This is a genomic window from Nostoc sp. GT001 (assembly GCF_030382115.1).
In the GTDB taxonomy this organism is placed as follows: domain Bacteria; phylum Cyanobacteriota; class Cyanobacteriia; order Cyanobacteriales; family Nostocaceae; genus Nostoc.
Genome location: NZ_JAUDRJ010000003.1, coordinates 665,858 through 781,200, shown reverse-complemented (window position 1 = coordinate 781,200; position 115,343 = coordinate 665,858). Strand labels below are relative to the sequence as shown.

The following is a 115,343-nucleotide window of genomic DNA, read 5'->3' as shown; positions in this document are numbered from 1 at the left end:
GATGCAACTCATGGGCTGTGTAGATGCCCTAAATTTGGACGGCGGTAGTTCTACCAGCCTTTATTTAGGAGGGCAACTACTCGATCGATCGCCCAGTACCGCTGCTCGTGTTCACAACGGAATTGGTATTTTCCTAAAACCACGAAGAAAATGAGGTAATAGAAAAAAAACTCAATCCCCAGTCCCAAATCCCCAGTCACTTTTTAAAGTTTAGAACAAGCTGTCATTTTGCTTGATGAAGACTTGGTGTAGACATCAGAATTTTAGTAGTGATGGTTTACACCATCAGGTTTGATTTTGCTATGTTTATCAAAGTGCGACAAAATTGCTGATTTTCAAGGTTGCAAGATAGCGCCAGATTTTTTATCAATAATTAAGAGTACCAACGGTTTGTTATGTCTTCAAATGAGGTAACTATGGCTCGATATCAAGAAACTACACAGACTGAAACTCTACACCTCCCTCCAACCATAACTTCCAGGGGCGTTGCTGCAACTGAATTACGTCCTTGGGGTGCTTTTACAGTTTTAGAAGAAGGGCGCGGATACAAAATTAAGCGCATCGAAGTTAAGCCTGGACACCGCCTCAGTCTACAAATGCACCATCACCGTAGTGAACATTGGATTGTCGTCTCTGGTACAGCTAGAGTAGTTTGTGGTGAGAAAGAAGTACTACTGAGCAATAATGAATCAACTTACGTACCCCAATGTACATCTCATCGTTTAGAAAATCCTGGCGTGATCCCCTTGGTGTTGATTGAAGTCCAAAATGGCGAATACTTGGGAGAAGATGATATTATTCGCTACCAAGATGACTATGCCCGTACCAAAGATTAAAACCAAAAGAACGCTATTAAAGCTTTAATCCCAAAGCTAATTCGTGTAAACCGTCTTTGTAAACGAACTACTACACCCCAGAAGTCCCTACCTAGTTAAGGTGGGGACTGAAATATGTTAGTGTTATAAATGTAGTAATAGCGATCACGCTCATGCCTTGGGTAATTTGGAATTTTGCACAAGCAAGGGTCAACCTATCTGTAAAATGGAAGATGGGGTATTCAATTGCAAAAAACGAGTTCCATGATTCATCTGAGTCAAGCAGCCGTAAGTGAGATTGGGCGAATAAAGCCCAAGCAGCCAAATCTCTTGTTTCGATTGGCAGTAAAACCAGGTGGTTGTTCCGGGTTCTTTTATGATATGTCCTTCGATGAAGCAATAAAAGTTGACGACCAGGTTTTCGACTTGGATGAGATTCAATTAGTCATAGATGCCACAAGCTTAAATTACCTCAACGGTTTGAGAGTTGATTATTCAGAAGACTTAATGGGTGGTGGTTTTCGCTTCCACAATCCTCTGGCGATCGCTACCTGTGGGTGTGGCAATTCCTTCTCCTTGAGTCCCTAGTGATTGAGCATTAGTCAAAAAACAGATGTTTGATGGCTAAGGAAAAATAACAATTGACATAAAGCCGTAAAAAAAGATATAATCAGGATTTGTTAAAACTTAGACCATAAGCAGCTTTACGCGCTGTAACTCATGCCAACAATACAGCAGCTAATACGAAATGAGCGCGAACAAGCGCGTCAGAAAACCAAGTCCCCTGCTCTGAAACAATGCCCCCAACGTCGGGGAGTTTGTACCAGAGTATACACGACCACACCAAAAAAGCCTAACTCAGCCCTACGCAAAGTAGCAAGAGTCAGACTTACTTCTGGATTTGAAGTCACAGCTTACATTCCAGGCATTGGTCACAACTTACAAGAACACTCAGTTGTGATGATTCGTGGCGGTCGGGTTAAGGATCTACCAGGCGTGAGATACCACATTATCCGTGGCACCCTAGATACAGCCGGAGTCAAAGACCGCAAGCAAGGCCGTTCCAAATATGGAACCAAGCGTCCTAAAGAAGCGAAAAAATAGGATTAGACGATTAATCGCATCCAATACGATTAATCGTCTACCTTAAAAACATTGAAGGGCAAAAGAAGAGCGGCATCTTTGTTCTAACAGTAGTTATGAAGGCTGCTAAAGTCTGTTTCAAAAAATCAAGCAAGCTACATCTACACTAAGCGAGCAAGTGTAGAAGTTCTGAGGAGAAAGCTGTAACTGACAGCGAGTCTCTCATCTGAACATTAAATTTTATAATCTTGTCGCCTTGAGTATTTAGTTGCAGGTAGCAAGTCAAACAATTTTAGATTTTAGACTTCGGCTCCTTTCGACTTCGCTCAAGGCAAGTTGCTCAGTCGAACGATTTGCGATTTTGGATTGGTCAAACCCACAAGGGAATTAGGCTTACAGACTTTTGATTTGTTCAGATCCTTGCGATCGGAATATATACCGAAAACTTTTAATCCAAAATCCAAAATCCAAAATTGGCAGTAAATAAGTCAGCCTTGCTGCAACGGTCGAAAAAAATAGAGGAAGTCTGAGGGTTGGGTTCTACCGCTTTTAGTTTCCAGTGTCTGATAGCATATAATTTCGTTGCCAATTCCGAATTAAAGGTGAAGTATGTCTCGTCGTGGTGTTATTCAAAGGCGCCCAGTTCCGTCTGACTCCGTATATAACAGTCGCCTTGTGAGCATGATTATCAGACGGATCATGCGTCATGGCAAAAAATCACTTGCCGCACGCATTGTTTATGATGCATTAAAAACTATTGAAGAACGCACTGGTGCTGGTGCCTTAGAAACCTTTGAAAGAGCAGTGCGAAATGCCACGCCTTTAGTAGAAGTAAAGGCTCGGCGAGTTGGTGGAGCAACCTACCAAGTACCAATGGAAGTGCGTACAGAACGGGGCACTACTTTAGCACTGCGTTGGTTAGTGCAATATTCTCGGTCTAGACCAGGCCGGACAATGGCCAGCAAACTGGCAAATGAGTTAATGGATGCTGCCAACGAAACTGGCAATGCCATTCGCAAACGCGAAGAAACGCACCGGATGGCGGAAGCTAACAAAGCATTCGCACACTATCGTTACTAAGTAAAAAAGCGATATATCGCCCTCCAGAAGCGGTATATCGTATGATTTACAAAAAGAAGACGGTTTTCCCTAAAAGTATAGAATCTTAACAAAGAGTAATATACAAGATATCATGAGGCAAAAACTATAGGAGGTAGCTGTGGCACGCACGATCCCGCTAGAGAAAGTACGCAACATTGGTATTGCGGCGCATATAGATGCGGGCAAAACAACAACAACAGAGAGAATATTATTTTACTCTGGGATAATTCATAAAATTGGCGAAGTTCACGAAGGAACTGCTGTCACAGACTGGATGGAGCAGGAGCGGGAGCGGGGAATTACCATTACTGCTGCTGCGATCAGTACCAGTTGGAAAGATCATCAAATTAACATTATCGATACTCCGGGTCACGTAGACTTCACAATTGAAGTTGAGCGTTCGATGCGCGTGTTGGATGGTGTAATCGCAGTATTTTGTTCTGTGGGTGGCGTGCAACCGCAGTCTGAGACAGTGTGGCGTCAAGCAGAACGCTACAAAGTTCCTCGGATAGCCTTTATTAACAAGATGGATCGCACCGGAGCGAACTTTTATAAAGTTCACGAGCAAATCCGCGATCGCCTGCGGGCGAATGCGATCGCCATTCAACTACCAATTGGTAGTGAAAACGACTTCCGAGGGATCGTTGACCTAGTACGGCAACGTGCGTATATTTACGCTAATGACCAAGGAACTGATATTCAGGAAACTGATATCCCAGAAGAACTACAAGCGCAGGTAGACGAATTCCGTACCAAGCTCATAGAAGCTGCGGCAGAAACCGATGATGCTCTGATGGCTAAGTACTTCGAGGGCGAAGAACTTACAGAACAGGAAGTTCGGACTGCCCTACGTAAAGGCACAATTGCGGGGACAATTGTACCAGTACTTTGTGGTTCGGCATTCAAAAACAAAGGCGTGCAATTGATGCTGGATGCCGTTGTTGATTACCTCCCAGCGCCAAGTGAAGTACCGCCAATTCAAGGCTTACTGCCCAATGGCGATACTGTTGAGCGGCGGGCTGATGACAACGAACCCCTAGCGGCTCTGGCATTCAAGATTATGGCTGACCCTTACGGTCGGCTGACATTTGTTCGCGTTTATTCTGGTGTCCTGAAGAAGGGCAGCTACGTTCTCAACGCTAGTAAGAATAAAAAAGAACGGATTTCTCGCTTAGTTCTCATGAAGGCAGACGATCGGCAAGATGTCGATGAACTGCGAGCGGGTGATTTGGGAGCAGCTCTGGGATTGAAAGACACCTTGACAGGTGACACGCTCTGTGATGATGGATCGCCAGTAATTCTGGAATCACTATTCATTCCCGAGCCTGTGATCTCGGTAGCGGTTGAACCCAAAACCAAGAACGACATGGACAAGCTGTCCAAGGCTCTGCAATCTCTCTCAGAAGAAGACCCCACCTTCCGTGTCCGCGTCGATCCGGAAACAAACCAAACCGTGATCGCGGGGATGGGAGAGCTACACCTAGAAATTCTAGTAGACCGGATGTTACGAGAATTCAAGGTGGAAGCGAATGTAGGTGCCCCACAAGTAGCTTACCGAGAAACAATTCGGAAAGCTGTAAATAAAGTTGAGGGCAAATTCATCCGCCAAAGTGGTGGTAAAGGTCAATACGGTCACGTTGTGATCAATTTGGAGCCTGGAGAACCCGGTAGTGGCTTTGAATTCGTTTCCAAAATTGCTGGTGGTACAGTACCTAAAGAGTACGTTGGCCCCGCAGAACAAGGAATGAAAGAAAGCTGCGAATCCGGTGTTCTAGCTGGATATCCGTTGATTGACGTTAAAGCGACGCTAATTGATGGGTCATACCACGATGTAGACTCTTCAGAAATGGCTTTCAAAATCGCTGGCTCAATGGCGATGAAAGAGGCTGTACTGAAAGCTTCACCTGTCATCTTAGAGCCTATGATGAAAGTTGAAGTTGAAGTTCCTGAAGACTATATGGGAAACGTCATTGGCGACCTCAACACCCGCCGAGGGCAGATTGAAAGCCAAAGCACCGAAAAGGGACTCGCTAAGGTAACATCCAAAGTTCCACTAGCGAGCATGTTTGGCTACGCCACTGATATCCGGTCAAAAACGCAAGGTCGGGGTACCTTCACGATGGAATTCAGCCACTACGAAGAGGTGCCTCGCAGCGTAGCTGAAACTATCATTGCAAAAAGCAAAGGGAACGCTTAGTTAAAATAAGGAAATGAGCATTCATGGCACGCGCAAAGTTTGAAAGGAATAAACCCCACATTAATATCGGTACAGTTGGCCACGTTGACCACGGTAAAACTACCTTGACAGCAGCCATCACCATGACCTTGGCAGCTATGGGTCAAGCTGTAGCTAAAGGCTACGACCAAATTGATAATGCCCCAGAAGAAAAGGCACGGGGTATTACCATCAATACCGCTCACGTAGAGTATGAAACTGCAAATAGACACTATGCTCACGTAGACTGTCCAGGACACGCTGACTATGTGAAGAACATGATCACTGGTGCTGCACAGATGGACGGAGGTATCCTCGTAGTTGCTGCTACCGATGGTCCTATGCCCCAAACCCGCGAACACATTCTGTTGGCAAAACAGGTTGGTGTTCCTAGTCTGGTTGTCTTCTTGAACAAAGAAGACTTGATGGATGACCCAGAACTCCTGGAACTAGTGGAACTAGAACTGAGAGAACTGTTAAGCAGCTATGATTTCCCTGGTGATGATATCCCTATTATCAAAGGCTCTGGTCTGCAAGCTCTGGAAGCAATGACCAAGAATCCCAAGACCCAACGCGGTGAAAATCCTTGGGTAGACAAAATCTATGAACTGATGGATGCTGTAGATTCTTACATCCCCACTCCTGAGCGGGATGTTGATAAACCTTTCCTGATGGCTGTAGAAGACGTGTTCTCAATCACAGGTCGTGGTACTGTCGCCACTGGTCGGATTGAACGGGGTGTAGTAAAAGTTGGCGATAACGTTGAACTAGTGGGTATCAGAGATACTCGCGCTACTACCGTAACTGGGATTGAAATGTTCAAGAAGAGTCTTGAGCAAGGTATGGCTGGAGATAACGCTGGCGTACTACTCCGGGGTATCCAGAAGGCTGATATTGAACGGGGTATGGTAATTGCCAAACCAGGTTCAATTAAACCTCATAATGAATTTGAAGGTGAAGTGTACGTCCTCACAGAAAAAGAAGGTGGTCGTAAGACTCCATTTTTCGCTGGCTATCGTCCCCAGTTCTACGTGCGGACAACCGATGTAACTGGTACTATCAAAGCCTACACTTCCGATGAAGGCAAAGAAGTAGAAATGGTCATGCCAGGCGATCGCATCAAGATGACAGTAGAATTGATCAACGCGATCGCGATTGAACAAGGAATGCGCTTCGCTATCCGCGAAGGTGGTCGCACCATCGGTGCTGGTGTCGTTTCCAAAATTATCAAGTAGCACCTTTTTGCTCATAACAAAGGAGCAGAGATGGTATTTATTTTGCCTCTCTGCTCCTTTCTCTTCCCTCTATAAATAAGGCAATAGGTTACAGGGGACAGGTAATAGTTTTCTGTAACCGATAACTTGCAACCTTTAACCTGTAAATACTCCNCCTAATTACGCAGAACCTGGAAAATTAAAGATGGCAACTCTACAGCAGCAGAAGATTAGAATTCGCTTACAAGCCTTTGACAGGCGCTTATTAGATACATCTTGCGAGAAGATTGTAGACACAGCTAACCGCACCAACGCTACAGCTATAGGCCCAATTCCCTTACCAACAAAACGCCGGATCTATTGTGTGCTGCGATCGCCTCACGTAGATAAAGATTCACGGGAACACTTTGAAACCCGTACTCATCGCCGGATTATTGACATTTACCAGCCCTCTTCTAAGACTATTGATGCCCTGATGAAATTGGATCTACCATCGGGTGTAGATATTGAAGTCAAACTTTAATTTAGTCATTAGTCACTTGTACTGAGCGTAGTCGTTGGCGTAGCCTCTCGTAGAGAAGTATTGGTCATTTGTCATTAGCAAAGGACAAAGGACAAAAGACATTAGTATGAATATTTACACAGCCCTGAAGAAATATATCTCAGGGCTTTTATTTAGCTAGGAAACAAATGATAGAATGTAGATAAAGTACGGGAAAAGCAGAGAAAAAGAAAGAAATTTTAAAGATTAAGTTTATACCAAAGTAACAATGACATCATCTTCTAAAATTGCAGTTCGCGAACTACCTCTGTTCCCGTTACCCGAAGTAGTTCTGTTTCCTACTAGGCCATTACCCCTGCACATCTTTGAATTTCGCTACCGAATCATGATGAATACGATTTTGGAGAGCGATCGCAGGTTCGGTGTTTTGATGTTTGATCCAGTCAAAGGTACAATTGCAAACACTGGTTGCTGTGCCGAAATCATTCATCACCAACGACTGCCAGATGATCGGATCAAAATGATGACTTTAGGGCAGCAAAGATTTCGTGTATTAGAGTATGTTCGTGAAAAGCCATACCGCGTTGGCTTAGTTGAGTGGATTGAAGACCAACCACCGACTAAAGATTTGCGACCTTTATCAACTGAAGTAGAACAACTACTACGAGATGTTGTGCGTCTGTCAGCCAAATTAACCGAACAAAATATCGAATTGCCAGAAGATTTGCCTGATCTACCTACAGAATTATCTTATTGGGTAGCCAGTAACCTTTATGGTGTCGCCGCAGAGCAGCAATTATTATTAGAAATGCAAGATACTGTCACTCGTCTAGAGCGAGAAGCAGAAATTTTAACTTCTACTCGGAATCACTTGGCAGCTCGCGCTGTTCTCAAAGATACATTTAGTGAAAAGTGAGGAGTTAAGAGTTAGGAGTTAGAAGTTAGGAAGAAAAAACAAAAATAAAAGATCGACAACTTATAATTTATATTTCCTGGCTGATAATTTGTAAATCCTAAATGAGAACTCTTAACTGGTAACTCCTAACTTCTTAAGTAACGGTGCCGATCGGTAAAACATTGTAAGCGCCAAGAATTTTCAAAATTTCTGTGTGCATAGTTAATTCTGCTAAAGCAGATTGCATTTGTGCTTCCTTGGCATCCGCTTCTAAATCCATGAAAAACAAGTATTCGCCTAGTGATCGCTTCGTAGGACGAGATTCAATCCGGCTGAGGTTAATCCCTAGTTGAGCAAATATTTGCAAAGGTTTGACTAATGCTCCGGGTGTGTTGGCAGGCATACTAAAAGCCAGCGATGTGTGACTAGCAGGCGCTTTTGTTGCTTGGTATCCAGCGTCCACCTCACCCTGACTTACTACCCAAAAACGAGTAAAGTTTTCTGGATTGTCGTTGATACCACTAGCAAGTATCGGCAGGTTGTAGAGTTGAGCAGCTCTACTAGAAGCGATCGCTGCTGTTGTTGTCTCTTGCTCCAATCGCTGTAGTGCTTCGGTTGTGGAATTGCTGGGAATAATCTGTACAGTTGGGAGAAACCGCTCTAACCATCCCTGACATTGTGCCAAGGCTTGCGGGTGAGAATAAACAGTTTTAATCTTATCTAAATTAGATGCGCAAGAAATTAATGTATGGGCAATGGGTAATACCAAAGCCAACTGAATTCGCAAATTGTCCAACTGCCATAGTGTATCCATTGTTGTAGTCACACTTCCTTCAATAGAATTTTCTACTGGCACAACAGCCAAGTTAGCTTGACCATCAGCAACGGCGTGCAGTGATTGGGGGATGGTGGGATAGGGACATAACCTAGCTTCAACTCCCGTACTTCTAGTTAGCCAGTTGACATAAAAAACAGCTGCTTGCTCTGTGTAAGTGCCGGGAGGTCCTAAATGTGCGATCGATAAAGTCATGCTTTTATATCAAGTTGCGAGTTTAATGCAGAAACAGAGATTATGATATTTTGGTTTGGAAAATATATTCAATACCTACTCTACTAAACACTGTTATTTTTATAATTTATGCACTAAACGGATAGAACGAAATATGTATCCAAGAAAATAAGTGATGGAAAGGAGTCTTTTAGTAGATAGATTTTCTAGCAGTTTTTTGCTAAATCCCTATGAAGATTTAAGAGCAATTATATTGGTTTCTATCCCGGCAAATAAGCATATCATTGATTTTGTGTCAAGACTTAAATCCTAATCTATATTTCCTGAACTAAAGATAGAATGAGCGTACCAACTTTTTGCTAATGATGTATAGCTGATAAGCAATACATCATTTTTATAGTCAATAAATTTTGTACTTTTCTAATAATCAGAACTAAGTTGTTAAAAAATATTAAAATTAAGAAACAGATATTTTTATTAGCTCATGGCTACCCGGTTTACTGCCTCCCAATCGGTTGAAATCGCTGTTCCAGAGCAGCCTATTCCCATTCAGCACTACTTGCGTCAGCCTCAACGCCTAGTTAAGGCTTTGGTTGACAATAGTCGGATTCAGCAGCTTTCTGAAGAAGTATTTCGCTTGAAAATGCGTCCGCTGACTTTTATGTCACTGAGTATTCAACCTACTGTAGACATGAGAGTCTGGGCAGAATCAAATGGAATAATTTATTTGCGATCACTAAACTGTGAAATTTTAGGTTTCGAGTATATTAACCAGCGCTTTGCTCTCAATTTAAAAGGCTATTTGTCTCCCAAAGAGTTTAGCACTGGCACTCGCCTGCAAGGAAAAGCTGATTTAGAAGTGGTGGTGGATTTCCCACCGCCATTTTCCTTTACTCCTAAGCCGATTTTAGAAGCTACTGGCAATGGTTTGCTTAAAAGCGTACTGTTGTCAGTCAAGCAACGGTTATTGAATCAACTTTTGACGGATTATCGTTACTGGGTGATATCACAAACCAAAGACAGAGGACTTGACAGGGATACCACTGAATTCCCAATCCTGAATGCTGAGTAATTATTTTAACAAACAGAATTCAGGAGCCAGAATACCCTTTCAGGGAAGCAAGCTACAGAATTGAATTCTGTAATTAGTGGCACGACTGAATCCCCACTAATTCATTCTGAATTCTGTATTCTTCTTCAATCACTCAACATTCAGACTTTTGATTTGGCAAGGACGAAAAGACTGACGATGCAGAGGCGACGGCCCATATTGTTGCAAAGCCAGCAAATGTCGCTGGCTACCATAACCCTTGTTACACTCCAGGTTGTACATAGGGTATTTTAATGCTAGACGCATTATCAGATCGTCACGCCAAACCTTAGCAACAATACTAGCAGAGGCAATAGTGAGCGATCGCTCGTCTCCTTTAACTATTGTTTGTTGCGGCAATAACAAATCTTTGATTGACTGATTGCCGTCAATCAAGCAAAGTGCAGGCTGTACCTTTAACTTCAGTACAGCCCGCTTCATTGCTAACAGCGTCGCTTGCAAAATATTTATCTTGTCAATTTCGGCAGTAGAAGCAAACCCAATTTTCCAGTCTATAGCCAGCGCACAAATTTGCTGCGCTAGCTCGGTTCTCCGAGAACTAGACAACTTTTTACTGTCTTTGATTTTAGCTGCCATCAGTATAGGCAAAGCGCGATCTGGTAAGATCACTGCTGCCGCCACGACAGGACCAAATAGAGCACCTCGCCCTACTTCATCAACACCTGCAACTAACCCTGGAATCTCTGACAACAAGGTAGAAAACTCCAGCCAAGCGGATTGTTCCAAAGGCGTTGGCGATGTTTCTACCATAAAGCAAATTAATTATCCTCGATCGCTGAGGAACGACGGCGGCGGCGACGGCTGGCAGTGGCGCTGCTATTAGCTTCGCTTTCATCTGCGATTTCGTTCGCGGCGGCGGCTTTTGCAGACAAGCGTCCCGAAGGATTCACAGTCAACTCCGATGGTTCAGTTGTTTCTTCAATCAAAGATTTTTGTTCTGGCTCAATAACTTTTGGTGTCGGTATTTTGCTGGCAGTTATTTCAGGCGTTGCCTTTTGGGCAATAGTGATTATTTCAGGTGTTGCTTTTTGGACAATAGTTGATTCTGAGGTTGATTCAATTGGGGTCGTTGGCTGTTGACCGGGCTGAATCACATTAATAATTACAGACTTGGTATTTTTCACCTCTTGCTCTAACTTCACCAACGGAGATATTCCCATTAAGGCAAATATATCCTGTTCTTGGAGGCTCATTTCTACAGTTCTAATCTCCGGTGGTTCTACCACTGGTTTAACTGGTTCTGCCTTGATAATTTTAGTGCGCTCTACTCTTTCACTCCAGCCTGGTTTACCAAGGGTGGGTGAGGGAATTTCTGGTGCAACTCCTAGTTCTGGTTCTATATCCAGGTCTAAATCTGGCTCGTTAACAAAAGCCAGGGGATTAGGAACAATCCGAGCTTCATCTTTCCCGTTTAACCCATTGACACCAATTCGACTGCGGCGAGTGCGGGTACGGCGCTTATCATTCAGTTCTTGATAACTAGGATGATTGATCAGATTTAAGTTGCTCAATTCCGAGTCGCCGTCAAATGCTTCCCCAAATCCATCGTATGTTTCTCGTGGTTCAGGGGTGCGGGCAGATGGCTGACGTGGTTCTCGGTGAGGTAAGGATACAAAACGTTCGCGCTCTGGTGTCTCTGCCGGTATTGGCAATCGGTTTTCGATTTCTCCAGGCAGACGCACAGTATGTCCTAAACCGCCACAGGTGGGGCAAGTTTCACCAAACAATTCGTAAATATTTTGACCCTGACGTTTGCGGGTCAGTTCTACTAAACCCAGTTCGGTAAGTTGAGCAATCTGGGGACGAGCTTTGTCTGCTTTGAGTGCTTTATTAAAGTGTTCGAGAACTTGTAGCTGGTCACGTCTCGATTCCATATCGATAAAATCAACGACGATCACCCCGGCGATATTTCGCAGACGCAACTGACGAGCAATTTCTGTTGCGGCTTCGCAGTTTGTCCACAAAACTGTTTCTCTAGCTGTTGCCGATCGCGTGAAGGAACCTGAGTTAACATCGATTACGGTTAGTGCTTCCGTCGGCTCGATGATAATATAACCGCCAGAAGGTAGGTCTACCCTTGGTTTCAGGGCTTCTCTAATCGCAGCAGTGATGCGGAAGTATTCTAAAATTGGGGAGCGATCGCGATGATGATCAATCAACAATCCCTGCGGTGTTTGACCGCCACTCCAATTCTGCAAGTACTGTTTGACGCGCTTCAAACCAGTACTGGAATCCACAACAATCCGATTTACATCCGCGCCGTACATATCCCGCAATACGCGCTGAATGAAATCATCATCTCGGTTGAGCAGTGCTGGGGCACGGGTGGAATGCGCTTCCTGCTGGATCGCCTCCCATTGCTTTTGCAGCAATTCCAAATCTTCCATAATCGCTTCTTCGGGTTTGCCTTCTGCTTCTGTACGCACAAGCAAACCCATTCCCGCCGGCTTGACCAAAATCGCCAGCGCTCGCAAGCGGTTGCGCTCACTTTCACTTTTAATCCGTCGGGATAAATTTACGCCCCGACCGTAGGGCATCAGTACTACGTAGCGTCCTGGTAAGGTAATGTTACCCGTGAGCCTGGGACCTTTTGTCCCCGTTGGCTCTTTCATTACTTGCACCAAAACTTTCTGTTGTGGTGCAAGTAGTTCTGTAATTGCCGCTGCGGTACGCTTGAGCTTCAATGGCCCCAAGTCGGTAACGTGAATAAAACCGTTGCGCTCTGGGTCGCCAATATTGACAAAAGCTGCATCTATCCCAGGCAATACGTTTTCTACTACTCCTAAGTAGATATCACCTATTTGATGGTGCCCCGTAGCAACAACGAGTTCCTGTATTTGATCTTCAGAAAAAACCGCAGCAATTTGGTGCTGCTCCGCGATGATAATTTGTTTCGGCATTCAATTTCCTCAAAAATTGGCAGCACTTACAGGTTTGAGGTTTGTTGTATCAAGTCCGGTTAATTACTTAATAATTCAAAACTACTTGCGTCTCCGCGTCAGTTTTAATTACCAGTGTTTTCTCGGTTTGATATTATACTTTTGCTGCCCTCGCAACCCTCAAAAGGCGCTACTGATAATAAAAATCGCAAATTTGAGCTTCTAAGTTAAATAGCTATTGACGCTCTTAAGAGCGTTTCTACGGCTGATTATTCCAGAACTGCTGTATATCGTTTAAGCAATTAAATCAACCGTCCGTGGTTGATTTGTGATGCAATACCCTCAAATCTTGAGAGTTCTGATTTGAAAGTTCTAAATCCTGAGTGAGCATTTTAACTCAGGATCCTTTATTTGAGAGTAACCTACTGAATTCGTTAAGAAAAAGAAACTATTTCTATTTTCCATTCCCCGGATTTATCTTAGGGTTATACTCAGCTGCGCCAGTTGCTAACCTGCCTTGAGCCGCTCTAGCCTAAGACAAACAGTGCTTTACGCGTCTCATGAACGTCTACAACAAGTCGGCATAACCGACAGTAGTGCTTTAACTCTAAAAAAGTAATGCACTAGCTCTTGGGCACTACCTGAATTAGACATTCAGCAGTTGTTTAAAAGCATGGATTTAGAGAAGCTAACCGAGCCTGCTGTTAGTTACTGATTCACAAGGTAGCTATAGAGAGAGTGTGCATTCTTTAATCTGCCTTTTGTTTTTCTAGGATAAAATCCTAGAAGTTGCACTCTAATATCTTTGCTTTCGCCCCCTGAATACGAGGGTAGTGAACCAGCTAANTTCAATGCAGCGCCAGAAAATTTCTCTTCACCNNNTTCTAACGCAACCTTGCTAAAAATCAATTCCTGTGAGCTGCCATCTTAGGACAACTACTAGCAAGTTGTCCTACAAGGATTATACCCCTAAAATTAGCCGATTGCGGTGGATGTGTAGGAGTTGGAATTCTACACCAGCCACTGTCTCTAGCATAAACAGGATTTGTTCGGGACGCAACAGCAAACCGTCCTGACGATAGCTACCTAGATAACGGATTACAGATGACATAGATTCTGCAACGCAATTGTCGTTTTCTACTAATTCCAGTTCAAATAAGCGATCGCGCAGATTTATTAACTGGCTCTTGCCTGATTTAGTTATTTGCTCGTACCAAAGTTCCTCTTTTGCTTTGATTGTATCAATCCAGTTTTGCCATTGTATGGGTGTTGTTTCTGCAAGTGCTGCTACAGTAATTAAATACTCTGCGGTCTCTAGCAGTTGGGTAGCGGCACTAGCTTTTAAATCTATCTGCTCCACATTATATACAGGTATATCTGTGGGCATTTCACGAGCCAACTTTCTGAAGAAAGTATCAACTTCCACTGGCACAGTTAACTCAAAATCTGCAATTTCACCGCTGCTAGTAGCCCCTAAAGCCAAAGCAGTTGCTAAAGAAATGCGTGGCATTGGATGAAACCCACCAGTAAAGGCAATTGGTAAGCCTGCTCGTCGCACAACTCGGTCAAACAGACGAATTAAATCAAGATGGCTCATTAGAGCCATATTACCTTGTTTCCCAAACCAAACTCGCAGTCTTTGCGCCTTAGTTGTATTGGGGACAAATTCGCCAGCAAATTTTGGGATAGCAGGTGATTCAATCACCACGTTATGCCCAAAATCGGTGCCACAGACGCCACAATGAGAACAACCTTCAAAAGAGCAATCTGGTACAATTGCAGCTTTTAGAGCGCGTTGCAAGTCTTCTTGGAGCCACTTTTTGTCAATCCCTGTATCAATATGATCCCAAGGTAGGGGAATATCGAGGGAGTGGGGAGTACTGAGTGGGCTATTCTCCTCTGCTTCTTTGCCCTTTTGCGCCTCTACGTGAAACAAATTCCATTCGCCATTTTCTACTTGGCGGTATTTCCAATCTAAATCAGCTTGGGCGATCGCAGATCCCCAAGCGCTAAAAGCTCGATCTAAATTTTCATACCAGGAATCCATACCTGCACCCAATTCCCAGGCACGGCGGACTACTTTGCTCAAATTGCGATCGCCTCGTCCCACAAAATCTTCCATTGCCGAAATGCGGACATCGGTAAAATTTACCTTCACTGCCTTGATTCGGCGGAATTCTTGCCGTAACAGGTTTTGTTTTCGCTTAAATTCAGCGGTAGAAACTGAGTGCCACTGGAATGGTGTATGGGGCTTAGGCGTAAAGTTAGAAATCGTCAGGTTAAAGTTTAGGGGTTTTCTACCCTTACCTCGACATTCTCGCTGTAACCACCTTACCGTTTCGGCAATGCCCACAACATCAGCATCCGTCTCACCCGGCAAGCCAATCATAAAATACAACTTTATTTTATCCCAGCCTTGCTCCCAAGCGGTTTTTACTCCCCGCAACAATTCTTCATTCGTCAAACCCTTATTTACGATGTCTCGCATCCGCTGAGTACCAGCTTCTGGAGCAAATGTTAGTCCACCTTGGCGCGTACCTCCAAGGATGTTGGCAATATTCTCATCAAATCTGTCTACCCGTTGGCTTGGTAGAGTCAGAGAAATATTTTCATTTTTTAAGCGATTTTTGATTTCCATCCCCACTGCTGGTAGGGACAAATAATCAGAACAACTCAGAGATAGTAGAGAAAACTCATTGTAACCAGTTGCCTGCATACCCTGTTCAATTGCTTCTACAACCTTATCGGGTTCTACATCCCGTGCTGGTCGAGTCAGCATTCCTGGTTGACAGAAGCGACAGCCACGAGTGCAACCACGTCGAATTTCAATGGTTAAACGGTCATGCACCGTTTCTACATAAGGAACTAAACCAATGGAATATGCTGGTATGGGAGTTGCCACCCTTCGCAGAATTCGCTTCGGCACATCTTGGCGACAAGGATGAACTGAGCCATCCTTTGCCATGTCGTAAAACTGAGGCACATATACGCCTGGTATCTGTGCCAAATCAAGTAACAGATGTTCTCGACTTAATCCTGCTTGTTTGCCTTCTTCCAATACCAAACCAATTTCTGGCAGTAGTTCCTCTCCATCTCCAAGGGCGATAAAGTCGAAAAAGTCAGCATAAGGCTCAGGATTTGATGTCGCTGTTTGCCCACCAGCGAAAATCAACGGAAAGGATGACTGGGTATCGGTAGATTCACTACCCCCCTGCCCCTCGGTCACTGAGCGTAGCCGAAGTGCTGCTCCTCTGCTCCCCTGCCTCTCTCGCCACGTCAAAGGAATTCCAGCCAAATCCAACATTTCGAGGATATTAGTTGCACCCAGTTCGTAACTGAGGCTAAAGCCTAAAATGTCAAATTCTGTGAGCGATCGCTTTGACTCTACTGCAAACAATGGCGTATTAGTCTCGCGTAGTTTGGCTGCCAGGTCTTTTCCTGGGAGGTAGGCGCGATCGCACAATTGACGCGGTTGAGCATTCAAGACGTTATAAAGGATGATGTGCCCTAAATTAGATGCACCTACTTCATATACTTCTGGGTAGGTTAAAACCCAGCGTATTGCTGCCGTATCCCAAGGTTTGTGTACCGCTAACAGCTCGTTACCCAGGTAACGTGCTGGTTTTAAAATATCCGACGTTATTAATTTTTCAACTGCAACAACCACTGTGCTATCTTCTAGCTACCTTAATTACAGCTACCTAAACCCAACATTAGCATTGAATTAGGTCTTCTAACAGATTTTATCGTTGCAACTTACAACTCCTTTACATAAAGTCCACTTATTATTGCCCGAACCTTTGTGTTTTTACATAAAGTTATATTTGGGTCAATTTGGCTTCAGCGTCTAATATTTCAAATACCCGATCGAGTTGCGTCAGTTCAAAAATCATTCTAATTTGTGGGGCAACAGCGCTAAGTTGGCAACTTCTTCCTAAAGTAAGAGCCAGCTTGTGTGTAGATAACAATGCCATCAACCCCGCGCTGTCTAACGATTCTACTGCTGCGAGGTCTACTACCAAGGTGGAAATACCATTTTGCGCCAACGCTGTAGCCATATCTCGTTCAAATTCCAAGGCGTTTGCAGCATTTAAGCACCCTTGAGGGCGAATAACTGCAATTTTGGGATAGTTAAGCACTGCCTGCATAGTTACATCCTATTAAGAATTTTGAAGCGTCAAGCTAAGGATTATTTGAACATAAACTCTATTTTGTTGCATCGACCATACGTCTGAGCTCTCTTTGCTGAATCTTTATTGCTTTAGTATGTCTGTTTAAAGATTGTTATAATTCCAGGTTAAAATGTGTTTATATATACTTTTTTTTATGTCACTTCAAAAACAATCAACTATAGACGGTCATAGAGCAGACAAATTATCAGTAACTATGCTGAGAAACCTTGCTTAGTCTATAACTAAAGCTAATTTAGCCAAGTCTTAACGTTAGGTTAAATCTCCCACTTTAGCGTTGCTGATGGCATACGGCAAAGTCATAGTGAATTATCTATCTAACTAATTAAATTGTGATATATATCACTACTAAGTTAGTATTTGGATCACTCTTTATACTGAGGCTGATCTGGGATGATTAGTGTCATATTACTGTTGGGTTATTACTTATGAGAACTCAGTACGCTATTCGTAAATTGGTAGAAAAAGCTCTTGACATTAAAAAACTAACTCCTGAGATAGAGAATGAAATCAACTCAGAACTGACGGAACTAGGTTACATTTCTGATGTTGATTACGAAGCCCTAGAATTATTAATGGCAGAGATGGATGCTGGAAGAATCCAGTTGGTTCCTAGCCTAGGATTTTAAAATAATTCATAATGACCCTTTCTACGAACGCGAACAGCGTGTGGCAGACAGAAGTTGTGTGTAGCTTGCTTCTCTGTAAGGTTACAATGACTCCCTAACGTAATTCGTAATTAAATTTAGGAGGGGGATACAAGAGCGATATGATTGCTAGTCTTTTTCTATGAGGTTGATTATTTAAATACTTAAGGTGGCGTAAACTGTGCTGGTGAAGCTCTACATTATGCATTCATCGAAAATCGCCATACAGTTCGCTAAACGCCTAAAAAAAATTCCTCCCAATCTGTTTGCTGAAATTGCCCACAAGCGGAATGAACTCGTTGCTAAGGGAGTTGATATCATCAATATGGCTACTGGCGATCCAGATAAACTTACTTCTAGTCATATCCTTCAGGTGATGCATAAGGCGATTGACGACGCTGCTAACCAAAATTATCCACCTTACTAAGGGACGAAAAATTTCTGGTGTGAAGGATGTAGCAATCGAATTTCACAGTCTTCAACGTATGAAAAATGTTGGGAATTAGGGACTGGGGACTGGGAAGACAAAGGGGACAAGGAAGACAAGGAAGAACTATTCAAGAAGTCTCTATGTTGTCTATTTCCAATGCCCCATCCTAATCCCCAATCTCCAACCCCTCTTGATATGCTTGCCAAAGTTGGTGAATAAACTGATTCAGTTGCTGCTTTGCGACTGAATCAGGTTCAGTTTTTGGTTCTTTCGCTAAAAGTTGACTCAAGAAGGTAATTACTTCTGTGTCTAATGCTGGGCGAAATAAATTTGCAGGCCAAAGTAAGTCAGATGCATCTCGCAAATCAGTAATTAGGGGTGATTCTTCTACGAAAGTAACCATTAATAAAGGACGCACCCAGCATAACTGGCGGGAAACTACAAATTGAATGACTTCTGCATACAGGTTCCTGTCACCATACTCTAGAGACACAATTTGTCCCGTTTGAAGAAAATCTAGGCTCATGTCCATCTTGGGCAAGGGCAAGGATTATTTTGCTTGCAACTTCTTTAATCTTAAAAGTGAAAATGCGCTACGTTAAGGAAAGCTTCTGTAAGATTAGGGTAGCACTCTTATGGCAGCCATGTCTTAGACATCTGTCTCACAAGTGGCTACGCAAAATTAATACAACCAATCCCTGGCAGCAAAGAGTTTTCCTAGCATAGTATCTGAGCAGAAATACTATAGAATAGGTAAACGACTGTTAAGCGATCGCAAAACAGAGACTTTGTTGTAGTGAAGTAACGAGAAAAGAGCAAAGAGCCGTGTCAGTTGAAACTATTCAAAAGCCTTCCACAACCCGCAAGCTCGCGCCTCGGTATCGCGTTTTGCTCCATAACGACGACTACAACTCGATGGAGCATGTTGTGCAGTCACTAATCGCTACTGTACCAAGCCTTACCCAACCCCAAGCTGTTAGCATCATGATGGAAGCCCATACTAACGGGCTAGCTTTAGTCATTACTTGCGCCCTGGAACACGCTGAGTTTTATTGCGAAACATTGATAAGTCACGGTTTAAGTAGCACGATTGAACCTGATGAATAGTCAAATAATTCGTAATTCGTAATACTTCGGCTACGCTCAGTACAAGTTCGTAATTCGTAAGTAACAAGGGTATAGCAGCCCACACTGAATTAAAAATTTAGTGGAAAGTTCAGAGCTAAAACTGATTGTAATTACGGATTATTTTGACTTGTTTAGTATGAACAAAAACTTTGTCCGTTTAGCTGAACGCCCTGCCCCTATTAGGCTGGGTGCTTTTATTTTGACCTTACTGTTGCTATGGTTGCCATTTGCTACACCAATATACTTACTAGTGCATGATTCAAACTTAGAAAGTATATTGACATTGGTATTGTTATATGCAATATTTATTTTTCTCCTGAGACTATGGGGTAAATATGTCTACCAGCAACCCCAAATTCTGCGGCATTATGGCTTAGAGTTCACGCGGCAAAACGGTGTGGATTTACTGCGTGGCTTGGCTTTGGGGATAATTAATATTCTGATACTTTTTGGGGTAGAAAGTTTGTTGGGTTGGTTGGTGTGGCAACAACCGAAAGTTTTTTTGCTGAAAGTTATTTTAGAGGGTTCACTTGTTGGCTTAGGTGTTGGATTTGCTGAGGAGTTGTTATTCCGAGGCTGGTTGTTAGATGAATTACAAAGAGATTACAGCCCGCGTGTGGCACTGTGGACAGATGCAACTGCGTTTGCTACATTGCACTTTATTAAACCCTTAGAGGCAATTATTCATACACTGCCTCAATTTCCAGCTTTAGTACTGCTGGGATTAACGCAAGTATGGGGAAAGCGTTGGCGGAGGGGACGCTTGGGTTTTCCAATTGGTTTGCATAGTGGTTTAGTTTGGGGTTACTACATTATTAATGTGGGTAAATTAGTGAAATATTCTGGCCAAATTCCTGATTGGGTAACTGGTGTGAATAATAATCCCCTGCAAGGAGTGATGGGGGTGTTGTTAATGAGTGTACTAGCTTTGGGGATACGAGGGCGAACAGTAAAACATTAAAGATGGGTAATGAACTTGTAGAAAAATAAAATATCGGCTAAAAAGAAACTACATTAATATTCCATTTAGGCAAAGTGTCAGAGTGTAGCCAAAAGGCTTTTAGAGATTCAACATCAAATAAAGGTTTAGGGTTAAAAATAATGGATTGTAGTCGTCTGGAATATATCAAAAATGTAAATGATGATCGTGATATTTGGGCGTATAAAATCTATCCTGTTGGAGCTTACTTTCAGTTAAACTTTAAAGAGGGTAAAGGTGTAGATAATCATGCCTTTAACTTACCAAAAGGATCTTTTATCATCCTTTCTCAAAAACTACCTGAGTACGAGCGATTCTTGACACACGTAGTTGAACTGGTTAATGAGGGAAGTGAAGATAAACCTCAATGGGGAATAGATACATGGGGTATTTTCCGATGGGTTAAGGTTCATTGGATTGCTGATTTCGACAATCCCAACCGTATTCCTCTTGATCAAAAGGAAATGAGAGCCGAGTGGGTTCGGTTTGATACTAAAGCTAAATTGTTGTCTAGTGAAAGCTTGATGAAGCAGTGGGGCAGTATCGATGCATTAAGAGGGCACTTAGGAGAAGTTTTTAATTAAACGATCGCCATAATTCACTTTGCGCGATCGCACCTACGCCACATTTTTGACTGAGATAATTCCTTCACCACACCACTGAATCAGTAGCCATCTGTCAGAATCTTTATCCAGTGCTGGCTTGAGACGGAAATTAAAAACCTCTTGCCATACCTCTACTCCATACTGAGATATAAAATCTGCCTCCAGTTCTTGAAACTGTTCTCATTGCCGAATTGCGATCGCCCTCAACATGGGAATGATCGCGGTGATTGAGACTTGTGCAGCGACGGGTGTCATTCTGGGTAATCCTCAAAAATACAAATAATCGGCATAGGTGGTTTTTTGGTGCAATGTTTACGCAAGCGTCTCAACCACTGTCCCCACCACACAAGCTTTATTCAAATTAACACCGCTCAAATTTGCACCTTCTAACTCTGCACAAAGCAAATTAGCTCCTGTCAAATTTGCGCCCGCCAAATTCGCCCCTCGCAAATCAGCCTCTTCAAGATTTGCTTCACTCAACAAAGCCCCTTGCAAATCGGCGCGACTCAAGTCTGCACCTTTGAGATTTGCCCCTGTCAGGTTTGCACCGCGCAAGTCAGCGCCGCGCAAATCAACGCCTTGTAAGTTCACATTCATTAAATTGGCACCACTCAAGAAAGCACCCACCAATGACACATCACTGAGTCTTGCTCCCATCAAGTTAGCTCCACGCAAATTGCTACCCCGCAAGTCAGCGCCCGTTAAGTCTGCTTGCATCAGGTTGGCTCCCATCAGGTTCGCCCGCAAGTCAGTTGCTTGGAGGTTGGCTCCCATCAAATTTGCCCCCTCCAAATGTCCACCTTCGAGCTTAGAACCAGCAAAATTAGCACCTACAAGGGTAGCGCCAGCAAGATTAATCCGGCTTAAATCCAGTCGGGAGAGTTCCTCGTCTTCTAAATTTGCGCCTGGAAGTTGTTTGAGTTTTCCTAATTTAATGGCTTCAATATTCATGTAAAGTAACTACCAATCTCTTCACTGATCTTGCTGTGGCTATCCCATTGGGAATCAAGTATCCAGATGCTGGCGCTGAATTTGGGTGTCATCAAGGGTAAGTCGAGTCCCTGTTGTAAACCCATAACTAACAAAGCTAGGGTATTTACGAGTTTAGGGTCAAAGCGAGTAGATTCTTGCTGTTTGCACTCATCTAAAGCTTGAGTAAATATCTGTTCCCGGCTTTGATTTGACGATTTTCGCTGATTGACTCGCCACTGAAAGTCTGCCAATAATGCCAAAATTCTCGACTCTAGGGGAATTTCATCTCCAGCTAAACCTGCTGGTTCTCCTACGCCACTCCACCACTCGGTTTGGTGAGTGATAATTTGGGCAACTGCTCGCAGTCGTGGCATGGTTCGCAATACTTGCGCCCCTGGTATTAAAGGACAACTGGGGGCATCTTCTTGATAGCGTGTTGGTATATTACCAGAATTCAGGACACTTTCGGCATTTTGTAATGGATCTATGCGATGTAACAAAGCCGCTAGCCGCAATCTCTTAATCTGCCATGCGGGAAGATCCAAAAGCTGGGCGATCGCTTCAGCAAGTACTACTACTTCCGCAGCTGCCATTGGATTGTTGACATCTGCCATATCCATCAGTTGTGCCATTCGCAAAAAGGCTTGGATTTCGTTAGAAACCAAGTTGCGATCTAGGGTTTGTTTCTGAAGGGCTGTAGGGATGGATAAATTCTCTTGCCCAGTCTGGAGATAATCTACTACACGGGAGACAACTGCACCTAAATTTTGGGATCTATCCATTGACGGTACAATTTGCTGCTTATCGCTTGTGAGTTTTTCCGCCAATTCTGGGTTGTATTTTTTGATGTGAGCGATCGCAATTTCTGCTGTCTTTTGTACTAACTCTGGCTCAAATGTCCACAACCCATAAAATTTACGCTCTAAATCTGATGTCGGTACTCCAGCACTGCCATAATCAGCCTCTGATAATTCTTGACAAATTACCATTGCTGTGTACTTGGGCGATAAAATAATTAAGTGCCACTCTTGCGCCACTGGATCGCCTACATCTAATGCCACTAAGTCTACATTGGGTAGCTGGCTGGTAGGATGTTCAGCAAAGCCAGATTCAGCGGCAGCCATGATGGCAATTTGGCAACTACATTGGGCGATGTCTGCATATCGCTCGGCTTCTTGTAGATACCATTTACCTTGTTGGAAGGCTGTGATGACTAAGGGCGTACCGTCATCAGTTAAGATATGGTCTTCTAAAGCGTGGCACAGGGCAACCAGGGTATTTTTGTAGTAAACACCGAATCGAATTGGCCTGGTGGTGTGGCGATGGGCTGTTTCTAATTTTTGGAGTATTGAGCCTTCTAACATGGAGTTAATTTAAACGTATCACAAAGAGCGTTGATTAACAAAGAGTTTGAAATTAGTGCTTATAACTATATTATTTTACTGTTTAAGCTATGAATTATGCTATCTCGGAAAATTATAATATCTAATACCACGGTTCAGCTAACCCGCCAAGAGTGATCAAAGTGGCTTTTTGTGCTGATGTTAAAGGATAAGCCTTTGTTTTGTAAGGATATTCCCGCTAATATATCTTGTTTCTATAGACGATTCATTTCTCAGTTTTAATAGAAGTTGCCCTAAACAGCTTTCAATATTTTTGGCAGAACCGAAGCTAGCGAGTAATTTTTCAATTATTGGTTGCAATATCAGGAAATTTTGGCGAGCTCAGATATAATTTTTAGCAGTTGCTTTTATCCAAGCATGACTTTGAAATAATTCCATTTTTTCGTCAGTAATTTCTTGGCAAATACGCTCAACTAATTTAGCGATAATGTACTCCATAACGACAGGCTGTTGAGTAAACTCAGCGGCATTTTTTTCAATCAATGACCGACGTTGCAAAGATACGATCGCCTGTATGATTTCACAATGCGGGACGTTGGCAATAAAATCATCTTGCAATTTCATCAAATTTATTGGCTCTCTATTAATAGCCAGCCAATACATAATTTCTTGTTCTAATTTGCTCAATCGATAAAATTGTTTATCTAATAAATCGCAGATATCATCAAAAATGAATGTAACTTTCTTTAAAAATCGCAAAAATTCAGAAATATTACTATCAAAAAAATCTCTAATTGCCGCAGCTACAATCTTTAATGCCAAGGGATTTCCGCCATAATGGTAAATTAAAACTTGCCATTCGTCCTGCGAACCAATAAAAGACCCTTTAGTAAAGAAAATTGCTCTTCCTGCATCTGTGGGTAAACCAGTTAATTGCAAGCAGCGAACGGGTATTTCACCTTCTAATTTTGCTAATCCTTTGGGTTTTTCGCGAGAAGTCAAAATTAAACAACTTTTGTGAGATGTTTCTGCAATACATCGCAATAGCTGACCATAACCAGAATATCCTTCTCTATAGTTACCTGTACGATCGCCACTTTTAAGTACTGCCTCAGCATTATCCAGTACTAACAAACAGCGATGTAAACGTAAGTAATATATTAGCCGTAATACTTTACCATCTAAGTTCCTTGGCAAGTCTATTTCCTGCTGTTCTGAGAGAAACTGAATCATTTCTGTCAATATTTCTTCCACTACAGGAGCATTACGGAGACTTCGCCAAATTATATACTCAAATTCATGCTGAAATTGCTGTCCCAGTTTGGCAGCAAGAGCAGTTTTACCTATACCACCCATACCTAAAATTACTACCAAACGGCAGTTTTCATGTATAGTCCACTGCTCTAAAAGATGCACTTCTTGAGTACGACCATAGAAAATAGATACATCTGGTGCTTCACCCCAATCTTGGTGTATATTTCGCTCAACAATCTCATTCCAGTTGAGTTGAAGAACTAAGCAGTAAGCTTTAAAAGCTCCGGTATTAATGGGTAGTTTTCCTGCTAAAAAGCGTTTCCAAGTTCCTTGAGAAATCCCTTCAGCAAAAAAACCTTCTTCTTGCCAATCTGTACCTAAAATTTTACTTGCTTCCTCAAGCCATCTCGGATCGTCAATTGTCCAACCCTTTTCTTTTCTTTTTTGTTTAATTCTAGCTAAACCATGTTGAGAAGCTTTGAGAGTAGACATGGCTATTGCAAAAGTCAAGTTTTGCGGCATTCCACATATTAATTATCACCTGTTTATTTACCATTTACACAAAAAGTTGATATTTAAGATCACTCTCGCTGATCCAAAACCGAACTGGTGGAATTTAAGCAAAGTAAGCCATCTTAGAAAGGTAGAAAGTCAAGTTGGTGAATGTAGTTATAGACGATCGGCTACAAAGAGCGATTGCACGTATAAGACGCAAAAGCGCAAACACGGGTAAAACATAACCCCGTGAAGCAAGTTTTTCTGATTTAAAACTTAGCTTAAGTAAGTTGGCGCAAATAAAGCTAACTGGTGAAGGCTTTCATTGGTAGGGTTTCAGGTGTATTTACTTTTCGTAATATAGTTCTGTTTCTCACCACCGACTTATTTAGTCTTTCTATTCAATCAAATGAAGTTGTTGATTTACAACGGAGAATTAAAACATGAAATTTTCAATTAAGTCCATTCCTTTTGTTATAGCCACAGCCTTAGCTGTCTCTACCTCCGCAGCCTATTCTGAAACTCCAAATGATTTTGTGTCCCAAAGCAGTTCACCATATCCAAAAAACCTTTGTAGCACTCCTTATTTCTGCCTTCCATTCCCTTCTAAGAACCGCTATACTGTATGCAAACGTTATGCTATTCAGGGTCAGTATGGGCCTCTAATTTTCTATCGCTGCATTTACTATGTGCCCGCAACTCGCAAGTAATAGGTGAATAATTTTTCATCCTTTCAGCTGTTGACATAGTTTGGTAGTAATACAAAACTATGGAAAGTTAGCTTCCTACGATATTACCGCAAACCAAACAAAGAGTTATACTTGGTCGTGGAACACTTCTTAACCTAGCGACTTTCGTTTGGCAGTTCGATATGCCAAGCCTTACGATGAATTCGATTTTATGATGGATAAATCGAGGGTAGGGAATACGAAAAAATAGATTTACTCCGTTCCTCGTTCCCAGGTGAAACCTGGGAACGAGAAAGACAAAATGGCGGGCTTTCTGGCCCACCCCACAAGAGTTTATGAAACTCCAGCCAACTGTTTTTCTTTGCTTTGTATTGGCGCGGAAAGTGCTGCTTCTAAGTCAGCACAACCCAGCTTTTCTTCTAAGATTTTCATGACTTCGCGCCCGAAGTCGTTGGGGTTTTGTTGCCAAGCTTGCAAGCAGACTTCGCCAAAGAATGAACCAAGGGGTTCGGGATTCCAGAGAAGTTTTTTGGCTGTCCACGGCATCAAGCTCATTGGATCGTATCCTGGTTTGAGGATGCCTTCTTTGAAAGCGTATTCTTCTAAATGGGTATGGGGTTGTAGTCCAATGAAGAAGATTGCGGGTTCGACTTTATCAGCACCAAAAATCCGTTCTAGTTCGCGGTGGTAAGCGATGGTTTGACGGATGGTTTCGGGACGTTCGTCAATGACGTTAAAGGAGTAGTTGACGGAAACTAAGTCGTTGAAACCAGCGGCTTTTAAGTCACGGCAGTTTTGCAAGACGGTTCGCAAGTTATACCCCATCCGCATTTTCCGCACAAGTTCTTGAGAACCACTGGTAATCCCTATTTCAAAGTAGTTCATCCCGGTTTTCGCCATCAAGTCACACAACTCTGGTGTCAAATTGTCGGCTCTGATATATGCTGCCCAGTGAATATCTGTCATACCAGAATCGACGATTTTTTGCAAGAGTTCTACGGCATCGGCAATAAATTTTTTTGCGGGGATGAATTGGGCATCAGTAAACCAGAAATTGCGAATGCCGCGATCGTATAATTGGCGCATCTCAGCAACGACTTCATCTGCTGGGTTGATGCGTACTTGTTTGCCTTCAACGACGGTGTAGACGCAATAACAACAGTTGTGAGGACAACCACGCTTAGTTTGTACACCTATATAAAAGTCTTGCTCTTGCAGGTAAAAGTTAAATTCCGGCCAGATGCTTTCGATATAGTCGTAGTTACAAGCGGTTTTTTCTATTGGGGTGGGTTGTTCGTGAATTAGCCGTTTTCGTGGTTGAGTTTCTCCGGCAACGTAACAGCGTTCATCTCGAAAATCTCTGCCACTTAAAAGTTTTTCCAGCAGAGTTTCGCCTTCACCCACAGAAATAATTGTTCCTTGGGGTAAGCTTTTACCCAATTGTTCGTAAAATACACTGACTGCACCGCCACCGACAACTACACGAGCATCAGAATTATATTTTTGGGCACGGTTTAAACCGCGTTTGATTAAGCCCTGGTTTCGCCATAACTCTACATAATAAGCGATGAAGATTCGCAAACCGCCCAATCCGCCGCGTAGTTTCAGTAGAGGATTTTTGGCGTAGTAAAATTCAAAGGCGTTTTGCAGCGGGTTGCCACCACGTCCGCCAACTGGGGCATAAATTTGAATATCCCGCCAAGAGAATACTAGTAGTGTCGGTTTAAATTCATCAATACAGCGATCCAGAGCCGAACTGTAATCTAAAGGTGGCACTGTTCCTAAATCAAAGATGCGCTGTTCAATATTAGGAAACTGCTTATGGACATGATCGCTCAGGTAGACAACCCCAATAGGAAAGATGGGGTTACAAGGAAGGCGAACGTAAAGAATTCGATTTTCCATCATCTGTGTTTTAACTTCCATCTTGCCAATCTGTGGAGAAAGCGAGAGAAACATCTAGTCTTACAGTGTGTGCTTGTTTTATTTGGTTTTATTTATCACAATCGTGCTTGACATTTCAGCCGATTATCGGTATCTAAAATCTGCTGTTAGAAACCGCGGAAAACGCTAAAGTTGCTGTGCATAAAATATACATAGAATCTATAGAGAGGTTTATGAAGACATTTTTCATATAGCTTTACCATAACATCGAGTTTATTCATTAAGTGATGATCCCAGGCGATTAATTCTGGGGTAGATGAAACAGCAAAACTCACTTCCTCGCTATGCTAAAAGTAAGGGGATCGTTGTTATGTCAATTCCTTAACAATCTGCTTTAAGATAATTGAAGCTTTTATACCAGGAAAAAATATCAAAAACTTTTATTCATAGTGTATAATTCCGAAAAAGGTGTGAATAATTACAAAATTTTCATAACTAAAAATATATCTTTAGACAGAAATAATCTACAAATACTCAGTTGGTATTCGCAGTTACAACAACTGGGGATCAGTGGGTGCTAGGCTTGGCTAGTGTAATGTAAAATTGTGGCGTAAAGCTCCTCAGCAGTTATGGCTCAAATATTAGATCCTCTACCACCTGAGCAATCGGGAAAAATTCTCTGCTGCTACATTAATGCCACGAGCAAAATACAGGTAGCTCGCATCTCCAATATTCCCAACTGGTACTTTGAAAGGGTTGTTTTCCCTGGACAACGTTTAGTTTTTGAAGCTCCGCGAAAAGGTCAAGTGGAGATTCATACAGGGATGATGGCAAGTGCAATTTTATCCGATAAGATTCCGTGCGATCGCCTGATGCTCGAAGAACCCAATACTAATGAGTTTGATACAGACTCATCAGATGAAAAAGACCCTTTTAGTACCAAATTAATGGTGCAGCAAATTAATACAAAAATCGGAGATACTACAAAACCCTTGCAAATCCTTGGTTTAGCCTCGGTTGATTAAAAAAAACAATTTTATCTAAATTTAAGGGTTGCTAATTCAGCAGCCCTTTTTGTTTATTATTTATTGGGCATGGGGCATGGGGCATTGGGCATTGGGTATTAATTATTCTCCCCATCTCCCTCATCTCATCTACAATCAATCTTATGAATCTGCCTTCATTTCTTTGGTTGTGGAAAATAGCCGCCTGGTCTATGGGGTTGTCCCTGCTGGCATATCTGATGTTAGCAGTCACCTAGTGTTTGGATGTTTCGGGCGAGAACTTCGCAGCAATTTCCTTTTATCACGCCATTTATGGGCGGTAATAAAGGGGTGCGATCGCTCCACTATACAATGGGCATTAGCATGGTAAGTTTAGTGCTACTGTTGCTAGCGATCGGTATTGTTGGCACTTTAGGGCACTTTGGCTCTTTAGGTCACTCATCACACTTAATCGCTGGGTTGATAGTGGTAGCACTAGTTTTACTGTCTGCTTTCAGTGCCACCCAAATTAGTGCCAGACGACCTTGGGCTAGACCCTTACACATCGGCGTAAATATTATTTTGTTTCTAGGATTTGCCTGGGTATCCCTTACTGGTTGGATTGTAGTACAAAAGTATTTACCCTAAAAAATTGCGAATTACGAACTTGTACTGAGCGTAGCCGAAGTATTACGAATTACGAATTATTAAATTGGCATACCTTATTTCCAACACTCCAGCTAAGACATAGACCTACTCTACAATGAAGAAAAGCATTGTAATTGAGCCGTGACAGCAAACTCAGCCAATATCTCACCTTCTGTTTTTCGTTTGTCTCCTTTGATTCGGATAACGTTGCTGAGTCTATACATAGCACTCACAGTTCCATTACCTTTTTTATCGCAGGTAACAGCTGCACCCGTACCTCCAGAATTATTGTGGATAGGGATTGGCATCGGTTTTGTTGCCTTGTACGCAGTATTAACTGAACAAGTAATGGTAGATGACGAGGGAATTCAGCTTACTTACCCCGCCTGGGTGCCTCGTTTTTTTCGTAAAGGCTGGTCTTTACCTTGGTCACAAGTCAAAGAGTTAAAACCCCGTAGCACCTAGTCAAGGAGGGCTAGTTTATTACTTCCTCAGCCACGATGGGAAAGCTTATTTACTACCGATGCGTGTAGCTGGATTTGCCCGTTTGGTGCAAATTGTCCAAGCAAAGACGAGCATTGACACCACAGATGTTCGCTCTTTAGCGCAGCCCTGGATGTACCTGATTTTACTGGTATGCACACTGCTGCTACTATTAGTCGATGGCTGGGCGATCGCTACAGCATTAACTACTGCACAATTAACTTAAAATTGGGAATTGGGCATTGATTTCTCCCTAGTCCCCACTCCCCACTCCCCTTGAATACAGCAAAAGCCACACTCAGGCTAGAGCAAGTTAATCTGTTTACAAAGCTGAAAACCCAACTTCCTGGCAATCAGCAGGGATACCCCATATTGCAGGATATTTCCTTAGAGGTATTCCAGAGCGAATGCATTGCAATTGTAGGCCCAGTAGGTGCTGGCAAAACTTCGTTATTACGCCTCATCAACCGCCTAATTGAACCCACGAGTGGTAAACTCTATCTGGAAAATCAAGAATATCGCCAAATTCCTGTCATCCAGCTACGGCAGATACTTGTACTTGTATTGCAAGAATCAAAGCTGTTGGGGATGACAGTTGGGCAATCCTTGGCTTATCCTTTAGTTTTGCGTGGTTTGCCCAAACAGACAATTCAGCAACGAGTCAATCACTGGACAGACCAACTGCACATTCCCAATGAATGGTTAGAGCGAACAGAGGTGCAACTTTCTTCAGGACAACGACAACTAGTAGCGATCGCTCGTGCCTTAGTCATCCAGCCTAAAATATTATTATTAGATGAGCCAACCTCTGCCCTCGATCCTGGTACGGCTTCTCATCTAATGCAAGTCTTAACCCAGTTGAGTCAAACTCATCAAACCACGATTCTGATGGTGAATCACCAACTGGAACTAGCCCAGATGTTTTGCTCTCGGTTATTACACCTGCAACAAGGTCATTTATTCGCAAATCAAACAGCCTCAGAGATAGATTGGATTGAATTACGAAAAAGTCTGATTCAAGCAGCAGCTCAAGACGATTTTGGATTTTAAATTTTGGATGAGACAGGAATCAGGAATCGTTTTCTTACTCCCCCTCACCCTACTACCTAATTCACACTTGACTACTAGTAAGTGTTGAACGTTGATTATTAAATCTCTCTCTAGCTAACTTTGTTGTCTGTGACTGTGAAATATTGGTATTCAAAATTTCCATGTTAAAACGGTATCCAACATTGCGGATAGTTTGAATCAAATTGGGTTGCCGAGGATCGAGTTCAACCTTTTTCCGCAGCGATAAAACATGAGTATCAATGGTACGAGGGTTATCAATAGCATCCGGCCAAGCACGACGCAGCAACTCCGATCTACTTAGAGGTACTCCCCCAGCTTGTGCTAAAACGTACAGCAAACTGAATTCCTGGGGCGTTAAGTCAATAAACTCCCCTTGGAAGCGGACACGACGCTGAACTAGATCGATTTGCAAAGTGCCATAATCCAAATAAGCTGGTGCAGTAGGTGTGCGCTTCCGGCGAATCAGTGCCTCTACCCGTGCCAAAAACTCTTGCATTCCAAAAGGTTTGCTCAAGTAATCATCTGCACCCGCCTTTAAACCTGCGACTATATCAGCTTCACTATTACGGGCAGATAGCATTAAGATTAGAGGCTGTTGCTGACGATGCAACCAACGACAAAACTCAATGCCATCACCATCAGGCAGGTCTGCATCTAAAACTACCAGTGTTGGTTGATGGCTTAAAAATACTTCCCTTGCTTGATAAATACTGGCAGCTTGATGCACGCGGTATTCCAGTTGTTGCAAGTGCCAACCCAACAACGACCTCAGATGGGGATTCCCCTCAATGATTTCTATACAAACCGAACCCACGGTGGCAAGACCCCTTAGCGTCGATGACTTTCAAATTAACAAGCCCGTCTCTAAGGTTTTGTAGCCTTTGTTACTTCAATTGCGATTAACTTTACATTTCCTAATAAAATAAGTGGCAATATCTTTAATTTATGCCTTGCCAATAGGCAATTAGAAATATTATTAAATTTTTATTAAATTTCTCGAAAGCGTTGTTAGACTTATAAAAAGTTCTTTTAACTTAACATTTTGCTTTGAGATGGGTGTAATGTGGCAAATATCTATAACCCAACCAGCTAACAACAACAACAACAGCTTTTCAACCTGATTAAACCTGATGGCAAAAGTGGATTTTTTCGCAAAAATTGAGTACTCCCATCCAGGAATATAACATCAATACAATTGGGCTGTGATTGTGAAAATCAAAAAAATAACTTAGCAGCTAACTAGAATCGATGTTTTCTGGAATAAGATTAAAGTAGCTTGTAGCTGCTATGAGGGTAATACCCAAAGTAGATGTGTTGACTTTGAGTTTATGCCAAAGTGAAATTACACTTCACTTTTTAGCGTGAATCATTTACAATTCTCATTCCAAAGAGATTAATACAGCAGTTATGCTCCAAGACACACAAACCATCCGCTATTACCAAAGACTCACCGATGCCTTCATCGAGTTATGGAATCGCGGTTATCGCACGGATGATATGCGGATGTATTTGGATGGATATCTAGCCGCACTGCGACACAGCAATGTCATTGAACCTTATCTGATTCATCGCCTAGAAGAGGAAGCCAGCCGCTTCTTGTACGATGGTTCAAACTTTGCAGTGCCACAACCACAGCCACAGCCCGATTACTACTAATTACCAGGTAAATGGTAATTGATAGTAACCGTTAATTACCGCAGATAATTATAGCATATTATCTGTATTGGTCAACGGGTTGTCGTGGTGTGAAATTTTGGAGATAGATATTGTATTGATTAAACGCATCCCCTCAGCCCTATATTGGCAAAGCCAATTAGACTGAGGGGATTGTTGTTTAGCAATAAAATCAAGTCCAACAAAGAGTATTTTTGTCAGAAACCGATTAAAAAACCCTTGAAAGGGGAAAGAAATAGTATATCTCCTTTCAAGGATATTAAAAATGGCACATTGCCTTGATAGCAAAGCGCAAATTCAGCAACATACCCTTTAGTTTGGGTAAAAAGAGCTTAAGAAGCTAATGCTACTTCTACCTTTTCCTGCAATTCACCTTTCTGGTACAGTTCAATCAAAATATCAGAACCGCCAAGGAATTCACCATTGATATACACTTGGGGGATTGTGGGCCAACTAGAGTATTCTTTAATACCTTGACGAATTTCAGGATCTGATAGAACGTCAACCGTCTCAAAGGGAACTCCCAAGGTATTGAGAATCTGCACAACGTTGTTGGAGAAACCACATTGGGGCATTAACTTGTTTCCCTTCATGAAAACTAAAATCTTGTTTTCTTGTAGCAAGCTATCAATTTTGTCTTTGAGTTCTGGTGTCATGGTATTTATGTTTCCTATGTTGCATTAATAGAGTGAGGAGTGAGGAGTGAAGAGTGAGGAGTTAAAAATTCATAATTCATAACTCTTAACTTCTAACTTCTAACTCCTAACTTTAGGAACTTGCTGTTGCTTGCCAAGCTTCGGGAGTGTATGTTTTCACCGCCAAAGCATGAATTGCTTCAGTTGACATAGCTTGACCCAACGCACCATAAACTAACTGGTGCTGTTGCACTAGTCCTTTACCTGCAAAGTGCGATGAAACTACTGTCACCTGATAGTGGTCGCCGCCACCAGTCAAGTCTTGCACCTGAACCTGTGCGTCTGGCAGTCCCGCCTTGATCATTTCCTCAACCTGTTGCGGACTAATCATCGCCATTCCTGAAAAAACTTACTTTTCTATTATTAACAGATATAGAGCAAATAGCCTGTGCCAACTTCAGGCTTTGGCAAGGCTGTAGATAAAGGCGCCTCTGAGGTGTATTACTTGAGAACGCTCAGGTTTTGGTTACGATAGATAGCTCTATCCTAGCACTGGGGCGTTCCCAAGCAACTGGTTAAAGAAATGTGGGTAGGGAAAAACAGGCAACAAAAATTTAATTTATTTTTTTGGGGATGAAGAGGATGAATTACCACCTTCTCTGGGATAAGGAGAATCAACAAAACCCAACTCAAACAACTGTTTATAGGCTTTCTTGCCTAAATCCCGTGTCGGGTTTTGACTCTTAATTATTTGAACTAACAACGGTACAGCTAATTCTGGCTGATTTTGTGCCCGATGTACCAATGCTAGCTGAAAGGTGGCTTCATCTCGCTTTTGGGCTGTTAATAGAGCTTTTTGACGCTGAGAATCAGAAACTCTGTTGTCAATTCCCGAAAAGCTAGAATTTAACTCTTGATAAAAATTAGATAGCTGATTATAAACTTGACGCGCTTCTTGCAGTTTCTTGGCAGCTAAGGGGTAGTTCTGAGCAGAAACGGCTTGTTCTGCATCTTTTACTAAGCGATCGCCACCTGCAATGCTCAAAAGGCTGTTACTTTGGGTTATGGGGCGGAGGTTATTAGGATCGTTGGGGTCAATGGGTTGTGGTTGGCTGGTAGTGCCTGGTGACTGTGATACCTGAGCATTCACAGGTGATAGCAGGCTGAGGACTGCTATAACTGATAAAACAGTACGGTGCATCAAGGTAACAGCGACAGCAGTGTTCATGGGATCAATTAGTGCGACAACTATATAAAAGAGCTAGGGAAACTTCGGGTATCTTAACTCTGTTTTGGTCTTGGACAAAGCAAAGTTACATCCTAAGTATCTCTGATTTAGACTAAAAATCAGTTTAATAGAGTTCCCATTACCCCTGTATAGTAACTAACTTAAATAGTTGTGATTAGCGATACCCACAGTGGACTGGGTTAACGCGTTAATTCTCTATAGCTCATCAATCAATTCAATAGTTTGCAGACAACTCTGAGCTATTTACTCAAAAAAATGCCAATTTGGCTGAATATCGCGTAGATAGAGAGTAATCTATATATGTATACATCCTCAAAGGTTACAAAATATCACTAATTCTTTTGTCACTTATTCAGGATGAGTGTAGCAGTTAGCAGTTAGTGTCAAACCTTGAAAACGTGCAGTTTCTTAATCATGCACGATTAATGGTCAATGCTTAAGAGCTAGTCTTGGAACTCTTGATGTTTAACAAGATCAAGAATTAGTAATTTCTGCAAATGCGTGATTAGTAACTTTTGTTTCTTGATGGCTTAATTGTTGTAGTGCCTTTGCTAAATCAGTTGTGATGCTTTTTGCATCTTGTTTTATACAGCCACTCATGTAATCCGTCACTTTGATTGGGGAGCCAATGTCAATACTCACATCTGTACCCCAATTTGGATAAGGTTGGCTGTAATTAATGCCTATGGGTATAATTTTCACTCCCAGCCCGGAATGACTAGATTCAGCACTCAAAGCAAGACGAGCAATTCCTGGCTTCAACTGGTGAACTTGACCATCACGAAAAATGTTACCTTCTGGAAAGATTACCAGAGTTTTTTGCTGCTGAAGTAGTTCTACCCCATGTCGCAGCGTGCGGATTGACGGATGCTTAGAATTTACAGGAAATCCCCCTAAACGTCGAACAAACCAGCCTTGCAAACCTTGGCATTCGTCAATAGTCACCATAAATCGCAAGTCTTGCTTTCTTAGACAAGCGGTAGCGTAGGGTACAAGCAAGGCATCCCAACGCGCTCGATGTGTAGGCGCAAGGATTACAGGCCCAGTTGTAGGGATATTTTTTTGTCCGGTTATTCTAATTTGTCCAAAGAATAATGGTAATAGGCAGTGACGCCCTAATAAATATGCCAGGGGACTTAACCAAGGAGAAACCCTTGAGGTAGTGCTATCTACCTGAGGATTTGCTGGGGTGTGCTGGCAGGTATCGGATGAAGAGGAAAATTCCATCATGACGGATGCAGCTGATTGACGGGTAAAAATTTAACGAAAAGCCTGATTAGTTACACCGTAGATTCTCTTGTGTGACTTGTGTCGTAGTAGATGGACAGTTTTACCTCTGTCCGTTAGTTTACCTTACGCCGCCTAGTAGCAAACCAAGTCTGTAATTGCTGACGACAAGCTGACTCTAGAATACCTCCGATTACTTGGAGACGGTGATTAGAAGCAGCACTATCGGGGATGTTAATAACTGTACGAATTGCGCCAGTTTTTGTATCGTCTACTCCATATACCAGTAGTCCTAGTCGTGATTGGACGATCGCACCTGCACACATCGGGCAAGGTTCGAGAGTTACATAGAGGGTGCATTCATTAAGATGCCAATTTTGTAAAGTTGTTGCCGCTGTCTTGATAGCGAGAATTTCCGCATGAGCGGTAGGATCTTTGTCGCGCTCTTTTCTGTTTTCTCCTTGTGCTAGCAATTTGCCTGTTGAATCAATTATAACAGCACCTACAGGGATTTCACCTGCCTCACCTGCTGTTTTTGCTAATTCTAGGGCATAATTCATCCATTGTTGATGTATAAGATATTCCGTATACTTAGTTAACATATTCTTATTAATTCGATATTCCTTGCCCTAAAGGTGGGCAAACTTGTGCTACAGTTTTCTGGCACTTTGTCAAGCTAGTAATGAAGAGTTTGTAGTAAGCACTTTAGTGCTTAGAAAATAAGGACTAAAGTCCTCACTACGAACTTGCTTACCGAGCTATTTAAAATCAAAAATTGCCCAACATAGCATCACCAAGGAACTTGTTGGGGGCTGATGTGATTTCAATGTGATTTCTAAATAGCGGCTTGGGCTAAAAGGGGATCGAGTTGACTTTGTGTGTCTAGCTGATAGAGGTCATCGCAGCCGCCAATGTGCTGGTTATTGATAAAAATTTGTGGTACGGTACGGCGACCGTTGGCGCGTTCTGCCATTTTCGCTCTGGCTGCTTCGTCGCCGTCGATTTTGTATTCAGTGAAATTTACACCTTTCCACCACAGCAGCATTTTGGCACGAATGCAGTAAGGGCAAGTTTGCCACGTATAAAGTTCGACGTTGGCTTTGACTCGCTCTGGATGGCGATTTAAAAAGGGATTAAGAAAGTCCAGCATATTGATCTTAAACAAGGTTTTAACTATGTCTCTAGCCTAGAACATTGCTTACCGCATCGGCGCTGGAACCCATTTTTGGAAACCCTCTAAATGATTCCAGTAAGCCAAATATCCAGTCAATGCCCAAATTAGAGCGGCTACTATCAGCACTGCTACGCCAATTAGCCGCCAAGTTCGGTTGGTTTTCCAATAAAGAGTTGGTGCTGCAAAAATACCACCTAATCCAGTTAAGATAAAGCCGATTCCCGATAAAAGCGGTTGGCGTGTCATATTCAAGTTGATGATGCGGATACCGACTACGATCGCAACTACACCAGCAAAGAAACCGTAAATTGCTATTGTCAACAAATCCCAACCTTGAGCAAGTGCGATCGCAGCTGCAATAAACAAGATTCCAAATAGGACACTTGTTTCACCGAAAGCAATGTTAAAGCTACCCATTACTGGCCAGGTGAAGCTCATGTGTAAACCAGTTGTGAGTGCGATCGCGCCCGTAATTCCGAAACCGGGAATCCACGGTCTTTGATTAGAACTATCTATACCACGATACACATAGTCAGCTAGTAGAAATAATCCAGCTACCATGTTGATTAACATGAGGGTGATGTAGTCGATAAACACGATTAACCTCTTAATTTAACAAGCTCTTGACTCTGCGTCTCATTTTTCAGTTTTTGGTGAATCTACCAGCTTTTTTCTTTATTATTTTATACCTAAAGATAGATACTAAAGAAAAGCAATGTTCTAGATATACACTGTTACCCATTTGTGCAAGTTTTTAACTTAGTTGCTTGTGAACACGTTTTATACTGGAGTAATTATGAGTAAAAAATCAGGATGTGTTAACTGGCACTTTTCTAACGAGTTAGCAGTAAAACTTAACTTTCTTCCACGTGTATCCGCCCTTTGGTAGACTTGAAAACTGAAATAGGCAGATGAAACGACGCAAATTCAAGCAGCTGAGAGGGCAAACTCTGTGGAAAATACACTTGGTTTAGAGATTATTGAAGTAGTAGAACAAGCCGCGATCGCATCTGCAAAGTGGATGGGCAAAGGCGAAAAAAACATCGCTGACCAGGTAGCTGTGGAAGCTATGCGGGAGCGGATGAATAAAATCCACATGCGCGGTCGCATTGTGATTGGGGAAGGCGAACGTGACGACGCGCCGATGCTATACATCGGGGAAGAAGTTGGTATCTGTACCCAACCAAATGCCGAAAGTGTCTGTAACCCTGATGAATTAATTGAAATTGATATCGCCGTTGACCCCTGTGAAGGTACCAACTTGGTAGCTTATGGACAACCTGGTTCGATGGCTGTCTTGGCAATTTCTGAAAAGGGTGGATTATTTGCTGCTCCTGACTTTTACATGAAGAAGTTAGCAGCACCCCCCGCAGCTAAGGGCAAGGTAGACATCAACAAGTCAGCAACAGAAAACCTCAAAATTCTCTCTGAGTGTCTAGATCGGAGTATTGAAGAACTTGTGGTCGTAGTCATGAAGCGCGAACGCCACAACGATTTAATTAAGGAAATCCGTGAGGCTGGAGCGAGAGTCGCCCTAATTTCAGACGGTGATGTGGGTGCAGCTATAAGCTGTGGTTTTGCTGGAACCAATATCCACGCTCTGATGGGTATTGGTGCGGCTCCTGAAGGCGTAATCTCAGCAGCAGCAATGCGTGCTTTGGGTGGACACTTCCAAGGTCAACTGATCTACGATCCAGCTGTAGTCAAAACAGGTCTGATTGGAGAAAGCAGAGAAGCCAACATCGATCGCTTAAAGTCTATGAATATTAATGACCCCGATAAGGTCTATGATGCTCATGAACTGGCATCTGGTAAAACTATTCTGTTCGCGGCTAGCGGCATTACCAGTGGTAATCTCATGCAAGGTGTACGTTTCTTCAAAGACGGGGCAAGAACTCAAAGCTTGGTAATTTCTAACCAATCGAAAACTGCTCGATTTGTTGATACAATTCACTTGTTTGGTGAACCAAAAGTTCTCCAACTGAACTAATTTTTAGGGAATGGGGAATGGTAAAAGTAAGGGTAAAGCATTTGGAAAGAAATGTTTCTATAAAACGGAAAAATCATCACCAAAATGCTTTACCTTTACAGTAGTTAGTAGTTAGTAGTTAGTGATTAATGGTTGGTTGGAAAACTATCAACCAATAAACAAAAGTTCCCCATTCCCTATTCTTACTTAATACCAGATTGCCAACTACCAATTAGTAACTACGATTTAGCAAATGAATATAGCAGTGGTGGGGTTAAGCCATAAAACAGCCCCAGTAGAAGTCCGGGAAAAACTGAGCATTCCAGAACCACAAATTGAAAGTGCGATCGCTCAACTGGCCAGCTATCCTCATATTGATGAAGTTGCAATTCTTAGCACTTGTAACCGCCTGGAAATTTACATTGTCACCAGTGAAGCAGACCAAGGTATTCGGGAAATAACACAGTTTCTTGCGGAATATAGTAAATTGCCCGTGATTTCTCTGCGACAACACTTATTTATGCTGCTGCATGATGATGCCGTGATGCACGTTATGCGGGTAGCAGGTGGTTTAGATAGTCTGGTACTCGGAGAAGGTCAAATTCTGGCTCAGGTGAAGACTACTCACAAACTGGGACAGCAATATAGTGGTATAAAAACCATTTTGAATCGATTATTTAAACAAGCGTTAACAGCTGGTAAGCGGGTTCGTACTGAAACTAGTATTGGTACTGGCGCTGTCTCTATCAGTTCGGCTGCTGTGGAGTTAGCACAAATTAAAGTGGCAAATTTAGCTGCTTGCAGAGTAGTAATTCTGGGTGCTGGTAAAATGTCGCGGCTGCTGGTGCAACACCTAATTTCTAAAGGTGCTGTGGAAATTAGTATTGTAAATCGCTCTCGCGATCGCGCCCTAGAATTAACAAAGCAATTCCCTCAGCAACCGATCAATATTCATCCGCTATCGGAAATGATGAGCGTAATTGCCGATAGTGATTTGGTGTTTACAAGTACTTCAGCAACAGAGCCAATACTTGACCGTGCCAAATTGGAAATGGTTTTAGAAGTTCAGCGCTCTTTAATGTTATTTGATATTTCTGTGCCGCGTAATGTTCATGCGGATGTAAATGAATTGGAAAATGTGCAAGCGTTTAATGTCGATGATTTGAAGGCAGTAGTAGCGCAAAACTACGAAAGCCGTCGCAAGATTGCACAAGAAGCCGAGCGACTTTTAGAGGAAGAAGTGGAAGCCTTTGATATTTGGTGGCGCAGTTTAGAAACTGTTACCACTATTAGCTGTCTGCGAAATAAAGTCGAAACCATCCGCGAACAAGAGTTAGAAAAAGCTTTATCGAGATTGGGTTCGGAATTTGCTGAAAAACATCAAGAGGTGATTGAAGCATTAACACGGGGAATTGTCAATAAAATTTTACATGACCCGATGGTACAATTGCGATCGCAGCAAGATGTTGAAGCCAGACGGCGCTGTATGCAAACTCTGCAAATGCTGTTCAACCTCGATGCAGAGGAACAATTTAGTTAAATTAAACAATAAGTTAGATCCCCGACTTCTTAAAGAAGTCGGGGATCTGAGCTTTTAAATTAGATATACTTCTAATTAGATAGACATCTAATTAGAAGTTAGTTATGCAACCAGAGCAATTTAACATCTTACTGCGCTTTTTCAAGGCATTAGCGGATGATAGCCGATTGAAGATTGTAGGTATTTTGGCGAATCAGGAATGCAGCGTTGAAGAATTGGCGGCGCTACTGCAACTCAAGGAACCGACGGTATCTCATCATTTGGCGAAACTTAAAGAGCTAAATTTGGTGACAATGCGCCCAGAGGGTAATAGCCGTCTATACCAGTTGGATAGCGAGGCTTTACAAAGCATTAGTAAGGAAATTTTCACACCTGAGAAAATAGCATCTTTAATTGAAGATGTGGATACTGAAGCTTGGGAAAGCAAAGTGTTGAAAAACTATTTCGAGGACAATCGCCTCAAAGAAATTCCTGCTAGTCGGAAAAAGCGTCTAGTTATTCTTAAGTGGTTAGCAAACCAGTTTGATGTCGGAGTCAATTACCCTGAACGTTTGGTAAATGATATTCTCAAACGCTACCATGTTGACTGCGCCACCCTGCGACGAGAGTTAATTGCTTGCCAGTTAATGCAGCGAGAAAATGGGATTTATTGGCGTATAAAATAGATATAAAAGATGAGCAAATCACACAATCATAGGTTGTATTTTTATGCAGTTAGAAACCAAAAAATTCGATTACACACCTGAAGAGTATTTAGAACTTGAAGAAAAAGCGGAATATAAAAGCGAATACCGTAATGGAGAAATTGTACCGATGACGGGTGGCACTACAAATCATAATAAAATCGCAGGCAACTTTTATGCTTATTTAAAGTTTGGTTTGAGAGGCAATAATTATGATGTTTATATTGGTGATGTGCGTTTGTGGATACCCCGTTATCGACAGCATACATATCCCGATGTGATGGTGATTGAGGGACAACCTATTTATACGGGAACCAGCACAACAACCGTTATGAACCCGATGTTAATTGCTGAAGTTTTATCTAAATCGACTAAAAATTACGATCAAGGCGATAAGTTTCTTTATTATCGCTCTATTCCAGAATTCAAGGAATATATTTTAATTGATCAATATCAGTATCATGTGATGCAGTATGTAAAAACTGCGGAAAGTCAATGGTCATTTACTGAACTTGAACATGAATCTGCAATTTTATCACTGCAAACGGTTGATTTTCAAATTGAATTGCGCGACCTTTATGAACAAGTCAATTTTGCAGAAAATAACGAAGATTAAAATAATTCGTAATGGGCTACACCCCGCTACGCTAACGTAATTCGTAATTCGTAAGAACTCTCAACAATGTTAAAAAAAGAAATTTTATAGAACTATTGTCAAAAATCACCTATCGAATCGGGATTGTAATTACAAACTCTGCACCCTGTTCCGGTAATGAAATGCACCGTAACGAACCACCATGTTTTTCAGTAATAATCTGGTAGCTAATTGATAATCCCATACCAGTACCTTTACCAACAGGTTTTGTGGTGAAAAAGGGGTCAAATAGATGTGACTGGATTGCTTCTGGAATCCCTGTGCCATTATCAGCAATTTGAACAACGACATTTTCATTCACCTGGGCTGAAGAAATCCGAATTATTGGTTCTGGACAAATCCCATTTTGAAAAGCCTCTTCTAAAGCATCAATCGCATTTGCCAAGATGTTCATAAATACCTGATTTAATTGTCCTGCAAAGCACTGAATTTTAGGTATTTCACCATAGTCTTTAATCACTGTGATTTGAGGGCGATGGCTTTGGGATTTGAGACGATATTGTAAAATTAACAGGGTACTGTCAATCCCTTCATGGATATCAGCGGTTTTAAACTCGGCCTCATCTAAACGAGAGAAGATTCTTAAACTAAGGACAATTTCCCGGATGCGACTGGCTCCAATCTTCATAGAAGTCAACATTTTAGGCAAATCTTCTGTTAAATATTCAATATCAGCTTCTTCTTTAGCATTTTGAATTTCTGGTTCTGGGTAGGGGTAATATTTTTGATAAAGTTGAAGTAACCACAATAACTGTTGAGTATAATCATCAGTGTGCTTGAGATTGCCATAGATAAAATTAACTGGATTGTTGATTTCATGAGCAATACCAGCAACCAACTGTCCTAAAGAAGACATTTTTTCTTTCTGGATTAATTGGGACTGAGTAAGCCTAAGTTCTTGTAAAGTTTGCTTGAGAACAATATTTTTTTGTCGCAGTGCTTGTGTTCGTTCTTCTATTTTATCTTCTAGTGTTTGGCTATAAACTTCTAGCTTTTGATTCGCTTCATATTGTTCTGCTAGCAGTACCTTTACCTGTTGAATTAACTGGTTAAAAGAAATGGCTAAGATTCCAACCTCGTCTTCAGTTGTTACGGGAGCTTGGAGATCAAAATTAGATTCTTGAGTAACTCGTTGTGCCACATGTGTGACAGCTTTAAGTGGACGAGTAATTGTTCGCGAAATTAAAAACCCAGTAATTGCTAAAATACCGCTTCCCAACAAAAATAATAATCCTAAATGTTGCCATAATTTATATTGAGCAACCTCTAACAATGATATGGAATACAACACTGTAGTTGTTAAAGACTGACTTGCTCCTGTAAATACGATACTTTTGGCTAAATAGTTTTTGTTATCAATAGTAATTCGCCTAGCGGGCAAATCAGGAAGAGGAAATTGCCAAGTTCCGCTTTTGGATGCCAACAAGGTTGCCGCAACTACACGATTTTGTCTCTGGACAATCAGATGTTTAGAGGAACCCGCAGCAATTTGTTGCAGTAGAGTATCGTCTACTAAGTTACCAATGATGATTCCTCCCAAGAGTCCTGCTGATGATTTGATTCCATTTGTTACTACTTGTAGAACTTGTTGCTTGCCTTCTACATCTACCAAATCGACTAAATGCGCTCCTCTACTAGCAGTGCTAGTAACTATTTTGTCTAGAAACTTGGCTTGACTTAACGAGTTATTCCGTAAATCTATGAGGACATTGCCCTGAGTATCGATTACCTTAATCCAATCCAATTTCAAAATAGACTTCAGTGGTAATAATATCTGCAAAAGCAACCCTTGATTACGCTGTTTAACAGCCTGATTCAGCATATCTCGATTAGCAATTAGCTCGATTTCAGTTTCTAGTGTTTGCTGTTCATGCTGAAAATCCTGATAAACTCGTTCGCTAAAACTACCAATTTGTTGGCTAAAGTTCTGATTCAAACTATCCGTAAACCACTGTCCTAACACGACTAAGCCCAACATAAAGACGCTAAGACAAACTGCAAGCAGCGGTAGAACAATTTTTTGGCTGAGTCTCAGCCCCCTGAAAAATCTCTGCATGGGATATTCAATTTATTTTGCAGTAACAAAGCCATTATTTTGTAGTAGTTTTTCACCTTCTTTGCTAAAGATAAAATCAATAAAACCCTGAGTAGTTGCTGAAGGTGATTTTTCCCAAAGAATACCTATGTTACGCACCATTTGATATTTACCAGTGGCAAAGTTTTGTGCTTTAGGAGCAACACCATTGAGACTGAGATGATTAACAGGTAATTTATTGATGAGGGAAGATGCCAAAGAAAAAGCACCGAGGGAATTAGGAGTGATTTGTAAGGTTTCGATCAGTTCTCCCTCTTTATTCAAAATCACGGCTTTAGCTGTAGTCTTTTCTTCTCCCAAATAATATTTTCGTAATAACTTTTTTGCTGACTCGTCTTCGGGTCTATCCAAGAGTACAATGTCTGCGTTAGCACCGCCTAATTCTCGCCAATTGGTGATGTCACCTTTGTAAATGGATTTTAATTGCTTGGTTGATAAGTTAGTAACACCTTTAACACTGTTATGGGTGGCGACAACTAACAAATCTTGTGCAAGTTCACGATATTGAATTTTCCCGTTATTTTCTTCTGGTTTGAGTTTATGACTGCTACCAGCGATATCAATAATATCGTTTTTTAGGGCTGCGATCGCACCTTCGGATTGGCTATTGGGGATAAACTCAACTTTGACAGTTTTATTTTGGGATTGATAAGCTTGTGCTAAAAGTTTTAAAACCGTTGCTGTTGAACTGGAACCACCAATTTTGATAATTTTTTGAGTTTGAGAATCGGCTTGGTTAGTAACTTGATTAGTATTGGTTAAATCAGTTGGTTTGACTGAGTTACAACCGCACATACCAAAAAAGATGATGCCGACAATCGTTAACTGAGCAATCTTTTTCATAAGTGAGTCTTTAAATTCCAAAATCCGATATCTGTCCTAAACTTTCATAACTTAATATTCCCGAATACTTATAAAATGTAACGGGTAAATGCAATAATTCATGATAAATAAAATCCCCGCTTTATTTGATAAGTCGGGGATATGTGACTTTCATTAGCAAATATATTTTTTACTTCACAAAATTATTTTCCTAAATAAGCTTATAAAACTTTTGGAGGTCATGCCATCTTGACGCTTCCAAGTGATAATGCTGTTCAGTTGCTACTAAATTCACTAAATTTGTGTTTCTCCCTCGGTAAAAATAGGAGGCCACAATTCAGTAACAGGCAATTCCCAACCAGGAAAAAGTTCTGGTATGGTTAAAATATCGCCATTTTCTAAAACTATAGGTTCGCCTGTAGAGCGATAAATTGTAACTGTCTCTTCATCAGGATCAATGAGAATGCCGACGATCGCTCCTAATTCTATAAATTTCAGAATTTTGGCTGCTATAAGTTTAATTTTATCGCTCTGAGATTTAATTTCTACCACCAAGTCAGGGACAAGTTCTCCAAAGTAACGAGGACTTTGGAGAAGTCGGGAAGCTCGAACAAAGGAAACATCAGGCGCTTTGAGGTTTGTATCTGGCATGATGAAACCGCCAGCAGAATCAAATACTCTTCCCCAGCGACGAGGATTTATCCAAGCAAAGAGAAAGGCAATGAGACGACTACTGATTTCGCTGGATACAATATCTGACGGGCCCATTATTGAAATTTTCCCATTGTCGAGTTCCAGCTGGTAATCTAAACCTGCTTCGGTAAAAGCTGTTTGAACTTGCTCTAAATCTCTGATTGTCATCATTGACATAAAAAGCTTTTTCTACTGAGATATACAACACGATTTTAACAAGAGCCAAATTTCCGAAGATTTGACACTGTATGGAACTTTCTCTCAAACCGTTCCCTACCAGCGAATCAGAGCAAGAATAAAAGCCTCTCCCACACAGGGAGAGTTTTGGAGGAGAAAGCTAATCGCACTTTATTTTCCCAAATACGCCTCTAGAACTTTGGGATTAGTTTGAATCTCTGCTGGTGTACCATCAGCCAAATTCTGCCCTTCAGCAAGTACCCAAACACGATCGCACAAGGACATAACAACATCCATATTGTGTTCGATAATCAGAAAGGTCATCCCGTCTTGGCGATTCCAAGTGATAATGCGATCGCAAATATCATCAATCAATCTCGGATTCACCCCGGCTGCTGGTTCATCCAACAAAATTAACTTGGGATTAGTCATCAGCGCCCGTCCCATTTCCAGCAGTTTCCGTTGTCCACCAGACAAGCAACCAGCATAATCGTGTGCTTTTTTTGCCAAGCCCACTGATTCTAATAAAAACATTGCCCGCTCTTGCAGTTGCTTTTCTTCCTTAGCGACAACGTGCGGTTGCAACTGCACCTGCCAAAAATTTTCACCCGTTTGTTTTTGCGCCGCCAGCAGCATATTTTCTAACACCGACAACCGCGAGAGAGTTCGTGCAACCTGAAAGGTGCGGATTACACCCTGCTGGGCGATTTGATATGGTTGCAAATTGTGAATCGGTTCGCCGTCAAAAATCACTCGTCCCTTATCTGGGCGAATGAAGTTTGAGAGTAAGTTAAATAAAGTAGTTTTACCAGCACCATTGGGGCCAATCAAGCCCGTAATGCTGCCTTTAGCAACTTCGATTCTGGCTTCATTAACTGCTTTGACACCACCAAAGCTTTTAGAAAGTCCCGTGGCTGCCAAAAGGGGAAGTGGGGATGAATAGTTATTTACCAAGGGTGAGTTCCTCTTTTTTCCCTAAGATACCTTGAGGACGCCAAATCATCAGTACCATCAAAATTAATCCGATTACCATGATGCGAAATGCACCCAAACGTGCTTCATCAAGGGGAACGATTCTGGGTAAGACTTCTCGCGTCAGCGCATCGTAAGCAAAGAAAATTACTGCACCTACAATTGTGCCGACATTATTTCCAGAACCGCCTAAAATCACCATAATCCAAGTGTCAAAGGTGATCTGCGGTTGAAAATTATCGGGGTAAATGGCGCTGAGTTGCCAAGCAAAGAAAGCACCAGCGATACCTGCGATCGCACCTCCAAGCATGAGAGATTGTAATTTATACCAAAATACATTTTTTCCCAGCGCCTTGGGAATTTCTTCATCTTCACGGATAGCTTTGAGAATTCTACCCCAAGGCGATCGCACCAAAATTTCTAAGCGCCAGTATACAAATGCTAAAACCAACAGCAACACCAGCATTAAACCCGCTTTTGGGTTGTAATTATACAGTCCAATCACCCCGGAAATATAAATCGCTGCCGCCAAAACTGCTAACACAATTCCCACAGCCAAGCGGGATATAAATTCTTGTTTGCTAGTTGTCCTTTTGCCCAAATCAGTAGTCCGAGATATTTGGGTAGTACGAATCCATCGCCACAATGTAAAAAAAGTTATGGCAGCTAGCAGCGTTAACAACCCAATCATCACTAATCTGACAAACAAATTCGGCTCTGTGGATAGGGGTATGGGATAACTTTGGACACCAAACGCCCCAGAAATCCAAGTATCACCCACAGGTAATTCCTGATTATTCACCACCAAACGAATTAATTCGCCCGTACCAATGGTGACAATTCCTAGATAATCTTCTCGTAAGCGGAGAGTCACAAAACCAATTATCAAACCCAATAAGGCTGCGACAATTGCCCCAGCCAGTGCCGATACAAGTAGGGGTACGCCTTTTAAGCTTAACAATACCGTTGTATACGCTCCCAGAGTCATGAAAGCAATATGACCAAAGTTAATTAATCCCGTAAAGCCCCACTGTAAATTCAGTCCTAATGCGAATAGAGCAAAAAGTGCTGTAGAAATTGCTAAGAAAATGAGATAGTCAAGCATATTGAATTATTTGGTCATTTGTCATTGGTCATTCTGCTCCCCTGCTCCCCCGCCCCTCTGCCCCCCTGCCCTCCTCGCCGGGCGAATAAATTTTAGCGTAGCTTGAGCGTAGCTAATTTTATGGGAATACTATTTATTGTTGGTGTTTGGTGGTAGGGAATAATTGACGTATGAATTTGCTGCGACTTAGAATGCATCACTTAATCGAGCAATTAGGCGATGACGATTTGCAAGACATTTGGAATGTTCTTGAGGCTTTACATTATGACTTTTATATGCTCAAAGCGATACAAAAAGTCAAGCGATCGCAGCAACCGTGGGATATCTTAACCCATGAAGAAGCGGTAAGACTGTTGATGTTTTTCTGATTCAGCAGCGCTTTTGAGCTAGTGCCAGTGGCCCCTCAAGTTTTGGTGAAGGTAACGCCCAGTGAGTCTGGAAATGCGCTATGCCAGGTCTTTTTTACTAGACCTGAAAAATTTAGAACCTGCCGCCTACGAGCGGGTGCATGATTTTGTCTTTATTGAGTTAGCCCAAAAGTGGCAACTGACTGATTTAAAAGAACTGCGGCAGCTTGATAGTGAAGGCATTTTTCACCGCTTCACCCTCGATAATTACCTGATTGGTATAGAAATTAGGGGTGAAATTGTGAAATTTCTGCGTGTCATCCCTATGCCAGATGTTTAAAGTGAAGAGTCAATCAATTTTGGATTTTGGAATTGCGGATTTTGGATTTGTTCCACCCACGTTCGCTTTCTTGGCACGTTCGCGGTAGCGTCTGGTAAAGAAGTGCGGGGCATCAACCGAAATAATTTTTAATCTAAAACTTGTACTGAGCGGAGTCGAAGTATCTAAAATTTAAAATCTAAAATTGGCACGGTCAAAGGAACACTGAAAACTGTAAACTGTATAAGGCTAGGCAGGGATCGCTATAACCTTACATTAAACTGGTTTTTGAGAAAACACTTTATTTGAGATTTCCCTATGGATGCTAGGGCACTTTGGCAACGATACCAAAACTGGTTATATTTCCACGAGGGATTGGGACTGTACTTAGACATCAGTCGAATGCGGTTCGATGATGCCTTCGTGGATTCGTTGCGGCCGAAGTTTGAGAAGGCGTTTGCGGATATGGCTCAACTGGAGAAGGGTGCGATCGCAAATCCCGACGAGAACCGCATGGTTGGACATTACTGGCTGCGAAATCCTGATTTAGCGCCAGCTCCAGAACTTACACAAGAAATAGTCCAAACCTTAGAACTAATCGAAGCCTTTGCGGAAAAAGTCCAAACAGGTGCTATTCATCCTCCCAGAGCAAGCCGCTTCACGGATATTATCTCCATTGGTATTGGTGGTTCCGCTCTCGGCCCCCAATTTGTCGCGGAAGCTCTCGCTCCTGATTTCCCACCCCTGAAACTTCACTTTATCGATAACAACGATCCCGCAGGTATCGATCGCGTTATCAATCATCTCCGAAATAGCCTCGCCAGCACTTTGGTTTTGGTAATCTCCAAATCTGGAGGAACACCAGAACCTCGCAACGGCATGATTGAAGTTAAAAAAGCATACGCCGGACACAATTTGGAATTTGCTCAATATGCGGTAGCAATTACCAGCGTTGATAGCAACCTCGATAAGCTGGCCAAAGAGGAAGGCTGGCTGGCCAGATTTCCGATGTATGACTGGGTAGGAGGACGCACCTCAGAAATGTCTGCTGTGGGGCTAGTACCAGCCGCATTACAAGGGATTGATGTTCGCGCTATGCTAGATGGCGCAAAAGAGATGGATGACGCTACCCGCGTCCCAGATGTAAAAAATAACCCAGCAGCCTTGCTTGCTTTGTCTTGGTACTTTGCAGGTAATGGAAAGGGCGAAAAAGATATGGTTGTTCTACCTTACAAGGACAGCTTATTTTTATTCAGTCGCTATTTGCAACAGCTGGTGATGGAATCCTTGGGCAAGGAAAAAGACTTAGACGGCAACGTTGTCCATCAAGGTATAGCCGTTTATGGTAACAAAGGCTCAACAGATCAACACGCTTATGTCCAGCAGTTACGCGAGGGTGTAGCGAATTTCTTTGCTACCTTCATCGAAGTGTTGGAAGATCGTCAAGGCCCATCCACTGAAATAGATCCAGGAGTTACATCAGGCGATTATCTTTCCGGTTTTCTCCAAGGAACCCGACAAGCGCTTTATGAAAATCACCGCGATTCGATTACAGTCACGATTCCCCAAGTTAATCCCCGAACTGTAGGGGCATTAATTGCTTTGTACGAACGTGCTGTTGGTTTATATGCTAGTTTGGTCAACGTCAACGCGTACCATCAACCAGGAGTAGAAGCTGGCAAAAAAGCTGCCGCCTCCATTCTCGATTTACAAACACGAGTAGTAGCAGTGCTACAAAAAGAAAAAACTCCCCTTACTCTTGACGAACTCGCCGAGAAGGCAGGCGCATCAGACCAAGTTGAGGCAATTTACAAGATTTTGCGTCACATCCATGCCAATCAGCGGGGTGTAGTTTTACAAGGCGATCTTCAGAAACCCGGTAGTTTGACCGTTTCTGCTAGCTGATAGCTCTAGTCTAATTATCACTTTTTGTCCAGAATTGTTGTCTCAACAATTTTTTATTGTGAAGCATCCTAAATAGAAGATATATCTTCTGTCTAGGATGCTTCACTGTATAGTTCGTAATTCGTAATTCGTAATTAAGTTTTATCACTCAATACCGTTTCGTCTAAGTATTGCTTTTTTCTCTTCCTTTACCTAATTACGACTTATTTTAATTATGAATTGCCATCAGGCGTTGATTAAAGTAACTCTTGGGTAAGAAACAGCGATCGGGTAAAAAAGGATTGTTGAGATTTTGACATAAGAAAGTACTGGGTTTATCTCGATGACAAAATGGTGGCACAATTCCCCAGTGTTCTGCTAGCCAAATCCAGTATCCTATTTCAATTCTGCCGTAGCTTGAGACCGGGAGAATCTCTCCAACACTGTTGTTAATAGATACTAAATCTGAAGATGATTTGATTTCAATTAACAACCAAGCTAACTCATCTACAGAAAAGTAATAGCCGTTTTCGGCAGCGATATCAACAAACTGCTGTGGATCTTTAGCTATTAGCAATTCTTCTTTGAGAGATGGCGTTTTTTGTGCAAAATCAAAAAGATCCCAAATCTGTCTTCTCGTAACTAGAAACCAGGCGAGTTCTTCTGCGGTCAAATTGTAACCGTTTTCTGTTGCTAACTTTAGAAACGGCTCAAGGCTATCGGTTTCTGCTAGTTGACTTTTTAACTGGAAAGTTTGCTCTACTAATGACAAGAAATCAATAATTTTTTGCCATGTAACTTTGTCAAAGTTTTTGTTAACTTTTATTTTTTCTTTCCAATAAATGTATTTATCTTCTTTAAGAAAGAAATTCCAAATTTGATAATACATGGGTCATTTTGCCTAAGCTTTAAACTTGGTAGAGGTTTGTGATGAATGAACACCAGTGTAGTAAGTATAATGTGTTTCTTCGACAGTACTAAACTTTTCTATCATGTAAATGAAGTTACACAGTGGCTAAGTATGAATTTTCTGTAAAGTTTGTCACTACAAATAACATTTACTGAGGGAAAGATGAAAGATTGCGATGCCTTGGCGTGGGCTACATCTAAGATTTTTATTGCTTCTCATAAAATAAAATTAAGTCAATAGATAGTATTAATTATTCATGAAGTAATTAATTGTAAAGCAATCTGTACTTTAGTTATTTTGAAACGAACCGCAAAGTATGCAAAGAGCGCGAAGAGAAGAAAAGAGATATATTTTACTACATTTAGTTAATAGGTAAATCGCGGAGAAAGTAAAGCGATCGCTTTTCCAATCACTACCTTTAATTCGTCCTAAATAGCCTGTTAAAGGTGAGGAAAGTTCTATCAGAATTTCGTGCATTTCTGGTGTTTTGATTGGCTGTAGCGGATGTGAGCCAAAATACGCACCATGTAGAGATTCAACACCAGCAGATTCTATACCTGAGTTTTCTAAATAGTTTTTAACAAGCTGAACAATGTGCGATCGCAACCTTATAGATTGTTCAACTTTATCAATATAAATATTAATTTTATCTTCAGCTAAACCAAAAGGAGCTTGTTGCAAACACTCTTTTAGTTCTAATAAGTTGATAGAGTTTTTGTAGTGTGCTTGCAGTTCAACTAGTTTTTGTAGTGTTTCAGGGCTAATAACATTCATTTGATTTTCGGTAGCTGTTCTTGATGCGTAAAAATTTAATTCTCCGGCGGCTATAATTAATTTAATAGAATTGTCATACTGAAATTTACCAAGATGGTTCATACCTATTTTTAATAACTGTGCAGGTGTACCATCAGGAACTTTCTCAGTTTTAGTTGCTTTGCACTCTCCTACTATTGGATAAGGTTGTTCAGCGTAAAAATCCATGCCTCCTGCGCCACCCATTGCATCTGGATTCAAACCTGAACCTGTAAAGCCTAATTTTAGTAATCCTCTACGAACCAATTTTTCAAATGTATGTCCGTCGCTAGAGTTTCCAACTTCAGCAATTTTATGAATCCAAGGTAAGTCTAAATCTAATGAATTGGTTGGTTTATCGCTACTCCAACCCAAAAATACTTTGATATCGTCGTCTAATTGTTTCGCTGCTGGTTGGCTAATGCTTAGGGATGCGATCGCACTCTGCAATTCTTCCAATTCAGGATGCAGCGGTGGCTGTCGATTTTCTAACTGATGCTTGCGTTGGGCGAAGGTGCGATCGTTTAATACTGGTTTTGTATCAGCAACATTAATAAACTGTGGCACAGGAATAAATTGGCTGTTTGAATTTACGGCAATTTCAATTGATTTAGGCAACTGATATACTCGCAGATATACCAAGAAAATATTTTGACGTTGCGTTAATATTTCCTGTAAACCTTCTTTCGTCCAAATAGTTAGCTGTGATAAATAAGCTAAAGATTCAGCATTATTGAGAATTTGGCACATCTCACATCTCGCCCAAGCTTTTATCAAGGCTGTTTTATAAGCTAGAAGGGGCAGTTTTAACTGTTCCTCATCTGGAAGTAAGTTCATTTGCTGAGGTTGTATTAAAACACCCTCACTATTTAGCTGTGTGAATGCACTTTGAGCAATTGGTAAAAAACTTGGGCGATAGTACTGCTCAACTGGTAGTAAATTAATTGACGCGTCTGTTGGACAAAGAGCAAATTCTCGCCCTAGAGTAATAAATTTATTAGGCATTACTGCAATTATTCTTCCTTGCAACAATGCCTCAATTTCTGATGCTGGTAAACGTAAAGCGGTATTAATCATTATCCCGGAAATAAATCATTTGTATCAACATTTATGGTGTTTGTAATCTCTGATCGAGTTACGTTACTACCCTCAGTTTCTTCATTGATAGCATCTTGAGGAACTTGCCCTGATGGATCACTCAGAATTTCACGAATAAGATAATTATCAACTGCTATTTTGTGTTCGTAAATAAAATCAAGTATTTCTTCTTCACTAAATTCATAATCTTCACGCGCATAAAAAACTAATAAAATAGCTAAAAGTGGTTTTATATCTTCGCTTTTAAGCAATACCCATTCTCCACCTAGTTTAGGTGATAATAGCTGACTTAGATATTCTTGAGCCTTAGCAGCACCTTTATTAACTTGCTTAGAACGAACTAAACATCCACGAGTCAAATCAAACTTTTTGTAATCAATTAATCGCTTCAATGTTGCCTGAACAAACATTCCGCCTGATTCTTGTAGTACAGCTACTCCAATTTTGATTGTTTTACCATTTTCTTTGCCAACGATTTTGAAGTCTAGATATCCTTTATCAGCTGCTTTAGCTGTAATTTCTGTAATATCTTCAATTTTGAATTTTTCTATAGTTTCTCCAATTAGTGCAGAAAAGCCTAACCATAGTGAATCAGCAAGCACAACTTTATCATCCATATAATCTTGTATAGTGCTTGCAAGTCCCTCTAATTCTTTAATGTAAGCAGATTCTACAGGGTTCTTGGGTGGTATTAGAGGTTGTGGCTCTGTAGTAACTTTAAAATTTTCGGCACACCACTTTAATACTCTTCTAACAATAGGTCTTTCTTTTCCTAATTCTCTCAATTTATCTTCGTCAAAAGGATATACTAGGTGCGGCGGTGTTAGTCCTTTTTCATCATAAAAATCTTTTAACCACGTAGCAACTAAAGTTACAACATCATCAGAGTTGAGATACTTTAACTCCAGAACTTTTTCACCAATTCGATCTACTACTGCTTCAGCATAAGATAAGACTTTGACTTGATGAACCCATGTTTCAGCATACATAGCTGTTAGCAAAACACCACTTTTAATGCTGTTGTACAAATCCTTAGCTATACCAGCAACAACTTGTGCTTTAGTAAAACCTGCCTCATTACATTCTGGTACATCTAATTCATCAAAACAAATCACTATTGGTTTATAGCGCCCTATTAAATCAAGAATTTGACGAATTGTAGTAAAAGATTCTGCTTCTTTATCTTGGTTACTAGGATTTGCTAAACCCATTTCGTCTGCTTTCGACTGTGGTAAGTTCCTGCCAGACAACCAGTTGATAGCAAAGGATTCATGACCTGAATCAGGAGAAAGTGTCCATATTATAGCTGTAAGAATATCAGGGTTTTCGATATCAGGCTTGATTGATAGTATCTTATCTCTCAAAATATCAACAACTCGTGGATTTTTTGCCAAAGCTCCTGGGAATTGATTAACAAGTTGTTGCGGTGTATGATTTTTGTTGAAAGCTTCGTTGATCAGAGCGGTTGCTAATTCTCGCCATTGACTTACCCCTTGACTACCAATTTGTTTAAGGCTATTAGCAAGATTCCGCAAAAATTCAGTTTTAATTCGGTTTAAGTCAGCGCACTCACTCATATAGACAAACAATGCAGTCCCATCAGCCTGAAGGCGATGTCTAATCCTACTAATGAGGTGGCTTTTGCCTAATCCTTTTTCAGCAGTAATGGTGACACCAAAGATGTGGCGCTGTCCAAGGCGAACTTTCTCAATGGCTTCAAAAATAGTATCTGAAACCTGAGCATTTAAAGAAGGTACATCAGGAAAACCCTTTCCCCAAACATCTTGACTTCTAACTACTAAAGGTCTATCAAAAGGATTTTGGCTTGCAATGGCATTAGTGATGTCTGTAATTGCAGATGAGGAGCTATTCATAAATTTGGTGTGAGACAGATATTGAATGGCGATAATTCAAGAATCAAAAGTATTCAGAAAGTTGGGTTTATGAGTTCAAACGCTTGGCATAGCAGCGCAATCCGCTCACTTCTGTGGTTATAGAATCTTCTATCTGTGCTGGATCATTGTCTGGTAAGCTACCGCCTTGTAGTTGCAAAATGTCGTTAGCCTGCATTTCTAACAACCATTCATTGAAATTGGAACGACTAATGCGATCGCCTATTTCTCTCCTGATGCGATAAATTGGCACCAGATCATCTAGGTTGTAGTTTTGGTTAAGCTTGTCGTAGACTTCTAACGCCACTGATTTAAACTCGTTGTAAGACGCGATTCCTTTGGAAAGCTTCGCTAACGCCCCGTTACCATTAACCAGTACATCTGCACCAGTTACCGCAACATCAATCTGACTAATCCACCGCAACAACGCATTCGCCGCCCAAGTTCCGACAATCGTCCCTTCAAACTTAAACTCGCCGCTCCTCAAACCCTCACCCAACGCCTCTAAACCCTTGCCAGATGTCAGAGAATATCCCTTTTTGGAAATTGCGATCGCACCCTGCTTCTGTAATTCCTCGAATATGCCCTGATAATCTGCTACCTTCTGGCTTTTGGATACAATTCGCTTAGTGAGTTGACCCTTCTTAACTTCTTGCTGCACTCCTCCCAAATCCCACAAAGCCAAAAGAAGACGAGTACTAGTATTTTTTGATGTCATATTGAGTGTATTTTTTGAGAAAAAGCATCATAGTAACTGTATCTTTCTAAGTTATTTATGCAGAAAAAATAACCGAGAAATTGCTGAAGATTTCGGCGTTTTAGCTAAATAGACTCATCAAAAATCAACAATATATTTCCTTGGGATGAATGCAGTTTCTCTCAAAGGCGGGATGGAATGCTTGAGAAAATCGACGATCATGACAGAGAAAGGCTGTAGCTGTGCAGTTGTAAATTAAGTGGTATATGTTTTTTCAATTCCCAGCGAAATAACAAGAATTCCAACTTTGTTTTTGCAACAGCAAGGCTTTTAGCAAATACAGGTGAGAACGAAATCCAATGAACACAATATATAAAGAACGTAAAATAGTTTCGCGTCTATTTGCAGTGCTGCTTTCGGCATTGTTAATGGTGCCCTTGCTGAGTAGCTGCGGAGGCGGTTCCCAAAAGGCTAATGTTCCACCACCAGTAGATGACACCATTGGTAGAACAGTGAGCGATCGCACAAACCAAACCGAAGTTAAGAAAGGATTGGGTACGGGGCAAAAAGTGGCACTTTTGGCGGGAGCTGCGGCACTTTACTATATGTACAACCAGCATAAAAATGCTCCCCAAGAAGGAGCGCAAGGTAAATACTATCTATCCAAGAACGGGCGTGTATATTACCGTGATGCTGAACATCGCGCTCACTGGGTAACGCCACCATCAGAAGGAATTCGAGTACCAGAATCTGAAGCACAAAAGTATCGGGAATTCCAAGGTTATAACCGGAGTGCTACAGGTCGCGATCTAACTGGTATAACTTCATCCGCAGCTCCAGCACTCTAGATCGGCGAAGCGTGTGTATAAAGCGGGTTTCCTGGAGGATAACGCCGATCGCGCCCGTCGGAAACACGAACTTAAATCAGGAGACAGATTATGGTAAATGAATTTTTCCGAAAGGCGAAAGACTTACTTTTGGGATCGAACAGCGATCAAGCCGATCAAGATGCCGAATTCCGCAATCGCAATGTACGTCCAGCCAGCGAAGATCCCTACGGCGATCCCGCAGACCCGGCATCTTACAGCAATGTTCGCCCAGCTAGCGAAGACCCTTACGGCGACCCCGCAGATATCTCGTCTTACGGCAATGTTCGCCCAGCTAGCGAAGACCCTTACGGCGACCCCGCAGACAGAGGGGAGTTTGGTGATGTCCGTCCAGCCAGCGAAGATCCCTACGGCGACCCCGCAGATCAGGATTCTCGCCGCTAACGCGAAACCAATCTGGTGATATTGGTTTTTATAGGGTGATGAATTTTGGAATAACAAATAAAGCAGTGGGATTTGAACCTACTGCTTTTTATTTTGGCTACTATTTATACAAATTACGAATTACAAATTATTTCCTGCGATCGCTCAATATTTTGACGCACAGATCGAGCCGAAGTATGCAAGCCCTCTCTTTCTTCATCAGTCAGCGTCAATTCCAAAACACTCTCAATTCCACCGCATCCCAACCGACAGGGAACACCAATTACAACATCTTCTAAACCGTATTCACCTTGCAGATACGTCGCCACAGGAAGCAACCGCGACTGATTTAATAAAATCGATTCTACCATCACACTAGTAGCCGACGCCGGAGCAAAAAAAGCACCACCCGTCTGCATCAATTCCACAATTTCTGCGCCACCGTTGCGAGTTCTTTCTACCAAGCGTTCAATTGTGGCTGCATCCAGCAATTCAGTGATAGGAATGCCGTTAACGGTAGCATAACGAGACAAGGGAACCATTAAATCGCCGTGGCTACCCAATACCATCGCTTTGACATCGGCAGGTAAAACGCCTAATTCTAGGGCAATGAAGGTTTCAAAACGGGCAGAATCTAACACACCAGCCATACCCATAATGCGATCGCGTGGTAAACCAGTTGCTTGCCAAGCTAAATAAGTCATCACATCCAACGGGTTGGTGACAACAATAAAAATAGCATTAGGAGAATGAGCGATCGCATTTTTTGCCGCTTCCACCACAATTTTGGCATTGGTTTTCAGCAAATCATCCCGACTCATCCCTGGTTTGCGGGGAAGTCCGGCGGTAATCACCACGATTTGGGAACCAGATGTATCAGCATAATTATTTGTGCCGATAATCTGGCGATTATGTATTTCAATTCCCCTGGCTTCCATCAAATCCAGCGCCAAACCTTGAGGCATTCCCGCAATAATATCTAGTAAAACGACATCTGCCAGGTTTTTCTCTGCAACACGTTGAGCTAAAGTACTACCAACCCTACCCGCACCCACGATGGTGACACGGGGTAAATTACAGACAATTGAGGAGTTAGGGGAAGAAGACATAAATATTAAGATGCGATTTTTCTCAGCAAGAATTCAGGAGTCAGAATAAATGCTGAATTCTGAATTCTGACTCCTGAATTCTTTTTACTTATTTAAACTCTTCGAGTTGATCCACACGTAACCAAATATTAGGTGTTGGCACTTTCCCAAACTTAATCAGGGCGTAATCACCTTTAATATCGACAATTTCGCCCTTGGTTTCAAACAAATAAGGAGGAAAGCGAGTATCACTGGCTTTAGCCTCCAGACTGTTTTCTAGTTTCTCGCGCACAGCGCGAACCATATCTCCTTTTTTGACTGCCATGAGTTCCTCTCTCAAATTTGTAACGTCTTTCACCTGCATTTTAAAAGAGTTCCGAGTTAGAAGTGAAAACTCTTAATGCTGTACAGAAGCGATTGGTCGCGTCTGTACTCCTAACTCCTAACTCCTAACTCCCCGCAAAGTTTGACACTGGGAGCAAAAATGACTAGATCGCCCAGCTAACCTGATCCGTTGAATTGATGTACCACAAACTCGACAGGGTTCCCCAGCGCGGTTATAAACCCAGGCTACACCACCATAATTGCCGTTAGTACCTTTAACATTTAAGAAATTACTAAATGTCGTACCACCAGCCTCAATACTGGTTTCTAACACTTGAATGATGGCGGTTCGCAAAAGTTCAATTTGCTTTAGCTGCAAATCTATACACAAGGTTTCAGGTAAAATCCCACTCTTAAATAATGCTTCATCAGCATAGATGTTACCTAATCCCGCCACCACCGATTGATCCAGTAGCGCAGTCTTTATTGGACGGCGGCGGTTGTGGAGTTTGTTTGCTAGATACTCGACAGTGAATTCGGCTGAAAATGGATCTGCTGCCAGTTTTGCCAAACCAGTCATAATACTTTCAACAGCAACACCAGGCGGAACCCACCATATTTTACCGAAGGTTCGCTGGTCAACAAAGCGCAATTCCTGCCGATCCCCAAAGAATAATCTAACCCGCGTGTGCTTGTGTAATGCTTCATCTCTATCCAGCCATAATAGTTGACCAGTCATTCGCAGATGAACTCCTAGCCAGCCGGAAGACGAAGAGAGTTCGGCGAGGAGATATTTACCGCGACGATGCCAAGTAGCAATCGCATTATTTTTAATTCCATTAACAAACTCACCAACAGAAAACGGGTAGGCGATGGTGCGATCAAGCAACACATCTCCACCCGTGATTTCTTGATTGAGGGTCAATTGATTTAGACCCTTTCGGACTGTTTCAACTTCAGGCAGTTCAGGCATTTAAGCTGAGTTAAGCAGGCAATTGTGATTTATTTGAGGGTTCGAGCTAGAAGAGATGGGGTAGTAACTTACATAGCCGTAGATGGCTCGTATTACTACCCAAAAGAAACCGTAAATACCCGCAGGGCGGCTCTCTTAGATTAGGGTAGGCTAGGACAAAGAATGAATGAACTGAAATTTTCAGACTTCATACTTCAGACTTAAGACTACCCTTCATCATCGCATCAAACAACCCCCTTGTAGCTTTGCTGCTATTTTTTCGGTGCTTTAGCCTTTGGTGCTTCAACCTCGACTAATTCATCCTGGGCAAAGTTGTTGGTATTGATACCAGAGTAATTGACCTTTTCAAAGCGGACAATTACAGGGTATTTGATGCCGCTTTGGTCGATGGAAGCCACAGTTCCTAGATCCTGAAACCAGTAGGATTCAGGGCGGAGAATACGTACTTTAGAACCACGTTGAACCATGATTATTTTCCCTTTTAGTTATCAATCGCCAATCTAGAGGGCTAATTGATTTCACTCTACAACCTCAAGGTCGCAGCAAGAGTCTTTGTTAAGTTATTTGTCTGAATTGGGGAGTGGGCATTGGATTAGGGGAGAGGTTACAGGTAGAAAGCTGATAGGGAATAATCTGTAACCTGTACCCTATTCCCTTCTTCACTCCCGACTCCATAGCACATCCAAAATTGCAAAAGGTATCAGACCCTACTTGACAAGGTAGACGTTATAGCGTACCTTCATTCGCAAATAGCTATTTTGTAAAAGCTTATGTTTTAGTTAAGACAAACACACTTCCCTCATTACCTCTGCCGATCCGCAGATCGTTATCTATATAAGTGATATCTAACCAGCCTTGCTGTTTGTCACTGTTTATGGCAACATCAATTCCGGGAAATTTTCTACCTTCTTCAATTTGTTGGATAAAAGTTACCGGAGAATTGTATTCTATTAAACGTTGTAAGCCGATAATAGAACGCTCAAATTTTACTTGGACACGCCGACCTGAAACAGGCTCAAATTTAGCAGCAACGCTGACTAATCCTTCTAAATAAGGTAAGCCATAAATCTCAGCTATGTTGTAAACACTGGTAGTCTCTACCCGGATACACTGATAGATTTGACCCAGTTTGCACAAAGGTAGACGATCTAAGTTTAAAAGAGCCTTGCTAGTGGTGTATAGTAATCGCCAATTGCCATCTAGCAAATTACTAGCTTCCACCGGACGGGGTGTAGGATTAAAGTCTTCTAAATTGGCGATCGCTGCTAAGATAGCTTGTTTCTGTTCTTCGGTCGCCAGTAGACCGCGATTTGTACCAGCGATCGCATCGATAAGAGCCGCTTTTCCCATCATCGCCTGTCACCTCAAAAATCACTCACTTTCCATCAGCATAAACAAGATATTAATGACATATATGTAGAGCCATAAAAATTACTAAGAATCGCTTGACTTAAGCCTTATGCTTATTAAATAAAAAAATTTCTATCTGAATGCGGATTTATCAACTAAAGGGTTGAAAAGATAACTAAATTAATCCGTCTCAAGTGATAGACTCTAAATGTCAACTTACGTAAACCTTTTCTTGACCTGACTCGATATGTTGAACTCTCCATTACGTGAAGCGGCTCGTAACCAACGAGCCGATGTCATCCCCCTAAAACCAGAGTCCTCTTTGTTGGACTGGTTACAAAATAACGGTCGCATCATTGCCCGTGACGTTCACGAACCGGATTTTCGAGATAACGAAGAAGGAATAGACTCCCTAATGGGTGTAGATGATGGAATTGGCTACGACCTCGATGATGATGACGATGATGATATAGGAATCGCTGAGAATTAGCCTTTTCAGGCTAGGGACTTGGTAGTATCCCTAGTTACTGGTATTCAATTTTATAAGTGTGGAGTGAAGGGAAACTTCTGTGGACGCTAAATTATCTCCTGAGCAAGGATTAAACATTTCTGGAATCGCTCTAGCCTCTTTATTAGCCGTAGGGTTAGGTACAACAGCTTTTTTCTTGGATTCGATGGCCAATCGGCTACCGTGGCAAAGTATGTCGCTAACTCTGCCACTACTGTTGTGTGCGTTGGGTTCAGGTGTGGTGGGCTATTGGGTAATACCTTTACTTCAAGCACTTAAAACTGGACAAATAATTCGCGAAGATGGGCCACAAGCTCATCTAAAAAAGGCAGGTACTCCCACAATGGGCGGTATATTTTTTATACCTGTATCTGTGCTGATTGCCTGTATATTGTCTAACTTTTCTAAAGAGGTGCTTGCAGTTTCGGCTTTGACAATCAGCTATGGATTGATTGGCTGGCTTGATGATTGGCAAATTCTGCGCCGGAAATCAAATAAAGGTATATCTCCCCGCACAAAACTAGCTTTGCAGGTGAGTTTTGCAGCTGTGTTTTGTCTATGGCTGATGTTTAATCAACCTTCTAATATTACAAATATTGCTTTGCCTTGGGTGGGCTTCACACTACCATTAGGATTCCTATTTTGGCCTTTAGCAGGTTTTGTACTAGTTGCAGAAAGTAATGCGACTAATTTAACAGATGGTATTGATGGCTTGGCAGCAGGAACAGTAGCGATCGCACTTTTAGCATTAGGTGCTTTAGTCGCACCAACAGTACCAGGATTGATGGTTTTCTGTGCTGCTTTAAGTGGTGGGTGCTTAGGTTTCTTAGCCCATAATCGCAACCCAGCCCGCGTTTTCATGGGAGATACTGGTTCCCTGGCACTGGGAGGAGCTTTAGCTGCTGTAGCACTATTGACAAACACCTTAGTAGGTCTATTTATTCTCAGTGGTATCTTCTTTGTAGAAACCCTTTCAGTCATGGCACAGGTAAGTTATTACAAAGCCACGAAGGGGCCTGATGGCAAAGGCAAACGTCTCTTCAAAATGGCACCCTTACACCATCATTTGGAACTTACTGGCTGGTCAGAATTGCAAGTGGTTGGAGTGTTTTATATAATCGCTGCTATTTTGGCTACCATCTGTTTAGCGATCGCACCTTTCTAAATGTTTTAAAAACTGCTTGAATATAAAAAAACAACTCCCACATCTTCAGGGAGTTGTTTTTTTATAGGGTAAATTTATAAAGTCATGGAGTCAATCTAAAATCTAAAATCTAAAATTGTTTGACTGCTTGCGGTATTCTAAATTCTTTATTCTTCAATTATAGGTATTTATATATTCTCTAACTCGATTCTTCCCTGTTCGCTTTGCCTCAAGCATCGCTTGATTTGCTCGATTTAGCAAATCCTTAACCGTAATTCCTGGTTCTGATACAGCTATTCCAAAAGAAGCAGTGATCCTTTCGAGGATCTGATCGCCGTCTCTCAATTGCATTTGTTCAATATCTAGCCTTAATTGTTCTACTCGCTTCCTGAGCGTTTCCAGTGTCATATTAGGCATCACAATCACAAATTCTTCACCACCCCATCTGCAAGCAATATCAAAAGAGCGAATAGATTTTAACAGTAACTTTGCTAATCCCTGGAGAACAATGTTGGCAGTCACATGACCATAACGCGAGTTGTAAGACTTGAAGTTATCGATATCAAGGAAAATAATACTAAGAGGTTGTCCCGATCGTTCGGCTTCTGCTAGCCTTTGTTCCGTTATGCTTTGCATATAGCTTTGATTGAATAGTTGGGTCATCCCATCCCGCAAGTTCTCATGGGTTAGACGTTGTTTTATCGATAAATTATTCAGTGCAATGCCTAATGTTCTAGCAATAATCTCAGAAGTTTGTTGATCTTCTGGACTGATTTCTTCAAGTGCATCAATGTGTAATATCCCAACTACTTGGCCTTGTGTAAACAATGGAACACACAAATGTGTGCCGCTAACTGGCTCTATTAAGTGACTGCAAATTAATCCTGAATTCCGAGGCGATGAAAGATTTAACTTTCCTCTCCGCAATGCCCAACAATCAGATAGTGAAAATATTTGTTTACTGCTTTTTTCACCTCCCCAAAAACTATTCATCTGAACATAATTTTTGGAATTAGCAATTATATAAATAGAACCACTCATATTCGGAAACAGCTTGGAACACGTTAAAGCGACTACCTGATACACCTCATCTTCAGACTCGCAGGAATAAAGCATATCCGCCATATCTGAGAGATATATAAGTTCTCGTTTTTTTGCTTCCAATTCCAGTGTTTTTTCTTCTAGCTGCCGATTTAAATCAGTGAGCGATCGCTGTGCTTCTATAGATTCTGTGATATCAATACTGATTCCCCCAATACGGTAAGCGCCCGTTGCGTAATCGCTAAACGGAAACTTAAATGATAGCCAGTAGCACGGCTGATTGTTACCAGATACTTTTACCTCTTCAATTAGCTTCAAAGGACGTAGAGTCTTCAAAACGATTCGATCGTTTTCCATTACTCGCCGCCCCTCTTCTGGATCTGGCAAGAATTCACTATCCGTTTTTCCTAACCATTCTTGTGAATTTACAGAAAATCTAGACTGTATTTCCTGGTTGTAGTAAAGCACTCTAGATTGCTCATCTTTGATATATGCTGCAAATGGCCCCTGATCTAGGAATAGCCGTTGCATCTGCTGGCTGCGTTGAAGTTCACGAGTATCTTCTTGATATCTGGCGATCGCCTTTACAACTAGATAAGCGGTTGGCGTCAGGTAGAGTAAGGCAGACAAGGAAATAAACGCCATTACATCAAGTACGCATAAGTGCAGCAGGGACACTGCCGTATATGGCTCAAAGATCGCCAAAAAGTGATGAAATCCGCAAAATAGTACGAATCCACCTGATAACAAAAAAGCTAGCCAAAACTTAGAAGGGATAGTTGCCTTAGTTTTGGCAAAGAAAACCCCTATTACTATGGGGATACCAAAATATGAAAATGCAGTGATGCTGTGAGCAATTATGCAATTCCAGTAAATAGGTTCCATTACTGACCTGATATTAATATTTCATCCGTTTGACTATAATTCTGGGTAGCCTCAATATGTAAGTAGAGAAAGGATGATTTCAGTACATCATGCCTTATTTTTACAAAATTTATCATGGTAACTATCTGAACTCCTGCTCATTTCAACTCTTACAAACCTGACTTACCAAGTGAGTGAGTTCGGGTAAAATGAGTTTTTCCATCGCCAGTCGCACAGCATTACTGGAACCTGGAAGCGAGAAGATTAATTTATCTTGATAAACACCAGCAACGGCACGAGAAGCGATCGCCCGCGAACCAATTTCTTGATAACTTAAAAAACGAAATAATTCACCAAATCCCGGCAAAGTTTTCTCCAGTAACTTCTCAATGGCATCGTAGGTAGTATCTCTTGGTGCAATACCTGTACCACCATTGATAATTACAGCATCCAAATTTGAGCTTTTACCCAGATTTTCTATCTGCCCTTGAATTTGTGTTGCTTCATCTTTGATAATCGTGTAGGCTCCGACAGCATGGTTAGCACCAAGGAGTAACTGCTGAATTAGCTGACCACTTTTGTCTGTTTCTAAAGTGCGTGTATCGCTGACAGTAACTACAGCACAAGTTACTAGAACTCCAGGCGAGTCTGGGTGGGGTCGTGGCATTATATGTCACTAATGAACTTTTAATAATGGATAATTGGGCATGGTAAATGGCGCATTGACAATTACCGATGCCCCATGTTCTATGACGCCAGTTGCTTCAACGGATAGCCCAGCGTTAGCGAGTACTCGATCGTCGGGAACCTCCGCAATGCACTGGCTCCCCTATGCCTCGTTTTTGCTCAGTCCCAGATCGTTTTCTTCGGCATAACGCTCCATGAACCGCATAAAGCGCTCCCATTCTTGGGCAGATTTCATTACGTAAAGTGCTTCTAATTCTTCCGGTTTCCCGTTAATAAATTTAGCTTTAACTTCACGGGTAATTATCTCGCCTTCTTCGTCAATCAAGTACATCCCGGTAATATCTTCGGTAGTACCTTGATCTAAAATTTTCGGATTTGTAAAAATAAACGTCGCTGTACCACTGTCTCCAGTGCGCGATCGCGTCAAGCGCACATCTGGAGTTACCTCTTCGTCAAGACCTCTAGAAAACTGGATTTTCGCCATGATGAATGAATTTAAACTTTGGTAATGGTTAATTTAATATTCTCTCATCAATTAGAACACCACGGTCTAGAGGCTACTGTTATTCATTTTTTTGGTATATATACTTAAATTGCTTCTTTTTCAAGTAACAAAGTTACAGGTCCATCGTTTTCAATTGCAACTTGCATCATTGCACCAAATTTACCTGTTTCTACCTGCAATCCACTAGCTCTTAACTTAGCAACAAAACTATTATACAAATCTTCTGCCGATTGGGGAGCGGCTGAACGGTCAAAAGAAGGACGGCGACCTTTGCGACAGTCACCGTAAAGCGTAAACTGACTAACTACTAACAAATCGCCACCTATTTCTTGTATAGATTTTTGCCATCGGTCGTCTCCTTCTTCGTCAGGAAACAACCGCAATTCTAAGCACTTACGCACCATCCAGTCAATTTCAACACCAGTGTCGTTATTCGCAATACCCACGAGTAAATTTAGCCCCCGCCCAATTTTGCCGACAATTTCACCATTAACTGTAACTTGAGATGATTTGACTCGCTGAATAACAACGCGCATTTTAATCTAAAGGTTTATTAACGTTTCAATTTTAGAGCGATTGCATTCTTAAACTGCAAACTAAATATAGAAAGAATGAGCGCTTACCATCTGAATAAAATCTCTTAATGTTCGATAACGTTTGTAAGTTCCTTGCTGAAACTTTCTCCAGTGACTTTGCCACTTGGCTGTTAGGAGAATCTATCAACCTGACTGAATTAAGTCCTTCTGAACTTTCTCTTGAACCAATCCGTGCCGATGCGCTGATATTGCTTCAATCCGATAAAGTTGTGCTGCATTTGGAGTTCCAAACCCAGCCCAATGCTGATATTCCCTTTCGGATGATTGATTATCGGTTGCGAGTGCATCGCCGCTTTAAAAATAAGCGAATGCGTCAAGTCGTGATTTATCTGCAACAAACCACATTCACTTTGGAAGAAAACTCTCATAGGTTCGAGGTAATTCGTCTTTGGGAGCAACCAACAAGTGTATTTTTGGAGCATCCAGGATTATTACCATTTGCAGTGTTAAGTCAGACAAATGATCGCACTGCTACATTACAACAAGTTGCTCAGGAAATTTCAGAAATTACCAATCAACGTATCCAGAATAATGTTGCAGCCTCAGCGTTCATTCTGGCTGGGCTAGTATTAGAGAAGGAGATAATTCAGCAATTGCTGCGGAGGGAACTTATGCAGGAGTCAGTAACTTATCAAGCTATCCTTGCTGAGGGTTTAGCCGAAGGTCGGGCGGAAGGTCTTGCTCAAGGAGTACGGCGTGTAGCGATAAATTTGCTCAAAGAGGGAATCTCAGTGGAAATAGTTGCAAAAGTGACGGGGTTAACCGTAGAGCAGGTGCAGCAGTTGGGAAATGAAGAAGATGGTAATGCAGGAGAGTGAGGAAGCGATGTCTACGACGGGCTGCGCCTACGCTATTTTCTCATTTTCCATTGCTCAAAATCGATGGCAGAGCCATTAAGAATACATTCCCAGGTTCCACCTGGGAACGAGTATTAAACTTTTAACTCTTGTACAGACGGGATTAATCGCCTCTCTCCTAACTTTTATTTGCCAAAACCTTTACCGCGAGAGGTTGAAGGTAGACAAATGCAGTTTTCGAGTTGACTAATTAAAGCCTCACGATCTAAATTTTGACCAATCAGCACTAGCTGATTTTTCAATTTACCTTTCCATTCATCATCATCCAAGGTAAAGCGTTTACCGCAAAGGTGGAAAATATGACGCTTCGGACTTTCATCAAACCACATAATCCCCTTGGCTCGGAAGATATTTGAGGATAGCTGGTTATCTAAGAAATACTGAAACTTCTTAATAGAAAAAGGCTTGTCACTTTGGAAAGAGATGGAAGTAAAACCATCATTTTCTAAATGGTCAGAATGATGGTGATGATCGTGATGATCGTGGTCATGGTCGTGATGATCGTGACCGCACGTTGAATGATCGTGGTCATGGTCGTGATGATCGTGACCGCATGTTGAGTGATCGTGATCATCATGACCATGATGATCGTGTTCATCCACCACTGTGTCAAAATATTTATCTGACTCAAACAGACCAACACTCAAAATTAAAGGAAGTGGCACTTGCGATCGCGTAGCACGAATAATTCTTGCTCCTTCCTTAACTTCGTTGATTTTTCTTTCCAACTCATTCAAAGTGGCTTCATCAACTAAATCAGTCTTGTTCAGCACAATGACATCGCCATAGGCAATCTGGCTATATGCTGCTTCAGAGTTAAATAAATCTAGGCTGTAATTCGCCGCATCTACTACGGTAATAATCGAATCCAAGCGGGTTAAATCCCGCAACTCTGTGCCCAAGAATGTTAACGCTACTGGTAGCGGATCTGCTAATCCAGTTGTTTCTACTACTAGATAATCTAGATTTTCTTGGCGTTCTAAAACTTTGTAAACTGCATCTACTAAATCATTATTAATAGTGCAGCAGATACAACCATTACTTAGCTCCACCATGTTCTCACCAGTGGAAACAATTAGCTCGTTGTCGATGCCAATTTCACCAAATTCATTCACTAGAACAGCGGTTTTTAAACCCTGTTGGTTGTTGAGGATATGATTAAGTAAAGTCGTCTTGCCACTACCGAGGAAACCCGTAATGATTGTTACTGGCATTCCTTGTTTGGGCGTATCCATTGCGGAAGAGTCGGGTGTAACTGCTGATTGCATAGCGCTGTTATCAAATAGTCAAAAAATAGTAATGTAGCGCAGATAGTCCAGAAAACACTAGCATAGGGATGCTGGACTGTCATCCCAGCTGCCTTACCCTATTATTACGTATCTCCTTATTTCAGCATTACTCTGTTATGACCCTAACCCTTTACAATACCCTCACCCGTCGTCAAGAACCGTTTGAAACAGTCGAACCAGGCAAGGTTAAGATGTATTACTGCGGCGTGACGGTATACGACTACTGCCATTTGGGTCATGCGAGAGCTTGCATTGTTTGGGACGTAGTACGCCGATATCTCCAGTTTATCGGTTATGAAGTCCGATATATCCAAAATTTTACTGATATTGATGACAAGATTCTAAATCGATCGCGGCAAGAACATTCATCAATGGAAGCTGTAGCCGATCGCTTTATCAAAGCATATTTTGAGGATATGGCGCGATTGGGAATCAAAGAAGCTGATGAATATCCCCGTGCTACCCATACGATGAATGGCATTCAGAGGTTAATTCATGAGTTGGAAAATAAAGGTTTTGCTTACCCTGCTGACGGCGATGTGTATTATGCAGTACGGCAGTTTGCTGAGTATGGCAAGCTTTCGGGACGCAAGTTAGAAGATATGCAAGCCGGGAAAAGCGAGCGCGTTAACGTAGAAGATCCAGAGTACCAGAAAAAGAAAGACCCCTTTGATTTTGCCTTGTGGAAGGCAGCAAAACCGGGAGAACCCGCTTGGGAATCACCTTGGGGCGCAGGTCGTCCAGGGTGGCATATAGAATGCTCGGCAATGGTACGCGATCGCTTGGGTGATACGATCGATATTCATGCTGGTGGTGCTGACTTAATTTTTCCCCACCACGAAAACGAAATTGCCCAATCTGAGGCTGTAACAGGAAAACCTCTAGCAAATTACTGGTTACATAACGGCATGGTGAAGGTAGATGGTGAAAAAATGTCCAAATCTTTGGGCAACTTTACCACTATTCGAGACTTGCTGGATCGAGGAGTTGACCCGATGGCAGTGCGGTTATTCGTGCTAACTGCTCAATATCGCACACCCATAGATTTTACCGACGAAGCGATCGCCGCAGCAACCAACGGTTGGCACACCATTAAGGAAGGTTTACTGTTCGGCTACCAATACGGTAAACAACTAGGTTGGGGAGTGGGAACCGCTTCACTGCTAGCTGAAACTGTTGAACGCTTTCAAGAAACTGTGAATAACGACTTTAATTTTCCTGGTGGATTAACAGTGCTGTTTGAACTAGCGAAAGAACTGCGCCGTGAGGGAAATATTATTGTGCATGAAGGGAAAACCGAAACATCAGCAGAGGAGTTACAACTTCAATGGCAAACTCTCGTCACATTAGCTGGAGTTTTGGGTTTAGAAGCCGAGATAGAAGCCGAAACTCAAACAAGTAATGGTTTAAGCGATGGGGAAATTGAGGCGAAAATTCAGCAAAGGCAAGAAGCACGTCAAGCCAAGAATTTTGCCGAAAGCGATCGCATTCGTGACGAACTCCAGGCACAAAGTATTACGCTAATTGATAACCGTGATGGCACACGCTGGCACCGGAATTAGAGAGAGTGCGGAGTGGGGAAGAAGCAAGGGAGCAGGGAGCAGAATTTCCCCTCTGCACCCTGCCCCCGCCCCTCTGCCTCTTTTCAATGCCCAATGCCCCATTCCTTATTCCCCTAAATTATGTGGTCTGAACTTAGAAAAGCGATCGCTAGTTTCGATATACCCGCTGATTGGATTGGTATTAGAGCCGTAAAGGAGACTTCTACTAACCGTTTAGTCCGTGACGCCTTACCCCAACTAAACGGCAAATCCTTCACTGTCGGAGCCATGCTGGAAGTTTTGGTTAATGGCTGTCTGGGTTATGCAGCTACTAACTCTCTAGAACTGTCTTCCCTGCAAACCGCTGCCCAAACAGCCTACAAACAGGCACTAGCAGCCAGTGAATGGTGGATACATCCTTTCCGTGAAAGTGAGCGCCCTAAAGTCGTTGGTGAATATAAATCTCCATTTCTTGAGCCATTGGATGCTCTGAGTCCAGGGGAAATCAACGATTTACTGGTTCGTATTTGCCAAACGCTCAAAGTTGACGACAAAATTGTGCAAACCATAGCCAGTGCCAGCACCACTGAGAGAGAATCTTGGTTTGTTAGCAGCAACGGCTCAGAAGTTTATCAAAAAGTTCTATCTATAGGCACTCATTATGGAGCCACTGCCCAAGATGGAGCAGTTGTACAGCAGCGCAGCAACAACGGCTCCCAAGCAAACTGTTACCAAGGCGGACTCGAACTGTTAAAACAAGAAAACTTATGGCATCGGGTGCGGCAAATAGGTGAACAAGCAATAGAACTCTTGACAGCAGAAGAATGCCCAACCACCCGTACCAATTTAGTTTTAGCCCCAGATCAAATGATGCTGCAAATCCATGAAAGTGTTGGGCATCCCCTAGAAATTGACCGAATTTTGGGAGATGAGCGTAATTATGCTGGGGGCAGCTTTGTTAATAAAAGCGATTTTGGCAACCTAGTATATGGTTCGCCATTAATGAACATTACCTTTAATCCTACCGTGCCTGGTGAATTTTCTAGCTACGGCTTTGATGATACTGGTGCTGTAGCGACACGGGAGTATTTGGTTAAAGAAGGTGTACTGCAACGGGGTTTAGGCAGTCTAGAGAGTCAAGCAAGAGCAGGTGTAGCAGGAGTTGCCTGTGCCCGTGCTTCCTCATGGAATCGACCAGCGATCGATCGCATGGGTAACTTGAATTTAGAGCCTTTAAACGGCACTTTTGAAGACATTATTGGCGAGATAGAACACGGCGTTTACATGGAATCTAACCGTTCTTGGTCAATTGACGATCGCCGCTACAAATTTCAATTTGGTTGTGAGTACGCTAAATTAATTGAAAACGGTAAACTTACCAAAACTCTTCGTAATCCCAACTACCGCGCCACAACACCAGAGTTTTGGCATAGTTTAATTAAAGTCGGAGATGCCACAAACTGGCAAATGTATGGTACTCCTTATTGTGGTAAAGGAGAACCAAATCAGGCCATTTGGGTAGGACACGGTTCACCTGTCTGTGTATTTGCTAATGTCGAAGTTTTTGGTGGAGGAACTTGAAAAATACAATAGTTAGGAGTTGGTAGTTAGGAGTTAGGAATTTTCAATTAAGTAGGTAGGCATAATTAAACATCAAATAAAATTCTAGCTCGTAGTGAGCGATTCATCGCTCAAAAAGGATTATCAGGACTAAAGTCCTTACTACAAACTTTAATTGATTTACGCCTAGCTACTTATAAAAATTCTTTTAACTCCTAACTCCTAACTCCTAACTTTCTCCCTATTCCCTATTAATATTTAATATCTATGAAAATTGAGGAATTATCTGCGTTAGAAGTCAGCTTTAATCGACTGATTGAAAATCTGCTGATTAAAAAAGCAGAAGATGAACAATTCACTGTGAGACTTAGTAGTGAAATAAGTCAATTTACTCGTTTTAATCATGCGAAAGTGCGACAAACTGGTTGTGTTGCTGATGGTTGGATAGAACTGACTTTGATGCAAAATCAGCGCAACAGTGTTCGGCAGTTTCCCTTTACTGGAAATTGGGAGGTAGACTGGCAGTTAGCATATACTGCTTTGCAAGAACTACGTGACGAACTTATTTTACTACCCGTCGATCCATATCTGGTTTTGCCATCAGGAAATAATATCAGTCGAGAAATACATTCTGGAAATTTATTAGAGGCTGAAGCAGTAGTCCCAACTGTACTAGAACTAGTTGCTGAATTGGACTTTACAGGGATATACGCAGGGGGAGTGGTAATTAAGGCTTATGGTGATTCTAGCGGTCAAAAACACTGGTTTGCGACTGATTCTTTTACCTTAGATTATTCTCTATTTTCTCCATCTGGACAAGCAGTTAAGGGCACGTTTGCCGGGAGTGATTGGGATGAATCTAAATATATAGCCAAAATTAACGAAGCTAAAAAACAACTAGAATTGCTGGCTCACCCAACAAAAGAACTGCCACGGGGACAGTACAAAACTTATTTTGCACCTGCTGCTGTTGCAGATTTATTATTGATGCTTTCTTGGGGAGCGGTAAGCGAAGCTGATATCCAACAAGGAAACAGTGCTTTAGCTGCTTTATCACGTCAAGAAAAACAACTTTCTCTAAGATTTAATTTAAAAGAAAATTTTCAGCGGGGATTAGTGCCGCGATTTAATGAATTGGGAGAAATGGCAGCACCGGAGTTACCTGTAATAGAAAAAGGATATTTGGTAAATACTTTAGTGAATTCTCGCACTGCTAAGGAATATCAAAAAACTGCCAACGGTGCTAATGGTTCAGAGACTTTACGAGCGCCAGAAGTGAGTCCGGGAAATTTAGTATTTGAGCAGATTATTCCGAGTTTAGATACAGGATTATATGTATCAAATTTGCATTACTTGAATTGGAGCGATCGCCACACTGGTAGAATCACAGGTATGACCCGCTATGCTTGTTTTTGGGTAGAAAATGGAGAAATTATCGCACCAATTGAGAACTTACGTTTTGATGAAAGTCTCTATCGCTTCTGGGGAGAAAATCTAATAGATTTAACTACTTTTCAAGAATTTATTCCTGAAGTAGGTACTTATGAAAGTCGCCAGCTAGGAGGTAGTTTAGTTCCCGGTATGCTGGTAGAAGATTTTACATATACTCTGTAATCATGTGCTGATTAGTAGGTAGATTCCCTAAAATTACTCCTTCATGAAAATTGTTGGGTTAAGCAATAGCGAAACCCAACCGATAATTTTTCCTCATCTCTGGTTATAACCTCTATCTTTTTTTACCTGGAGGTGAATTACGCTGGGTGAGGTTATCAATTTGCAATTGTTGTCGTCCGTTGGTGATAACTCGCAACATCTCTTTGAGATCCTGCTCGATATTTCCCAAAATGCCATCGGCATAAGCATCGGCACCATCTTCAATTTCTTGAGCATGAGCGATCGCATTTTGTCGCATCAGCTCTAACTCTTGCTGACAAGCATACCGCTTGCGGTCAATCTCGGCGAGGGTTTCTTGCATTATTCCCTCACACTCTTGTTGCACTTGTCGCCGCAGTCGTTCAGCTTCCTGTTCAGCCTGGTGAATAATATCGCTTTCAGCTAAAATTTGCGCTCTTTTTGCTTGTGCAGCCTCAACAACCTGCTGTCCATACTCTTCCGCTTCTAACAGAATTTCGTTCTTTTGGTCAAGAACTGCTGCTGCTTCTTGAAAAAGTGATGGTAAAGCCAGCCGGATGTAATCAAGCTGATCTAGCAACTTTTCTTCATCTATGAGTGTGCGTCCCGTTAGCGGAATCCTGAGACTAGAGAGAACCATTTCCTCTAGGCGGTTGAGTTCCTGCTGAATATCTATGCTTCCCTCTCCACCGAGATATTCTTGAGGGGGGGGATTGCTTCCGTTGAGATTGGGTTCAACATTGGAGATTTCTGATTGTAGCATTGGTATATATCTAGGGCAATGTGTGGGGGAACGAGATGATCGATAGAGCCACCAAACCTTGCAATCTCTTTTACCACACTACTACTTAAAAAACTATACTCATTTGAGGTTGCGAGAAAAACTGTTTCTATTTGGGTAGAAAGAGTTTTATTGGTGTGAGCCATTTGCAGTTCCACTTCAAAATCTGACACAGCCCGTAAACCCCGGATCAAAACTTGTGCTTGTTGCATTTGAGCATAATTGACGGTAAGACCATCAAAGCTGTCTACTTTTACATTAGGTAGATGTTCTGTAGAAAGACGGATCTGATCTAGCCGTTGCTCCACACTAAAAAGTGGCATCTTGTTAGGGTTCCGTAGTACAGCGACAATCACCTGCTCAAACAGCCGACTACTGCGCTGGATGAGATCGAGGTGTCCCAAGGTGATGGGGTCGAAGCTACCAGGATAAATAGCAATCACAATTTTAAATATATCAAAGTTGTTTAGGTGATTATATCGAAACCATTTTGTGTAACTTACTCAAATCTACCATCTTGCGCTCTCGGTAAGGATGGTAAACTCAATTGTTTTAGTGGCACAAGTTATGCTCAACTAGGCGTTAGGAACTAGACTCCTAAATATGAATACTGAATTTTTACTTACGTCTCCACAATGTTGTGGAAGATTCAAGTGTAGTTACAGTATTCGAGACACAAGAAACTCCGTACTTAGCAAAGTGCGCGGGTAGTTAACAAACTTTTCTAGGTAATTTTTCATGGTACTGGATCTTTCCACCTTACCTTTGGCGTTTCAATTTACTTCTCCAGGGCCGATTTTGCTGAAAATAGGGCCACTAACTATCCGTTGGTATGGCTTATTGATTGCCACAGCAGTGTTAATTGGCGTCATCCTTTCCCAGAATTTGGCAAAGCGCCGCAATGTTAATCCTGAGTTGTTAGGTGATTTGTTCTTTTGGTTGTTGATTGGGGCAATTCCTGGCGCACGGCTATATTACGTTTTCTTTGAGTGGTCCAAATATGCTTCAACTCCAGAAAAAATCTTTGCGATCTGGGAAGGAGGTATTGCCATTCATGGAGCGATTCTTGGTGGCGTTGTGGCTGCGTTAATCTTTGCCAAAATCAAGCAGGTTTCTTTCTGGCAACTGGCAGATTTAGTAGCACCTTCGCTGATTTTAGGACAGGCGATCGGACGTTGGGGTAATTTCTTTAATTCTGAAGCTTTTGGCGATCCTACTAATTTACCCTGGAAACTCTATATTCCAGCAGACCATCGTCCTTTAGACTATGTTAATTTCGATTACTTTCATCCCACCTTCCTCTACGAATCTCTATGGGATTTAATGGTGTTTACGCTACTAATAACGTTGTTTTTCCGGTCTTTAGTAGGTAAACCGCGCCTGAAGGTAGGCACCCTGTTTTTAGTTTACTGGCCAGCTTATAGCTTAGGACGCTTGTGGATTGAAGGCTTTCGCACTGATAGCTTGATGCTGGGGCCATTACGGATGGCACAAGTAGTTAGTAGTCTAGGAATTCTATTGGGATTAGTTGGATTAGCTTGGCTTTACTTACTCAAACGCCCTTTACCCGATGTAGTTCCTACTGCTAAGGGAAATGGGGAGATGAGGGGATGAGGGAGCAGGGGAGGCAGGGGGAGCAGGGGGAGCAGGGGAAGCAGAGGAAGAAAGAATAGTAACTAATGCCCAATGCCCAATTCCCGATATCCAAAAATAAAAAATGCCCCAGAGTATTCTCTAGGGCTTAACCAGGGTGCATCTACCATTACTCTCTACTAGGGAAAGAGGGTGAATCCGGAAAGATACTGAGAAAATATCAAAAAAGTTTTTTGAGGGATTGCCGTGTGTTCTTCTAAAAGTGAATATACAGAAAACCTGAGTTATAAAAAAACGCTATATGCAATAGAACCATCTGTGTACATTGTCGGAGCAGGCTCTGGAGATCCTGATTTATTAACGGTAAAAGCGCAGAAGCTACTAGCTGTTGCTGATGTGATTTTATTTGCTGATTCTTTGGTACCCGAACAGATTTTAGAACTTTGCCGAAAAGATGCGGAGATCATTAAAACTGCGAATCAGACTTTAGAAGAGATTTTGGCGGTCATGATTGATAGGGTGCGATCGCAGCACAAATCTCTAGTCCGTCTTCATTCTGGCGATCCTAGTCTCTACAGCGCTATCCACGAGCAAATGCACCTCCTCGCAGAGGCAAATATTCCTTTTGAAGTAATACCTGGTATCAGCGCCTTTCAAGCCGCTGCTGCCAAACTCAAACTAGAATTGACTGTCCCTGGTTTAGTCCAAACCATCATTTTGACTCGCATCAGCGGACGTACAGAAGTCCCCGTCGCCGAAGAATTAGCCACTCTTGCAGCACATCAGGCTAGCCTCTGCCTATATTTAAGTGCGCGTCACGTCGAAAATGCCCAAGCTAAATTACTCGAACACTATCCAGCCGAAACCCTGATTGCGATTTGCTTTCGCATCGGCTGGCCTGATGAAAAAATCAGGGTTGTCCCTCTGAATCAAATGGCAGATTGCACTCATCAAGAAAAACTAATTCGCACTACACTTTATATAATCAGTCCAGCACTCTCGACAACAACAGGGCGATCGCGTTTATATCATCCCGAACATAATCACCTATTTCGCTCATCTCATAACTAAATAGTGGGCATTGGGCATGGATTATTCTCCTCATATCCCTTGTCTCCCTCATTTTCCTTGTGTCCCCATTCCCTCATTTACTCTGCGTTTCGGTAAACTTAACAGTGTAATAAAATCCAAAATTCCAAATCAGTACTATGCCTTTAATTAAAGTGCAAACTTCTGCATCTACTCCTCAAAAAGCTGAAATTGAGTCAATGCTTTTAAACCTCTCAGCCAGGTTAGCGAAACATTTAGGAAAACCAGAATCTTATGTAATGACTGCTTTTGAACCAGAAATTCCCATGACTTTTGCCGGGAATACAGACCCAGTTTGCTACATTGAAATTAAGAGTGTTGGCACGATGAAGCCAGATCAAACCGCAGCAATGAGTCAGGACTTTTGCCAACAGATTAATCAAACTCTAGGTGTGCCAAAAAATCGAATTTATATAGAGTTTGCAGACGCTAAGGGTGCAATGTGGGGCTGGAACGGCACAACTTTTGGCTAGTTTCTCGTCATCTTTAGTCAAGACTAACTCGATCTAGCAGGTGTAGGATAGAGATCCAACATCAACTCGTGATTTTTTTTATGTCTGCTACGCCTCTTGTATCTCAGGTTGACTTCAACTCAGAAAAATCAGAATTAATCCCTCCCCTTCTAGGTGCTTCTCTGGCAGAGTTAACTACTTGGGTGCAGCAACAAGGACAACCTGCTTACAGAGGAAAGCAGCTGCATGAATGGATCTATGACAAGGGAGTGCGATCGCTAGCTGATATTTCTGTCTTCCCCAAGCAATGGCGTGCAGAATTAGCAGAAGTTCCCGTAGGACGCTCAATTTTACATTACCGCTCTGAGGCTCCCGATGGTACGGTCAAATATCTTTTACGATTAGCAGACGGGCAAATTATTGAAACTGTTGGCATCCCCACCTTCGCAGAAAGGGGAGAAGGCCCAAAAGCCCGTCTGACAGTTTGCGTTTCTACTCAGGTGGGTTGCCCAATGGCGTGTGATTTCTGCGCTACTGGTAAGGGAGGCTACAAGCGGAACCTTGCACGGCATGAAATTGTCGATCAGGTGTTAACTGTGCAAGAAGATTTTCGGCAACGGGTTAGCAATGTGGTGTTTATGGGACTGGGCGAACCGTTGTTGAATACTGAGAATGTCCTCGCAGCACTGAAATCCCTCAATCAAGATGTCGGTATTGGGCAGCGATCGCTTACAGTTTCTACAGTGGGTATTCGCGATCGCATCCGTCAGTTCGCGCAAAATAATTTGCAAATCACTCTCGCTGTAAGTCTCCACGCACCCAACCAAGCACTCCGAGAAAAACTCATCCCCAGCGCCCGCGCCTATCCTCTCGAAGATTTACTGGCTGAATGCCGAGAATATGTGGAAATCACTGGCCGCCGCGTTACTTTTGAATATGTTCTCCTGGCTGGTGTTAACGATCTACCAGAACACGCACTGGAACTTTCAAAATGTATGCGAGGATTTCAAAGTCATGTGAATTTGATTCCCTACAATCCCATCCAAGAAGTAGACTACAAACGCCCCAACCGCGATCGCATTGAAGCATTTGTCAACGTCCTTAAGCAACAAAATACTGCTGTGAGTGTGCGTTATTCCCGTGGTTTAGAAGCCGATGCTGCTTGCGGACAATTGAGAGCAAGTAAGAATTAAACTTGTTGTAGTCAATTTTATGTATGAATGAATATGAAACCGCAGATAAACACAGATATGTCTTCAGATACATCTGTGTTTATCTATGGCGTAAAACTGCTTGAGATCCCTTTGTTAACTTACCCACCGCAGGTAGATTTACGGTAATCCGGCAAACCATGTCAAACATTTAAATGTATAATTTAATTAAGATGAATATCTAAGAAGCGACAGTTCTATGAAAAATCAAGAGAATGCACTGGATATAACCTTGATTTAGAAATCTATTCTCAATGCACTAATATGTAGAACACGTCACTGACTGAAGAATGTTGGCGTAGTCAGCCCTAAGCCTATAACGGTAAATAAAACATTAGCTTTAGTTAACTATTCCAAGCCCCTGTATTTATATATTATATAGGGAAATTCTGTTGACATTTTAAGGGTTTAGCGATCGCTCAACCCAACTTATAACAATTGAGGAAATAATTGTATGTTGAATCGCTTATCGTTGGTTAAAGTATGGCTACCATTGATTGTGCTTGCCAAAGCTTTATCTATTAATTTTCCTGCATCTGCACAAATAATTCAGACGAATCCCCAGACGCCAGATTCGCCTCAAGAAAGAATCAGACAACAGCAAGAGCAGCAAAATCAGCAAACACAAGAACGAATGAACCAAACATGGCTACGGCAAAATTTTCAACAACCACAACAACAGATAATACAACAGCAAGAATTTACACGACAACGGCAAGAAATGCTCCGCCAGCAACAATTTAGACTACAACAGGAAGAAACAAGACTACAACAGCAAGACTTTTCACAACAGCAACAACTGAGAATACAACAGCAACAACTTAGACAAGATCAACAAATTAGACAACAGCAACAATTTAGGTTGCAACAACAGATCCGACAGCAACAACTCAGACAACAGAATAATCCGTAAAGTCTTTAAAATTTATGACAAGTAAATTTATTATTAGAAATTAGAGAAAACATTCTCTAATTTTGAATTTCTGTTATCTAGCGCTGTGCATAAATTCCTGGTGCATAAGCCTCAATTACTTTGCCAGTGCGAGTGCAACTAATCATCAAGTAGTCACAACTAGAGCATTGTGTTCGAGTTAATTGACTATCAGAAATATAATAACGTTCTGCTTGGCTGCCGCAATTTGGGCAGTAAATCTTTTGTACTGTCTGCATTTTAAAACCCCTGGTTGTAATTTATTTTTTATTTGAGAAAACTGCCAGTTAAAGTAGAAAAAATTTTGGTTTGACCCAACTTAACAAACGACTTTAATATTGGCTAATTATTTTAAACAAAATTTCAGATTTGAAAAAACTTCAATTTCTCTCTATACTATCCTATAATTTAAGTGATTTTACCCTCTTACTTTAGGTACATAAATTATTTTTTAATGAAATGACGCTTAGAGATTTACTGATCCCTATAACGAATGCCTTGAGAGAGACTTATTTATAGTCATCTTGGACAGATACAAAAAAAAGCCGTTCTTGTATTCAAAAATTAAACTACAGAAAATACTGTATATTTAGTAACAAAATATTTATCTTAAGGATTAGTTAATATTTGCTGGTAAGATTTATGAGGTGAAATTCTGGTGTGAAAATTTAATCAAAATTACCATAGTTATGAAATACTTGTAAATTTACGGTATTTACACATCTTAAATTCTCGCAGATAAACTTAACAGAATTCTCTGCGAGAGTGGAACTAATACTTTTTCAAGCTAGTTTTAAGGGTGTGTAGTAAGGACTTTAGCCCTTACTACAAACTTGTTTATTCATATATAAATTGAAATTTTACAGATTACTAATCTTCTCAAGCAGGATGAAAATAATCGTAAATTTCTTGAGCCAAACGCGGTCCGATTCCTGGAACCTCTGCAAGTTGTGGGGTTGTTGCTTGGCGAATATAATCAACTGAGCGAAAATGCCCTAGTAGCTGCTTTTGTCGATGATGTCCTAAGCCAGGAATTTCATCTAAACGCGATCGCTTCAATTTATCACTGCGCTGTTGACGATGGAAACTCACTGCAAACCGATGCGCCTCATCCCGCAACCGCCGCAATAACTGTACCCCTGGTTGTTCTGCATCAGTTGTCAAGGGTTTAGATTCTCCTGGTAAAAAAATCTCTTCTCGCTGCTTTGCTAAACTTACCACTCGCAAGTCTTCTAATAAATTCATCTCTTGCAAAACGGCGACAACTGATGATAACTGACCTTTACCACCATCAATCATGATTAAATCAGGCCAGTCAGGATTACCTAAACGTGTTAATTGCGGATTTTCCCCATACTTGCGAAACCGCCGCTGGATGACTTCAGCAAGACTAGCAAAATCATCTGAATGTCCTGCTGTCACCGTGGGATTTTTAATTTTGTAGTGGCGATAATGTTGTTTGGCGGGTAATCCATCGATAAACACGACTTGGGAAGCTACTGCATTTGACCCTTGAATATGGGAAATATCATAACCTTCAATGCGGTGGGGTACATCGGGTAAATCGAGAATGGTAGCTAAATCTTGCATTGCTTGGTGATTGCGATCGCCAAATTTCTGCATTCTTTGCAATTCATACTGAGCATTTCGCTCTACCATCTCAATTAATTCTGCCTTAGTTTGCCGCAAAGGAGTCAATATTGTGACTTTTTTGCCTTTACGTTGAGTTAAGACATCCGCCAATATCTCCGCATCTGGTAAATCATGCTGTACCAAAATCTCTAAGGGTATTTCCACCGAGTCAGCAGTTTGGTAATGTTCTTCTAAAGCTCGTTGTAAAATAGCTCCTGGTTCTGCATGAGCATCCGCTACAAAGGCTAAACGCCCTACCAATTGCCCAGCCCGAATCTGGAATAGTTGAATGCAGGCGTGCTGTTCATCGGCTGCCAGTGCGATCGCATCCCGCGAAACTGTATCATCTGGTAAGGAAACTTTTTGGTCGGCTGTCAGTGACTTTAGCCCAGAAATTTGATCGCGAATTCGCGCCGCTGACTCAAAATTCAAGTTCTCAGCGGCTGCGTTCATCTGTTGGGTCAAAATATCAATCAGTTCTTGGGTTCGACCTTGAAAAACCATCGCGATTTTTTGGACAATTTTACGATATTCTTCTGGTGAAATCATCTGTTGACACACACCAGGACAACGCCCTAAATCAAAATTCAAGCAAGGGCGGTCTTTAAAAAGTGGTTGAGGTCGTTGTCGCTGTGGAAAAATGCGCTTGCAGATGCGGACAATTTCTCGTAATAAACCAGCATCAGTATAAGGGCCGTAAAATTTATCCTTTTCTTTACCGAATTGCCGCTTACGGGTAATAAAAATTCGCGGATAATCTTCTGACCAAGTAATGCAGAGATAGGGATATTTTTTATCATCTTTGAGCAACACGTTAAAGTATGGCTGGTGTTGCTTGATCAAATTGGCTTCTAGCGCTAAAGCTTCGGCTTCAGTATCAGTAACGATGAATTCAATTTCTGTCACCAACTTGACCATCGTGGCGATACGTTCAGTCTTGTTGTAGCCATCCCGGAAATAGGAACGGACACGCGATCGCAACTTACGTGATTTACCTATATATATAATGCGATCGCTCCTGTCCCGCATGAAATAAACCCCCGGTTCCGGTGGAATTTCGGCTAGACGATTTTCCAGTCGTTCCGGCTCTTTAACCAGTGGTAATATTTGAGTAGATATTGTCACAATCAAAATTAAGTAATCTTTCTCTATTTTAAGAAAAATTCTTTTTTCGTGCCGATTTCATAAATTATTTATCAAGTAAATATAAAGTAGCCGCTTCTAAGCTAAAGGCTTGCCAAAAACTTACTCCAAGTATCACAACTTTCGAGCAGACTAGAGTTTGTTTCGCTGTCACCTTAGTTATCGGCTGCTGCTGTCAGAATAAAAACTTTGCTTTTTGAATCTATAGTTAACATTTTGAAATTGGTAATCATTTATTATCTAAAACTTTATATGTTAGATTATATGATAATATTTTTGTATTGCTCTATATTATTTATTAATAGTAAACAGGCTTATATATTGCTTGTATAAACATTAAATAAAATCTTAACTTATTGACACTATTTATGTTTATTTATTGAATTTATAATATTAAGCGAATTAACGGATTTAGTCAGTTAAATTTATGATTATGATTGAGAATATATTTATTATGATGATTTCAGGCGAGAGCTAAACTATGAATTTACAAGATTTTGAAATCCAGTATCGTGAGGCTATGGCTGAAACTCTCAATGAACTGCAAACAGCAGTTTTGTTATTAGCGCAAGTACAACAGAAAATTTCAACAATTGGCAGTTCTGTACAAACTCTTAGTCAGTGCGTTGAAGAGTTTATTGCCGATCAAAAAGCGGAATAAATACACGCCTAGCAAAAAAGTTATCTGTGGCGACAAGTAAACTGTTCTTCAATTGCAAGGATGAGATCCTTGAGTTTTAAAGGTTTGACAAAATAGCAACATGCACCCAAGCTCAGAGCTAGTTCTTGATCTGCTTTAAAAGCAAAGGCTGAAACCACAATGATAGGTATTTTTGACAAATGAGGTTTTTGCTGGACTTGTTTTAAGAGTGAATAACCGTCAATATCTGGCAATTTCAAGTCCAATAACATTAAATCAGGCTCGAATTTCTCTATGGTTGAGAAAAAAGCAGAGCCTTCTGATAAACTTTGGACTTCATATCCCCAGTAACTTAGATAGTCACTAAGTAACATCCGATTGAGGTAATGGTCTTCAACTAGTAAAATTCGTCTAACTTTGTGTGACTGCAATGGCTGATTTATATTGAGTAATTCTACTGTCATTGCTACCTATTATCTGATTATCTTAATTAAAAGCCAACAATTATTACGATAAACTAAAACAGTAGTGCATTTCAAAAGTAAAACAAATAGAAATTGTACTTATGTAGTCTAATGAAATATCTGAAGAAATCAAATTTAGCTGCACTACGATAATAAAATGATAGTATAATCAAATCTAATTAAATCAAAAATTAATCTTTTTTTTACGAATTTTTTATAATTTAGAGTATTAAATTTACATATTTTTTACAAATTTAATTTCCTAAATTTTATGAGTAAAACTACTTCAGTAATACTGGAACTAATATTGTGGTAATTGTCCTCACTAAACCTGTGAGAGTAAGTAATACTATTGTACGAAATCCATATTACAAAAAAATCAAGTTGCTAGGTGCATAGAGATGTAAAATCTTGCAACCGATTTATTTGTTGCACGCATTTTTAGAAACAGTATAACCTATAAGATTAAATTATCTTTTGGGTGCAAGGAATTATTCATCAAAAAAGGGAGCTAACAGCTCCCTTACTTATTTGTAGTTTTGAACCTGCACTTTTAAATAGATGCTTTTTTCAATTTGCGTTGCGTTACAAAGACGCCAGCAACACCCAGTAAACCAAGCATTACTGATGATTCTGGGACTGGAGTAGGGGTATATCCAGGTGTGTTCCAAGTGTAATATGCGTTGTAGGATGAACGGTCATCGGAAGCTGTAATTCCTGACACAGTGGGGTTAAAACTGTAAGCGTAGTAGGTTTTGCCACCAGTAACTACCTTGGCAATTTCACTAGCTCCGATTCCACCTTGGAAAACATTTAATGTCGCTCTGAAGGTGAGGAGATCTTTAAATGAACTCAGTTTTTGCTTGGTTGATAGGGACAGTGATGGAAGTAATAGAACCTTGTCAACATCTGAAGCGGTGACACTTTCTAGTGTTTTGCCTGGAAATAGTGATTTCACTCCTGGAGTTGATCCCACTCCATTCCAGCCTAGGGTAAGGTTATTATTAACTGTAGCTGAGAGTTTAGTCTTGACATCCAAATGACCAACCAATGTCAGTTCTACACCTCCATTTTGACCGAATTGGAAGCTACCAATGTTAGGATCTCCTATCCCCAATGAAGGAAAAGAATTTGTTACTAATAATTTGGTGCTGTCTGAAAACCCACTCCACACTGACTTAAATGGAGTATAGGTATTCAACAAATCACCCAGCCATTGCGAACCAAAACTATTCCAGTCATTAGCAGTGACACTGCTAACGCTAGCACTGTATTTTCCTTGTGTGGCGGTGAAACCAACATTAGAACCTGGGGTTTCGCTACTATACCAAAGCTCGACGTTAGAAGTGGGGTCGTTATCTGTCAAAGCTTTGATGGCAGCGTTAGTACCACCTTGTGCATTCCCATTGATGAAGCTACCATTTGAGCCACCAGTGTAAGTGTTAATTTCTCCTGTATTATTGAAGTCAAAAGATGTAGCGTGTGCTGGGGCAGTGGCAAGAGCGCTCACACCAATAGCCATTGAAGCACCAATTACAAGTTTCTGAAAAGTCATTTTCATTGTTTTCAAGTCTCTGTCAGTTTGGAAGTTAAGTTTTAAACTACTGCCGTTTTTAGGCTTGGGCTGTCTTGACCACGGGCTTTTTGGCAATACGGCTGCTTAAAAGCACGACCTGTATTTTTTAGCCGTCTTTGGTATCTGAGCGTACAAACCCAGTTTAAGAAACGGAGAGACCTGATTGGGTAAAGTTACTGCCGATTGTCAATAAAAAGATGAAGAATGTTTTGAGAGTTTTATACGTTTAATTACATATTTTAAGTATTTAGCATAGTTACAAAAGTAACTCTAGAAAATTTCAAGTTCAGTAAAATACGTAGGGACACACAAATGTGCGTCCCTACTGTATGTTCCATTGGTAAACTTTGCCACTAAAAATCCTTGGCGTTCAGCTTGAGAAGGAATTTAATGAAGAAACTCAGCCATTCTTTCTACAGCAATTTCTAACAAAGGTGGCTCATGCACCAAGGCAAAACGGACATACCCTTCTCCAGATTTTCCAAAGCCAGCACCTGGAGAAACTGCTACACCAGTTTGTTTGACTAGCTGGGTACAAAATTCTACGGAGTTTTCACTCCAAGGTGAGGGCAATTTTGCCCAGATGTACATTGTGGCTTGGGGAGTAGGAACATTCCAGCCAATGCGATGTAAAGCACTGATAAAAGCATCACGCCGCTCCTGGAAGGTGGTAACAGAAGATTTTACGCCAGCTTGAGGGCCAGTTAGGGCAGCGATCGCACCATTTAAAATTCCCCGATACTGATTAAAATCAACGGCGGCTTTTACCTGGCGTAAGGCGTTAATTAATTGGGCATTACCAATGGCATAGCCAATACGGAAGCCGCCCATATTGTAGGACTTGGAAAGGGTGAAAAATTCAATCGAGACGCTTTTTTCTGGATCGGCTTGCAGAATTGAAGGGACTAAGGATTTTGGATTAGGAAAAGAATCTGCCCACTCCCTACTTTCTTGAAATACCAAATCTACGTAGGGGAAATCATGAACCAGCACGAGATTGTGTTGTTGGCAGAAGGCAACAGCTTCTTGGAAAAAAGATAAAGGTGCGATCGCAGCAGTGGGATTGTGAGGATAACTTAATACCATCATCCGCGACTGGGCCAAAACTGGGGCAGGAATATCAGCAAACACTGGTAAAAAATCGTTTTCTGCCAGTAGTGGCATCGGGTAGATTTGACCGCTGGCTAGGTAGACTCCCCCCGCATGGGATGGATAACCTGGATCGAGCAACAGGGCAAAATCTCCTGGATTAAGTATTGCTAGGGGTAAATGGGCTGTGCCTTCTTGAGAACCAATTAAAGGTAGTACCTCAGTTTGAGGATCGACTTTGATACCAAATTTTTGTTCGTACCAGTTGGCTGCGGCTTCGCGAAATTCTTGGGTACCGTTAAACAACAGATAACCGTGGGTACTGCGATCGTGGAGAGATTGGGCGATCGCTTCGATGACGTGTGCCTCGGCTGGTAAATCAGAAGACCCCAACGACAAATCTATTACTTGCTGTCGAGCGGCCAAAGCGATCGCCTTGGCTCTGTCCATATCAGCAAATACATTAGATTTTAGGGGTTGTAAACGTTTCGCAAACTGTATGTTAGTCATTTGTAATTTGTCATTAGTCATTTGTCATTAGCTATGGACTATTGACTAATTACTATTTAAGTGCGTATCTAAGAGTTCGAGTAATTTATCTTTGCCGATGACTCCCTCAGTGGATATCAAAACTTCCTGGCCTTGAAATAGTCTGAGGGCGGGTACACCTTCCACTTGGTACTGCTTAACAGTGAGTGGGTTGGGGTCGATTTCCATTTTAACGACTTTGAGGCGATCGCTATATTTGCTAGCAGCTGAGTTAATCAGGGGCGACATCAATTGACAAGGCCCACACCAGGAAGCCCAAAAATAAACTAATACAGGCTGCTCGGCTTTTAACACTTCGGTTTCAAACTCAGCATCGGTTATGGTGATTACAGCCTTACTCATTGCAGTCTCCATCAGGTGGCGATCAAAGTTGGCACACACAATACTTTATCCCAAAGTCGTCAATAGTCCATAGCTAATAATTTCTAGTGATTAGGATTGTTAACTATTGACTAATGACGTAAAATCCCACAGCCAACTGGTGTGGGACTAGCTTAAATAAGTTTTCTGTCAATTTTACAGTTGATCCAATTGCTTGCGTAGGGAATCCAACTCGGCGTCAACCACCTCATTAGATTTAGGAGTAGTGGTTTGTTGTTGCGGTGGCAGTTGGGCTTGATTTTGTGGAGCGGCGGGTGGTAGCATTTGCGCTTTCAAAGCTGCCAATTCATCATCAACATCGCTACTACCTTCCAACTGAGCAAATTGGCTTTCTAAATTTTCACCTGCTAACTCTCCTAGTGCCTGGGCTCGGGATTCTTGGATTAAGACTTTTTCTTCCATCCGCTCGAAGGCAGCCATTGCACTGCTGGTATTCATCCCACGCACCATACCTTGAAGTTGCTCTTGGGCTTTGGCGGTAGTGATTCTAGCTCTGAGCATTTCTTTCTTGGTCTTAGCCTCAGAAATTTTGCTTTCCAGCTGGATTAAGTTGCGCTTGAGGGTTTCAACTTGGGTGCTTTGCGTATCTAAACTAGCTTTGAGGGCAGCACTGGTGTCTGTATAAGTCTTCTTGCGCTCTAAAGCTTGCCGCGCCAAGTTCTCATCACCTTTTTGTAGCGCTAGTTGGGCATTGCGTTGCCACTTATTGATTTCATTTTGGGCGTCATTATACTGTTTCTCACTGCGTTTTTGGGAGGCAATCGTCTGGGCTACACCCTGACGCAGCTGTACCAAGTCTTCCTGCATTTCCAGGATGGCTTGCTCTAGCATTTTTTCGGGGTCTTCGGCTTTGTTAACCAGATCGTTGAGGTTAGAACTAACTACTCGCTTAATGCGATCGAATAATCCCATAACTTTGTTTTTCCTTGTGTGATTTACGCTTTTTGTTGGACAGTTAGCTTTTTCACTTTTTTATAGCTACCTATTTCAATGTAATCTTTCCAGTTTGAATCAGTACCTCCTAACAACTCTTAATTGTTAAGATATCGCCAAACTGGGGTAATTAGTAGAACTTTAAGAATCCTGAGTTTTGGGTAACTGCTGTTGGGGAGGCTGCTCTGTCTTTTGGCTCTCCTCAGTTAGGATTTTGTGCTGTGTGTTTTCTGACTGCTTGAAAACCTGTACCTTCATCGCTGCCAATTCGGTATCTACATCATTAGATTCCAAAGAAGTAAATTGTGTTTCCAAGTCGTCGCTACTAAGTTGAGCTATGGCTTCTGATTGAGCTTCTATCTGTGAAACTTTTTCTTCCATACGCTCAAAGGCACTCAGACTGCTAGTAGCAGAAACTCCGCCGAGCATTTCTTGGAGGCGATAAGACGCTTCAGCAGAACGGGCGCGGGCAATATACATATCTTTTTTAGTTTTCGCCTCGGCAATTTTTAACTCTAGCGATCGCATATCCTTTTTTAGCCTAGCAACTATCTCGTTTTGCTGCTCTATCTGCGAAAAGAGGGCTGTAGTAGTTTCTTTATAGGCTTGGCGCTTAGTCAAAGCTTCACGTGCTAGAGGTTCATTGCCTTGTTGCAGCGCCAATTGGGCGCGGCGATACCATTCTTCCGTTTGAGACTGGGCGGCCGCTGCTTGTCGTTCAGTGCGTTTCTGGGTAGCGATCGCTTGTGCTACACCCTGCCGCAATTGCACCAGATTTTCCTGCATTTCCAGGACAGCTTGCTCCAAAATCTTTTCTGGATCTTCTGCACCACCGATCAGACTATTGAGATTAGCGCGAATCACCCGCAGGATACGCTTGATTAATTCCATATCGGCTCTCCAACGAAATCCAGTTCTAAGTGCTGTTAGCAGGGCGTTTAGCCCGTGCTGAGTAATGAATTTAGTTATAGAGTGCTGAGTGCCTAGTTAAAGTACTGAGTATAGTAATATTTTTTGTCATAGGGTAGTTATGGAGTGCTGAGTGCCTAATAAAAGTTTTGAGTATAATATTTTTTGTTGTGGGGTCGTAAACAAACAATATTTTGTCTCTACCACTCAGCACAGGCTAAACCTTAGCTATCCGCTAACACAACTCAGCACTTATTGACTCAGGACTGTTATCTCATGGTATCGTAGATTTTTGCAATTCATGGCTGCTGAACTCGTGCCTTGATTCCCTTCGCTTCTAACAGTTTCATCTGTTGTTTTACTTGCTCTTTAGTTTTAAAAGCACCCAGATAAATCAATTCTTTGTTAGGCGATAAATAAGCATCAGGAATTACTTGCCGTGCTGAGGCAAAAGCTGCACCTTTATTATCAATCACTACATGATAAAACCCATCTGTTCCTGGCTTGATTTCTGCATCTGGCTTTGGTGACGTTGCGATTGGCTTGGGCGAGGTTTTTGTCGGTGAAGTGGGAGGTAAACTTAGGGGAGGCAATGATTGTAGCGTCGGTACTGGTGCTAAAGCAATCGGGTTAGTCGGTTGGGCTGTATTGGGGTTAGACAATGCCCCTTGAGGATTTACGGGGTTTTGGGGAACAACTGGATTAGGCACTACAGCGGGGGTTGGTTGGACTTTGGGTTTTAAGCCAACTACATCATTGGGATCTCTTACTTCAGGAAACTCTTCAGTAGCTAGATTGGGATATTTGGGTATAGATGTGCTTGGTGGCTGAATTTGAGGTTGGACATTACTCCCAACTTCTTCAGTATTTTCTGGTGTGGGAGAGGAGTTGCCGTTAAATAAATTACCTAAATTCCATTGTGGCAAGCTTTTAGGATTGAAGACTGCATAACCCAAGATCAGACTAGCCACCAATAGTAGCAACATGGAGCCAATACCCAAAGGTGATAGCAGACTGTCGCTAGAATTGCTTGGTTTCTTGGTTTCTGGTTGTTCTTCTGTCAGACTTCGCAGCAGTGCTTCACTAGATTCTAAATAGTCATCTGGGTGCTTGGGGCTATCATCTTGCTGCAAGTGATTTTCGCTTTTAGTATTTTTAACGATCGCTGGCACAATGCTGCTACTAAAGTTGGGTGGTGGTGGTGGGAGTTGAGTTTGTGTTTTAGCTGCATTGGAGGTGGAGGGCAGATTCAGATTATTCAGTTCCTCAATTTTTGCCGTAGTTGGTGCTGGGTTCATCTCAGGATTCACAGCTACAGATGGGGGTGAGACATCAATTTTTGCCGTAGCTGGCGCTGGATTAATGTCAGGATTCACGGTTACAGATGCAGGCGATACGTTGGTTTTAATTTCCGTTGCTGATGACTGAGTTGCGCCCAATATTGTCGAAATGGTAGTTAACGGTTGGGGTTGTCCGCTGATGTAACTTGCAACACGGGACTGCTTAGATGACACCAAACCAGTTCGCGTGCGTCGGTATCGAGCTAACTCTTGATCTAGCGGCACCTCTAAACTTGCTAGTGCCGCTGCTAGTACTGGTTTCAACCCAGGTGTTTTAGACGATTGATGAGTACTGGAGTCGTTTAGGGGATTTTGAGTCATTGCCTTTGCGCCTCAAACGAAGATAACTGGAATTAACTTTTAGATATATTTTGTGACAATAGTAGCGGAAATTATTTAAATAGATTGGGGATTGGGGGAGAGGTGACGGGTGATAGGGAATAATCTGCACCCTGTAACCTGTAACCTGTACCCTATCCTATTCCCTTCTTCACTCGTCACTCAGCACTTTGAATAATGTCGTTGAAATCAATTAATGATGTTTTAAGGATTCTGGAAAAGCAGTCGAAATGGCAGGAGCAACCATTTCAACGTCTGCTCAAGTGTTGGGCAGAAGTTGTTGGCTCAGTGGTTGCCGCAAATACTCGACCATTATCGATTCAGCGTGATGTTTTGTCGGTAGCAACTTCTAGTGCTGCTTGGGCACAAAACCTGACTTTTGGTCGCACATCTCTACTTTTAAAGTTGAATAAAAAGCTGCCAACGCCTTTGGTTGATATTCGCTTCTCTACTGCTGGCTGGCAGAATCCGTCGGTGGAGAGAAAACAGCAACAAACGGTTTCGCCTCATGAGCATCCCAGTTACCTTGGTGATGAGATTAACCGCCCTGATGCTACACCCACTAAAGATGTAAATGCGGCTTTTGGACATTGGACGAAAATTGTGCGATCGCGATCGCATGGCTTACCCCTTTGTCCCCAGTGCCAATCTCCCACCCCTCCCGGTGAACTCCAGCGCTGGGAAGTCTGTTCTGTCTGTGCTGCTAAACAGTTTTCAAAGCAAAATAGTTGAGCGATTATTTCGTTGAGCAGAGTTTATCCTGAAATAACTTGCTGCTATTACATCAAATCTTTCTGATTCTTGAGAAAAAGTATAGTTTGGCGCTGAAATATGCCGAATGTGGTATATGGAACAGGCTATTTATGTGAAAATTTATGCCTTAAGCCATACTTAAGGAGGAATTTAAAAGGCTGAATAAATCAAAAGCTTTAGTTTTAGTCTTGATCCCTAATAAGTTTTAGACGATACCTATATGTAGCTGCTGTAGTAATTATTTAAATATATAACAAGATTATAAAAATATCCTGAAGTTTATTTTTTACTTGGGATCGCTGAAACCTATAGAAAATAATGACTTTTTGGCTTTTCTCCGTCTTTATATATAGAAGCAGAATATAAAGATGAAATTCAGCCAGAAACAACACTAAAGATGAATCCGAATGAAACCCATTAAAGTTTTAGCATCTGCCTGTAGATATTGCCGTCATTACCAGCCAGAAGGCCGCCGTGGTGGAACGTGCCAGCAGTTGGGCGCACCAGTTCAAGCGACTTGGAAGGCTTGCTCTTTGGCGCTCCCACCTTTTGCACCTTCTTGGGAAACCTTAGAAGATGCTTGGGGTTTACCAGATGCAGCTCCAGTTTTAACATCTTGTCAATCTTTAGCCTCAGATTTCGATAATGCTGCTCTTGCCCCTCTAGAGGAAATAACGGCCTCCATATCTGAACAGGTAAAAACTAAAGTAGTGGTCATTTAGTCATCCATTATTACTGGACTGAGTTTGTAGTCTGCTTAAAATAAGATTTGTTTTTAAGATTTTTAGTGCTGTAAAAGTTTATATTTACAAAAATCGCACCCTTTAATAAGATGCGATTTTTGCTATTCTAAGGCAACCAAGGAAAAGAGCGAAAATCTGGTGGTCGCTTTTCGAGAAAGGCTTGTTTGCCCTCAGATCCTTCTTCTGTCATGTAATAAAGTAGGGTGGCGTTGCCAGCGAGTTCTTGTAAACCAGCTTGTCCGTCACAATCAGCGTTGAAGGCAGCTTTGAGACATCGAATTGCGATCGGACTTTTTTCTAAAATCTCCTGCGCCCATTGAATACCTTCCGCTTCTAGTTGTTCCACTGGGACGACGCAATTAATTAAACCCATTTCTAGCGCTTGTTGGGCATCATATTGACGGCAGAGAAACCAAATTTCTCTAGCTTTTTTNTGCCCCACAATGCGGGCGAGATAGCTGGCTCCAAAACCACCGTCGAAACTGCCGACTTTCGGGCCAGTCTGTCCGAAAATGGCGTTGTCGGCAGCGATGGTAAGGTCGCAAATTAAGTGTAGGACGTGTCCGCCACCGATCGCATATCCCGCTACTAAAGCAATCACCACTTTCGGCATCGAACGAATCAGGCGTTGTAAATCCAGCACATTCAAGCGGGGGATGCCAGTATCATCCACATAACCCGCATGTCCCCGCACACTTTGATCGCCACCAGAACAGAAAGCATATTTGCCATCAGTGTGTGGGCCATAACCCGTAAATAGGACGACACCAATAGTAGTATCTTCACGAGCATTACAAAAAGCGTCGTACAGTTCAAAGACAGTTTCAGGACGGAAAGCATTGCGTTTGTGGGGACGGTTAATAGTGATTTTTGCAATGCCATCAGTTTTTTGATACAGAATATCTTCGTAGGTTTTGGCAGTTTCCCAGTTAATTTGCATTGTTATGGAGTGCGCTGTTGCTTCAAGAATTTTATCGCGGACGTAGGGACATACGATACCTGCGGTGGTCACTGAGCTAAGTCGAAGTGTGGGCTACGCCTACGCTAAAATTGGTGTCTCAAGCCTTTACAATCTGGTAATTATCTGGGTGTTGAGGAATAGAAATGCGACGTGACACCATCTTCTACAAATTATTTAAGCAATTTCCCGGTTTACTGTTTGAATTAGTAGATGAACCACCCTTAGAAGCGGAAAATTACCAATTTGAATCGGTTGAAGTGAAAGAAACGGCGTTTCGGATTGATGGAGTGTTTCTACCTCCCGCTAATGCAGTTTCCAAAACCGTCTTTTTTGCTGAAGTCCAGTTTCAGAAGGACGAAGACCTGTATCACCGCTTTTTCAGCGAATTGTTTTTGTTTCTCTACCGCAACTCTATCCGTTACGATGACTGGTTTGGGGTAATAATTTTTGCTTCTCGCAGTCTAGAACCTTCTAACTCAACGATTCACCGCGCTTTATTAGAAAGTGGTCAAATCAGGCGGGTTTATCTGGATGAGTTGGGGGATTTGCGACAGCAACCTTTGGGATTGGGTTTGATGTTGCTGACAAATGTTACTTCTGAAACGGAAGCAATGGAAGGGGCGCGGTTTTTGCTGGAGCAAGCACGGCAACAATCGGAGCAAGCGATAATTGATTTAGTGACGACGATTATTGTCTACAAGTTTTCTAACCTTAGTCGAGAGGAGATTGCAGAAATGTTGGGACTGAATTTGGAAGAACCACGGGCGATTCGGGAAGCGAAGGAAGAAGGACGAGAGGAAGGAGAAAGAACGATCGTTTTACGACTATTAAATCGGCGTGTAGGTAATATTCCTGATAAACTTCTGTCCCAGATTCAAGGGTTATCGGTGGAACAGTTGGAAGCTTTAGGTGATGCTTTGTTGGATTTCTCTTCTCTTGCTGATTTGGAAGGGTGGTTACAAGATCAACTAAGCGTGTAAGTTTCACGCAGAGGAGGATGAGCGATCGCACTACAAATAAAGTTTCCCAAAGTGAAGAAGCATTTGCAGACACGCGGGTATATCAGAAGCAGTGGAAGAAAAAGTGCGATCGCTCATCCTCCGACTGTTAAAACGACTATCTGGGGAAATTGCTGAGGGACGTTGAAAGGGTTATCTTTTGAGTTTTTTTATAGAGTTATGTGTTTTATACTTAAAAGATTGTATCGATTATGGTGAGGGAGATTGTAATTTGAATTCATTCAGTAGCTACAAAGTAACTGCATCTAAGTGGATTACCATATTTGACTCACCATTCTACCCAGATTCTTTAGATGAAGCTAAAATGCTCTACGAGAAAGTTTTGGAGCGTTTCATAGAATTGGTAGACGAAGCAACCAACTCTGCAAATTTACTTGAAATTATTACAAAAGACCCAGATCCTTTACGTATTCAACTTCTGAGAGTATTTCGGAGGTATGTATCACCAGATACGACTGTAGAAATGACCAAGAAAAAACGTGATATTCCCACTATAATTAACGATTTTGGTGATAGATTTCGTAGCTTAGAAGAAGTTAGAAAAAATTTGCAAAGTCGTCCTGTACCCGATGAAACTCTGATGGCTCTTCTTTTAGAACAGAGTAAACGGGGGCAAAAAGGCTATGACTTGACAGAAGCGTTTTTCTTATGGTTTGACAGAGTATTTGGTAAAAACTATATAATTCGGGGGCCAGTTCGTGCTGGAAAAGATGTAATGCTTGATAAGGTTTTGGATAATTGGGAAGCTCAAACTCCAGCAGATATTTTTATATCTAGATTAGATGGAACCCCCTTAGTAGTTGGATTTGCTCGTTATGACTCTGATAGAGGAGGTTCTCAAGAAGATGATCGGACTGGTGGAAATCGAGATAAAGCAACTGATATTCTTAGATATGCTGATACATATAAAGTGGCTTTAAAAGTATTTTTTTTAAATGATGGCCCAGGATTGCTACTAGGATCTATGTGGAATGATTACGCTCGTCTAGAAAGTTATGGTAGTGGCAAAATAATAGTATGCACTCTGAAAATGCTTGATGAGAGATTTACACAAGATTGGCTTGAAAGTTGAGTTTGCTATCCCAATCATGTATTACAGTATCAGATATAAACTCTAATTCTGGTGTTTCTTCAATATATAAATCTAGACCACTTCGTAAAATTCTATTTATACCTATTAAGCACTTTTGTTCATGTTTAGCGGAACTATTTCCGTTAATAAAGTCACCCATTGCTTCTGTCCCTTTAACTAAACGCTGAACTATTGTAGCTATAGCAAGTTGGGAATTATCAATAGCTATCCATTTTCTACCTAACTCTTCAGCTATAGCAGCAGTAGTACCACTTCCAGCGAATGCATCTAACACAATATCTCCTTCATTAGATGAGGCTAGAATTATTCGTTTTATCATATCTGGATTTTTTTCTGTTGGATAGCCAGTAATTTTTATATTTTGATTGTGGGCATCCTTGAAATCAAGCCAAATATCTTGGACTGAAATACCCTGACTATTATCTAAATAAACTTTTCTTCTTGGATTTCCTGTTGGTGACCAGTAAATTTCTCCACGTGCATCCATTTCGTCTAAAGTTTCTGGAGTATATTGCCAGTGTTTACCAGGAGGAGGTAGCATTCCTCTCCAGGGTTGACCTGTTGCACCTTTTCTTACGCCAGGTGCATGAACAGGAACTTTCTTATAAACTCTTCCAGTCTCCTTTTCAACATATTGATATTCTTTCTTTGCAGTAGTTTCAGTCCAAGGGTTAAAAGGCTGATTCCATATATAATTATCTGTTTTTGTGTAAAATAGAATGTAATCAGCGGTGTTTCCATACTGTTTACGTGTATAGTTTTTTGGGTTACATTTTTTTCTTGTAATCAAATTGCGAAAGTTTTTAGAACCAAAAATTTCATCCATTAGAATTTTGATAGCACAAGCCATCTTGTCATCTAAATGTATATAAATAGAACCTTCATCTGATAAAAGTTCTCTTAGTAAAACCAGTCGTTGACGTAAAAACTCTAAATATTCTGCACCTTCCATTAGGTCGTGATAAGCATGGTCTCTTTGACGAGACTCAAAACTACTCCCTGTTGCATAGGGGGGGTCAATATAAATTAAACTAACTTTACCCGCGATAGTATCATCTTTCAAGAATGAACTAAGAACTCTTAAATTCTCTCCATAGATGAGTCTGTTTCTTGGATGTTCATCTATACTAATTATGCGATGTAACTTGGCGACAGGAATTTTTAATATATCTTCTATAGGAATTTTCCCTTCATATTCAAGACGAAAAGGAATGACATTTTTTTTTTGAGTTTTACGACTATTTTGACTAGTTATTCCTGTTGCCATTTGAGTTAATATCTTCTTCTGCTTGTTTTCTACTGTTATTTATTTGTAAGAACTCATCTAAGTCTTTTTGTCTGATACGCCAAATTCTTGGCCCCACTTTTGTAGCTTTAAGATTATTTGATGATATCCATCTTTGTACAGTTCTTTGGTGAACACGAAGAAGTTGAGCTACTTCAACAGTTGTTAAAAATGAAATATCTTCTTCACTATCATTATTGTTATGTTCTACATCTTGTCGCATTTGTCGCTAAATTCGCTAGAGTCGTTATTGTACTATTATTTTTAATATTTTGCAAGTTTCAGCACCACCACCAGTACTTGAAACGCTTTACACAAATCACTTTTAATTTTGACTCCATAAACATTTTGCAAGATTAATACTTTGCATCTCAGTATTTAGTAATATCTAACGGCAGAGTTAAATGACAATATCTGCTGCAAACTGTTGCAAATTCTCCTGTCGCCACTTTGCATCTAATTTCCGATTTGTCTGTAACTCTAAAACCCTAATTCCTTTAGCTGGTAGTGGGTTTAATTTTTGCTGCAACTGCTCCCAAGAAGTTATCAATTCATGCTGCACATTATAAGTAGCGCACAACTGGGCAAAATCAATATCCTGGGGAGTGCCAAAAAACTCTTCAAATGGTGGATCAAACTTGGCAATGGGTAACATTTCAAAAATCCCACCACCATTGTTATTGATTAACACAATCGTCAGATGTCCAACAAACTTATTGCGGATTAAAAAACCATTGGTGTCATGCAACAGCGCTAAATCTCCCGTTAACATCACACTACTTTGCTGGCGATGGGAAATTCCTAAAGCTGTGGATAACGTGCCATCAATGCCATTTGCACCCCGGTTAAAGTGCGATCGCACTCCTAAATTATTCGGCTTCCAGAAATATTCCACATCCCGCACAGGCATACTGTTGCCAATGAACAGAGGCGTTCCAGGCGGTAAAATCTGAGAAATTAACCAAGCTGCTTTACTCTCAATTATTTCATCTATCTGCCCCATCGTCTGATCAACAGCTAACCTCACCTTAGTTTCCGCATCACACCATTGCTGCACATATTTTGAGGATAAAGATAAATTTCCCTCCTCTACTTTTATGTCTTCTACAGATATCCTTAAATGCGTCGTTCTCCCGTGCAAAGGGTCGAGATTTTGGTCACTGGGGTCAATTATCCAGCGTCGCGGTTGCCTTGTATTTATCCAGCTACGTAGTTCTTTACTCGTAGGCATTTCACCCACCTGAATCACCATTTCGGGCGCTAACTGCTTTCCTAATTGCTGATTTCGCAAAATCAGGTCATAAGTGGAAATTAAATAAGGGTTGAGTTCGGCATAATTTCTCACTGGGGAGAGTCCCTCAGCTAGCACAGGCCATTGGAGAGTTTGGGAAAGTTGCGCGATCGCTCTACAATACTCTTCTGGTTGCTGCGGTTGAGCAACACCTGCGATAATAATGCCGCGATCGCATTCTTTCCACTCTTTGGGCATTGGGAATGGGGAACTTGTACTGAGCGCAGTCGAAGTATGGGGCATGGGCGATGAGTTTGCTATTCCTGCGAAAAAGTCTTCTGGGTGAAACTGCGATCGCAAATAACTCAAGTCGGTTCCATCAGGTACAGGTGCTAAGGGATCGCGAAAGGGAATATTCAAATGTACTGGCCCCTTTGTAGGAGTTTGCGCCCTTTCCCAGCTATGAATTACCGTTTGTCGCAGGTAAGCTAGCATTCCCAGATCGGCGGAGGGTAAGGCTAACTCTGTTTGCCAATTTGGGTAGTTTCCATATAATCTCAACTGATCTATAGTTTGCCCAGAGTGACAATCTCGCAATTCTGGGGGTCTATCGGTGGTTAATATCAACAGTGGTACGCGACTATATGACGCTTCGATGACTGCTGAATAAAAGTTGGCTCCTGCTGTACCAGAGGTGCAAACTAGTACCACAGGGCGTCCGGTTGCTTTCGCTTGTCCCAAAGCAAAAAAGGCGGCTGAACGTTCATCGAGAATGGAAATCGCTTCAATCTCAGGTGCTTGTTGAGCAAAAGCGATCGCTAAGGGTGTAGAGCGCGAGCCAGGACAAATGATGGCACAAGTCAATCCCAACCGCTTTAGCGTCTCTGTTAAAATATAAGCCCAAAGTTGATTAACATTTTTAAAGGCGATCGGCATTAAATTAAACATAGCTATAAAACAATCTTAAATTTTAGATTTCGTCTAGGGAAATTCAATTTAAAATCCATCAATGCGGTGATGGAACCCAACACTGTCAGGCGAGTTTCTGGGAAAGAAAATCTCCAAGCAAACTTGCTTCACTTTCTACAAAATGCCCAATTTGCTTTCAAACTTTTATGGATTGCATTCATTTAACGGGAATTCGCGGCTATGGCTACACTGGGTATCTACCAGAAGAACAGGTGCTAGGACAATGGTTTGAGGTGGATGTAAGGTTATGGTTGGATATCTCCACAGCGGCCAAGACTGACGCGATCGAAGACACTTTAGATTATCGCAGCGTCATTAGCTTGATACAACATCTGATCAAAACGTCTAAATTTGTTTTGGTCGAGAAATTGGTAACAACGATCGCAGATTCTATTCTCCAAGAGTGCGATCGTGTAACAAAAGTCCAAGTCACTCTCAGCAAACCTGCCGCACCTATTCCAGACTTTGGTGGCAAAATTAGCATTGAACTGACTAAAAGTAAGTCGAACCTTTAATTCACAAAATGTGTTTTTTTCAATATCTATCAGCTAGCAAAAAACTGAGGGTTTAGGTGGAGCTTGGAAGTGTCTCAAAATGAGAATCTTTTTTGCCATTGCCCTCAGTACCTGCTGATTACCAAAAAAATAAAATATACTGCGGGCTGCTGATGAACATTTCACTTGCATATTTTCAGAGGACAGAAATTGTGATTAAGTATTAACCAGAAGCTATGGGGCTAGTATTTTATTTTTAAAATACACGTAGTGGCGTGGTAAGGCTAAAATAGTGCATTAAAAATATATGAGTTATTGAGATTTGACAAACATAACTAATTTTTCTATTGCGCATATTTAGGCTTGCCATGCTATTACAAGACTAGTGGTATTTTTTTAAAAATAATTTACGATATTTATCTGAATATTTCTAAGTAATATGAGTTTACTCGTCATTAAAGATTTCAGACATTTGTAGTCCAGAATATGACCTAATTTGATATAATAACTATTTGTAATTAAATCAGCATTAAACTCTTTAATTATAGGTAGAGATTAATAGGACTTACGCAAGCACTATTTTGTCATTGCGACCGGAACATAGTGTAGGGAAGCAATCCCAGAGTTTTTGGCGATTACTTCCCTTCGCTCGTAATGACGTAAAATCGTAGTCAGTGCGTAAGTCCTGATTAATTATTAATAATAATCAGCTAACGTAACATTTAGTGTAATACATGCGACACACAGTAGATTTTTTTAACTTATATTCAAAGTAATATACTGTGATTTTATGAAATTTTCTTCTTGATTAATTTGTATATAGATATTATACTTAGTGTTTATACTTTCCCAATAGAAAATTATTGTATACATTTTTCAATCAGTTTTTGAGTGCTTGATAATTACATTCTAATTTGAATTTGAGGTTATTAGCATCATATTAGCTAAATAAATTAATCACAATTAGCTTTGATAAGCATACAAATTGCCAGAAATTAATAACATGATGCTATTTACCATTAGTCAGTATTAATATCAAGCAAGAATACATGGTAGTTAGAGATTGTTTATGATAAGATAAGCACTTTTGACTTGAGTTGACACTGACAACAAAAATCTGAACCTTAGCAAACAGGTTATCGTAACATGTTCGCCCGCAAAATCCTAGTGATTGAGGATGAAAAAAATATAGCCTCAAATATTAGAAAGAGTTTACAAAAATTAGGTTATTTAGTATCAGAAATAACTGAATATGGTGAAGAAGCAATAAAAAAGGTAGCAGAAACTCACCCCCATTTAGTATTAATTGATATCTGTCTAGCTAGAGAAATAGAAGGTCTCCAGGTCGCGGATATTATCCAGAATCACTTCCATGTGCCTGTAGTATATCTAACGGAGTGTTCGGAATATAAAACATTATATAAAAATCAGCTAAGTGAGCCTTTTAGTTATATAGCCAAACCATGTCTTGAAAGTGATTTACATTTTGTGATTGAAATGACCCTGTACAAACATCAGAACAAAAAAATATTATACGAAGAAAAACAGAGGTTGATGTCAATTATTAATAGTATGGGTTGTGCAGTGATTGTGACGTATGCAAATGGGTGTATTGAAATGATGAATCCTATAGCAGAACTAATCACTGGTTGGAAGCAAAGTGAAGCATTCGGGAAAGATTTAATAGATGTCGTTAACTTAGTTAATAAAGATGTAGGAGAAAAAATTGAAAATTTGGCTACTTATGTCATCGAAGCAGGTGAAGTTTTTAATTTACCAGAAAACTGTGCATTGATTACCAAAGATGGCAAAGAAATAGCGATTGGGGATAATGTTGCACCTATCCGCGATCGCAATGGTAATATTACTGGTGCAGTTTTAGTTTTTCAAGACATTACTAAACGTAAGCAGACAGAGGCGCAACTGATCCGCAATGCGTTTTATGATGGGCTGACAGCATTACCAAATCGTGTTTTATTTTTAGATCGACTCAGACAAACTATTGAACGTAGCAAACGCAGAAGCGATTATTATTTTGCAGTTTTATTTTTGGATTTAGATGGCTTCAAAGAGATTAACGATCGCTTTGGGCATGGAATAGGGGATGATTTTTTAGTAGCGATCGCTAGACGTTTAGAGTCGTGCTTACGTAGTGGCGATACTGTAGCACGATTTGGTGGTGATGAATTTACTGTTCTTTTGGAGGATATTAAAGACATTACCGACGCTACCAATGTTGCCAAACGTATTCAAGATTCTTTACAATTGCCAGTGAATCTCAATGGATATCAATTATCTACTACAGCGAGCATTGGTATTACTTGGAATTTTAGTAGTTATGAGGAGCCAACAACTCTGCTGCGGGATGCTGATATTGCTATGTACCAAGCTAAACGCCAGGGAAAAGCTACTTATGCCATATTTAGTTAAGAATAAAATATGCTACTTTAGGCGCTACTAAGGTTATGGTATAAACCGAGAAGCCCCATAATTCTGTCGTGGAAAAAACCAAAAAACAGAATTCAGGAGTCAGTAGCCAGAATGGGCTAAACCTTAGCTATCCGCTAACAGAATAGAATTCTTTATGACTGGCGGACTTAGACAAGCGCTCAGGCGAACGCTGAAAATAGGTTTAAGTTTGCCACTTTGATTCTGAATTCTAAATTCTGAATTCTGCATTATTCTTCAAAACTTATAACCTCTAGCAATCCAATAGAGCCAGTCTGCCATCGCTTCTTGAGTTTCACTGTCAGCATCAATGGCTACTACTTCAGATAATTTTGCAGAATATACATCATCATCCTTACCATTAATAGAAGCCACTTCTACATACATATCTTTTAAGCACTCATCATCTGGGGCCATTCCCAGTACTTCGACTTGTTTCTCCTCGACAGCACCTGATTTGCGTCCCTTCTTAGTCCATTTAGCCATAAAGGGAAAATTCAGAGTCTCTTCAAGGTAGTAGTACCAACCCATAGCCCGGTCTTCTTTGTCTTCAGCATCTACAACGATCTCGGTTTTAATGCGATGCTCTCGGTTTTCGTCGGCTTCAACACTAGGCATAAGATAACACTTTGCGTATAATTCATTTTGATAATACTACCAAAATGTTTCTAAAATCATACTTAAATATATCTATTATGTCCGTTTAATTACTTATTCACCTCTAAGAACCCCACCCTTTAATTCCCTCTTTGCAAACTCTTAGGGCAAGGTAGGGTGAAATCAATACTTTTCGGTTAAGGGGAAAGGGGAAAGGTTAAGGGTTTGATATTTACCTTTACCTCTTTCCCTTTAACCTTTCCCCAGACCAAAACAGAGATTGTTGGGTTTATCCGAAAAGTATTGGGGGTGAAATGACTGTGGAAATCATAACTAATTATTTGGGATATAAACTCTACAAAAAACCACTTGTCATTGACAAGCGGTTTTCTAGTTATTGTTCTTAAGGGGAACTTATTCGTTGCACCAAGATGCAAAATTTATCAGAGATTAAACAAGTCTCAAATCAGGATAATTTGCTAACACATCATCAGATGTGAGTGTATCATTTTCAGCTTGAGGAGTCCAAAGAACTTCAATTGCTAGAAGCTTGTCGCTAGGGATACTACCAATTTGCCGCAAAGCTTGACGCAAATCGTCAGCACTATTAATAGCTGTGGGGATTTCAAACTTACCTAGTGTCGCCGCCAGCAAGGTGACGATAATGTATTCACCAGGACCTTCGGTAAATAGGCGGGTGGGGTTGTCGAGTTCACCAGCCGGAGGTAAAGCTTCTTTGGCAAGGGCTGCTTTGAGCTGGTTGTTGACGTTAGAAAGAGTTTCTTCGCTAAACTTGCTGCGTTCTGCCAGTGACAGCCGATTAAACTGACCTTCAGCTGAATTCAAGCTGGCTTGTTGAGTGCCACCACCTGCATATACAAAGTATTCGGGATGGCGGAGTAAAGCTAGGCTGGCTTCTTGGAGAATTTCTGCTCTGCCTTCTGGGGTGTTAGTATCAGCAGTTTCAGCAATGTGGTTGAGTTCATTTTGCAATTCACGGGCTTGAGCTAACAAACCTACTTGCAAACGAGTTACAGAAACAGGAGAGTTACTGCTGTAATCTGCTTCTGGAGTTTCACCGCTAGAGACACGGCGGAAAGTTTGCAATAAGAAATTAGCGATCGCCAAGAAAATTAAGATGGTAAATATACCACCAAATCCTCCCCCAATACCCCAGAAGGGAACTATGAAGGGAAAGCCAAAGCCACCACCAAAACCACCACCAGGGTAGTATCCGCCCCCGCCAGGAGGTGCATAGGTGCGCGGTGTATAGGTGCGGCTGGAAGGCATTCTAAAGGAGCCACCACCGATACGACCTCCACTGCGGGCTGCTAATGCGCCATCAGCGTGACCAAGAGCCAAAGCTAACACCAAGCTTAGGGCTAAGAAGGTTTTTAACAGCGGTTTGATGGTTTGTTGTAGTTTTTTACGCATAAGACAATCGCTTGAAAAACGGAGTTATTATTTATGATTTCTCCCGATTCTGGGAGCAGTGTTGCAGGATGTCGCTAAGGCTAGCCCGTAACAAGCAACTTTGTAGCATTCACGTAGCATTCACTTTTAGAGGCTACATATTCAATTTACCGCGTCTTATCTTGGGTAAGTAGCGATCGCAGGGGGGATTTCTCGACTGGGGAACCGTACCTGAAGACATGTTTATCCTCCAATAAATTGCGATGTCTACGACGGTCACTGAGCTTGTCGTACCCCTCCGGGGAAGCAAGCTACGCGGAGCGGGAGCGTCTCGTAGAGAAGTGCGGGCTACGCCTACGGGCAATGGTTTGCTATGCCTTGGATTAGAAGTTTCAGACTACAGTTTTGAATTATACAGATGATTTGAATTTATAGTGATTATTTTGACTAATTTTTTAATCCTTCACTGAATAAGTAGTACTAAGCTGAAACACATCTAATTTGCAGATGAAAATTTTCTCAATATCTTGTGGGGTCGGCATCTTGCCCGCCCTGATTATGCAACTTGAATGCTGATTAGCTTACTTCTGAACTTATTACTCAATATTTAGCATGGGCAAAACACCTTCCTACCGCCAATAGCACTCATTAATACATCTGGATGCTAAAAATTTACGTATACGTAGAAGACTAGAAAGTGTCTGTAATCCTTGTCATTCATTACCAATGGACATCATATCGCTACTAAATAGTTACAAAAATTTTGGCATTTTGGCACAGTAGTCCAGGTTATTTAGGATATTCTATTGAACGTAGCTAAATTTCGGAATTTTCGCAGTAATTGTTCACTGAGCATTTTCGCTACAAGTGTTAGCTTTTCTTTTTTGTTCATTATCCACAGAAACTCTCAAATAATGATAGATTTGCAACAAAAATAAAATCAACACAATAAAAAAATAATCTTCCTGGCTAATCTTCTAAAATAGGCTTCCAATTTGTCTACCAAATTCGTTTTAAAAGAAATAAAATAATAATGATGGCTTTGAAAGTAATCCTAATTGTAAATATTAAAAACTATTGGAAATATAGTCATCAACTTTATTATGGAACATATTTCTCAACTAACAGCCGAAATCAGAGACAAAGCTGCATACCCAGATATCCTAGTCATATCCCGGATTTTCATGCCGAAAGAAGCTGTAATTGGGGAATATATCTACAATCGCTGTCTTCAAGATCCAGAACGAGTAATTGTGCTGGCAGCTAGTTGCTCAGGAGATCGAGTATTTGATGAAGGTCAACAGTTTCCTGTGTATCGCTGGTATTATCCTAGATGCTGGCGTAGTGGCTATGTGGGAAATATCCTCAAGCCTTTGGTCAATATCGTCTGCTCATTTGTCCTAGCAATTAAACTCTATTTTCGCTATCACTATCGTTATATAGAGTGGGGCCACGGCTATGATTTTCCTTCACTGTTGCTATTGAGCTATTTGTTACCTATTCGCTTTTTTATCTATCTGCACGGCAACGATCTTCTTTGTACTTTACACAATCCTGTGCTGCGATCGCTATTTAAATTAACACTCAAACGCGCCGAAGGTATTGTTTGTAATAGTTCTTATACAAGAGACTACCTAAGAACTTCTTTTCGATTAGATACTCCTACCCACGTCATTAACCCAGTAATCAGACCAGAAAAATTTGGTAATAATGTAGCCAGTCCCAGTAGTCTTGATGATTTACGGGTTCGCGTGCGTCAGGCATACAACATTCCTGATTCAGCAATAGTTATTCTCTCCATCGGCAGACTAGCAAAACATAAAGGTTTCGACCGAGTAATTGATAACATCCCAATATTGCTAACTTTTGGGGTTGATGTCCACTACATACTCTGCGGGCAAGGGCCAAGTGAGTCGGAACTGAAATCTTTGGCGCATCGTTTGCGAGTAGATAAGCGCGTACACTTTGCTGGATATGTGCCAGAGCGAGAATTAGCAGGTTATTATGCAGCTTGTGACATATTTGCAATGCTGACTTTATCGGATACTAAACCTAATAATATGGAAGGTTTTGGTATGGCTTATTTAGAAGCAAGTTACTTTGGTAAGCCGATAATCGCCCCTCGTTTAGGCGGTGTTCTAGATACAGTTCACCATGAAGAAAATGGGATACTAGTTAATGTGAATTCTGGTTATGAAGTTTTTCAAGCTTTCAATCGGTTGTGCAAAGACCAACAACTACGCGAGCAACTCGGTCGCAAAGGTAAAGAATTAGCCAAGCGTAGAACCCTTCATCGATCGCTTTATAAATCAGAGGGGAAAAACGCGATTTCGTGAAATGAATGCACATTGAGAAATCACCAAAATCTAATTATAGTAATCTACAGCAATCCTAAATCATTCGCGCTCCACAAGATTCCCGAATTATTAAATAAGTCGGGGATCTGTGGTTTGCAATTCTCGCTATAGCAGTCCTAAATCAGAAAATTCAAAAAATACTAACAATGGAAATTTGCTATAAGTTTTATTTATAAAAAGCCTCTAACAAATTGCTTCACAAATGAGCAAGATTGCAGTGTAAAATCTCGCTTGTGATGTGATTAAATGTGCAATGAAAAATATCTGGTTTCGCATAGAGCAATACCTTCGGCGTTACGCAAAGCACCGAATGCAATCTTTCGTGTTTACAGTCATTGGATGTCTTGCTGTAGTTAGTGTGATTACCTTTGGGACAATGTATGTTGTGGCTCAACCTGCTTCAACTTCATCTGAACGTCCTGTTGTGAAAGCACCAAATTTCGGGCGACATTTTCAAGAATTCGAGCGTGAAGGCTCTATCTTGATTTACGACTCAAAAAATAACCGCATCTATGAACACAATCCTCAACGTAATGCAACTGCGATCGCTCCAGCTTCGACATTCAAAATTTTTAACGCGCTGGTAGCTTTAGAAATAGGTATACTTCCCGATGATGTGGCGGTTCTCACTTGGGATGGAATTCACCGAGAAATTGATGCCTGGAATCATGATACAAATTTGCGTCAAGCCTTTAAAGATTCAACTGTTTGGTTCTACCAAGTACTAGCACGTAGGGCTGGATATGAACGGATGCAGCAATTTATTAACAAAGTAGGCTACGGAAACCGTCAGATTGGCACTGTTGCAGACATTGATCGTTTTTGGTTACAACCGCAGCTATTGCAAATTACACCCAAAGAGCAAATTAAGTTTTTGCAACGGTTATATCAAGGCGATTTGCCTTTCTCGCAACGGACAATAAATCTTGTCAAAGACATTATGATCCGCGAACAAACTCCAGACTACACACTGCGAGGAAAGACGGGATGGTTAACGAGTAGCAAACCAAATGTTGGTTGGTTTGTGGGTTACTTAGAGCAAAACAAAAACGTCTATTTTTTCGCCACAACCCTTGATATGCTTAAAGCAGAGGATGCACCCGCCCGCATCGAGATTACACGACGCAGCCTTAAAGATTTGGACTTGCTAGCTCAAATCAACTAGCCACCACCGACAATAGTTACTACTTCTAAGCGATCGCCTGGCTGTACCTTTGTTTGCGGCCAAAACTGGCGATGTAAAATTTCGCCATTATATTCTACAGCTACCAAACGGGGATTGAAACCCAACTGTTGGAGTAAATCGGGTAAAGAAGTTTGAAATGAGCAGCTATGGGTTTCCCCATTTATCTGAATCGTAATCTCATTAGACATAAATGTGGGAAATAGGAAATTGGGTATTGGTTACTCACTTTGGGCTAATGACAAATGACTCTTTTAAAGTTCTGGTTTAATGCGATTAAGTTGAGAGAGCAAATATTGTGTCACGAGGGTAGGCTGTTCGGCTTGCATGAGCGATCGCACCACAGCTACACGTTCGGCTCCCGCATCGATCACATCATTGATATTATTGGCATCTATTCCCCCAATCGCAAACCAAGGAATTGAGCAATTTTTTGCGGCATAGCTGACGTATTCTAGCCCTGTTGCTGCCTTACCTACTTTTGTGGGAGTTTCATAAACTGGCCCCACGCCAATATAATCTACACCTTCAGCAATTGCTGCTTGCATTTCTTCTTTATTTGTGGTAGAAAGCCCTATCAGACGTTGCGAACCCAATAATTGCCGAGCAACAGCAATAGGCATATCTTGTTGTCCCAGATGCACCCCATCGGCATCGACAGCTAAAGCTACATCCACGCGATCATTAACAATGAACAAAGCACCGTAGATGTGGCATAACTGGCGTAATTTTCTCGCTTGTTCTAGACGCAAAGAATCATCGGTGGTTTTATCGCGGTACTGTAGAAGTGTTAATCCACCTTTGAGTGCAGCCTCAACATTGCTCAACAAACTTTCACTAGGGGAAGTCACAAGATACAAACGCGATCGCCACAACAATTGATGCCGCTGATGACCCATTAAACTACTTTCTAGGGTATAAACCTGATAGCGCATCTGCTTACAAGCCTTAGCCATATTTGGTTGGGTTAGCTTGCTGTATTCTTCCAACACCCGTAACGCTTCTTCTATCCGGCAAAAGTTAGCTTGCAAAACCGATTTTATACTAGCTCGTTGTTCTTCTTGAGGATGGGTTAATTCAGTCCCAGGATCGCCTGGTGTATCTCGCGCCGCCCGCAATTCTGGGGTATGCCACTTGGCTACCTCTTGTCGTAGCCGTTTGCATTCAAGAGCCAACTGGGCACTATTCAACCCAAACCGACACCATTCCTCGATAATTCGCAAGCCCTCACGAGCGCGATCTAAATTGGCATCTAAAATGCGGTAAACAACTTGCTGTATTTGCTCTTTTTGGCTGTATGGCTCGACCATTACAACAACCCCGTTAGTGCTTTCATCGAAGTGTGAATTATCATAAGTCCTAGTAACCATAAGTTAATTAATTTGCTTTTTTTTACTAATTTTTGCGGAATCTACGCAAAACAACGTAGTAGTGAGGGTTACGGTAAATTATCCCATGTTCCTATAGACAGTGATAAGGGTAGTTTGAGGCTACAGTTTCGCACTGAGCTTAGTCAAGTGTTTTACGATAGACAACAAGCTTACAAAGGACTGCAAAAAGGGAATACACCAGAAAATTCACAATTAAAAAAGAATGTAGAGACATAGCAGTGCTACGTCTCTACAAGGCTTCTGGATAACGCATATTTAATTTCACTCTTATATCTATTAGATAAATGATATAGGCATAATTCATGAATTGTGCCTAGAAATTATTTTGGGCAATGCATAATCAATTTCTGGAGATGTCTAATATCATTTATTACTATGTATTAAATATCGCCAATCGGTCAATATATGAGTAATATTATCGACATAATACTCTCTAGAGAGTATAAGAATCTATGATTACTTACAAGGAGTCGTGTTAGATATGATGCTCCCTCGTGTGTTTCCTGAGTACCGGAGAGTAGATGTTCTGTTTGCAAAGCTGAAGTTTCTGAAATCAGCAAGGCTTTTATTTTTTAGTTTTTCAGTATTATCTTTTACTGTAAGTATGGGGGCGGCAAGTATAACGTTTCTGGGTACAAGCCTGGATAGTGCGTTAGCGTTCGCGGAGCGTTCCGTAGGAAAGCCCACCGTTCGCGCAGCCTCTCGTAGAGAAGGTATCGCTCAGATTCCATCGACACCAGATTCAGCGCCTCTGAATGAGAAAACACCTTCTCAGGCTAATGTGTTATTTGTCAATCCTAGTGTTGGAGATGACAACGCAGGCAATGGCAGCGAATCCACTCCTGTACAGACGATTACCCAAGCGCTGCGATTAGCTAACGCCAATACTCTAATTATGCTTTCCACAAGCACTTATAGCGCCGAGACAGGAGAGGAATTTCCCTTAATACTGAAACCGGGTATTTCAATTCAAGGCAACCCCAGCAATCAAGGTAAAGACATTATTATTCAAGGAGGCGGTGATTACCTGAGTCGGAGCTTTTTAGGTCAAAATGTCACAATTGTAGGGGCAAATCAAGCCTTGCTTACTGGAGTGACGGTGACGAACCCTAATCCTCGTGGTTACGGTTTATGGATTGAATCTAGCAATCCGGTAGTCGCAGAAAATACTTTTACTGGTAGTACCCAAGATGGCATTTCTGTCAGTGGTAATGCTGCACCCACCATTAGTAAGAATTACTTCGATCGCAATGGAGCCAATGGCATCACAATTGCCGGTAATTCCAGTCCCCAAGTCAAAGAGAATGTCTTTCACCAAACGGGTTTTGGGATTAATATTGCCCAAAATGCTGCTCCTATACTTATAGGTAATCAAATTCAGAACAATAGATCGGGAATTATCGTACAAGCAAATGCCCGCCCGATTTTGCGGAATAATTCTATTCAAGATAATAAAGAAGATGGTTTAGTTGCGATCGCTCAAGCAATGCCAGATTTGGGTAGTGCATCCGAACCTGGGGGTAATACATTTCAAAATAATGCCCGCCACGACATTAACGCCAGCGCTGCTAAACAGGTGATTTCTGCTGCTGGTAACAACCTTGTGAGCGATCGCATCACTGGCAATGTAGATATTAATGGTACAACAGCACTAGCAACCCAAAATTCTCAACCCGCTCCCAACAACGTATTACGAGAAATACCACCAACTGGGGAAATCACCTTCTCATCTCCCGAAGTCTCTGAAACTACTAACGGGCAAACCAGCAACAGCATTTCAGCAAATAATCCTGTTTCTACACAATTAAATAGTCAACAGCTGTCATTAATGCCTGCCAATAATGTGCCGCCTTCCCCGCCTATATCCAAACAACCACCTACTTCTAGAGTCGCCGGATTTCCTACTCCTAGCAGCTTGTCAGGTAGACAAATACCAATTAATGCACAGCCACCTGATACACCACAGTTAAATTACGTGCGGATCGATCCTAATACCATTGAGTTTACTGCCCCTGAGTCCCCATCCAATTCAGTTGTACAGCCACCAGTTTCAAGTATGAGGAATCAAACACAGCAGCCATTACCAATACTAGAAACTGCTGCTCCTAGTGCTTCAGAACTTTTACCACTTCCCAATCCCAATATCCCCATTGTTAATACTGGCAATCTGCAAACAAGTTCTGCAAGTATTCCTTATAGTGGTAACTCTGCAACACAATCTGGTGTGCGGTATCGCTTAGTAGTGCAACTTGCAACTGATAAGGATCGAGATTTAGTGCGATCGCTTGCTCCTGGTGCGTTTCCCACAGTTTGGCAAGGTCAAAGAGTTATGCAAGCAGGAGTATTTAGTAGTGAATATAATGCTAAAGAAATGCTCAAAACACTTTCTAGTAAAGGTTTAAGAGTCATTATGGAGCCATTGAATTGATTAATAATGTTGGCTTACCTTCTACTTAATATGTGGTTAATGAAAACTGCATATATCGTTTTAATTCAAATCTGTTGTTAAGGAGATATCTGTAAACTACCCGCTTAATCCTGGCTCTAATAGACATCTCCGAAAAAGAATCTCAAGCCCTTATCCTATCTAGGTGAAAACTTAATTTCTGGAGATGTCTAATTTATTTTAGAATAATCATTACCTAAAACAATGACTATATCTGCTGTAGATTTATTGATTTGTATACGCCCATCACCATTAGGCAAATCTGGATATTTAACAGGATTTTTCAATTGATGCTCATAATCAATAACATCCTGAGATCCTGGCATCCAGCTTGCAATAGATAAAGCAGCATTAATACTTCGTTTTTTTAAGAAATAGATTCTGGTTTTAGACATTTTCCATCCGATTGAAGAAGAGTTAGGAACAACACAAATCTCAGTAAATCTTTTCAATAATGCTTTTTTAAAATCGTCATCTGCTTTCGGGGAAGCAAAATTAGAAGCATTAATAATACTGAAGTTAAGTTCTTTAGTAAATTTATACTTTGTTTCTAGCTCCTCTAGCTTCGGAATTAATTGGTCTTGAACTTCTTGCTTTGAAGTTACTTGAGGTGAGGGATTTACTGCTAAAGGTTGTTGAGTTGGAATATTTGGCCTTAATGTTTCTTTAGGTGAGGGCTTTGGATTAGTTTTTGATGGATCAGCCTTAGCGCTATCTTCTATTAATTTTTGAATTTCGCTTATTTTTATTTGAATATCAGTTACAGATTTGTTTATTCCATTAAACAAGACACTTGTCAAAAGTAACAATACTATGAACTGAATAGCTAAACTTCCCCAAGCACCTTTTTTAATATTAGATAATCCCCATTGAACATAAACTTGAAAGACATATTTACTAGCAGATACAACCTGAGAACTTGTAATATTAGCTCGAGACATAATAATGCAATCCTATTTAAGTTGTGGAAATTATCGCTTAGTGGTGAGATAGCCCTTACTTCTTTGCAAGGCTATGAGCGTCAGGGCTTGCTGTAGGCTAGCGCCAAGATGCTAAAAAATTTATCTCACTTTTATCAGTACATACTGAACTACAAACTGAAGTTATTGCTTTTCGGATTATTTGCCAAGTTTTTCTGCAAAATTGAGATTCTTCCAATCAAAGCAATAGAGATTCCATCAATCATTTAGGACTGCTTTTTAGGATTTTTATTTAATTTTTGAAATACGCGAAAAGTGGGTACTGCCTACCATATAAGAGCTTTGGAGAGCAATACCCACCCCAGAAAAATTAGGGGAAATTTAGCTAATTAACAATATTTTATATCTCTGAAAAGAGAAAATTAAGATGCCGATTTTGAATCTTTTTCAAAGTCTCACTTTATCAGCAAGGCAAAACAATTCTTGTTTGGAATCAAGCTAAGATTGCTATATATTGATTTATGGATTTTTTGATGGTGATGCTGAAGACGGAGATTCTATACCAGTTTGAGGGTTTTGCCCATTATTGTTCTGACCAAAAACTAAAGCCCAAGCTAACCCACCTAAAGCTAAAACAAAGATTAATGGAATAACGAGCTTTCCTATTGAAACTTGAACTACTCCATCGCCATTGTTATTCACCTGGCTATTTGTAATATTAGAGTTTCCAAAAGAGCCACGATCGTTATTCTTCGGGGGTTTAGTTGAAGACATAGGATAAAATTATAAATTTGACTTTTTCAACTTAATCAAACCCCGTCTATTTTGAAATCTGGAGTTTTTAGGGAGAGTATGTTATTCAATAGTTGCTTGAATTCTAAGCTTTACCCTAATTCCAAAAGAAACTATATCTTTCAAGGTAGACGCGGCTTATATGAAATTTAAGTACTCATATATTTACCTAAATACATTTACAGTTAATTATATTTTTTTTGCAATCCCTCTTTAGAAGTATTTACTAAATTAAATTTATGCAGAGTTAATTCCATTGGGTTCAGCAAAAATCCTGTGACATTTGTAAATAAGCCATTGTGCGCCAGTATTTAAGACCAAAAATCAGGTGATAAAAAATTTCTCACTTCTTCTCAATCATAATATTGACGAAATCCTAACTGATAGAGGGAAATAGCATTCCTACCCTGGTTTATGATCCAAACGGGTGGCTTGCTCTAGGGCAGCTTTTTCTTTGGCTCGGCGGACATAGGGTTGTAACTGGGCGCGATCGCAAGCTGTAAAGATACTCAGGTTTTCCAAGGTAATCCCTCGCATTAACATTTCTACGCGCCAGGTTTGTTGTGCCTGGGCGATCGCTGGCGTTTGTCCTTGGGGAGTTAACAATCCTTCACTCCATGCTTGCCAACGTGTCTCAAGTTCTGATTCTGAGATGGGTGTACCTGTTTCATTCAGAAACATCGCTGTTTGAGTATCTTTACGACTTTTCAGCCATTTGATTAGGGGATTATTGGTAAAAGAACCGTAGCGTTTGCCCAAAATCCATTGATTCACAGGCACTTGACGGACAAATCCGGGAATTGTGATTTGCAGGAAGTGCCCTTGAGTATCGTAGATTTGGTGCGATCGCTCCAAGCTAATTATTTCTGTGGCAGATAATCCAGCCCCAAATAACACATAAGCCAAAGCATAATCTCGTACTCCAAATTTCCTGGCTTGTTGCAGAATTTCGTGAACTAAACTAGCTGGTAAATCAGCGACTTCTGTGGTGGTGAACCCTCCTTGTAAGGAGTTTGTTGCTAATTCTGCTGAAGATGACATGGCTCCATGTAAAAACAACTCCACCAAATTTTCCAGAAAATCATCCCGATCCTCCCAAAGTTCGTGAAATTCGCTAGTGAACTCAATTACGGCATATCCCAAGATCATCCCATTCAGCAAACTGGCTAATTTTTCTGCTGGTAAGTAGGTATTTAAGTGTCCTTGCTGGATTACAGTAGCTAAATACTGAGCTACATAACGGTTTGCCTCTGTTACTCCCCTGCCTAGTGCGCGGCGATTTTCTGCCGGGAATTGGTCGGCTTCACCTACCACAGATCGGACAAACTCTGGCACTCGTTCTAATGTATGTAAAGTGTCACTTGCATAATCTTTAAGAGCTTGGTAAACATTGCCGGGAGGTGTTGCCCGTCGCACCAGCGACTCACCTAAATCCTTGAAGGCTGCGGACTCTTCCAACACAGCCAAAAGCAGCCCATGTTTATTGCCAAAATTCCGAAATAGAGTCACTTCGTTGACTTCGGCTTTTTCAGCAATTTGGCGGGTTGTGGTAGCGCTAACTCCCTGAGCCGAAAACAACTCAAGTGCAGCTTGAATCAGGCGTTGACGAGTGGAAATCAGTTGAGATGACATAGAAAAATGCAAGTGGCACTTGCAGGGGGTATCAGAGTTCTGCTAGCATAACAAATGTAAGTGATACTTGCTTTACTCTACTGTAACTAACTAGTGAGAGGGTGGATAAATCCTTAGTGGGATTATGCCCAATAAAAAGTAAATCACTGCATCATCCATCAACAGGAATTTTTATGACCGCAAATTTTGGGGCGTTCGCTCCTGAGAGAGGCAAGTCACCTCAACTCAGTTGGACAAATGTAGTATTTTTTGCTACATTTCATGCTTTAGCACTTCTGGCTCCTTGGTTTTTCTCCTGGCCAGCATTAGGTTTGCTAGTGTTTCTCCACTGGTTATTCGGGAGTATTGGTATTTGCCTGGGATATCATCGACTACTGAGCCATAAAAGTTTTCAGGTTCCTAAGTGGTTAGAGTATGCGATCGCCCTCATTGGAGCGCTGGCTTTGCAGGGGGGGCCAATTTTTTGGGTAGGTGGACACCGCCAGCATCACGCCCACACAGAAGATATCAATTTAGATCCCTATTCTGCTCAAAGAGGATTTTGGTGGAGCCATATATTGTGGATTTTTTACCCACGTCCAGAATTTTTTGACTATGACACCTATAAAAAATATGCCCCTGATTTAGCCAGACAACCCTTTTATTGTTGGCTAGATCGCTACTTCTTGCTATTGCAAATACCCTTCGCACTGCTCCTATATGCATTAGGAGGATGGCCTTTTGTATTCTACGGAGTGTTTCTCAGATGTGTCTTACTTTGGCATTCAACCTGGTTTGTGAACTCAGCATCACACCTGTGGGGTTATCGCACCTTTGATGCCAATGATGGCGCTCGTAATCTTTGGTGGGTATCCATCGTCACTTATGGAGAAGGCTGGCACAACAACCATCATACTTATCCCCACATGGCGAAATCTGGGTTGTCTTGGTGGGAAATTGATGTTACTTGGTGGAGTATCTTAGTGTTGCAGACTTTGGGTTTAGCTAAAAAAGTTGTCTCGCGTCCTCCTCAAGGTGCAACTCACGGCTAAATTGCAACTAAATTATCATCAATTTGTTATGCCGATTGCTTCTCGCAATCGGCTTACTAATTTTTATCAGTAGTATTTCACGGTAAAATCTAACTGATTAAATCACCGCAATACATCAAGTGTGAAAACTTACAGCATTTTTTATCGTCTTTTTCAAGAACTTCCTGGCATTTTTTTTAAATTAATTGGCAATCCACCCCAAACGGCAGAGACTTATCAATTCTCCTCAATTGAAATCAAGCAAACGCTTATTTTCAGAAATTTTTGGCGTTGCTGAATTAAGGGATGATTCTTGTGGGGTGGGCATCCTGCCCGCCCCGAAATACAAGGGACGCTCATGTTGCCTATCCCACAAAAATAGTAAAATCATTCCGCAAATATGCAACCCCAAATTTCTTTATACTTACGCCAAAATAAACCGAAAAATTCTTGGCGAGGAGTAGTTATCTATCCCAATCGCAGTTTAGATACAGCAGATATCAAGAATTACAGTGAATTTTTCGCTAGCCAGCGCATCAGTCGCATTTATCTTAATGAATTAGGTGAAACTGCATCATTGCCAGTTGGAATTGCTACGATGAAATTAGTCGTCGATGAAGAGGAGACAACTATTATCGCTGCTAGGCAGTTAATAGAGAGAACCCAGCAAGAAATCAATATCGAACCACAACGGCGGCAGTTACTAGAATTGATAGAGACAATATTAGTCTATAAGTTTCCGATGATGAGTCGAGAGGAGATTGAAGGTATGTTTGGGTTAAGTGATTTGAAACAAACACGAGTTTATCAAGAAGGTAAACAGGAAGGCAAGCAAGAAGGAGCGCGTGAAGAAAAGTTTAGAATGATACCTTTGTTGTTGAGATTGGGATTGAGTTTTGAAGAAACTGCGAAAGAGTTAGGTTTGAGCCTAGAAGAGATTCGACAAGAAATGCAAAAACAGCCTCCAAGTCAGGATACGTAATCTACAATTACAGCAGAATTCTGAATTCAGAAGTCAGAAGTCAGAAGTAAAACAGGCTTTATACCTGGCTTTGAGACTTAGCTTGTGTACCTAACTAACTTAAATTTTACTGTATCCTTTATCACGGAT

Annotated in this window: 107 protein-coding genes and 4 pseudogenes (1 of these 111 cut by a window edge); 52 read left to right on the top strand and 59 right to left on the bottom strand. The window is 41.4% G+C overall.

The window, feature by feature from the left end; translation table 11 throughout:
* The 9 genes from QUD05_RS06305 to QUD05_RS06265 all read left to right on the top strand — a co-directional run.
* A protein-coding gene (locus QUD05_RS06305; protein WP_289795329.1) for a phosphodiester glycosidase family protein crosses the window boundary here: on the top strand, positions 1 to 154 show its end. 1,904 nt of this gene lie to the left of the window's left edge; 154 of the gene's 2,058 nt are visible here — the last part of the coding sequence; its start codon lies off the left edge, out of view; its stop codon occupies positions 152 to 154.
* 262 nt (positions 155 to 416) lie between these two features.
* A complete protein-coding gene (locus QUD05_RS06300) occupies positions 417 to 836 on the top strand; it encodes a cupin domain-containing protein (RefSeq protein ID WP_099099760.1) in 420 nt (139 codons plus the stop codon).
* A gap of 243 nt (positions 837 to 1,079) precedes the next feature.
* A complete protein-coding gene (locus QUD05_RS06295; protein WP_289799891.1) occupies positions 1,080 to 1,403 on the top strand; it encodes a HesB/IscA family protein in 324 nt (107 codons plus the stop codon).
* A gap of 132 nt (positions 1,404 to 1,535) precedes the next feature.
* Positions 1,536 to 1,919, top strand: a complete 384-nt coding sequence (gene rpsL, locus QUD05_RS06290) for a 30S ribosomal protein S12 (protein ID WP_012410236.1) — start codon at positions 1,536 to 1,538, stop codon at positions 1,917 to 1,919.
* Between the two features lie 588 nt (positions 1,920 to 2,507).
* Positions 2,508 to 2,978 (top strand): 30S ribosomal protein S7, encoded by a 471-nt coding sequence (gene rpsG, locus QUD05_RS06285; protein WP_069070112.1) that lies wholly within the window; start codon positions 2,508 to 2,510, stop codon positions 2,976 to 2,978.
* A gap of 139 nt (positions 2,979 to 3,117) precedes the next feature.
* Positions 3,118 to 5,196 (top strand): elongation factor G, encoded by a 2,079-nt coding sequence (fusA, locus tag QUD05_RS06280; RefSeq protein ID WP_289795328.1) that lies wholly within the window; start codon positions 3,118 to 3,120, stop codon positions 5,194 to 5,196.
* 23 nt (positions 5,197 to 5,219) lie between these two features.
* On the top strand, positions 5,220 to 6,449 hold the full coding sequence (tuf, locus tag QUD05_RS06275; RefSeq protein WP_069070114.1) for an elongation factor Tu: 1,230 nt from the start codon (positions 5,220 to 5,222) through the stop codon (positions 6,447 to 6,449).
* Between the two features lie 184 nt (positions 6,450 to 6,633).
* A complete protein-coding gene (gene rpsJ, locus QUD05_RS06270) occupies positions 6,634 to 6,951 on the top strand; it encodes a 30S ribosomal protein S10 (protein WP_008232935.1) in 318 nt (105 codons plus the stop codon).
* 247 nt (positions 6,952 to 7,198) lie between these two features.
* On the top strand, positions 7,199 to 7,846 hold the full coding sequence (locus tag QUD05_RS06265; RefSeq protein ID WP_094349488.1) for an LON peptidase substrate-binding domain-containing protein: 648 nt from the start codon (positions 7,199 to 7,201) through the stop codon (positions 7,844 to 7,846).
* A 133-nt stretch (positions 7,847 to 7,979) separates the two neighbouring features.
* Here the strand turns inward: QUD05_RS06265 and pheA are convergent, their stop codons facing one another.
* Positions 7,980 to 8,855, bottom strand: a complete 876-nt coding sequence (gene pheA, locus QUD05_RS06260; protein WP_289795327.1) for a prephenate dehydratase — start codon at positions 8,853 to 8,855, stop codon at positions 7,980 to 7,982.
* A gap of 463 nt (positions 8,856 to 9,318) precedes the next feature.
* On the opposite strand from pheA, the gene QUD05_RS06255 reads away from it, so the two are divergent.
* Positions 9,319 to 9,906, top strand: coding sequence for a DUF1997 domain-containing protein (locus QUD05_RS06255; protein WP_289795326.1), 588 nt, complete (start codon positions 9,319 to 9,321; stop codon positions 9,904 to 9,906).
* Between the two features lie 129 nt (positions 9,907 to 10,035).
* On the opposite strand, the gene QUD05_RS06250 is transcribed toward QUD05_RS06255, so the two are convergent.
* The 4 genes from QUD05_RS06250 to QUD05_RS06235 form a co-directional block, all read right to left on the bottom strand.
* Positions 10,036 to 10,695 carry a ribonuclease HII gene (locus QUD05_RS06250; RefSeq protein ID WP_289795325.1) on the bottom strand — a complete coding sequence of 220 codons (660 nt, stop codon included), beginning with the start codon at positions 10,693 to 10,695 and terminating at the stop codon, positions 10,036 to 10,038.
* An 8-nt stretch (positions 10,696 to 10,703) separates the two neighbouring features.
* Positions 10,704 to 12,845 carry a ribonuclease E gene (rne, locus tag QUD05_RS06245; protein WP_289795324.1) on the bottom strand — a complete coding sequence of 714 codons (2,142 nt, stop codon included), beginning with the start codon at positions 12,843 to 12,845 and terminating at the stop codon, positions 10,704 to 10,706.
* 940 nt (positions 12,846 to 13,785) lie between these two features.
* Positions 13,786 to 16,491: a TIGR03936 family radical SAM-associated protein gene (locus QUD05_RS06240; protein WP_289795323.1), complete on the bottom strand. Its 2,706-nt coding sequence runs from the start codon at positions 16,489 to 16,491 to the stop codon at positions 13,786 to 13,788.
* A gap of 151 nt (positions 16,492 to 16,642) precedes the next feature.
* Complete coding sequence (locus QUD05_RS06235) at positions 16,643 to 16,972, bottom strand: STAS domain-containing protein (protein ID WP_289795322.1); 330 nt, start codon at positions 16,970 to 16,972, stop codon at positions 16,643 to 16,645.
* A 470-nt stretch (positions 16,973 to 17,442) separates the two neighbouring features.
* Here QUD05_RS06235 and QUD05_RS06230 point away from each other — a divergent pair, with 470 nt between their 5' ends.
* Positions 17,443 to 17,643: a hypothetical protein gene (locus QUD05_RS06230; RefSeq protein WP_094349495.1), complete on the top strand. Its 201-nt coding sequence runs from the start codon at positions 17,443 to 17,445 to the stop codon at positions 17,641 to 17,643.
* Between the two features lie 241 nt (positions 17,644 to 17,884).
* A pseudogene (locus QUD05_RS06225) lies at positions 17,885 to 18,085 on the top strand (LL-diaminopimelate aminotransferase); the annotation flags it as partial.
* Positions 18,086 to 18,257: 172 nt separating this feature from the next.
* Here the strand turns inward: QUD05_RS06225 and QUD05_RS06220 are convergent.
* Entirely contained in the window at positions 18,258 to 18,623 is a 366-nt protein-coding gene (locus tag QUD05_RS06220) for a hypothetical protein (RefSeq protein ID WP_289795321.1), read from the bottom strand.
* A gap of 293 nt (positions 18,624 to 18,916) precedes the next feature.
* On the opposite strand from QUD05_RS06220, the gene clpS reads away from it, so the two are divergent.
* From clpS to QUD05_RS06205, 3 genes are all read left to right on the top strand, one after another.
* Positions 18,917 to 19,198 carry an ATP-dependent Clp protease adapter ClpS gene (gene clpS / locus QUD05_RS06215; RefSeq protein WP_012410249.1) on the top strand — a complete coding sequence of 94 codons (282 nt, stop codon included), beginning with the start codon at positions 18,917 to 18,919 and terminating at the stop codon, positions 19,196 to 19,198.
* 157 nt (positions 19,199 to 19,355) lie between these two features.
* On the top strand, positions 19,356 to 20,180 hold the full coding sequence (locus tag QUD05_RS06210; RefSeq protein ID WP_289795320.1) for a CPBP family intramembrane glutamic endopeptidase: 825 nt from the start codon (positions 19,356 to 19,358) through the stop codon (positions 20,178 to 20,180).
* A 74-nt stretch (positions 20,181 to 20,254) separates the two neighbouring features.
* Positions 20,255 to 20,782, top strand: coding sequence for a hypothetical protein (locus tag QUD05_RS06205; RefSeq protein WP_289795319.1), 528 nt, complete (start codon positions 20,255 to 20,257; stop codon positions 20,780 to 20,782).
* Positions 20,783 to 21,115: 333 nt separating this feature from the next.
* Here QUD05_RS06205 and QUD05_RS06195 read toward each other — a convergent pair whose 3' ends face one another.
* From QUD05_RS06195 to QUD05_RS06180, 4 genes are all read right to left on the bottom strand, one after another.
* Complete coding sequence (locus QUD05_RS06195; RefSeq protein WP_289795318.1) at positions 21,116 to 21,754, bottom strand: pentapeptide repeat-containing protein; 639 nt, start codon at positions 21,752 to 21,754, stop codon at positions 21,116 to 21,118.
* On the bottom strand, positions 21,751 to 23,139 hold the full coding sequence (locus QUD05_RS06190; RefSeq protein ID WP_289795317.1) for a DICT sensory domain-containing protein: 1,389 nt from the start codon (positions 23,137 to 23,139) through the stop codon (positions 21,751 to 21,753). Before QUD05_RS06190 ends, QUD05_RS06195 begins: the two co-directional genes overlap by 4 nt.
* 360 nt (positions 23,140 to 23,499) lie before the next feature.
* Entirely contained in the window at positions 23,500 to 24,894 is a 1,395-nt protein-coding gene (locus QUD05_RS06185; protein WP_289795316.1) for a helix-turn-helix domain-containing protein, read from the bottom strand.
* Positions 24,895 to 25,889: 995 nt separating this feature from the next.
* Positions 25,890 to 27,482, bottom strand: a complete 1,593-nt coding sequence (locus QUD05_RS06180) for a photosystem II high light acclimation radical SAM protein (protein WP_289795315.1) — start codon at positions 27,480 to 27,482, stop codon at positions 25,890 to 25,892.
* Positions 27,483 to 28,069: 587 nt separating this feature from the next.
* On the opposite strand from QUD05_RS06180, the gene QUD05_RS06175 reads away from it, so the two are divergent.
* The 4 genes and pseudogenes from QUD05_RS06175 (at position 28,070) to QUD05_RS06160 (ending at position 30,604) form a co-directional block, all read left to right on the top strand.
* Positions 28,070 to 28,465, top strand: coding sequence for a DUF1830 domain-containing protein (locus QUD05_RS06175; RefSeq protein ID WP_289795314.1), 396 nt, complete (start codon positions 28,070 to 28,072; stop codon positions 28,463 to 28,465).
* Positions 28,466 to 28,608: 143 nt separating this feature from the next.
* Positions 28,609 to 29,071, top strand: a pseudogene (locus QUD05_RS06170) (DUF4079 domain-containing protein).
* A gap of 141 nt (positions 29,072 to 29,212) precedes the next feature.
* Positions 29,213 to 29,780 (top strand): annotated as a pseudogene (locus QUD05_RS06165) (hypothetical protein).
* Positions 29,781 to 29,830: 50 nt separating this feature from the next.
* The gene (locus tag QUD05_RS06160) at positions 29,831 to 30,604 is read left to right on the top strand and encodes an ABC transporter ATP-binding protein (RefSeq protein WP_289795313.1); all 774 of its coding nucleotides are present in this window, start codon (positions 29,831 to 29,833) and stop codon (positions 30,602 to 30,604) included.
* 61 nt (positions 30,605 to 30,665) lie between these two features.
* On the opposite strand, the gene QUD05_RS06155 is transcribed toward QUD05_RS06160, so the two are convergent.
* A complete protein-coding gene (locus QUD05_RS06155; protein WP_094349507.1) occupies positions 30,666 to 31,439 on the bottom strand; it encodes a response regulator transcription factor in 774 nt (257 codons plus the stop codon).
* A gap of 593 nt (positions 31,440 to 32,032) precedes the next feature.
* Between QUD05_RS06155 and QUD05_RS06150 the strand changes: the two genes are divergently transcribed.
* On the top strand, positions 32,033 to 32,281 hold the full coding sequence (locus tag QUD05_RS06150; RefSeq protein WP_194042008.1) for a DUF6761 family protein: 249 nt from the start codon (positions 32,033 to 32,035) through the stop codon (positions 32,279 to 32,281).
* Between the two features lie 350 nt (positions 32,282 to 32,631).
* Here the strand turns inward: QUD05_RS06150 and grxD are convergent, their stop codons facing one another.
* The 7 genes from grxD to QUD05_RS06115 all read right to left on the bottom strand — a co-directional run bounded on the left by grxD (position 32,632) and on the right by QUD05_RS06115 (position 37,181).
* Positions 32,632 to 32,955 (bottom strand): Grx4 family monothiol glutaredoxin, encoded by a 324-nt coding sequence (gene grxD / locus QUD05_RS06145; protein WP_094349509.1) that lies wholly within the window; start codon positions 32,953 to 32,955, stop codon positions 32,632 to 32,634.
* A 112-nt stretch (positions 32,956 to 33,067) separates the two neighbouring features.
* Positions 33,068 to 33,325 (bottom strand): BolA family protein, encoded by a 258-nt coding sequence (locus tag QUD05_RS06140; RefSeq protein WP_289795312.1) that lies wholly within the window; start codon positions 33,323 to 33,325, stop codon positions 33,068 to 33,070.
* Positions 33,326 to 33,553: 228 nt separating this feature from the next.
* Positions 33,554 to 34,162: a hypothetical protein gene (locus QUD05_RS06135; RefSeq protein WP_289795311.1), complete on the bottom strand. Its 609-nt coding sequence runs from the start codon at positions 34,160 to 34,162 to the stop codon at positions 33,554 to 33,556.
* A 495-nt stretch (positions 34,163 to 34,657) separates the two neighbouring features.
* Positions 34,658 to 35,413, bottom strand: coding sequence for a lysophospholipid acyltransferase family protein (locus tag QUD05_RS06130; protein WP_289795310.1), 756 nt, complete (start codon positions 35,411 to 35,413; stop codon positions 34,658 to 34,660).
* A gap of 113 nt (positions 35,414 to 35,526) precedes the next feature.
* Positions 35,527 to 36,012 (bottom strand): tRNA adenosine(34) deaminase TadA, encoded by a 486-nt coding sequence (gene tadA, locus QUD05_RS06125; protein WP_289795309.1) that lies wholly within the window; start codon positions 36,010 to 36,012, stop codon positions 35,527 to 35,529.
* A 233-nt stretch (positions 36,013 to 36,245) separates the two neighbouring features.
* Positions 36,246 to 36,560 (bottom strand): glutaredoxin 3, encoded by a 315-nt coding sequence (gene grxC / locus QUD05_RS06120; RefSeq protein ID WP_289795308.1) that lies wholly within the window; start codon positions 36,558 to 36,560, stop codon positions 36,246 to 36,248.
* Positions 36,561 to 36,608: 48 nt separating this feature from the next.
* Positions 36,609 to 37,181 carry a DUF981 family protein gene (locus QUD05_RS06115; protein ID WP_289795307.1) on the bottom strand — a complete coding sequence of 191 codons (573 nt, stop codon included), beginning with the start codon at positions 37,179 to 37,181 and terminating at the stop codon, positions 36,609 to 36,611.
* A gap of 355 nt (positions 37,182 to 37,536) precedes the next feature.
* Between QUD05_RS06115 and glpX the strand changes: the two genes are divergently transcribed.
* The 4 genes from glpX to QUD05_RS06095 all read left to right on the top strand — a co-directional run bounded on the left by glpX (position 37,537) and on the right by QUD05_RS06095 (position 41,392).
* Positions 37,537 to 38,574, top strand: a complete 1,038-nt coding sequence (glpX, locus tag QUD05_RS06110) for a class II fructose-bisphosphatase (RefSeq protein WP_289795306.1) — start codon at positions 37,537 to 37,539, stop codon at positions 38,572 to 38,574.
* A gap of 232 nt (positions 38,575 to 38,806) precedes the next feature.
* Complete coding sequence (locus QUD05_RS06105) at positions 38,807 to 40,093, top strand: glutamyl-tRNA reductase (protein WP_289795305.1); 1,287 nt, start codon at positions 38,807 to 38,809, stop codon at positions 40,091 to 40,093.
* 104 nt (positions 40,094 to 40,197) lie between these two features.
* The gene (locus tag QUD05_RS06100) at positions 40,198 to 40,758 is read left to right on the top strand and encodes a DUF2087 domain-containing protein (RefSeq protein WP_289795304.1); all 561 of its coding nucleotides are present in this window, start codon (positions 40,198 to 40,200) and stop codon (positions 40,756 to 40,758) included.
* Between the two features lie 43 nt (positions 40,759 to 40,801).
* On the top strand, positions 40,802 to 41,392 hold the full coding sequence (locus tag QUD05_RS06095) for a Uma2 family endonuclease (protein WP_289795303.1): 591 nt from the start codon (positions 40,802 to 40,804) through the stop codon (positions 41,390 to 41,392).
* A gap of 109 nt (positions 41,393 to 41,501) precedes the next feature.
* Here the strand turns inward: QUD05_RS06095 and QUD05_RS06090 are convergent, their stop codons facing one another.
* The 5 genes from QUD05_RS06090 to QUD05_RS06070 form a co-directional block, all read right to left on the bottom strand.
* A complete protein-coding gene (locus QUD05_RS06090) occupies positions 41,502 to 43,409 on the bottom strand; it encodes a sensor histidine kinase (RefSeq protein ID WP_289795302.1) in 1,908 nt (635 codons plus the stop codon).
* Between the two features lie 90 nt (positions 43,410 to 43,499).
* On the bottom strand, positions 43,500 to 44,369 hold the full coding sequence (locus QUD05_RS06085) for a substrate-binding domain-containing protein (protein WP_289795301.1): 870 nt from the start codon (positions 44,367 to 44,369) through the stop codon (positions 43,500 to 43,502).
* A 273-nt stretch (positions 44,370 to 44,642) separates the two neighbouring features.
* Positions 44,643 to 45,218 (bottom strand): Uma2 family endonuclease, encoded by a 576-nt coding sequence (locus QUD05_RS06080; RefSeq protein WP_289795300.1) that lies wholly within the window; start codon positions 45,216 to 45,218, stop codon positions 44,643 to 44,645.
* Between the two features lie 171 nt (positions 45,219 to 45,389).
* Positions 45,390 to 46,172 (bottom strand): ABC transporter ATP-binding protein, encoded by a 783-nt coding sequence (locus tag QUD05_RS06075; RefSeq protein WP_289795299.1) that lies wholly within the window; start codon positions 46,170 to 46,172, stop codon positions 45,390 to 45,392.
* On the bottom strand, positions 46,162 to 47,295 hold the full coding sequence (locus tag QUD05_RS06070; protein ID WP_289795298.1) for a branched-chain amino acid ABC transporter permease: 1,134 nt from the start codon (positions 47,293 to 47,295) through the stop codon (positions 46,162 to 46,164). Before QUD05_RS06070 ends, QUD05_RS06075 begins: the two co-directional genes overlap by 11 nt.
* A 170-nt stretch (positions 47,296 to 47,465) precedes the next feature.
* Between QUD05_RS06070 and QUD05_RS06065 the strand changes: the two genes are divergently transcribed.
* From QUD05_RS06065 to QUD05_RS06055, 3 genes are all read left to right on the top strand, one after another.
* Positions 47,466 to 47,663, top strand: a complete 198-nt coding sequence (locus tag QUD05_RS06065) for a hypothetical protein (protein ID WP_104907481.1) — start codon at positions 47,466 to 47,468, stop codon at positions 47,661 to 47,663.
* A 61-nt stretch (positions 47,664 to 47,724) separates the two neighbouring features.
* Entirely contained in the window at positions 47,725 to 47,982 is a 258-nt protein-coding gene (locus tag QUD05_RS06060; RefSeq protein WP_099102182.1) for a cytotoxic translational repressor of toxin-antitoxin stability system, read from the top strand.
* A gap of 297 nt (positions 47,983 to 48,279) precedes the next feature.
* Positions 48,280 to 49,866, top strand: coding sequence for a glucose-6-phosphate isomerase (locus tag QUD05_RS06055; protein WP_289795297.1), 1,587 nt, complete (start codon positions 48,280 to 48,282; stop codon positions 49,864 to 49,866).
* Between the two features lie 208 nt (positions 49,867 to 50,074).
* Here the strand turns inward: QUD05_RS06055 and QUD05_RS06050 are convergent, their stop codons facing one another.
* From QUD05_RS06050 to QUD05_RS06035, 4 genes are all read right to left on the bottom strand, one after another.
* On the bottom strand, positions 50,075 to 50,734 hold the full coding sequence (locus QUD05_RS06050; protein WP_289795296.1) for a Nif11-like leader peptide family natural product precursor: 660 nt from the start codon (positions 50,732 to 50,734) through the stop codon (positions 50,075 to 50,077).
* Between the two features lie 309 nt (positions 50,735 to 51,043).
* A complete protein-coding gene (locus QUD05_RS06045; protein WP_289795295.1) occupies positions 51,044 to 52,624 on the bottom strand; it encodes a DUF1802 family protein in 1,581 nt (526 codons plus the stop codon).
* Complete coding sequence (locus tag QUD05_RS06040; RefSeq protein ID WP_289795294.1) at positions 52,624 to 54,519, bottom strand: P-loop NTPase fold protein; 1,896 nt, start codon at positions 54,517 to 54,519, stop codon at positions 52,624 to 52,626. Before QUD05_RS06040 ends, QUD05_RS06045 begins: the two co-directional genes overlap by 1 nt.
* A gap of 67 nt (positions 54,520 to 54,586) precedes the next feature.
* Complete coding sequence (locus QUD05_RS06035) at positions 54,587 to 55,255, bottom strand: hypothetical protein (protein WP_289795293.1); 669 nt, start codon at positions 55,253 to 55,255, stop codon at positions 54,587 to 54,589.
* Positions 55,256 to 55,593: 338 nt separating this feature from the next.
* Between QUD05_RS06035 and QUD05_RS06030 the strand changes: the two genes are divergently transcribed.
* On the top strand, positions 55,594 to 56,082 hold the full coding sequence (locus tag QUD05_RS06030; protein ID WP_289795292.1) for a hypothetical protein: 489 nt from the start codon (positions 55,594 to 55,596) through the stop codon (positions 56,080 to 56,082).
* A 90-nt stretch (positions 56,083 to 56,172) separates the two neighbouring features.
* A complete protein-coding gene (locus tag QUD05_RS06025; RefSeq protein ID WP_289795291.1) occupies positions 56,173 to 56,505 on the top strand; it encodes a translation initiation factor in 333 nt (110 codons plus the stop codon).
* A 113-nt stretch (positions 56,506 to 56,618) separates the two neighbouring features.
* Here QUD05_RS06025 and mdh read toward each other — a convergent pair whose 3' ends face one another.
* The 5 genes from mdh to QUD05_RS06000 all read right to left on the bottom strand — a co-directional run bounded on the left by mdh (position 56,619) and on the right by QUD05_RS06000 (position 60,222).
* Positions 56,619 to 57,593 carry a malate dehydrogenase gene (gene mdh / locus QUD05_RS06020; RefSeq protein ID WP_289795290.1) on the bottom strand — a complete coding sequence of 325 codons (975 nt, stop codon included), beginning with the start codon at positions 57,591 to 57,593 and terminating at the stop codon, positions 56,619 to 56,621.
* Between the two features lie 88 nt (positions 57,594 to 57,681).
* Positions 57,682 to 57,897 (bottom strand): NAD(P)H-quinone oxidoreductase subunit O, encoded by a 216-nt coding sequence (locus QUD05_RS06015; protein ID WP_289795289.1) that lies wholly within the window; start codon positions 57,895 to 57,897, stop codon positions 57,682 to 57,684.
* Positions 57,898 to 58,014: 117 nt separating this feature from the next.
* On the bottom strand, positions 58,015 to 58,869 hold the full coding sequence (locus QUD05_RS06010; protein WP_289795288.1) for a DNA-formamidopyrimidine glycosylase: 855 nt from the start codon (positions 58,867 to 58,869) through the stop codon (positions 58,015 to 58,017).
* Between the two features lie 251 nt (positions 58,870 to 59,120).
* Complete coding sequence (locus QUD05_RS06005; protein ID WP_094349537.1) at positions 59,121 to 59,336, bottom strand: photosystem I reaction center subunit IV; 216 nt, start codon at positions 59,334 to 59,336, stop codon at positions 59,121 to 59,123.
* A 301-nt stretch (positions 59,337 to 59,637) separates the two neighbouring features.
* Complete coding sequence (locus tag QUD05_RS06000; protein ID WP_289795287.1) at positions 59,638 to 60,222, bottom strand: PAP/fibrillin family protein; 585 nt, start codon at positions 60,220 to 60,222, stop codon at positions 59,638 to 59,640.
* A gap of 244 nt (positions 60,223 to 60,466) precedes the next feature.
* On the opposite strand from QUD05_RS06000, the gene QUD05_RS05995 reads away from it, so the two are divergent.
* Positions 60,467 to 60,709 (top strand): DUF3134 domain-containing protein, encoded by a 243-nt coding sequence (locus tag QUD05_RS05995; protein WP_289795286.1) that lies wholly within the window; start codon positions 60,467 to 60,469, stop codon positions 60,707 to 60,709.
* Between the two features lie 79 nt (positions 60,710 to 60,788).
* The gene (gene mraY, locus QUD05_RS05990; protein WP_289795285.1) at positions 60,789 to 61,892 is read left to right on the top strand and encodes a phospho-N-acetylmuramoyl-pentapeptide-transferase; all 1,104 of its coding nucleotides are present in this window, start codon (positions 60,789 to 60,791) and stop codon (positions 61,890 to 61,892) included.
* 153 nt (positions 61,893 to 62,045) lie between these two features.
* Here the strand turns inward: mraY and QUD05_RS05985 are convergent, their stop codons facing one another.
* The 4 genes from QUD05_RS05985 to dtd all read right to left on the bottom strand — a co-directional run bounded on the left by QUD05_RS05985 (position 62,046) and on the right by dtd (position 65,504).
* Positions 62,046 to 63,797: a diguanylate cyclase gene (locus QUD05_RS05985; protein ID WP_289795284.1), complete on the bottom strand. Its 1,752-nt coding sequence runs from the start codon at positions 63,795 to 63,797 to the stop codon at positions 62,046 to 62,048.
* 142 nt (positions 63,798 to 63,939) lie between these two features.
* Entirely contained in the window at positions 63,940 to 64,443 is a 504-nt protein-coding gene (locus QUD05_RS05980; RefSeq protein WP_502911382.1) for a MogA/MoaB family molybdenum cofactor biosynthesis protein, read from the bottom strand.
* A gap of 162 nt (positions 64,444 to 64,605) precedes the next feature.
* Positions 64,606 to 64,947: a photosystem II reaction center protein Psb28 gene (gene psb28, locus QUD05_RS05975; RefSeq protein WP_194042354.1), complete on the bottom strand. Its 342-nt coding sequence runs from the start codon at positions 64,945 to 64,947 to the stop codon at positions 64,606 to 64,608.
* 104 nt (positions 64,948 to 65,051) lie between these two features.
* Entirely contained in the window at positions 65,052 to 65,504 is a 453-nt protein-coding gene (gene dtd / locus QUD05_RS05970; RefSeq protein ID WP_289795283.1) for a D-aminoacyl-tRNA deacylase, read from the bottom strand.
* Between the two features lie 107 nt (positions 65,505 to 65,611).
* Between dtd and QUD05_RS05965 the strand changes: the two genes are divergently transcribed.
* Positions 65,612 to 66,382, top strand: coding sequence for an Rpn family recombination-promoting nuclease/putative transposase (locus QUD05_RS05965; protein ID WP_289795282.1), 771 nt, complete (start codon positions 65,612 to 65,614; stop codon positions 66,380 to 66,382).
* 164 nt (positions 66,383 to 66,546) lie between these two features.
* Here the strand turns inward: QUD05_RS05965 and QUD05_RS05960 are convergent, their stop codons facing one another.
* On the bottom strand, positions 66,547 to 67,689 hold the full coding sequence (locus QUD05_RS05960; RefSeq protein WP_289795281.1) for a CobW family GTP-binding protein: 1,143 nt from the start codon (positions 67,687 to 67,689) through the stop codon (positions 66,547 to 66,549).
* Between the two features lie 137 nt (positions 67,690 to 67,826).
* On the opposite strand from QUD05_RS05960, the gene cysS reads away from it, so the two are divergent.
* The 3 genes from cysS to QUD05_RS05945 all read left to right on the top strand — a co-directional run bounded on the left by cysS (position 67,827) and on the right by QUD05_RS05945 (position 72,425).
* Complete coding sequence (cysS, locus tag QUD05_RS05955; protein ID WP_289795280.1) at positions 67,827 to 69,272, top strand: cysteine--tRNA ligase; 1,446 nt, start codon at positions 67,827 to 67,829, stop codon at positions 69,270 to 69,272.
* Positions 69,273 to 69,392: 120 nt separating this feature from the next.
* Complete coding sequence (locus tag QUD05_RS05950) at positions 69,393 to 70,832, top strand: TldD/PmbA family protein (RefSeq protein WP_289795279.1); 1,440 nt, start codon at positions 69,393 to 69,395, stop codon at positions 70,830 to 70,832.
* A gap of 246 nt (positions 70,833 to 71,078) precedes the next feature.
* Positions 71,079 to 72,425, top strand: a complete 1,347-nt coding sequence (locus tag QUD05_RS05945) for a TldD/PmbA family protein (RefSeq protein WP_289795278.1) — start codon at positions 71,079 to 71,081, stop codon at positions 72,423 to 72,425.
* Positions 72,426 to 72,537: 112 nt separating this feature from the next.
* Here QUD05_RS05945 and QUD05_RS05940 read toward each other — a convergent pair whose 3' ends face one another.
* Both QUD05_RS05940 and coaD read right to left on the bottom strand, forming a co-directional pair.
* On the bottom strand, positions 72,538 to 73,206 hold the full coding sequence (locus QUD05_RS05940) for a F0F1 ATP synthase subunit B family protein (protein ID WP_289795277.1): 669 nt from the start codon (positions 73,204 to 73,206) through the stop codon (positions 72,538 to 72,540).
* Positions 73,116 to 73,667 carry a pantetheine-phosphate adenylyltransferase gene (gene coaD / locus QUD05_RS05935; RefSeq protein ID WP_094349553.1) on the bottom strand — a complete coding sequence of 184 codons (552 nt, stop codon included), beginning with the start codon at positions 73,665 to 73,667 and terminating at the stop codon, positions 73,116 to 73,118. The genes QUD05_RS05940 and coaD overlap by 91 nt, the downstream gene beginning before the upstream one ends.
* 295 nt (positions 73,668 to 73,962) lie before the next feature.
* Between coaD and lgt the strand changes: the two genes are divergently transcribed.
* From lgt to QUD05_RS05910, 5 genes are all read left to right on the top strand, one after another.
* Positions 73,963 to 74,838, top strand: a complete 876-nt coding sequence (gene lgt / locus QUD05_RS05930) for a prolipoprotein diacylglyceryl transferase (protein ID WP_289795276.1) — start codon at positions 73,963 to 73,965, stop codon at positions 74,836 to 74,838.
* Between the two features lie 225 nt (positions 74,839 to 75,063).
* Positions 75,064 to 75,888 (top strand): precorrin-4 C(11)-methyltransferase, encoded by an 825-nt coding sequence (gene cobM, locus QUD05_RS05925; RefSeq protein WP_289795275.1) that lies wholly within the window; start codon positions 75,064 to 75,066, stop codon positions 75,886 to 75,888.
* A 137-nt stretch (positions 75,889 to 76,025) separates the two neighbouring features.
* Entirely contained in the window at positions 76,026 to 76,379 is a 354-nt protein-coding gene (locus QUD05_RS05920) for a phenylpyruvate tautomerase MIF-related protein (protein WP_289795274.1), read from the top strand.
* Positions 76,380 to 76,459: 80 nt separating this feature from the next.
* Positions 76,460 to 77,551, top strand: a complete 1,092-nt coding sequence (rlmN, locus tag QUD05_RS05915; protein ID WP_289795273.1) for a dual-specificity RNA methyltransferase RlmN — start codon at positions 76,460 to 76,462, stop codon at positions 77,549 to 77,551.
* A gap of 472 nt (positions 77,552 to 78,023) precedes the next feature.
* Positions 78,024 to 78,482, top strand: a complete 459-nt coding sequence (locus QUD05_RS05910) for a hypothetical protein (protein WP_289795272.1) — start codon at positions 78,024 to 78,026, stop codon at positions 78,480 to 78,482.
* Positions 78,483 to 78,559: 77 nt separating this feature from the next.
* Here the strand turns inward: QUD05_RS05910 and QUD05_RS05905 are convergent, their stop codons facing one another.
* Complete coding sequence (locus QUD05_RS05905) at positions 78,560 to 78,739, bottom strand: replication restart DNA helicase PriA (protein ID WP_118168842.1); 180 nt, start codon at positions 78,737 to 78,739, stop codon at positions 78,560 to 78,562.
* Between the two features lie 640 nt (positions 78,740 to 79,379).
* Entirely contained in the window at positions 79,380 to 81,257 is a 1,878-nt protein-coding gene (gene uvrC, locus QUD05_RS05900; protein ID WP_289795271.1) for an excinuclease ABC subunit UvrC, read from the bottom strand.
* 499 nt (positions 81,258 to 81,756) lie between these two features.
* On the opposite strand from uvrC, the gene QUD05_RS05895 reads away from it, so the two are divergent.
* Entirely contained in the window at positions 81,757 to 81,936 is a 180-nt protein-coding gene (locus QUD05_RS05895) for a hypothetical protein (protein ID WP_289795270.1), read from the top strand.
* Between the two features lie 20 nt (positions 81,937 to 81,956).
* Here the strand turns inward: QUD05_RS05895 and QUD05_RS05890 are convergent, their stop codons facing one another.
* The 7 genes from QUD05_RS05890 to QUD05_RS05860 form a co-directional block, all read right to left on the bottom strand.
* Positions 81,957 to 82,379 (bottom strand): response regulator, encoded by a 423-nt coding sequence (locus tag QUD05_RS05890; protein WP_289795269.1) that lies wholly within the window; start codon positions 82,377 to 82,379, stop codon positions 81,957 to 81,959.
* A gap of 553 nt (positions 82,380 to 82,932) precedes the next feature.
* Positions 82,933 to 83,940: an NF038130 family PEP-CTERM protein gene (locus tag QUD05_RS05885; protein WP_289795268.1), complete on the bottom strand. Its 1,008-nt coding sequence runs from the start codon at positions 83,938 to 83,940 to the stop codon at positions 82,933 to 82,935.
* Between the two features lie 402 nt (positions 83,941 to 84,342).
* A complete protein-coding gene (locus QUD05_RS05880; protein WP_289795267.1) occupies positions 84,343 to 85,554 on the bottom strand; it encodes an LL-diaminopimelate aminotransferase in 1,212 nt (403 codons plus the stop codon).
* A 45-nt stretch (positions 85,555 to 85,599) separates the two neighbouring features.
* Positions 85,600 to 85,935: a thioredoxin family protein gene (locus QUD05_RS05875; RefSeq protein WP_289799889.1), complete on the bottom strand. Its 336-nt coding sequence runs from the start codon at positions 85,933 to 85,935 to the stop codon at positions 85,600 to 85,602.
* A gap of 174 nt (positions 85,936 to 86,109) precedes the next feature.
* Complete coding sequence (locus tag QUD05_RS05870) at positions 86,110 to 86,886, bottom strand: PspA/IM30 family protein (RefSeq protein WP_289795266.1); 777 nt, start codon at positions 86,884 to 86,886, stop codon at positions 86,110 to 86,112.
* 162 nt (positions 86,887 to 87,048) lie between these two features.
* Complete coding sequence (locus tag QUD05_RS05865; protein ID WP_289795265.1) at positions 87,049 to 87,798, bottom strand: PspA/IM30 family protein; 750 nt, start codon at positions 87,796 to 87,798, stop codon at positions 87,049 to 87,051.
* 317 nt (positions 87,799 to 88,115) lie between these two features.
* On the bottom strand, positions 88,116 to 89,477 hold the full coding sequence (locus QUD05_RS05860; protein WP_289795264.1) for a hypothetical protein: 1,362 nt from the start codon (positions 89,475 to 89,477) through the stop codon (positions 88,116 to 88,118).
* A gap of 195 nt (positions 89,478 to 89,672) precedes the next feature.
* On the opposite strand from QUD05_RS05860, the gene QUD05_RS05855 reads away from it, so the two are divergent.
* Together QUD05_RS05855 and QUD05_RS05850 are read left to right on the top strand one after the other, a co-directional pair.
* Entirely contained in the window at positions 89,673 to 90,227 is a 555-nt protein-coding gene (locus QUD05_RS05855; RefSeq protein ID WP_289795263.1) for a DciA family protein, read from the top strand.
* 428 nt (positions 90,228 to 90,655) lie between these two features.
* Positions 90,656 to 90,970: a hypothetical protein gene (locus tag QUD05_RS05850; RefSeq protein ID WP_289795262.1), complete on the top strand. Its 315-nt coding sequence runs from the start codon at positions 90,656 to 90,658 to the stop codon at positions 90,968 to 90,970.
* 127 nt (positions 90,971 to 91,097) lie between these two features.
* Here QUD05_RS05850 and menB read toward each other — a convergent pair whose 3' ends face one another.
* Positions 91,098 to 91,931, bottom strand: a complete 834-nt coding sequence (menB, locus tag QUD05_RS05845) for a 1,4-dihydroxy-2-naphthoyl-CoA synthase (RefSeq protein ID WP_289799888.1) — start codon at positions 91,929 to 91,931, stop codon at positions 91,098 to 91,100.
* A 164-nt stretch (positions 91,932 to 92,095) separates the two neighbouring features.
* Between menB and QUD05_RS05840 the strand changes: the two genes are divergently transcribed.
* Positions 92,096 to 92,932, top strand: a complete 837-nt coding sequence (locus QUD05_RS05840) for an Rpn family recombination-promoting nuclease/putative transposase (protein ID WP_289795261.1) — start codon at positions 92,096 to 92,098, stop codon at positions 92,930 to 92,932.
* Between the two features lie 250 nt (positions 92,933 to 93,182).
* Positions 93,183 to 94,043 (top strand): hypothetical protein, encoded by an 861-nt coding sequence (locus QUD05_RS05835; protein WP_289795260.1) that lies wholly within the window; start codon positions 93,183 to 93,185, stop codon positions 94,041 to 94,043.
* Here the strand turns inward: QUD05_RS05835 and QUD05_RS05830 are convergent.
* From QUD05_RS05830 to menD, 3 genes are all read right to left on the bottom strand, one after another.
* Positions 94,018 to 95,331 carry a site-specific DNA-methyltransferase gene (locus tag QUD05_RS05830; RefSeq protein WP_289795259.1) on the bottom strand — a complete coding sequence of 438 codons (1,314 nt, stop codon included), beginning with the start codon at positions 95,329 to 95,331 and terminating at the stop codon, positions 94,018 to 94,020. The genes QUD05_RS05835 and QUD05_RS05830 overlap by 26 nt on opposite strands.
* On the bottom strand, positions 95,312 to 95,572 hold the full coding sequence (locus QUD05_RS05825; RefSeq protein ID WP_289795258.1) for a helix-turn-helix domain-containing protein: 261 nt from the start codon (positions 95,570 to 95,572) through the stop codon (positions 95,312 to 95,314). The genes QUD05_RS05830 and QUD05_RS05825 overlap by 20 nt, the downstream gene beginning before the upstream one ends.
* A gap of 177 nt (positions 95,573 to 95,749) precedes the next feature.
* Complete coding sequence (gene menD, locus QUD05_RS05820) at positions 95,750 to 97,528, bottom strand: 2-succinyl-5-enolpyruvyl-6-hydroxy-3-cyclohexene-1-carboxylic-acid synthase (RefSeq protein WP_289795257.1); 1,779 nt, start codon at positions 97,526 to 97,528, stop codon at positions 95,750 to 95,752.
* 167 nt (positions 97,529 to 97,695) lie between these two features.
* Between menD and folB the strand changes: the two genes are divergently transcribed.
* Together folB and QUD05_RS05810 are read left to right on the top strand one after the other, a co-directional pair.
* Positions 97,696 to 98,064, top strand: a complete 369-nt coding sequence (gene folB, locus QUD05_RS05815; protein ID WP_069073964.1) for a dihydroneopterin aldolase — start codon at positions 97,696 to 97,698, stop codon at positions 98,062 to 98,064.
* A 1,125-nt stretch (positions 98,065 to 99,189) separates the two neighbouring features.
* Positions 99,190 to 100,473: a diguanylate cyclase domain-containing protein gene (locus QUD05_RS05810; RefSeq protein WP_289795256.1), complete on the top strand. Its 1,284-nt coding sequence runs from the start codon at positions 99,190 to 99,192 to the stop codon at positions 100,471 to 100,473.
* 255 nt (positions 100,474 to 100,728) lie between these two features.
* Here the strand turns inward: QUD05_RS05810 and QUD05_RS05805 are convergent, their stop codons facing one another.
* The gene (locus QUD05_RS05805; RefSeq protein WP_289795255.1) at positions 100,729 to 101,109 is read right to left on the bottom strand and encodes a calcium-binding protein; all 381 of its coding nucleotides are present in this window, start codon (positions 101,107 to 101,109) and stop codon (positions 100,729 to 100,731) included.
* Between the two features lie 429 nt (positions 101,110 to 101,538).
* Complete coding sequence (locus tag QUD05_RS05800; RefSeq protein ID WP_289795254.1) at positions 101,539 to 102,522, bottom strand: DUF1517 domain-containing protein; 984 nt, start codon at positions 102,520 to 102,522, stop codon at positions 101,539 to 101,541.
* A 1,082-nt stretch (positions 102,523 to 103,604) separates the two neighbouring features.
* Between QUD05_RS05800 and QUD05_RS05795 the strand changes: the two genes are divergently transcribed.
* Positions 103,605 to 104,837, top strand: coding sequence for a glycosyltransferase family 4 protein (locus QUD05_RS05795; protein WP_289795253.1), 1,233 nt, complete (start codon positions 103,605 to 103,607; stop codon positions 104,835 to 104,837).
* A 331-nt stretch (positions 104,838 to 105,168) separates the two neighbouring features.
* Positions 105,169 to 106,023, top strand: coding sequence for a class D beta-lactamase (gene blaOXA, locus QUD05_RS05790; protein WP_289799887.1), 855 nt, complete (start codon positions 105,169 to 105,171; stop codon positions 106,021 to 106,023).
* Here blaOXA and thiS read toward each other — a convergent pair.
* Positions 106,020 to 106,232, bottom strand: a complete 213-nt coding sequence (thiS, locus tag QUD05_RS05785) for a sulfur carrier protein ThiS (RefSeq protein WP_289795252.1) — start codon at positions 106,230 to 106,232, stop codon at positions 106,020 to 106,022. The genes blaOXA and thiS overlap by 4 nt on opposite strands.
* A gap of 63 nt (positions 106,233 to 106,295) precedes the next feature.
* Positions 106,296 to 107,351: a thiamine phosphate synthase gene (locus QUD05_RS05780; protein ID WP_289795251.1), complete on the bottom strand. Its 1,056-nt coding sequence runs from the start codon at positions 107,349 to 107,351 to the stop codon at positions 106,296 to 106,298.
* 562 nt (positions 107,352 to 107,913) lie between these two features.
* Between QUD05_RS05780 and QUD05_RS05775 the strand changes: the two genes are divergently transcribed.
* The gene (locus tag QUD05_RS05775) at positions 107,914 to 109,860 is read left to right on the top strand and encodes a DUF1565 domain-containing protein (protein ID WP_289795250.1); all 1,947 of its coding nucleotides are present in this window, start codon (positions 107,914 to 107,916) and stop codon (positions 109,858 to 109,860) included.
* Between the two features lie 188 nt (positions 109,861 to 110,048).
* On the opposite strand, the gene QUD05_RS05770 is transcribed toward QUD05_RS05775, so the two are convergent.
* The 3 genes from QUD05_RS05770 to QUD05_RS05760 all read right to left on the bottom strand — a co-directional run bounded on the left by QUD05_RS05770 (position 110,049) and on the right by QUD05_RS05760 (position 113,222).
* Entirely contained in the window at positions 110,049 to 110,819 is a 771-nt protein-coding gene (locus QUD05_RS05770) for a hypothetical protein (RefSeq protein WP_289795249.1), read from the bottom strand.
* A gap of 498 nt (positions 110,820 to 111,317) precedes the next feature.
* On the bottom strand, positions 111,318 to 111,572 hold the full coding sequence (locus QUD05_RS05765; protein WP_289795248.1) for a hypothetical protein: 255 nt from the start codon (positions 111,570 to 111,572) through the stop codon (positions 111,318 to 111,320).
* A gap of 420 nt (positions 111,573 to 111,992) precedes the next feature.
* Positions 111,993 to 113,222, bottom strand: coding sequence for a TetR family transcriptional regulator (locus QUD05_RS05760; protein WP_289795247.1), 1,230 nt, complete (start codon positions 113,220 to 113,222; stop codon positions 111,993 to 111,995).
* A 173-nt stretch (positions 113,223 to 113,395) separates the two neighbouring features.
* On the opposite strand from QUD05_RS05760, the gene QUD05_RS05755 reads away from it, so the two are divergent.
* The gene (locus QUD05_RS05755) at positions 113,396 to 114,253 is read left to right on the top strand and encodes an acyl-CoA desaturase (RefSeq protein WP_289795246.1); all 858 of its coding nucleotides are present in this window, start codon (positions 113,396 to 113,398) and stop codon (positions 114,251 to 114,253) included.
* Between the two features lie 121 nt (positions 114,254 to 114,374).
* Positions 114,375 to 115,214, top strand: a pseudogene (locus QUD05_RS05750) (Rpn family recombination-promoting nuclease/putative transposase).
* Positions 115,215 to 115,343 lie beyond the last annotated feature (129 nt).

Coding starts and splice junctions, on each gene's coding strand:
- QUD05_RS05960 (WP_289795281.1), bottom strand. CDS start 67,689: ATGCAATCAGCAGTTACACCCGACTCTTCCGCAATGGATACGCCCAAA.
- QUD05_RS06070 (WP_289795298.1), bottom strand. CDS start 47,295: ATGCTTGACTATCTCATTTTCTTAGCAATTTCTACAGCACTTTTTGCT.
- QUD05_RS05770 (WP_289795249.1), bottom strand. CDS start 110,819: ATGTCTCGAGCTAATATTACAAGTTCTCAGGTTGTATCTGCTAGTAAA.
- QUD05_RS05830 (WP_289795259.1), bottom strand. CDS start 95,331: ATGGCAACAGGAATAACTAGTCAAAATAGTCGTAAAACTCAAAAAAAA.
- dtd (WP_289795283.1), bottom strand. CDS start 65,504: ATGCGCGTTGTTATTCAGCGAGTCAAATCATCTCAAGTTACAGTTAAT.
- QUD05_RS06000 (WP_289795287.1), bottom strand. CDS start 60,222: ATGATGGGAAAAGCGGCTCTTATCGATGCGATCGCTGGTACAAATCGC.
- QUD05_RS06210 (WP_289795320.1), top strand. CDS start 19,356: ATGAACAAAAACTTTGTCCGTTTAGCTGAACGCCCTGCCCCTATTAGG.
- QUD05_RS06250 (WP_289795325.1), bottom strand. CDS start 10,695: ATGGTAGAAACATCGCCAACGCCTTTGGAACAATCCGCTTGGCTGGAG.
- QUD05_RS05810 (WP_289795256.1), top strand. CDS start 99,190: ATGTTCGCCCGCAAAATCCTAGTGATTGAGGATGAAAAAAATATAGCC.
- QUD05_RS05985 (WP_289795284.1), bottom strand. CDS start 63,797: ATGGAACCTATTTACTGGAATTGCATAATTGCTCACAGCATCACTGCA.
- QUD05_RS05895 (WP_289795270.1), top strand. CDS start 81,757: ATGAATTTACAAGATTTTGAAATCCAGTATCGTGAGGCTATGGCTGAA.
- menD (WP_289795257.1), bottom strand. CDS start 97,528: ATGTTTAATTTAATGCCGATCGCCTTTAAAAATGTTAATCAACTTTGG.
- QUD05_RS06180 (WP_289795315.1), bottom strand. CDS start 27,482: ATGGAAGTTAAAACACAGATGATGGAAAATCGAATTCTTTACGTTCGC.
- QUD05_RS05775 (WP_289795250.1), top strand. CDS start 107,914: ATGATGCTCCCTCGTGTGTTTCCTGAGTACCGGAGAGTAGATGTTCTG.
- QUD05_RS06095 (WP_289795303.1), top strand. CDS start 40,802: ATGCAGTTAGAAACCAAAAAATTCGATTACACACCTGAAGAGTATTTA.
- QUD05_RS05890 (WP_289795269.1), bottom strand. CDS start 82,379: ATGACAGTAGAATTACTCAATATAAATCAGCCATTGCAGTCACACAAA.
- QUD05_RS05910 (WP_289795272.1), top strand. CDS start 78,024: ATGTTGAATCGCTTATCGTTGGTTAAAGTATGGCTACCATTGATTGTG.
- QUD05_RS05860 (WP_289795264.1), bottom strand. CDS start 89,477: ATGACTCAAAATCCCCTAAACGACTCCAGTACTCATCAATCGTCTAAA.
- QUD05_RS06100 (WP_289795304.1), top strand. CDS start 40,198: ATGCAACCAGAGCAATTTAACATCTTACTGCGCTTTTTCAAGGCATTA.
- QUD05_RS05885 (WP_289795268.1), bottom strand. CDS start 83,940: ATGAAAATGACTTTTCAGAAACTTGTAATTGGTGCTTCAATGGCTATT.
- QUD05_RS06015 (WP_289795289.1), bottom strand. CDS start 57,897: ATGGCAGTCAAAAAAGGAGATATGGTTCGCGCTGTGCGCGAGAAACTA.
- QUD05_RS06265 (WP_094349488.1), top strand. CDS start 7,199: ATGACATCATCTTCTAAAATTGCAGTTCGCGAACTACCTCTGTTCCCG.
- QUD05_RS06185 (WP_289795316.1), bottom strand. CDS start 24,894: ATGCCGCAAAACTTGACTTTTGCAATAGCCATGTCTACTCTCAAAGCT.
- QUD05_RS06295 (WP_289799891.1), top strand. CDS start 1,080: ATGATTCATCTGAGTCAAGCAGCCGTAAGTGAGATTGGGCGAATAAAG.
- QUD05_RS05840 (WP_289795261.1), top strand. CDS start 92,096: ATGCGACGTGACACCATCTTCTACAAATTATTTAAGCAATTTCCCGGT.
- tuf (WP_069070114.1), top strand. CDS start 5,220: ATGGCACGCGCAAAGTTTGAAAGGAATAAACCCCACATTAATATCGGT.
- folB (WP_069073964.1), top strand. CDS start 97,696: ATGGATTGCATTCATTTAACGGGAATTCGCGGCTATGGCTACACTGGG.
- grxD (WP_094349509.1), bottom strand. CDS start 32,955: ATGACACCAGAACTCAAAGACAAAATTGATAGCTTGCTACAAGAAAAC.
- QUD05_RS05795 (WP_289795253.1), top strand. CDS start 103,605: ATGGAACATATTTCTCAACTAACAGCCGAAATCAGAGACAAAGCTGCA.
- thiS (WP_289795252.1), bottom strand. CDS start 106,232: ATGTCTAATGAGATTACGATTCAGATAAATGGGGAAACCCATAGCTGC.
- QUD05_RS06040 (WP_289795294.1), bottom strand. CDS start 54,519: ATGAATAGCTCCTCATCTGCAATTACAGACATCACTAATGCCATTGCA.
- pheA (WP_289795327.1), bottom strand. CDS start 8,855: ATGACTTTATCGATCGCACATTTAGGACCTCCCGGCACTTACACAGAG.
- QUD05_RS06300 (WP_099099760.1), top strand. CDS start 417: ATGGCTCGATATCAAGAAACTACACAGACTGAAACTCTACACCTCCCT.
- tadA (WP_289795309.1), bottom strand. CDS start 36,012: ATGTTAACTAAGTATACGGAATATCTTATACATCAACAATGGATGAAT.
- QUD05_RS05880 (WP_289795267.1), bottom strand. CDS start 85,554: ATGACTAACATACAGTTTGCGAAACGTTTACAACCCCTAAAATCTAAT.
- QUD05_RS06135 (WP_289795311.1), bottom strand. CDS start 34,162: ATGAACACTGCTGTCGCTGTTACCTTGATGCACCGTACTGTTTTATCA.
- QUD05_RS05980 (WP_502911382.1), bottom strand. CDS start 64,443: ATGCCACGACCCCACCCAGACTCGCCTGGAGTTCTAGTAACTTGTGCT.
- QUD05_RS05765 (WP_289795248.1), bottom strand. CDS start 111,572: ATGTCTTCAACTAAACCCCCGAAGAATAACGATCGTGGCTCTTTTGGA.
- QUD05_RS05805 (WP_289795255.1), bottom strand. CDS start 101,109: ATGCCTAGTGTTGAAGCCGACGAAAACCGAGAGCATCGCATTAAAACC.
- QUD05_RS05950 (WP_289795279.1), top strand. CDS start 69,393: ATGTGGTCTGAACTTAGAAAAGCGATCGCTAGTTTCGATATACCCGCT.
- QUD05_RS05780 (WP_289795251.1), bottom strand. CDS start 107,351: ATGGTCGAGCCATACAGCCAAAAAGAGCAAATACAGCAAGTTGTTTAC.
- QUD05_RS05875 (WP_289799889.1), bottom strand. CDS start 85,935: ATGAGTAAGGCTGTAATCACCATAACCGATGCTGAGTTTGAAACCGAA.
- QUD05_RS06130 (WP_289795310.1), bottom strand. CDS start 35,413: ATGATGGAATTTTCCTCTTCATCCGATACCTGCCAGCACACCCCAGCA.
- QUD05_RS05850 (WP_289795262.1), top strand. CDS start 90,656: ATGAAACCCATTAAAGTTTTAGCATCTGCCTGTAGATATTGCCGTCAT.
- QUD05_RS06010 (WP_289795288.1), bottom strand. CDS start 58,869: ATGCCTGAACTGCCTGAAGTTGAAACAGTCCGAAAGGGTCTAAATCAA.
- QUD05_RS05905 (WP_118168842.1), bottom strand. CDS start 78,739: ATGCAGACAGTACAAAAGATTTACTGCCCAAATTGCGGCAGCCAAGCA.
- QUD05_RS06235 (WP_289795322.1), bottom strand. CDS start 16,972: ATGCAGGCAGTGCTTAACTATCCCAAAATTGCAGTTATTCGCCCTCAA.
- QUD05_RS05945 (WP_289795278.1), top strand. CDS start 71,079: ATGAAAATTGAGGAATTATCTGCGTTAGAAGTCAGCTTTAATCGACTG.
- QUD05_RS05825 (WP_289795258.1), bottom strand. CDS start 95,572: ATGCGACAAGATGTAGAACATAACAATAATGATAGTGAAGAAGATATT.
- lgt (WP_289795276.1), top strand. CDS start 73,963: ATGGTACTGGATCTTTCCACCTTACCTTTGGCGTTTCAATTTACTTCT.
- QUD05_RS06055 (WP_289795297.1), top strand. CDS start 48,280: ATGGATGCTAGGGCACTTTGGCAACGATACCAAAACTGGTTATATTTC.
- QUD05_RS06065 (WP_104907481.1), top strand. CDS start 47,466: ATGAATTTGCTGCGACTTAGAATGCATCACTTAATCGAGCAATTAGGC.
- QUD05_RS06255 (WP_289795326.1), top strand. CDS start 9,319: ATGGCTACCCGGTTTACTGCCTCCCAATCGGTTGAAATCGCTGTTCCA.
- QUD05_RS06045 (WP_289795295.1), bottom strand. CDS start 52,624: ATGATTAATACCGCTTTACGTTTACCAGCATCAGAAATTGAGGCATTG.
- QUD05_RS05995 (WP_289795286.1), top strand. CDS start 60,467: ATGTTGAACTCTCCATTACGTGAAGCGGCTCGTAACCAACGAGCCGAT.
- QUD05_RS06085 (WP_289795301.1), bottom strand. CDS start 44,369: ATGAAAAAGATTGCTCAGTTAACGATTGTCGGCATCATCTTTTTTGGT.
- rlmN (WP_289795273.1), top strand. CDS start 76,460: ATGTCTGCTACGCCTCTTGTATCTCAGGTTGACTTCAACTCAGAAAAA.
- blaOXA (WP_289799887.1), top strand. CDS start 105,169: ATGCAATCTTTCGTGTTTACAGTCATTGGATGTCTTGCTGTAGTTAGT.
- QUD05_RS05800 (WP_289795254.1), bottom strand. CDS start 102,522: ATGCGTAAAAAACTACAACAAACCATCAAACCGCTGTTAAAAACCTTC.
- QUD05_RS06195 (WP_289795318.1), bottom strand. CDS start 21,754: ATGAATATTGAAGCCATTAAATTAGGAAAACTCAAACAACTTCCAGGC.
- QUD05_RS06230 (WP_094349495.1), top strand. CDS start 17,443: ATGAGAACTCAGTACGCTATTCGTAAATTGGTAGAAAAAGCTCTTGAC.
- rne (WP_289795324.1), bottom strand. CDS start 12,845: ATGCCGAAACAAATTATCATCGCGGAGCAGCACCAAATTGCTGCGGTT.
- QUD05_RS06175 (WP_289795314.1), top strand. CDS start 28,070: ATGGCTCAAATATTAGATCCTCTACCACCTGAGCAATCGGGAAAAATT.
- QUD05_RS06050 (WP_289795296.1), bottom strand. CDS start 50,734: ATGTATTATCAAATTTGGAATTTCTTTCTTAAAGAAGATAAATACATT.
- grxC (WP_289795308.1), bottom strand. CDS start 36,560: ATGCTGGACTTTCTTAATCCCTTTTTAAATCGCCATCCAGAGCGAGTC.
- QUD05_RS06030 (WP_289795292.1), top strand. CDS start 55,594: ATGAACACAATATATAAAGAACGTAAAATAGTTTCGCGTCTATTTGCA.
- QUD05_RS05920 (WP_289795274.1), top strand. CDS start 76,026: ATGCCTTTAATTAAAGTGCAAACTTCTGCATCTACTCCTCAAAAAGCT.
- QUD05_RS05760 (WP_289795247.1), bottom strand. CDS start 113,222: ATGTCATCTCAACTGATTTCCACTCGTCAACGCCTGATTCAAGCTGCA.
- rpsJ (WP_008232935.1), top strand. CDS start 6,634: ATGGCAACTCTACAGCAGCAGAAGATTAGAATTCGCTTACAAGCCTTT.
- QUD05_RS05855 (WP_289795263.1), top strand. CDS start 89,673: ATGTCGTTGAAATCAATTAATGATGTTTTAAGGATTCTGGAAAAGCAG.
- QUD05_RS06190 (WP_289795317.1), bottom strand. CDS start 23,139: ATGTTAGAAGGCTCAATACTCCAAAAATTAGAAACAGCCCATCGCCAC.
- psb28 (WP_194042354.1), bottom strand. CDS start 64,947: ATGGCGAAAATCCAGTTTTCTAGAGGTCTTGACGAAGAGGTAACTCCA.
- QUD05_RS06025 (WP_289795291.1), top strand. CDS start 56,173: ATGGTAAATGAATTTTTCCGAAAGGCGAAAGACTTACTTTTGGGATCG.
- QUD05_RS06105 (WP_289795305.1), top strand. CDS start 38,807: ATGAATATAGCAGTGGTGGGGTTAAGCCATAAAACAGCCCCAGTAGAA.
- QUD05_RS06080 (WP_289795300.1), bottom strand. CDS start 45,218: ATGTCAATGATGACAATCAGAGATTTAGAGCAAGTTCAAACAGCTTTT.
- QUD05_RS06090 (WP_289795302.1), bottom strand. CDS start 43,409: ATGTTGGGCTTAGTCGTGTTAGGACAGTGGTTTACGGATAGTTTGAAT.
- rpsG (WP_069070112.1), top strand. CDS start 2,508: ATGTCTCGTCGTGGTGTTATTCAAAGGCGCCCAGTTCCGTCTGACTCC.
- cysS (WP_289795280.1), top strand. CDS start 67,827: ATGACCCTAACCCTTTACAATACCCTCACCCGTCGTCAAGAACCGTTT.
- QUD05_RS06140 (WP_289795312.1), bottom strand. CDS start 33,325: ATGATTAGTCCGCAACAGGTTGAGGAAATGATCAAGGCGGGACTGCCA.
- QUD05_RS06035 (WP_289795293.1), bottom strand. CDS start 55,255: ATGACATCAAAAAATACTAGTACTCGTCTTCTTTTGGCTTTGTGGGAT.
- QUD05_RS06220 (WP_289795321.1), bottom strand. CDS start 18,623: ATGGACATGAGCCTAGATTTTCTTCAAACGGGACAAATTGTGTCTCTA.
- QUD05_RS05755 (WP_289795246.1), top strand. CDS start 113,396: ATGACCGCAAATTTTGGGGCGTTCGCTCCTGAGAGAGGCAAGTCACCT.
- QUD05_RS05965 (WP_289795282.1), top strand. CDS start 65,612: ATGTTCGATAACGTTTGTAAGTTCCTTGCTGAAACTTTCTCCAGTGAC.
- rpsL (WP_012410236.1), top strand. CDS start 1,536: ATGCCAACAATACAGCAGCTAATACGAAATGAGCGCGAACAAGCGCGT.
- QUD05_RS05865 (WP_289795265.1), bottom strand. CDS start 87,798: ATGGAATTAATCAAGCGTATCCTGCGGGTGATTCGCGCTAATCTCAAT.
- mdh (WP_289795290.1), bottom strand. CDS start 57,593: ATGTCTTCTTCCCCTAACTCCTCAATTGTCTGTAATTTACCCCGTGTC.
- QUD05_RS06150 (WP_194042008.1), top strand. CDS start 32,033: ATGCTCCAAGACACACAAACCATCCGCTATTACCAAAGACTCACCGAT.
- QUD05_RS06005 (WP_094349537.1), bottom strand. CDS start 59,336: ATGGTTCAACGTGGTTCTAAAGTACGTATTCTCCGCCCTGAATCCTAC.
- QUD05_RS05870 (WP_289795266.1), bottom strand. CDS start 86,886: ATGGGATTATTCGATCGCATTAAGCGAGTAGTTAGTTCTAACCTCAAC.
- QUD05_RS05940 (WP_289795277.1), bottom strand. CDS start 73,206: ATGCTACAATCAGAAATCTCCAATGTTGAACCCAATCTCAACGGAAGC.